Origin of the sequence: Streptomyces sp. NPDC006368 (genome assembly GCF_040612535.1) — a bacterium.
Classification (GTDB): domain Bacteria; phylum Actinomycetota; class Actinomycetes; order Streptomycetales; family Streptomycetaceae; genus Streptomyces.
This window is the reverse complement of the sequence record NZ_JBEXQK010000012.1, coordinates 1-113562: the sequence shown is the minus strand read 5'-3', so window position 1 is coordinate 113562 and position 113562 is coordinate 1. Positions and strand designations below refer to the sequence as shown.

Genomic DNA, 113562 nt, shown 5'->3' with positions numbered 1-113562 from the left:
ACGGCACGAACATCCTGGTCGTCGGCACCGACAGCCGCGACAAGATCACCCCGGCCGAGAAGGAGAAGTACCGGCTCGGCGGCGCCCCCTGCCGCTGCACCGACACGATCATGCTGGTGCACGTCTCGGCCGACCGGCGGCGGGCCAGCATGGTGTCGCTGCCCCGCGACTCGTACGCCGAGATCCCCGCCCACACCGACACCGCCACCGGCAAGCGCCACAGCAAGCACCCGGTGAAGCTGAACGCCGCGTACGCCGAGGGCGGGCCCCAGCTGACCGTGCGGACCGTGGAGCACATGACCGGTGTGAAGATCGACCACTACCTGGAGGTCGACTTCACGAGCTTCATGCGGACCGTCGACGCGGTCGGCGGGGTGCGGATCTGCACGGCCGCACCGATGAAGGACGCCTACACCGGGCTGAACCTGCCGGCCGGCACGCACGAGCTGGACGGCGGGAAGGCGCTGCAGTACGTGCGCTCCCGCCACGTCGACGGCGCGTCCGACCTGGGCCGGATGCAGCGCCAGCAGCGTTTCGTGGCGGCGCTCATCGACCGGGCGACCAGCGAGGGCGTCCTGCTGAACCCGGTGCGGTTCCAGGAGGTCGTCACCTCGGTGCTCAGCTCCGTACGGGCCGACGAGGGCTTCCGTACGGAGGAGATGCTGGCGCTGTCCAAGGCGATGCGCGGCTTCAAGGCGTCGTCGTCGGAGTTCGCCTCCGTCCCGGTCGCCCAGGCCAGCTTCCCGGTCAAGGGCCTCGGCTCGACGGTGAAGTGGGACACGGTGAAGGCGAAGAAGCTCTTCCGGGCGCTGCGCGAGGACAGGCCGCTGGCCCCGTACACCGCGCGCGGCGGCGCCCGCAGGACGCTCGTGGAGGTCGCGCCCCAGCAGATCCGGGTGCAGGTCTACAACGGCACCCGGGTGCACCTGCTGGGCGCGCGGGTCGACGCGGCGCTGCGGGCGACCGGCTTCCGGACGAGCCGGGCGCCGCAGAACTGGGCGCGGCGGGACGTGGCCCGCACCATCGTCTGGTTCGACCCGCGCTGGGACCGTTCGGCGCGGTCGCTGGCCACGGCGCTGCCGGGCGCCGTGCTGCGGCCGGTCAAGGGCCAGGGCGCGACGCTGAAGGTGACGGCCGGCGCGAACTTCACGGGGGTGGCGCCGGTGCGGGCCGACTCCGTCTACCGGGGCGAGTTCGGTGTGGTCACCGGTGACCAGGTCCTCTGTACCTAGGGTTGTCGGGACCTGGGGGTCTCGGGACCTGGTGAGGCCGTCGGTACCCGGGGTTTCGGGACCTGGGGCACCCGTACCCAGGGTCTCCGTACCCAGGGGTGGCTAGTCCTCCATGCCCTCCGCGGCGCGCTTCTCGCGCAGCTCCTTGATCGCGCGGCGGCGGGCGAGCCGGTGCGTGCGCCGGATCTGCGCCTCCTGGTAGCGGCGCTTGTCCCGCTCGGTCTCGGGGATCACCGGCGGTACGGTGCGGGGCTTGCCGTCCGCGTCGACGGCGGCGAAGACGAGGTAGGCCGAGCCGACCTGCGTCGCGGGGGTGGACTCGTTCCAGCGCTCGGCGAGGACCCGGACGCCGACCTCCATGGATGACCGGCCGGTCCAGTTGACCTGCGCTTTCACATGGACGAGGTCGCCGACCCTGACCGGCTCCAGGAACACCATCTCGTCCATGGAGGCGGTGACCGCCGGCCCGCCGGAGTGACGGCCCGCGACGGCGCCCGCCGCGTCGTCCACCAACTTCATGATCACGCCGCCGTGCACCGTACCGAGGAGATTCGTGTCACTGCCGGTCATGATGTGGCTGAGGGTCGTACGGGACGCCGAGGTCGGCTTTCCCTCCGGCGGGGCATCTGTCGGCGAGGCCTGATCTGTCATGCCCTCCACCCTATGCCCCGACTTCATTGCATCAGCTTCGCTACAGGGCTGCCCCGAATTCCCACCCACCCTGTAAGGCGGCCGGGGGTGACCTGCACACTGGTCCGCATGAATGACTGGCCTGAAGGATGGTCCGACGACCGCAACGCCCGTTACGGCCGTGGCAGCGCCGACGCCCAGCCCGAGGGCGTACGGTCGATGCCGCACGTGCGGCGCCGGCCCACGGTGCCCCCGCAGCCGGTGCCGCCGCAGTCCGCGTACCCGCAGGGCCCGGCCCCCGGCCAGGCACCGGCGTACGACAGCGGCTACAACACAGGCCAGGTCTACGGTTCCCCGCAGGGCGGCGGTCCGCGTGGCGGCGGCCCCCGCGTCCCCGACCGTGGCTCGGTCCGCGCTCCGGGACCGGCCCCCGACTGGCGCCGCCGCATCAAGGTCGGCTCGATCGTCGTGCTGGTCGCCGTCCTGGGCACGACCATCGGCACGTACTTCTGGGCCGACGGCAGGATGCTCCGCGAGGTCGACCTCGCCAAGGTCATCGACCGCCCCAAGGAGGGCGACTGCACGACGTACCTGATCGTCGGCTCGGACAGCCGTGAGGGCATGACGGCCGAGGAGAAGAAGAAGCTGCACACCGGCTCCGCCGAGGGCAAGCGCACCGACTCGATGATGATTCTCGCCGCCTGCGGCAGCGGAAACACCATGATCTCGCTGCCCCGCGACTCGGACGTGGAGATCCCGTCCTTCGTCGGCTCGGAGTCCGGCAAGAAGTTCCCGGCCCAGGGCCGCCGGGTGAAGCTGAACGCCGCGTACGCGGAGGACGGCCCCGAGCTGCTGGTGCGCACCGTCGAGCACAACACCGGACTGCGCATCGACCACTACGCCGAAATCGGCTTCGCCGGCTTCGCGAACATCGTGGACGCGCTCGGCGGCGTCGAGATGGACATCCCGAAGGCCTTCAAGGACAAGAAGTCCGGCGCCGACTTCCAGGCCGGCAAGCAGACCCTCAACGGCGAGCAGTCCCTCGCCTTCGTCCGCACCCGGTACGCGTTCGCCGGCTCGGACCTGGACCGGACGAAGAACCAGCAGAAGTTCCTGGCGACGCTGGCGAACCAGGCGGCGACGCCCGGCACGCTCCTGAACCCGTTCCGGCTCTACCCGACCCTCGGCGCCGGTCTGGACACCCTGATCGTCGACAAGGACATGTCCCTGTTCGACCTGGGCGAGATGTTCTTCGCGATGAAGGGCATCAGCGGCGGTGACGGTACGTCGATGAACATCCCCATCTCGGGCAGCACGGGCGGCAACCTGGTGTGGGACAAGGCGAAGGTCCGGCAGCTGGTCCAGCAGATCCAGAACGACGAGAAGGTCACGGTCACCGGCAACTGACGACACCAGGCGAAGGGCCCGCACCGCGGCTGCGCGGTACGGGCCCCCCGGGGCTGCTGCTGGATTACGGCGTGGTGGATCGGCTCAGCGCGCGAAGATCAGGATGGCGGTTGCCACCAAGCTGATCAGCAAGGAACCGAGACAGCCGATTCGGTTACTGAAGAAGAACATTTCGAACGCCTACCCCGAAGTGCCGTTGCATCCCTGTTTCCGGGCTCCCGCATGCCCGCATTCCCGCATATCCGCATGCCCTTGCTGGAGCGGCGTCAGTGGGATTCGTCGTAGGGATCGCGGCTGCCCGACTTGGCCAGACCACGGCTGATCATGTAGCCGACGGTGAGAATCACGATGTACAGCCATGCCTTGTCGGCGCGGAAGTAGTCGATGTGGCCCTCTTCCGTTCCCACGACCATGGAGGCGATGAGGACCGCGACCACCGAGGCCAGATAGGCGAAGAACTCGGTCGTCTTCAGGGCCGACTTCGTCTCGGTGGACAGTCGGCGGGGCCGGTTACCGGCCGGATCGACGCCTGCATGGTGGGCCGGGTTGCCGGCCGGGTTCACACTGCTCATGGGATATGCATCCATTTCCGTCTTGCGAAGTACTTGGTGCACTCCACGGGGGGAGATTCGCGCCGGAAGCAACGCTTCCTGCCTCCACCCAGGTACCCGGATTCAGCCAAATAAACAGTGCTTCAAGACATGGTCATCACAACTCCGGGCCGCCGAGTCAAGACGCCGGAAACCGGACGAGGCGCCAAGCCGTCCGGGGAATCAGCAGCGGGTATTCCGGCTCCCGGACGCGTACGTCACGAAGTCCGCCCACGCGGCGGGGTCGAACCCGAGCTGCGGACCCGGCACGTTCTTGGAGTCGCGCACGTGGACGGCGCCGGGGGTGGCGGCGACCTCAACGCAGTCGGGGCCGTCGGCTTCGCTGTAGCTGCTCTTGCGCCACGCGATCGTGGAACCCTCTGGGGCGGGAGGCTGGAGAGTCATCGGGTCAGCTCCCGGACGCGTACGTCACGAAGTCCGCCCACGCGGCGGGCCCGAAGCCGAGCTGCGGACCCGGCACGTTCTTGGAGTCGCGCACGTGGACGGCGCCGGGGGTCGCGGCGACCTCGACGCACTCCGGGCCGTCGTTGCTGCTGTAGCTGCTCTTGGACCACTCCAGGGCAGAGCCGTCTCCACCTGAGGCCTTGCGGGTCATGTCTCTCCCAGCGCTTTCTCGATGAAGGCCAGAGACTCCCGTGGGGTGAGAGCCTGAGCCCGGATGATGCCGTACCGCAGCTCGATGATCCGGACCTCCTTGGGGTCGGAGATCAGGCGGTTGGACAACTGGCCTTCCCAGTGTGCCACCGCAGTGCCGTCATCGAACTTCAGCAGTTGGAGCTGGCCACCCATCCCGGCGTGATCCTCCCGGTCTGTCGGCATCACCTGGATCTCGACGTTCCGCAATTGCCCGACCTCCAGGAGGTGTTCCAGCTGGCGGCGCGCGACCATTCTGCCCCCGAGCGGGCGTTTGATCGTCACTTCCTCCTGAACGAACGTCAGCATGGTCAGCGGCTGCCGCTCGAAAATCTCTTGCCGCCCCATTCGCGCCGCCACGTGCCGGTCGATCTCATCGCGCCCGTACGACGGCCTACGCATCTCGTAGAGGGCACGGGCGTACTCCTCCGTCTGCAACAGGCCATGCATGTTGTGGTTGCCGTACGCGCCCAACTCCACCGCGTCGGCCTCCAGCTTCGCCAGGTCCCGGACCTTCTTCGGGTACCTCGCCTCCGCCACGTCCTTCTTCATCGCGGCCAACTTGCCGCCCGCGCCCAGGACTTCGTCGGCCCTGTCCAGGAACTCCGGTTTCGGGATGCGCTTGCCGGTCTCCACCTTGTAGACCTGGTTCTCGCCGTACCCGATCGCCGCGCCCAACTCCGCCGCCCGCATCCCCGCCGCTTCCCGCCAGAGGCGGACCTGCCGGCCGACCGCCGCGATCACCGCGCCCGAGTCGTCCTCCAGATCCACGTCCCGGTCCGGCTCGTCCACTCCGTCCGTCATACGACACCCGCCTCGCCCCGTGCTCGTACCGTGTCCGCGCGCGACGCCGTACCGGATGGACAGGGGCGTACACCGCCTGGACAGTCACTGTCCGTACACGCGTCGCTCTGTTCAGCGTACGCACGAACCGGCCACGCTGAGTGACGTGAATCTGGAAATCACCCGAACCGAATCCTCCGCTCCTGCCCGGAAGTTCACCGTGCTGCTCTCCCCTACCCGCCGTGGGGCCAGGCTCGCCCGCCTGCTGACCACGGCTCATCTGGCCGCCTGGGGGCTCGCGTCGGAGTCGGCGGCGCACATCGTCGCCGAACTGGCGGCGAACGCCACGCTCCACGGCCGCGTACCCGGCAGGGACTTCCGGCTGGATCTCACCGTCGGGGACGACGGCAGTCGTCTGCGCATCGAGGTCACCGACACCCGTGGCGACCGCCTGCCACCCGGCCCCGGCGCCTGTGCCGTTCCGGCGTCCGACTGCGAGTCCGGGCGCGGCCTGCTGATCGTCGAGGCGCTCGCCGACCGGTGGGGGGTCACGTCAGGTCCCGCGCCCCGCAAGACGGTGTGGGCGGAGCTCGATCTCGCTCCGTGACCGGTCCCACCGGGTCGCGGTTTCCCAGGACCCGGTGAACCGCGACCCGGTGCGCCGCGACGCGGTGCCGCACAATGCAAAAAGCTTTCAAGAACGCTTGAAAGAACCGGGGAAATCACCCACCCGACCCCACCCCACCCTCGTCACTCTCACGGGTGAGCTTGGCCAATTGGGCTGGATTTCGGGCGGGTTGCCGGGCATATGCTCGCGGCGACAACCGCAGACATGCGTCGGCCCCCGGCCGGGACTGGCATCCCGATCGAGGGCCTGACCACCAAGGAAGTCAGGGCTTCCCGATGGCTACCCAGCAGGTTAGCGCGCCTTCGCGCGTCTCATCCGGTGTTCCCGGACGCTTCACCGCCTCCGGCGTGATCCACGTCAACGCGAACCACACCGGCCGCTTCACGATCGTCGGCAACCACCTTGCCCAGCACCGCGAGTTGTCCCTGACCGCGATCGGGCTCGCCGTGCACATCCAGTCGCTGCCCGACGGGGCGAAGGTGGGCATCAAGGTGCTCGCGGGCCGCTTCGCGGAGAGCGAGGCCCGTATCGCCGCCGCGCTGCGCGAACTGGAGGCCCACAGCTATCTGGAGCGGGCGCTGGTACGCCTCCCCGGCGGCAAGCTGGTCACCCGGACGGTCTCGTACAACCAGCCCGGCGCCGCCACCACCGAGCCGACCCCTGCGGTCGTCCCCGCCGCCGCCGCCGTCGCCGTCCCCGCCGCCGTCGCCGTCCCCGCCGCCGCAGAGCCCGAGCCCGAACCCGCCCGAGCGGTGGCGCCCGCCCCGCGGGCCGCCCCCGCCCACGAGCGCACACCGCAGCGGCGCCCCTCGCGCCCGCGCCCGCCGCTCCCCCAGCCCCGGACCCCCGCCCTGGAGCGGTACCGCGCGGCCACCGACCTCCTGGCCGGCCTGCGCCGCGACGAACCCCGCCTCCTCCTCGCCGAGCACGACGTCCGCCGCCTGGCCCCGGCCGTCGCCGCCTGGCTCGAACGCGACGCGCACCCCGACGCCGTACGCCGCGCCCTCACCGCCGACCTTCCCGGCGACCTGAAACACCCCGCGGGGCTGCTGGCCCACCGCCTCACCGCGCTCCTGCCGCCACCGCTCCCGGCCGCGCCCACGCCCACGCACACCGGAGGCCCCGACCCGTTCCAGAACTGCGAGACGTGCGACCGCGCCTTCCGCGCCCGGGAACCGGGCCGGTGCCGCGACTGCCGAACCGGCGTGGCGGAGGCCGCCTAGCATGAAGGGGACGACCCCTGCCGCCGGGGACGGACGACGAGGAGCGCGCACGATGACCATCGCCCCGGACGACGCGCAGCACGACGCCCGCCAGTACCAGGTCATGCGGGACTTCGTTCAGTCGATGGACGACACCCTTCCCGGCAAGTTCGAGATCACCAAGGAAGGGATCGTCCACGACATGATGTCGCCCGCCCGGCCACACGAGCTCACCGTGCTGCGGGTGCGCAAGCGCCTCGACAAGGTCCTGCCGGACCACCTGGTGGCCCATACCGGCACCCCGGACGTGGAGCACGCCGCCGAGGGCATCATGCGCCACCCCGATGTGATGGTGATCGCCGAGGCGGACATGGAAGGCGACGGTTCCTTCGATCCCCGCACGCTCCTCGCCGCCGTCGAGGTCGTCTCGCGGTCGAACCCGGACAACGACTGGGTGGGCAAGATGCGGGATTACCCCCTGCTGGGCATCCCGGTCTATGCCGTCTTCGACCCGCGCACCGGTTCGGGAGCCGTGCTCAGCGACATTCACCTCACCCCTGCGGGCCCGCGCTACGCCATGCGCAAGGAGTTCCTGTACGGCGAGGACACCACCATCGGTGACTGGATGATCCCGACGGCGGACCTCCCCCGGTACGCGTAACCGCAGCGTCAAAGCCCGGCCTGCCCCGGCCGGACCGGCCGGGGCTGACCCCGCTCCGGTCGGCACGGGGCGCCGCGCACCGACGTCGCGTCAGACGAGCGCCGAGGCCAGGAGCGCGGCGGTCTTGACGATCAGTGGATTGTCCGCTTCGGCCCTGGGGTCGCTCTTGGTCGTCAGGACGGCCAGCACGACCGGCGAACGGTCGGGAAGCCAGGCGACACCGACGTCGTTGTTGGTGCCGTAGTTGTCCGAGGCACCGGTCTTGTCGGCGACGGCCCAGTCCTTGGGCAATCCCTCCCGGAATCGGTGGGTGCTGGTGGTGTTGTTCAGCAGCCATGTGGTGAGCCGCTGCCGGTCACCCTGCCCGAGCACGTTGCCGAGGACGAGCCGCGCGTACGTCAGCGCGATGGCACGCGGGCTGGTGGTGTCCTCCACGCGCCAGGGCTCGGACGAGTTCAGCTCGGTCTCCCACCGGTCCAGCCGGGTGGTGGTGTCACCGATCGAACGGCAGAAGCGGGTGACCGCAGTGGGGCCCCCGATCTGGCGGAGCAGCAGGTTGCCCGCGGTGTTGTCACTGAAGCGGATAGCGGCGTCACACAGTTCCCCGACGGTCATGCCCTCGGCCAGGTGCTCCTTCGTGACGTCGGAGTTGGCAACCAGGTCCGCCTGCGAGTACCGGATGCGCCGGGCGAGGAACTCGCCGTCCCGGTCCAGGTCTCTGAGGATGGCCGCCGCGGCGAGCGGCTTGAACACGGAACACATGGGGAAACGTTCGTCCGCCCGGTGCGTCACGGTGCGGCCCGTGACGGTGTTGTGGGCGAAGACTCCCACCCGCGCACCGTGCTCCCGCTCGAGGTCGCGCAGCCGCCCCTGGACGTCCCGCCCGTTCCGCGGCGCGGCAGCAGCCGCCGGGCCGCCCGCGACGACGGTCGCCGCCGCCATTCCGGCGCCAAGGGCGAGAAGCGTACGGCGGGTGGGCTCGGTGTCCGGCGAACTCATGATGGATCTCCCTTCTCCGGCACACCGACCGGAACCGTCGTAATCGTCCCCGGGCGGTGGGCTCATGATCAATCGCGTACGTCTACAAGTCGCCTCCAAGGGGGCTCGTGGTTCCTGCGAGGGGTGGGGTGTGTGCCACCTGTCGGTGACGGATGCGGCGGGGCCGGACAGGCAGAGGGCCTACCGGGCGAGGGCGCGGTGGCTCAGTCCGCCGAGGCCGCCGAAGGGCCGGGAGCAGCTGGCGTATTCACGGCGACGGCCCCCGGCTTGGTGCCGGGGGCCGTCGAACCGAACGGAGGCCGCGGCCGAGCGGCGAAGCCGCCGACCTGCGAAGACCCTGCTACGGCAGGTTGCGGGCCATCACGATCCGCTGGACCTGGTTCGTGCCCTCGTAGATCTGGGTGATCTTGGCGTCGCGCATCATGCGCTCGACCGGGTAGTCACGGGTGTAGCCGTAGCCGCCGAGCAGCTGGACGGCGTCCGTGGTGACCTCCATGGCGATGTCGGAGGCGAAGCACTTCGCCGCCGCGCCCAGGTAGGTGAGGTCGGCGTCGCCGCGCTCCGAGGCCGCGGCGGCCTGGTAGGTGAGGGCGCGGGCGGCGGAGATCTTCATCGCCATGTCGGCGAGCATGAACTGCACGCCCTGGAAGTCGGCGATCGGCTTGCCGAACTGCTTGCGCTCCTGGACGTAGCCCTTGGCGTAGTCCAGGGCGCCCTGGGCGATGCCGAGGGCCTGGGCCGCGATGGTGATGCGGGTGTGGTCCAGGGTCTTCATCGCGGTGGCGAAGCCGGTGCCCTCCTCGCCGATCATGCGGTCGGCGGGGATGCGGACGTTGTCGAGGTACACCTCGCGCGTCGGCGAGCCCTTGATGCCCAGCTTCTTCTCCGGGGCGCCGAAGGAGACGCCCTCGTCGCCCTTCTCGACGACGAACGCCGAGATGCCCTTGGAGCGCTTGGCCGGGTCGGTGACGGCCATGACCGTGTAGAACTCGGACACGCCGGCGTTGGTGATCCAGCGCTTCACGCCGTTGAGGACGTAGTGGTCGCCGTCGCGGACGGCCTTGGTCTTCATGCCGGCGGCGTCGGAGCCGGCGTCCGGCTCGCTGAGGCAGTACGAGAACATCGCGTCGCCCTTGGCGAGCGGACCCAGGTACTTGGCCTTCAGCTCCTCGGAGCCGGAGAGGATCACGGGCAGCGAGCCCAGCTTGTTCACGGCCGGGATCAGGGAGGACGAGGCGCAGACGCGCGCCACCTCCTCGATGACGATCACGGTCGCGAGCGCGTCGGCGCCCGCGCCGCCGTACGTCTCGGGGACGTGCACCGCGTGCAGGTCGGACGAGACGAGGGCGTCCAGCGCCTCCTGCGGGAAGCGGGCCTCCTCGTCCACCGCCGCGGCGAACGGGAGGATCTTGGCCTCGGCGAGCGAGCGGACGGTGTCCCGGAGCATGTCGTGCTCCTCGGACGGGCGGTACAGGTCGAAGTCAGGCGTTCCCGCCACGATCACTCACTCCCCTGAGCTGCTGCTAACTACCGTTAAGTAACCCGAATTTTAGTGGCCACCGCGCTTGTGGCATACGTGACCTTGCTGACAGCGAAAACGGTTCCCGGGCCGAGCCCCGACTATGCTCGGGGCCGCAGCCCGCCCCGTACCTCCCAGGAGCACCGCATGGCCCTCAAGATCACCGTGATCGGCACCGGATACCTCGGCGCCACCCATGCGGCGGCCATGGCGGAGCTCGGGTTCGAGGTGCTCGGCCTCGACGTCGTGCCCGAGAAGATCGAGATGCTGTCGGCCGGCCGCGTCCCGATGTACGAGCCGGGGCTGGAGGAGCTGCTGCGCAAGCACGTCGCCGGGATCGAGGGCTCGACCGGGCGGCTGCGCTTCACCACCTCCTGGGAGGAGGTCGGGGAGTTCGGCGACGTCCACTTCGTGTGCGTGAACACCCCGCAGAAGCACGGCGAGTACGCCTGCGACATGAGCTACGTCGACGCCGCCTTCGGTTCGCTGGCCCCGCACCTCAAGCGGCCCGCGCTGGTGGTCGGGAAGTCGACCGTGCCGGTGGGCAGCGCGGAGCGGCTGGCGGGGCTGCTGGCCGAGCGGGCGCCGGTGGGCGCGGACGCCGAGCTGGCCTGGAACCCGGAGTTCCTGCGTGAGGGCTTCGCCGTGCGCGACACACTCCACCCGGACCGGATCGTGGTGGGTGTGGAGAGCACGGCGGCGGAGAAGCTGCTGCGCGAGGTGTACGCCACACCGATGGAGGAAGGGTCGCCGTTCGTCGTGACGGACTTCCCGACCGCGGAGCTGGTGAAGACCGCCGCGAACTCCTTCCTGGCGACGAAGATCTCCTTCATCAACGCGATGGCCGAGGTGTGCGAGGCGGCCGGCGGTGACGTCGTCAAGCTGGCGGAGGCCATCGGCTACGACGACCGCATCGGCGCGAAGTTCCTCCGGGCGGGCATCGGCTTCGGCGGCGGCTGCCTGCCGAAGGACATCCGCGCGTTCATGGCGCGCGCGGGTGAGCTGGGAGCGAACCAGGCGCTGACCTTCCTGCGCGAGATCGACTCCATCAACATGCGGCGCCGGGGCCAGATGGTCGGCATGGCGCGCGAGGCGCTGGGCGACGGAACGTTCCTGGGCAAGCGGGTGGCCGTGCTGGGCGCCGCGTTCAAGCCCGACTCGGACGACGTACGCGACTCGCCCGCGCTGAACGTCGCCGGCCAGATCCATCTCCAGGGCGGCCAGGTCACGGTGTACGACCCGAAGGGCATGGACAACGCGCGCCGGGTGTTCCCGACCCTGGCGTACGCGGACAGCGCGCTGGAGGCGGTGCGGGGCGCGGACGTCGTGCTGCACCTGACGGAGTGGCGTGAGTTCCGCGAGCTGGACCCGCGGGAGCTGGGCGAGGTCGTGTCGTCCCGCACCATCCTGGACGGCCGCAACGCCCTGGACGCGGCACGCTGGCGCGAGGCGGGCTGGACGTACCGCGCGATGGGCCGCCCGCGCGCCTGACTCCGCCCTTGTGCCGGGGGCGCCGGGGGGTGCCCGGGGGGCCCGGGGTGTGGCCGGGACCTCGGCGTCCCCCCGCGTCCGCCCCGGGACCTCGGCGTCCCCCCGCGTCCGCCCCGGGACCCCGGCTCCGCCGGGCTGGAGCAGCCAGCCCGATCACGGTCACGGTCACACTGAGCATGAGCACATCACGAGTACACCCATGAGCCTCCGTCCGCTCCGGCGTTTACGCGGACGCTGAGGGGCACTCGTTCTGTTCGTGCCTGCTGCTGACAAGGAGGGTTCCATGGGCTTCGCCACGCTGGGCCTGACCGCGATCGACTGCCCCGAGCCGCGACGGCTCGCCGAGTTCTACGCCGCGATGCTCGGCGGTGAGGTGAAGGACGACCAGAGCGACGACGGCCGCTGGATCGACCTGTACCTGCCGGGCGGGCAACGGCTCGCCTTCCAGAAGGCGAGCGGGCTGCGACCGCCCGAGTGGCCGCGGTCCGACCACAACTCCCAGCAGCTCCACCTCGACCTCGACGTCGAGGACATGGAGTCCGCGCACGAACAGGTGCTGGCGCTGGGCGCCCGGCCGCTCGACGTGGACGACGACGGCGGCAAGCGGGGCTTCAGGGTGTACGCGGACCCGGCGGGGCATCCCTTCTGCCTGGTCAGCGTGTAGCCCCCGCGCCTGGGGCCGTGCGTGCAGCCCCGGCGCCTGGGGCCGTGTCCCCGGGCCGCCCGCGCCGCGTCACACGCCCCGCGCGACCGCTTCCGCCTCCCGGACCACACGAGCCGCGTTGCCCCAGGTCAGCGCGGCGACGTCGGTCTCCGGCCAGTCGCGGTGCAGCAGCTCGGCGATGAGGTTGGGGTAGCAGGACGCGTCCTCCAGACCCACCGTGTGCGGGGCGTGGATCGCCATCCCGTACGAGCCCGAGATCCCCACGCACTCCGGCCCGGCAACCTCGCGGACGTGGTCCAGGTGGTCCGCCACGTCCTGGAGGGTGGCCGGTGCCCCGGCGAGGCGGGTGACCTGGTCGGGCGCGAAGGTCACCATGCAGACGCCGCCGTTGGCGCGCAGGCGGCGCAGGACGTCGTCGGTGACGTTCGTGGGGTGCGGGGTGAGCGCGTACGCCGCGGAGTGGGAGAGGATCGCCGGCGCCTTGGTGACGTCCAGGACGCGGCGCATCGTGCCGGCGGAGGCGCCCGACAGGTCGACGAGGAGCCCGAGGTGGTTCATCTCGCGGATCACCTCCTCCCCGAAGGGGGTCAGGCCGTCGGGGCTCGCGGTCCAGTGCGTACCGGCCACGCCGGCGCTGCGCACGCCGAGCGCGTGGTACGCGCGGAGCGTGCCGAGCGAGTCGCCCAGCGCGGCGCCGGAAACGGGGCCGAGGAGGGACGCGATACGGCCGCAGTCGCGGGCGGCGGCCATCTCGGCGGCGGTGAGCGCGAGCCGGAGCGCCTCCGGGCAGGAGTCGATGAGGGTCCGCACCGCGTCTATGAGGTCCAGCGTGCCGCCTATGAGCCGGTCCGGCCCGGGTTGGGGCGCCACGTGCAGGGACCAGAACTGCGCGCCGACGCCGCCGGCCCGGATGCGGGGTATGTCGGTGTCGAGCGCCGCCTCGCCGTGCTGCAACGCGTGGTGATGGGTGCGGCCCAGCTCTTGGGCGAGGGTGTTGTGCCCGTCGACCACGAGCTGCGCGGCGAGCAGGAGCCTGGCCCGGGCGAGGTCGACCTCGGCGGGCGTGGTGGCTTCGGCGGCGCTGACGGCGCCGGGGGATTCGTCGAGCTCACTGGCGGTGGCCGGTGCGACGTACGGGTGATTCTGCAGGTCTGCCATGACGGGGGCTCCGGCTCCGTGAACTGCGTTGCCAGCCATAGGATCACGGTGGCACGGGCGGGGCGGGGGGTCGCGGCGGTGTACTGCGTCCGGGTGGTTCTCCCCCACCCCGCCCCTCCCCGAACCGGGGGCTCGGCCCCCGGGCCCCACGGCGGGAGCACAGGTGGAGGCTGACGCCCCCCACCCGCGGCGCGGCGGTTTCACGCCGCGCAAGGCGGACGCTCACGTCGGATTCGGGCTCGCCCCCGGGACTCAGGCGGCCGACGACCCGGCCCCCGGCCCGCCCCTTCCCGAACCTGGCTCGGCCCCGGGCGGCCCCACGGCCGCCACACGGGAGACACGGGGAGGCTGACGCCCCCCCACACCCACGGCGCGGCGGCTTCACGCCGCGCAAGGCGGACGCTCACGGCGGATTCAGGCTCCCCGGGACTCGGGAGGCCGGCGACCCGGCCCCCGGCCAGCCCCTTCCCAAACCTGGCCCTGCCCCGGGCCCCACGGCCGCCACACGGGAGACACGTGAAGGCTGACGCCCCCACACCCACGGCGCGGCGGTTTCACGCCGCGCAAGGCGGACGCTCACGGCGGATTCAGGCTCGCCCCCGGGACTCAGGCGGCCGACAACCCGGCCCCCGGCCGGGAAGGGCCGGGAGGCCGGGAAGGGCCCGGAAGCCCGGGAAGCCCGGAAGGCCGGGAAGGGCCCGGAAGCCCGGGAAGGCCCCGCAGGCCCGGAAAGGACCCGGAAGCCCGGGAAGGCCCCGCAGGCCCGGAAAGGACCCGCGAGGCCGGAAGGCCCCGCCGGGCCGGGCCGGGAGGGCGGGCTCAGGCGTCCAGGGACGTGAGCGTGGCGATGGACGGGGGGCGGGAGGAGAGGGAGCGGGAGACCGCTTCCGCGTCGCGGAGCGCGCGGAGCGGGTTCGACCAGGTCAGCATCGCGATGTCCGTACGCGACCACTTGCGCGACAGCAGTTCCGCGATCAGGTTCGGGTAACCCGCCACGTCCGCCAGGTCGGAGGGGGTGAACGCCGTGCCGTCGAAGTCGCCGCCGATGCCGATGTGGGCGATGCCCGCGACCTCGCGCATGTGGTCGAGGTGGTCCGCGACCGTCGACGCGGTGGCGATCGGGCGGGGGTGATCCTCCTCGAAGGCCGCGTGGACGCGCATCCCCTCGGCCGTCGTGTCGAGGGGGTGGAAGCCGTGCGCCCGCATGTTCTCCTCGGCGCGCCGCGTCCACTCCACCGCCGCCGGCAGGACGAACTTCGGGACGAAGGTGACCATCGCCACGCCCCCGTTCGCGGGCAGCAGGGCCAGCACGTCGTCGGGGATGTTGCGGGGATGGTCGCAGACCGCGCGGGAGGACGAATGGGAGAAGATCACCGGCGCCTCGGACGTCGCCAGCGCGTCGCGCATCGTCGTCTCCGCCACGTGCGAGAGGTCCACCAGCATGCCGAGGCGGTTCATCTCCCGTACGACCTCGCGGCCGAAGGCCGACAGGCCGCCGACGCCCGGCTCGTCCGTCGCCGAGTCCGCCCACGGGGTGTTGTCGTTGTGGGTGAGCGTCATGTAGCGGACGCCCAGCGCGTACAGGGCGCGGAGGGTGGCCAACGAGTTGTTGATCGAGTGGCCGCCCTCGGCGCCCTTCAGCGAGGCGATACGGCCGCCCGCCCGCGCCGCCTCGATGTCGTCGGCCGTCAGGGCGGGCGCCAGGTCCGCCGGGTAGCGGGCCAGGAGCTGGTCGACGCAGTCGATCTGCTCCAGCGTCGCGCTCACGGCGTCGTCGCCCGCCAGGTCGCTGCGCACGTACACCGACCAGAACTGCGCGCCCACACCCCCCGCCCGCAGGCGGGGGATGTCGGTGTGGAGGTCGCCGGTCCGGTCCGCGGCGATGTCGAAGCGGTCCAGGTCGTACCCCGCCCGCCGGCGCAGCGCCCACGGCAGGTCGTTGTGCCCGTCGACGACCGGGAAGTCGGCGAGGAGGGCGCGCGCCTCGGTGAGAAGGTCGCCGGACGTCACTTGGCCACCTTCGAGCGCAGCCGCCTGCCCTTCTCCGTCGCCTGGTCGTTCAGCTCCTGCTGGAAGTCCCGCATACGGCTCAGCAGCTCGGGGTCGGAGGCCGCGAGGATCCGCGCGGCCAGCAGGCCCGCGTTGCGCGCGCCGCCCACCGACACCGTCGCCACGGGCACGCCCGCCGGCATCTGGACGATGGAGAGCAGGGAGTCCATGCCGTCCAGGTACTTCAGCGGGACGGGGACGCCGATCACGGGCAGCGGGGTGACCGAGGCGAGCATGCCCGGGAGGTGAGCCGCCCCGCCGGCACCGGCGATGATCGCCTTCAGGCCGCGGTCGGCCGCGCCCTCGCCGTACGCGACCATCTCGCGCGGCATCCGGTGCGCGGAGACGACATCGACCTCGTACGGGATCTCGAACTCGTCGAGGGCCTGCGCCGCGGCCTCCATGACGGGCCAGTCGGAGTCCGAGCCCATGACGACGCCCACGAGCGGGCCCATGAGTGCGTTACTCAACGATCGTTCCTCGCAGATAGTCGGCGGCGTGGCGCGCGCGCTCCAGCACGTCGTCCAGGTCGTCGCCGTAGGTGTTGACGTGCCCCACCTTGCGGCCGGGCTTCACGTCCTTGCCGTACATGTGGATCTTCAGCTGCGGGTCGCGGGCCATGCAGTGCAGGTACGCCGGGTACATGTCCGGGTAGTCGCCGCCCAGCACATTGCACATGACGGTCCACGTCGCACGCGGGCGCGGGTCGCCCAGCGGCAGGTCGAGCACGGCCCGCACGTGGTTGGCGAACTGCGAGGTGACCGCGCCGTCCTGGGTCCAGTGGCCCGAGTTGTGCGGGCGCATGGCCAGCTCGTTGACGAGGATGCGGCCGTCGCGCGTCTCGAAGAGCTCGACGGCGAGGTGGCCGACGACGTCCAGCTCCTTCGCGATCCGCAGGGCGAGCTCCTGGGCCTGCCCGGCCAGCTCGGCGTCGAGGTCCGGCGCGGGGGCGATCACGGTGTCGCAGACGCCGTCGACCTGGCGCGACTCGACGACGGGGTACGCCACGGCCTGGCCGTGCGGGGAGCGGACGATGTTCGCCGCCAGCTCGCGTACGAAGTCGACCTTCTCCTCCGCGAGGACCGGCACGCCCGCCCGGAACGGGTCATGGGCGTCGTCCTCGGAGCGTACGAACCACACGCCCTTGCCGTCGTACCCGCCGCGCACCGTCTTGAGGATCACGGGGTAGCCCCCGGCCTCGGCCGCGAACGCCGACACGTCGGCGGGGTCGGCCACGATGCGGTGGCGCGGGCACGGCGCACCGATCGCGTCGAGCCTCGCGCGCATCACGCCCTTGTCCTGGGCGTGCACCAACGCGTCGGGCCCCGGGCGGACGGGGATGCCGTCCGCCTCCAGGGCCCTCAGGTGCTCGGTCGGCACATGCTCGTGATCGAACGTGATCACATCGCAGCCGCGCGCGAACTCACGCAGCGTGTCCAGGTCGCGGTAGTCGCCGATGACGACGTCGCTCACGACCTGCGCCGCGGAGTCCTGGGGGGTGTCGCTGAGGAGCTTGAATCTGATGCCGAGGGGGATGCCCGCCTCATGGGTCATCCGGGCGAGCTGTCCGCCGCCCACCATGCCTACTACCGGGAACGTCACCCTCTTAGGGTATCCGGAGCGGATCGGGGGCCTTGCCGTCCCCGAGCGGTGTCACGTCCGGGTGGTTAGCATGGCTTGGTTGACCCACTCGACCGGACGGGGCTGGAAGATCACCATGAGTGAACGAGGCGCACTGCGCGTGCGGCTGGACCAGCTCGTCCGCGAGATCGCCAAATTCGGTCTCGTCGGCGGCCTCGGCCTGCTGGTGAACATGGCCGTCTTCAACCTGGTGCGCCACACCACGGAGATCCCGGTCGTGCGGGCCAGCCTGCTCGCCACGGTCGTCGCGATCGGGTTCAACTACGTGGGCTTCCGCTACTTCACGTACCGGGACCGCGACAAGAACGGCCGGACGAAGGAGCTGACGCTCTTCCTGCTGTTCAGCCTGGTGGGGCTCGTCATCGAGAACGGCGTGCTGTACGCCGCGACGTACGGCTTCGGCTGGGACAGCCCGCTGCAGAGCAACTTCTTCAAGTTCCTCGGGATCGGCGTGGCCACGCTGTTCCGCTTCTGGTCGTACCGGACATGGGTGTTCCGTACGCTGCCGGTCCGCGAGACCGTCCAGACCGCCGAATCGTTCCTGGAACAGCGACGGCACGAGGACTCCCCGGCCCCGGCGTCGGCCGGCCGCCGCCGCTGACGCCGCCGCCGTCGCGCGCGGCGCACGGCCCACCCGCCCGGGTGGCGGGCGTCAGCGCACCGGGGGTGGGGGCTCCGGGGGCTTCTGCTCGCGGCTGCGGACCTCCCGGCTGAGGAAGAGCGCGAACACCGGGGGCTGCTGCTGGAGCAGCTCCAGGCGCCCGCCGTCCGCCTCGGCCAGGTCGCGGGCGACGGCGAGGCCGATGCCCGTCGAGTTGCGGCCGCTGATCGTGCGCTCGAAGATGCGCGCGCCGAGGTCCGCCGGGACTCCCGGGCCCTCGTCCGTCACCTCCACGACCGCCTGATTGCCGATGACGCGGGTGCGCAGGGCGACGGTGCCGCCGCCGTGCATGAGGGAGTTCTCGATTAGCGCGGCCAGCACCTGGGCGACCGCGCCCGGGGTGCCGACGGCCCGCATGCCGACCTTGCCGGAGCGGACGATCGCCCGGCCCGCGCTGCGGTAGGCCGGGCGCCACTCCTCGATCTGCTGCTTGACGACCTCGTCGAGGTCGAACGCGATCGCCGAGCCGGTGCGCGGGTCGCGGGAATTGGTGAGCAGTCGCTGGACCACGTCGGTGAGCCGCTCGACCTGGGTGAGCGCGATGTGCGCCTCCTCCTTGACCGTGGTCGGGTCGTCGGTCTCGGAGATCTCCTCCAGCCGCATGGACAGCGCGGTCAGCGGCGTCCGCAGCTGGTGGGAGGCGTCGGCGGCCAGCCGCCGTTCGGCGGTGAGCATCCGGGCGATCCGCTCGGCCGAGGCGTCGAGGACGTCGGCGACCCGGTCCAGTTCGGGCACGCCGTACCGCTTGTGGCGCGGCCTGGGGTCGCCGGAGCCGAGCCGCTCGGCGGTCTCCGCGAGGTCGGTGAGCGGCGAGGCCAGCCTGTTGGCCTGGCGCACGGCGAGGAGGACGGCGGCGATCACGGCGAGCAGGGCCACGGCGGCGATGATCAGCAGCGTGCGGCCGACCTCGCGGGTCACGGTGGAGCGGGACTCCTCGACGGTGACCGTCTCGCCGCGCTCGCCGTGGGCGACTCCGCGGATGACGTCGCCGCTGGGCCGTTTGCCGATCTCGATGGGGGCGCGGCCGGGGATGTCGATGAGGGCGTACCGCTTGGCGCCGCTCTGCTCGGCGAGGATGTCCGGGTTGACGGGCTCGCCGCCGACGAGCCGGCTCTCGACGATGCTGATCAGGCTCACCGCCTCGGAGTCCACGCTCTCCTGGGCGCTGCTGCTGATGGTGCGGGTCTCGACGATGACGAGGGAGACGCCGAAGACGGCGATGACGACGAGCACCACCGCGAGCGTGGAGTTGATCAGTCGGCGGCGCACGGGGTCCTTCTCACTCGCGGGGTGTTCGGCCTAACTCTTCTCGAAGCGGAAGCCCACGCCGCGGACGGTGGCGATGTAGCGGGGGTTCGCGGCGTCGTCACCGAGCTTCTTGCGCAGCCAGGAGATGTGCATGTCGAGCGTCTTGGTGGAGGACCACCACGTGGTGTCCCAGACCTCGCGCATCAGCTGGTCGCGGGTGACGACCCGGCCGGCGTCCCGGACCAGGACCCGCAGCAGGTCGAACTCCTTCGCGGTGAGCTGGAGCTCCTCGTCACCCATCCAGGCGCGGTGCGATTCGACGTCGATGCGGACGCCGTGGGTGGCGGGCTGCGGGGCCGGCTCGGCGCTGCCCCGGCGCAGCAGCGCCCGTACCCGGGCGAGCAGCTCGGCGAGCCGGAAGGGCTTGGTGACGTAGTCGTCGGCGCCCGCGTCCAGTCCGACCACGGTGTCGACCTCGTCGGCGCGGGCGGTCAGTACCAGGATCGGCACCGTGAGGCCCTCGCCGCGCAGCCGCCGGGCCACTTCGAGTCCGTCCATTCCGGGCAGCCCGAGGTCCAGCACGACCAGGTCGGCTCCGCCCTGCAGTCCGGTGTCGAGCGCGGAGGGCCCGTCCTCCCGCACCTCGACCTCGTACCCCTCCCGCCGCAGGGCGCGGGCCAGCGGTTCCGAGATGGATGCGTCGTCCTCGGCGAGCAGTACACGGGTCATGGGGTGATGGTAGTCCGCGTGGGCTACGCCCAGGGATGGGCTCGGCTCTTGATCAATTATTCCCGGGACCCTCCCTGAGTCCCCTGGGAGTGTGGGATGCCATCCTGGCTACTACCTTCAATTGTGGGCGGATGGTTCCACCGACACCTGTGATCCATCTCTCAAGTCCTTCCATGTGCCGCACTGTCATGTCGTATGGTGGCGAGACGCCTGATGTACTACTCCGGGACCTTTGGCCCGCTTGAAGCGCCAAGGGTCTCTTTTCTGCGCAAGGTCGGCTTTGCCAGCCTTGGGACAGTGAACGACCTGTGGGCCGGGCTCCGTGGCGTGATGACGCGCTCCGGTGCGTTGATCCCGGCGCGGTCTGATCCTTCGCCTCCGTGGTGGCACGGGGGCGAACCCCTGTCGGGCGTGGGGGTGGATCGCGTCCGTGCCGGTGCCGGCCCCGCCCCCCACCGGGCGCGTGAGCTCACGAAGCGCAGCGCGTCCCGAGCAAGCAAGGATCGACCATGGCGTCCAGCCTGACGAGGGACCCGGCCAGTACAGCTGGCCAGGAGAAGACGTTCCTCGGCCACCCCCGCGGTCTGGCCAATCTCTTCATGACCGAGATGTGGGAGCGCTACAGCTTCTACGGCATGCGGGCCCTGCTCGTGCTCTACCTGTCGGCCCAGGTCGCCGACGGTGGTCTCGGCTTCGACACGGCGACCGCCGTCGCCATCTACTCCGTCTACAACGCGATGGTGTACCTGCTGGCCCTGCCGGGCGGCTGGTTCGGCGACCGCGTGTGGGGCGCGCGGAAGACCGTGGCGATCTCCGGCACGATCATCATGATCGGCCACTTCCTGCTGGCCCTGCCGATGAAGCTCTCCTTCTTCGTCGGCCTGGCGTTCATCGCCGCAGGCTCCGGTCTGCTGAAGGCCAACATCTCGACGATGGTCGGCCACCTGTACCGGGACAAGAACGACCCCCGCCGCGACGGTGGCTTCACGATCTTCTACATGGGCATCAACCTCGGTGCCTTCGTCGCCCCGCTGACCATCGGTTACGTGGGCCAGGAGGTCAACTGGCACTACGGCTTCGCCATGGCCGGTGTCGGCATGGCCCTCGGCCTCGCCTTCTACTTCCTCGGCTTCCGCAACCTCGCGCCGGAGTCCAGCCAGGTGCCCGCGCCGCTGTCGGACGCCGAGCGCGCCGGCATCATCAAGAAGGCGCTGATCTGGCTGGCCGTCGCGGCCGTCGCCTACGGCGTCGTCGGGGTCACCGGCAAGCTGAGCATCGACTGGGTGCTGTGGCCGCTGACCATCCTGGGTCTGGTCCTGCCCGCCTGGTACCTGATCCGCATCAAGCGCGACACCGACCTGGAGCCGGTCGAGCGGTCCCGGATGTCGGCGTACGTCTGGTTCTTCGTCGCCGCGGCCGTGTTCTGGGGCATCTACGACCAGACCGGTTCGACGCTGAGCCTGTTCGCGGAGCACAACACCGCGGGGTCGCTGTTCGGCTTCTCCTTCCCGGCCAGCTGGTTCCAGTCGCTGAACCCGCTGTACGTGATGGCGCTGGCCCCGGTCTTCGCGTGGCTGTGGGTGGCGCTCGCCCGCCGCGGCAAGGAGCCGAGCACCCTGGTCAAGTTCACGCAGGGCCTGGTGCTGATCGGTGCCTCGTTCTTCGTGATGATGCTGGCGCAGGCCGCGTCCGCGGGCGACGTCAAGGTCACCCCGCTGTGGCTGTGCTCGGTCTACCTGATCCAGACCGTCGGTGAGCTCACCCTCTCCCCGGTCGGCCTGTCGCTGACGACGAAGCTGGCCCCGGCCAAGTACGCGTCGCAGATGATGGGTGTCTGGTTCCTCGCCGTCACCGCCGGTGACTCGGTCATCGCCCTGCTCCAGCTGATGGGCGCCCCGACCGACACCGAGTGGTGGTTCGCCAGCCAGGGCGCGCTCGCGATCCTCGGCGGCGTCGCGATCTTCATGTACCGCAAGAAGGTCCAGCCCCTCATGGGTGGCGTGCACTGACGGCGCCGTAGGCCGTACGCGTACGAAGGCCGCCGCATCCGGTTCGATCCGGGTGCGGCGGCCTTCTCCGTACCGGGAGCCCTCTTCGTACCGGGAGCCTTCTCCGTACCGGGAGCCTTCTCCGTACCGGGAGCCTTCTCCGTACCGGGAGGCGCTTCGGCGTGGCGGTGGGGGGACAGACAAAAGAGCACGGCGATCGCCGTGCTCCACACATCCTTCAGAGGTTCGCGCGTTGGCCGGGCGCGCGTTACGCGGGGGCCGCCAGCTCCGCCCAGACGGTCTTGCCCGGCGCGTCGGTGGTGCGGACGACCCCCCAGTCCAGGCACAGGCGCTGCACGATGAACATGCCGTGTCCGCCGGGGCGTCCGGCCCGGTGCGGGGTACGCGGGGCGGGCTGGCCCGGACCCCGGTCCTCGACCTCCAGCCGCAGCACCTTGGCGTCCAGCGAGACGCGCAGCTCCTCGGGGCCCTCGGCGTGCAGGCACGCGTTGGTGACCAGCTCGGAGACGACCAGCAGGACGTCCTCGGCGGCGGCGCGGCGGTCGGCGGTGGCCGCGGGGAGCCAGCCCCAGTCGTAGAGGGCCTGGCGCGTGAAGTCGCGGGCGAGCGGCACGATCCCACTGGCGTTGCCGAGGGAGAGCCTGCGCATCCGCCCACCTTTCGAGGAGATGGCGCCCTCGGACGCGGGCGCGTCGGAGACGCCGGAGGGCACGGGCGCGGCGGGTGCGCCGGACGCACCGGGCTCGGCGGGACCGTCCGCCGCTGAGGCCTCCGCGCGGCTGCCCGCAGGGGTGCCCGCGCTCCCGCCGGCCGCGACACCGCCGCCCACGGCGGGCTCGGCGCTCACGACGGACCCCGCGGCCGCGAGTGGCCCTGCAGCCGCGCCGGGCGGGGCCGCAGCGCCGGGGCCCGCGCCGTCCGGCTCACCACCGAGATCGCTCGGCGGATGCTGCTGGGTGGTGCCCATCAGCGCTTCACCTCACCGATTCGCCATTTCGTCATTACGTCAGTACACAGCGTGCGGAGCCGTCAACGGCCCTTCGCGCAGGTTCTTCTGCCCGCCCTCCCGGGTACGACACCCGGTTCGTCGCATCCGCGAACGTGAGGCGATGGACGGACACCCCGCGCCGGGTCATTCCGTGAGAGCCGCTTCCAGGGTGTCGTGCACCGCGAAAACGGCTTCCGCGCCGGTGATCTCGAAGACGCGAGCCACCACCGGCTGCATTCCGGCCAGATGGACCCCACCCCCTGCCGCCTCGGCCTTCAGCCGGGCGCCGAGCAATACGTTCAGTCCGGTGGAGTCACAGAACGCAAGCTGTGAGCAGTCGATCACAAGGCGTGAACGCCCTTGCTCAAGCGCGGTGTCCAGCGGTTCGCGCAGCAGATCGGCGGTGTGGTGATCCAGCTCACCCACCGGCGTCACGATCTCACTGCGGCCCTCCGTCCGGACCCCGACGTGGAGTCGGCCCTGGTTCACGCTGCCGACCGTCTCGCGGTCCATGCCGCCCCTCTTCGCCGATGCCGTTGAGTCGGGAGAACACTAACCCTTCTCCCTGGCGGCCGGTAGTCGGAGTCCCCTACAACCAGGACATATGGGACAATTGGCACTTGCAACGATCCAGGGAAAGCGGGTAGGGCTAGTAAGGACACCAGTCCGCACAGGGACACCCCCGACCTCGGCCGGCTTTGGAGGCGCCGCACACCGCAGCACGTACGTCGGCATCGGCGGCCATATGCCGAGAACGATGGAGGAGACCATGTCACCCCGGCTCGACGCGACGCGTACCCCCGACGCGCCGTCGATAACTCCGCCCCAGCACATCGATGGCGTCAGCGACATCGATCACATCAGCGACCCGGTCACCGACGAGCCCGACCGGCTCGCCGGACTCGGTCTGCCCGAGATCCCCCCGTACGACGAGGTCGAACCCCTCGACGCCAGGGCGCTGTCGAAGACGCTCTTCGCCCGCCTCGACACCCTCGAAGAGGGCACGCACGAGCACGCGTACGTCCGTAACACCCTTGTCGAGCTCAACCTCGCCCTGGTCAAGTTCGCCGCCTCCCGCTTCCGCTCCCGCAGCGAGCCCATGGAGGACATCATCCAGGTCGGCACGATCGGCCTGATCAAGGCCATCGACCGGTTCGAGCTCGCCCGAGGGGTCGAGTTCCCCACCTTCGCGATGCCAACCATCGTCGGAGAGATCAAGCGCTTCTTCCGTGACACCTCCTGGTCCGTGCGCGTCCCGCGCCGGCTCCAGGAGCTCCGCCTCGAACTGGCGAAGGCCGGTGACGAGCTCGCCCAGCAGCTCGACCGCTCGCCGACCGTCGGTGAGCTCGCCGAGAAGCTCGGCATCACCAAGGAGGAGGTCGTCGAGGGCATGGCCGCGAGCAACGCGTACACCGCGAGCTCGCTCGACGCCCAGCCCGAGGAGGACGACAGCGAAGGCGCGCTCGCGGACCGCATCGGGTACGAGGACCACGGCCTGGAGGGCATCGAGTACATCGAGTCCCTCAAGCCGCTGATCGCCGCGCTGCCCGCGCGCGACCGCAGGATCCTCTCCCTACGCTTCGTCGCCGGGATGACCCAGTCGGAGATCGGCGAGGAGCTCGACATCTCGCAGATGCACGTGTCGCGGCTGCTCTCCCGCACCCTGGGCAAGCTCCGCAAGGGCCTGACCGTGGAGGAGTGACGGCCCGGTGACCCGCCCTGCCGGAGGGGCCCGTTCCGTCAGGGGACGGGCCCTTCCGCCTTCCCGTCCCCCGGCCGCCGGTCGCCTCCCGGTCGGCGGGTGCCGCCTCCCACCTGTGCGGCCAGCGCCGCGAGGTGCGCGAGCGCGGCGTCGGTGGACGGGTCGGGCAGGGCGACGATGACGTGGTCGATGCCCTGCTCGGCGAGGTCACCGCAGCGCTGGACGCTCTCCGCCACCGACTGCCCCTCCGGGATCCGCATGTGGAGGGTCTTCTCGACCGCCTCGTAGGGCCGCCCCACCGCCTCACAGTGCGCGCGCAGGACACCCAGCTTGTGGGGGATGTCGGCGCCGTGGAAGAGGTTGCAGGCGTCGCCGTACTCGGCGACGAGCCGCAGTGTCCTCCGCTCCCCGCCGCCGCCGATCAGGATGGGCGGGTGGGGGCGGGAGAGGGCCTGCGGGGAGTTGAGGGTGCGCTCCAGCCGGTAGTGCCTGCCCTCGAACGGCGCGTCCCCCTCGCCCCACATCAGCCTGGCGATCCGCAGCGTCTCCTCCAGCCGCTCGAACCGCTCGGCCACCGGCGGCAGCCGGAACCCGAGCCCCCGGTGCTCCTCCTCGTGGAACCCGGCCCCGATCCCGAGGACGGCCCGTCCGCCCGACAGCACGTCCAGCGTGGTCACCTGCTTCAGCAGCAGCCCGGGCGCGCGGTGGGTCACCCCCGTGACGAGCGTCCCGAGCGTGACGCGCCGGGTGAGCGCGGCGGCGTACGACAGGGCGCTGTACGCCTCCGGCATCGGGTCCTCGGCCGCGCCGAAGTTCGGTATCTGGAAGAAGTGGTCCATCACCCAGAAGCTGTCCAGTCCGGCCTCCTCCGCGCCCCGCGCCACGCGGGCGAACGTCGGGGCGATGGCGGCGGTGCCGCCGGGCCAGATGAAGCGGGGGCAGGTCAGTCCGAGTTTCACTGCGGGCTCCTTCACGGCAAACGAAAACAGCCTGCCGGTCGGCAGGCTGTGAAAGGGGAATCGGGGAGGGATCGGGGGGGTGGAGTGGATCATACGACGCGGGCCGGGGCCCGCGCCGGGGAACGCCGTGATCGGCACGGGCGGGCCGGTGGCCGGAGGGGGCGCCGGGGGCCGGAGGGGCCGGCGGGGGCGCCAGTGGCCGGAGGGGCCGGAGGGGGCGCCGGTGGGGCCTCGCCGGTAGGGCGCCGGTGGCCGACGAGGGCCTGCAGGGCCGGCGGGGGCCGGCGGGGGCGCCGGTAAGGCCGCGCCGGGGAACGCCGTGATCGGCACGGGCGGGCCGGTGGCCGGAGGTGGCGCCGGTGGGACCGGGCCGGTAGGTCGGCGGGGGCGCCGGTGGGGCCCCGGTGGGACCGCGCCGGTAAGGCGCCGGTGGCCCCTCCGGCTTCCGTCGCGGTCGGCTAGAGGAACCTCTCTCCGCGCTGCCACACGGTTTTCACCAGCGGCACGCCGGGGCGGTAGGCGAGGTGGACGTGGGACGGCGCGTCGAGGAGGGCCAGGTCGGCGCGGGCGCCGGGGGTGAGGCGGCCGACGTCGGTGCGGCGCAGGGCGGCGGCACCGCCGGCCGTGGCGGACCAGAGCGCCTCGTCGGGGGTCATGCCCATGTCCCGTACGGCGAGGGCGACGCAGAACGGCATGGACGAGGTGAACGACGAGCCCGGGTTGCAGTCCGTGGAAAGGGCCACCGTCACGCCCGCGTCGAGGAGGCGGCGGGCGTCCGGCCACGCGGCGCGGGTGGAGAACTCGGCGCCGGGGAGCAGCGTGGCGACCGTGGTGCCGCTCGCCAGCGCGTCGACGTCCGCGTCCGTCAGGTGCGTGCAGTGGTCGGCGGACGCCGCGTCGAGTTCGACGGCGAGCTGGACGCCGGGGCCGTACGACAGCTGGTTGGCGTGGATGCGCGGGTGCAGGCCGTGTGCCTTGCCCGCGGTGAGGATGGCGCGGGCCTGGTCGCCGTCGAAGGCGCCCTTCTCGCAGAACACGTCGATCCAGCGGGCGTACGGCGCGCACGCCTCCAGCATCGGGCCGGTGACGAGGTCGACGTACGCGGCCGGGTCGTCGGCGTGGTCGGGGGAGACGATGTGGGCGCCGAGGTAGGTCACCTCGTCGGTGTGGCGGGAGGCGATCCGCAGGGCGCGGGCCTCGTCCTCGACGGTGAGGCCGTAGCCGGACTTGGTCTCGAACGTGGTGGTGCCCTGGCGCAGCGCCTCGTGGAGCAGGCGCGTCAGGTTCGCCTCCAGGTCCTCGTCGCTCGCGGCGCGCGTGGCGGCGACGGTGGTGCGGATGCCGCCGGCGGCGTAGGGACGGCCGGACATGCGGGCGTTGAACTCGGCGGTGCGGTCGCCCGCGAAGACCAGGTGGGAGTGGGAGTCGACGAAGCCGGGGATCACACCCCGGCCACCGGCGTCGAGGTGATTGTCAGTGGCGGGTGCTTTGCTGGATTCACCGACCCAGGCGATGCGGTCGCCGTCGATGACGACGGCCGCGTCCTGGATCAGGCCGAGGGGGGATCCGTCACCGAGGGAGGGGTCGTTGGTGACCAGGTTGGCGATGTTGGTGATGACGGTGGCCGTCGCCGCGACGGCGCTGTTCGTCGTGGCGGGGGCGGGCGTCGCCGGGGGGTTGTTCGTGGTCTCGGGACCGCTGCTCATGATGAGGGATGTCTCCTTCAGCCGTTTCAGCCGTGTGAGCCGCTTCAGCCGTGGTGGTCGTGGAGGGCGGCGATCGCGTCCGTCAGTGCGCGGGGGACGTCGGGGACCAGGGCGTGGACCCCGTCCCGCACGACATGGCGGCCACCGACGACCGTATGGCGCACATCCGCTGCCGACGCGGCGAATACCGCTGTCTCAGCTGCCAGACGCGGCGCCGGCCCCGCTGTCCTGACCGAGTCGAGCGCGATCGTCGCGAAGTCGGCGGGCGCGCCGGCCGCCAGGCGGCCCGCTTCGGGCCGGCCGAGCGCCGCGTGACCGTCGGCGGTGGCGGCGCGCAGCAGCGCGGCGGCCGTCCAGTGGCCGCGCGTGCGGGTGCGCAGGCGCTCGTCGAGCTCCATCGCGCGTGCCTCCTCCAGGAGGTCGATCACCGCGTGGCTGTCGCTGCCGAGCGACAGCGGCGAGCCGGCCTTCTGGAGGGCGGCGGCCGGGCCGATGCCGTCGGCGAGGTCGCGCTCGGTCGTCGGGCACATGCAGGTGCCGGTGGACGAGCCGCCGAGCAGGGCGATGTCCTCGTCGGTGAGGTGCGTGTTGTGGACGCCGGTGGTGTCCGCGCCGAGCACCCCGTGGTCGGCGAGCAGCCGGGTCGGGGTGCGGCCGTGCGCGGCGAGGCACGCCTCGTTCTCCGCCGTCTGCTCGGAGAGGTGGACATGCAGGGGGGCCTGGCGGTCGGACGCCCACTGGGCGACCGTGGACAGCTGGTCGGCCGGCACGGCGCGTACGGAGTGGATGGCGGCGCCGACGCGGACGCCGTCGCGCTCCTTGAGGAGGGAGGCGCGTTCCGCCCACGCCTCCGCCGTGCCGTCGGAGAACCGCAGCTGGTGCTCGTTGGGCGGCTCGCCGAAGCCGGACGACAGGTACGCCGTGTCGAGCAGGGTGATGCGGATGCCCGCCTCGCCCGCCGCCGCGATGAGCGCCTCGCCCATGGCGTTGGGGTCGTCGTAGCGGGTGCCCCCGGGGGCGTGGTGCAGGTAGTGGAACTCCCCGACGGCCGTGATGCCCGCCAGCGCCATCTCCGCGTACACGGCTCGGGCGAGCGCGTAGTAGGTGTCGGGGGTGAGCTTCCGGGCGACGCCGTACATGGTGTCGCGCCACGTCCAGAAGGTGCCGGAGCCGACCTGCACGGTGGAGCGCAGGGCCCGGTGGAAGGCGTGGCTGTGGGCGTTCGCGAGGCCCGGGAGGGTCAGGCCGCGCAGGACGACGGCGCCCGGCGGGGGCCGGTCGACGCCGGTGCGTACGGCGGTGATGCGGCCGTCCGCCCCGGCGGCGGAGCCGCTCGTGGCCACGGTGAGGGTCACGCCCTGCTCGACGGCGGGGTCGAGCCAGGCGTGCTCCGCCCAGTAGGTCACCTGCACGCCAGGCCCTCCAGTACGTCGGCGAGGGCGTGGACTCCGGCGACGCAGTCGTCCTCGGTCGCGGACTCGGCAGGGGAGTGGGAGACGCCCGTGGGGTTGCGCACGAACAGCATGGCCGTCGGGATGGAGCCCGACAGGATGCCCGCGTCGTGGCCGGCGCCCGTGCCGAGGACCGGGACGCCGCCGCCGAGGATCTTGGCGAGTTCGTCGCGCAGGGCGTGCTCGAACTCCACGACGGGGGTGAAGGATTCGCGTACGACGCGCAGGTCGATGCCCTGCCGGTCGGCGCACGCGCGGGCGGCGGCCTCGATCGCCGAGGTGACGGCGGACAGGGTCGCCTGGTCGGCCGCGCGGGAGTCCAGCCAGCCGCGCACGAGCGACGGGATGGCGTTGACGCCGTTGGGCTCGACGGAGATCTTGCCGAAGGTGGCGACCGCGCCGGCGAGTTCGGCCTCGCGGCGGGCGGCGAGGACCGTCTCGGCGTACGTCAGCATCGGGTCGCGCCGGTCGACGAGCCGGGTCGTGCCGGCGTGGTTGGCCTCGCCGTGGAAGTCGTACCGCCAGCGGCCGTGCGGCCAGATGGCGGAGGCGATCCCGACCGCGTCGCCCGTCAGGTCCAGGGCGCGGCCCTGCTCGACGTGCAGCTCGACGAACGCGCCGACGCGGGCGAGCCGCTCCGGGTCGGGGCCGATGGCCTCGGGGTCGTACCCGGCGGCCTCCATGGCCTGCGGCAGCGTGACGCCGTCGCCGTCGCGCAGCCGGTACGCCGCCTCTTTGGTCAGCTGCCCGGCCGTGAGCCGGGAGCCGACGCAGGCGAGGCCGAAGCGGGCGCCTTCCTCGTCACCGAAGTTGGTGATGGCGACGGGCCGGCGGAACTCCACCCCTCTGTGGCGGAGTTCGTCGAGCGCGGCGAAGGAGGAGACGACGCCGAGCGGGCCGTCGAAGGCGCCGCCGTCCGGGACGGAGTCCAGGTGCGAGCCGGTGACGACGGCCCCTTCGCCGAGGGGGTCGCCGAGCCAGGCCCACTGGTTGCCGTTGCGGTCGGTCTCGTAGGTGAGGCCGCGCGCCTCGGCCTGCGCCCGGAACCAGGCGCGGCAGTCGGTGTCGGCGCCGGTCCAGGCGTAGCGGCGGTAGCCACCGCTGTCGGCGTCGCGGCCGATGGGCGCGAGGTCGGCCCACATCTCGTGGAAGGTCACGAGTCGTCACCCTCGCGCATCGGGACGCGGACGCCCTTCGCGTCGGCGACGGACTCGGCGATGTCGTAGCCAGCGTCGACGTGGCGGATGACGCCCATGCCCGGGTCGTTGGTGAGGACGCGGCGGATCTTCTCGCCGGCGAGCGGGGTGCCGTCGGCGACCGTGACCTGGCCGGCGTGGATGGAGCGGCCCATGCCGACGCCGCCGCCGTGGTGGAGGGAGACCCAGGAGGCGCCGGAGGCGACGTTCACCATGGCGTTGAGCAGCGGCCAGTCCGCGATGGCGTCGGAGCCGTCCAGCATGGCCTCGGTCTCGCGGTACGGGGAGGCCACGGAGCCGCAGTCGAGGTGGTCGCGCCCGATGACGACCGGCGCGGAGAGCTCGCCGCTCGCGACCATGTCGTTGAAGCGCTCACCGGCACGGTCGCGCTCGCCGTAGCCGAGCCAGCAGATGCGGGCGGGCAGGCCCTGGAAGTGGACGCGTTCGCCGGCCATCTTGATCCAGCGGGCCAGCGACTCGTTCTCGGGGAAGAGGTCGAGGATCGCGCGGTCGGTGGCGGCGATGTCCTTCGGGTCGCCGGACAGGGCGGCCCAGCGGAAGGGGCCCTTGCCCTCGCAGAAGAGGGGCCGGATGTAGGCGGGTACGAAGCCGGGGAAGGCGAAGGCCCGGTCGTAGCCGGCCAGTTGCGCCTCGCCGCGGATGGAGTTGCCGTAGTCGAAGACCTCGGCTCCCGCGTCCATGAAGCCGACCATGGCCTCGACGTGCCGGGCCATGGACTCGCGGGCCCGCTGGGTGAAGTCGGCGGGCTTCTCGGCCGCGTAGGACGCCATGTCGTCGAAGTCGACGCCCAGCGGCAGGTACGCCAGCGGGTCGTGGGCGGAGGTCTGGTCGGTGACGATGTCGATGGGCGCCCCCATCGCCAGCAGCTGCGGGACGAGCTCGGCGGCGTTGCCGAGCACGCCGATCGACAGCGGGCGGCGGGCGTCGCGCGCCTCGACGGCCAGCTGGAGGGCGTGGTCGAGGGAGTCGGCCTTCACGTCGAGGTACCGGTGCTCGATGCGCCGCTCGATGGCGCGCGGGTCGCAGTCGACGCACAGGGCGACGCCGTCGTTCATGGTGACGGCCAGCGGCTGGGCGCCGCCCATGCCGCCGAGGCCGGCGGTCAGCGTGATGGTCCCGGCGAGGGTGCCGCCGAACTTCTTCGCGGCGACGGCGGCGAACGTCTCGTAGGTGCCCTGGAGGATGCCCTGGGTGCCGATGTAGATCCAGGAGCCGGCCGTCATCTGGCCGTACATGGTCAGGCCGAGCTGCTCCAGGCGCCGGAACTCCTCCCAGTTCGCCCAGTCGCCGACCAGGTTGGAGTTGGCGATCAGGACGCGCGGCGCCCACTCGTGGGTCTGCATGACGCCGACCGGGCGGCCGGACTGGACGAGCATCGTCTCGTCCTGCTTGAGCGTCCGCAGCGTACGGACCATGGCGTCGAAGGAGCGCCAGTCGCGGGCGGCCTTGCCGGTGCCGCCGTAGACGACCAGCTTGTCGGGGTGCTCGGCGACCTCGGGGTCGAGGTTGTTCTGGAGCATCCGCAGGGCGGCTTCCTGCTGCCATCCCAGGGCGCTCAGTTCGGTACCGCGCCGGGCCCGTACGGGGCGGGGTCCTGACATGGGGATGCCTCCTCGACATGCGTGGTGCAGATTTAGTTATTCACATAGTGGCGGTCTGAATAGATGTAGTCAACGGCTGCGCACCGGCGGACCGGGTGATTGGCTGGAGCACATGGCTTCAGACCGTCGCGATCAGGCCGTACGAGCAGCAGTCGACCAAGCCCTCCTCACCGGCACCGAACCCGTCGCCGCCCTCCTCGACATCGCCGGCATCCGCGCCTCCGCCGCCGCACTGCGCGCCGCCTTCGCGGACGTCACCGACGCGCCCGTCCTGCACGCCTTCGCCGTCAAGGCTTCCCCGCTCGTGCCCGTCCTGCGCCTGCTGCACGAGGCCGGGCTGGGCGCCGAGGTCGCGAGCCCCGGCGAGCTGGCCCTGGCCCGCGCGGCCGGCGTGCCCCCCGAGCGGACCGTCCTCGACTCGCCCGCCAAGACCACCGCCGAGCTGCGCGAGGCCCTGGCCCTCGGGATCGCCGTCAACGCCGACAACCCGCAGGAGCTGGCCCGTATCGACGCCCTCCTCGCGCAGACGCCCAGCCGCAGCCCCCTGGGCCTGCGGATCAACCCGCAGATCGGCGGCGGCACCATCGACGCCCTGTCCACGGCCACCTCCACCTCCAAGTTCGGTGTCGCGCTGCGCGACGAGGGCGCCCGCGCCCGGGTCGTACGCGCCTGCCTCGACCGCCCGTGGCTGACCCGGCTGCACACCCACTCCGGCTCGCAGGGCGTGCCGCTGTCCCTGCTGGTCGCCGGCGTCCGCGAGGTGTACGAACTCGCCGAGGAGATCAACGCCGCCGCCGGGCGCCGCCGGATCGACACCCTCGACATCGGCGGCGGTCTTCCGGTGAACTTCGCCTCCGACGACGAGACCCCGACGTACGCCGAGTACGCCCGCCTCCTCGCGGACGCGGTCCCCGGGCTCTTCGACGGGCGCTACGGCCTGGTCACCGAGTTCGGCCGGTCGCTGCTGGCCAAGCACGGCACGGTGCTGGCGCGCGTCGAGTACACCAAGACCTCCGGCTCCCGGCCCATCGCCGTCACCCACGCGGGCGTCCAGGTCGCCACCCGCACCGTCTACGACCCGGCGTCCTGGCCGCTGCGGATCGCCGCGTACGACGCCGAGGGCCTCCCGAAGACCGGCCCGGCAGTCGACCAGGACGTGGCGGGGCCCGCCTGCTTCGCGGGCGACCTGCTCGCCGTGAAGCGGCCCCTGCCCCTCCTCGACCAGGGCGACATCGTCGCGGCGCTCGACACCGGGGCGTACTACTTCGCGCACCACTACGCGTACAACTCCCTGCCCCGGCCCGGCGTGTACGGCTTCCTCACCGGCGACGACGGGTCGGTGCGCTTCGCGACCGTACGCCCGCCGCAGACCGTGGCCGAGATCGTCGCCGAGGGCGGGGGCGGCCACCGGGACGCACTTCTGGCGGTGTGAGGGACGGGTGCGGGTATCAGCCGCGTCCGGCCGGGCATCAGTCCCGCATGTCAAGACAAGAGACCGCCCCCGGTGGCCCTGCCGGGGACACCTCCGAGTCCGCCCTCAAGCGGGCCATCGGGCCGAAGCTGCTGATCCTCTTCGTCATCGGCGACATCCTGGGCACCGGCATCTACGCCACCACCGGCAAGGTGGCGGGCAAGGTCGGCGGGGCGCTGTGGCTGCCGTTCGTGATCGGTTTCGTCGTCGCGATCCTCACGGCGGCGTCGTACGTCGAACTCGTCGGGAAGTACCCGAAGGCCGCCGGAGCCGCCCTCTACACCCAGAAGGCGTTCAAGGTCCCCTTCCTGACCTTCATCGTCGCCTTCATGGTGATGTGCTCGGGACTGTCGTCCGCGAGCGCCGCGGCCCGCGCCTTCAGCGGTGACTACCTCTCCGAGTTCACCGGCGGCGCGGTGCCGCCCACACTCGTCGCCATCCTCTTCATCCTCGCCCTCGCGGCGCTCAACCTGCGCGGGGTCTCGGAGTCCGTGAAGACGAACGTCGTCCTCACCGTCGTCGAACTGACCGGCCTGGCGCTGATCCTCACGATCGGCGCGTGGGCGGTGCTGACGGGCGGCGGGGAGCCGTCGCGGCTGGGCGAGTTCGAGGCGTCCGGCGCCGGATACGCGCTGCTGACCGGTGTGCTCGGCGCGACCGCGCTCGGCTTCTTCGCGTTCGTCGGCTTCGAGGACTCGGTCAACATGGCCGAGGAGACCCGCGACCCGGTCCGCGCCTTCCCCCGGGCGATCTTCATCGGTGTGGCCGTGACGGGCACGATCTACGTCCTGGTGGCGCTGGTGTCCTCGCTGCTCGTCGACTACCGCACGCTGGAGAAGTCCAGCGGCCCCCTGCTGGAGGTGGTCAAGGCGGGCGGGGTCGACTTCCCGCCCAAGGCGTTCGCGCTGATCGCGCTGTTCGCCGTCACCAACTCGGCGCTCATCAACATCATGATGGCCTCGCGACTCTGCTACGGCATGGCCAACGAACGGATCCTGCCGCGCGCCATGGGCCGCGTCCTGGCCGTGCGCCGCACGCCCGTGGCGGGCATCGTCTTCGTGTCGCTCCTGGCGGTGGGGCTGGTGTCGACCGGCGAGATCGAGGGCCTGGGCGACACGACGGCGTTCCTGCTGCTGTGCGTCTTCGCGGTGGTCAACATCGCCGTGCTGGTCCTGCGCCGGGACCGGGTCGCGCACAAGCACTTCCGCACGCCGACGGCGCTGCCCGTCCTCGGGGCCCTCACCTCCCTGATCCTGGCCAGCCCGCTCGCGGACCGGGACGCGGACGTGTACATCCGGGCGGGCGTGCTCCTCGCGATCGGCATCGCGCTCTGGGGCGTCAACAAGCTGGTGATGCGGGCCCGCGGCGAAACCTGAGACACGACAACGGCGTACGACAGCGGGGTACGGCGCGGCGGCGGTGGGCGAACCCTACCGCCGCCCACGCATGTTCCTATGGAAAATGCCAGAACTCCCCCCGGCCGGGCGAACGTTGCGTAACCTCTCCGTCACAGCCGTATCCCGCGCGACGGGAACAGGGAGGGGAGCCCGCGTGCCCGGAATCGACGAGTGCCTGCTGGAGGCCATGACCGTGCCGGGCGCGCGGGGCGCGGCCCTCGTCGACTGGACCAGCGGGCTCGCCCTCGGCGTGATCGGCGACTCGCCCGTCGGCGACCACGAGACGACCGCGGCCGAGACGGCCGAACTGGCGCGCGCGGCGGCCGAGTACGAGTCCTTCGCCCAGGACGCGCCCTCCGACGAGTCCGGCCAGGGCTTACCCCAGGGCTTACCCAAGGGCCTGTCGCCGGGCTTACCGGGGGGACCCGAGACGCCCCGGGCGTCACCCCGGGAATCACCCCCGGCCTCACCCCAGGCCCGGCCGCCCCAGGAGGTGCCCCCCGCGCCGCGCCGGGAGATACCCAAGGGGCCCCCCGTCGAGGACGTCATCGTCACCACCCGCACCGGCTACCACGTCCTGTGCTTCGTCGAGACGGCGTTCGACAGCAGCGTCTTCCTCCACCTGTGGCTCGACCGCCCCACCGGAAACCTGGCCCTCGCCCGCATCCGGCTGCGGGACCTCGCGGAACGGCTGGTCCTCGGGTGAGCGCCACCGGCACCGTCTCCTCCCCCATGCTGCTGCGCCTCGCCGACGAACGGGCCACCGGCGCCCTGCTGCGCGACCACGGCACCCTGTACCTCCTCGACGGACGGATCGTGCACGCCGAGTCCCCCGTCGCCCCCGGCCTCGACGTCCTGCTCACGACCGCCGGGCGGCTGCCCCGCGACGGCTGGACGGAGGCCGTGGCCCACGCCGGTGTCCGGCGCGAGGTCGGCCGGTACCTCGTGGACAGCGGGCGCATCGGCGACGGCGAGCTGGAGATCTGCCACCTCGCCGCCCTGTTCGACGCGGCGTTCTTCGCCCTGACACCCGGCAGCGGGCCGACGCGCTTCCGGTACGGGGTCGAGCACTGGTTCGGCCCGGTGCGGCCGGTGTCCGTGGCGGAGGTCTGGCGCGAGACCGCGCGCCGCCGCCACCTGCTGGACGAGGTGTGGCCCTACCCGGCCGTCGACTCCGCGCCCGTGGTGCCCCGCCCGCCGGCTCCCGGCCAGACCCTCACCACCCGGCAGCGCGAACTGCTCGCGCACGCCGACGGAGCCCGTACCCCGCCCGACCTCGCCCGGGCGCTGGGCCGCCCCGCCTTCCACACCGTGCTGGACGTGCGCCGGCTGGCCGCGGCCGGGCTCGTCGCGACCCCGCCCGAGCCGGCCCCCGGCGCACCCGGCGGCGCCGAACGGGCATCCGACGCACCGACCGCGCCGCCGCCGGTCCCCGCCTGGGTCGCCGGCATCGCGCCCGACCCGGACATCGCCCTGCTCCGCCGGCTCCGTGACGCACTGGAGGCACACCTGTGACGACCCGTACGCGCTCATGAGGCGCGCCCTGCGACAGCGCGCCGAGAGGAGACAGCTGATGACGGCGGCCGAAGCCGAAGTGCTCGGTGAGCTCAGACGCCTGCGGGCCCGGGTCCCGCAGCTGACCGGAGCCCTCGCGGCCAGCGCCGACGGCCTGGTGCTGGCCCATGACACCGCTGACCACGGCGTCGCGGAGGGCGTCGCCGCCCTCACGGCCGCCGCGCTCGGCGTCGCCGTGCGGCTCACCGACGCGACCGGCCAGGGCGGTTTCCGCGAGCTCCTGCTCCGGGGCGAGGACGGCTACGTCGCGACGTACGCGGCGGGCGGCTCCGCCGTCCTCACCCTCCTCGCGGAGCCCCGGGTCAACGTCGGCCGGCTGCACCTGGAGGCCCGCCGCTCCAGCGCCCGCATCGGCGCGCTGGTCGACGGCGCCCTCGAACGACGCGCCCCTGCCCCACTCCCCGTACCGCCCGTTCCGTCCCACAGACCGAAGGAAGCGTGAGCAGACCATGGCCAACGCCGAAGCCGCCCTCAAGGAAGCCATCACCGCGATCGACGGTGCCCTGGGCGCCGCCCTCGTCGACTACTCCAGCGGCATGGCCCTGGGCACCGTCGGCGGCGGGAAGGACCTCGACCTCCAGGTCGCCGCGGCCGGCAACACCGACGTCGTCCGCGCCAAGGTGCGCACCATGGAGATGCTCGGCCTCAAGGACGAGATCGAGGACATCCTCATCACCCTGGGCGGGCAGTACCACCTGATCCGGCTGCTCAAGAGCCGTGGCACGGCCGGGCTGTTCCTCTACCTGGCGCTGGACAAGGAGCGGGCCAACCTGGCGATGGCGCGCCACCAACTGCGCCGCATCGAGGCCGAACTCGAGGTCTGAAACCCCGCCCGGACCGTCGGCGCCGCGCCCCGCCGGGCGCGGCGTCACCCGCCGCGAAGCCCGTCGTCCGGTACGCCTCGACGGGCTTGCCGGCGGGCCCCTTGCCGAGCCGGTCGGTACGCGCCCACAGCGGGGTCTCCCCGGTACGCTCCCGGCGGCCCGGCCGCCGTCCGGCGGGCGGGGGCTACTCCACGAACAGGCCGCGCGCCGCCGCCCCCGCGTCGAAGTCCTCCAGCCGCGCCTGGGCGTCGGGGAGTTCGTCGCACATCGCCTCCAGCAGCACCCGCCCCAGCATCATCGGCGCGCAGGCCGTGTCGAAGGCGAGCCCGGTGCCGACCGCGGCGGGCAGCAGCAGGTCGCTCTGCCTGGCCACCGGCGCGAACGCCGAGTCCGCGACCGTCACCACCGTCAGCCCCACCCGCCTGCCGTACGCGAGGGCCTCCACGACCTCCTTCGGGTGCCGCGGCAGCGCGAAGCACAGCAGCGCCGTGGCACCGGCGCGCACCGCGCCGTCGATCCGGTCGGCGAGCATCGTGCCGCCCTCGTCCAGCAGCCGTACGTCCGGGTGGACCTTGGCCGCGAAGTAGGCGAAGCCCCGCGCCTGCGAGGAGGCGGCGCGCAGCCCCAGCACGGGCAGCGGCCGGGAGGCGGCGAGCAGCCGCCCGGCCCGCTCGACGGGCGCCGGGTCGGCGAGCAGCTCGGAGAGGTGGCGCAGGTTCTCGATCTCGGCGTGGACGGCCTGCTGGTACTCGTTGAACGCCGAGCCGCTCGGGGCGGGCTGGGCGGGCGCCACCTCGCGCAGGTGCTTGCGCAGCGCTGGGTAGCCGTCGAACCCGAGCGCCACCGCGAAGCGGGTGACGGACGGCTGGCTCACGCCGGCCAGCTCGGCGAGCTCCACGCTCGACAGGAACGGCACGTCGGCGGCGCGCCGCACCATCCAGTGGGCGATCCTGCGCTGCGTCGGGGTCAGCCGGTGCCCCTCGAAGAGCGCCTGCAGCCGCGCCGCCGGGCTGTCGCTCATGGTCCCCGTCCCCCTCGTCCTATTCACTCACCCAGCACTCTGCATGACTGTATGCAGGCCGGGCAAGCCGAGTCGTGGGAACACCCGCCGACGGCACGGCCTGCGCTCCGTACCGTACCGACCGTGGCAGCCCGTGACCCGAGCTCCGGGAGAACCGGGCGGCGCGGAAGCGGGCCGGCGGGACGAGACGCCGGCGCCTCCCGCGTCCATCGCACCCCACCGCGCGCGAAAAAACAGGGCGGGGACCGCCGCACCCCCGTTGCCGGGGGGCGGGACGACGGCGGTCCCCGCGTGGGACACGGGCCCGGGTCAGGGCCGGTCTCCGCGTCCGCGGCGTTCATGGAGGTCCGGGAGCCGCTCCGGAAGTTCCTGACGCCGACAAGGACAACAGTGCACGTGCCGTGTTAAGCGGGTGCTGCCTCCGCATGACGTGCTCGTACCGTTTTCGCGAAGCGCACCCGCCGCGCGGTCACTTGGCGTCGCGCGCGAGGAAGGCGAGCAGGTCCTGACGGCTCACCACGCCGGTCGGCTTGCCCTCGACCAGCACGATGGCCGCGTCGGCCGTGCCGAGCACCGCCATCAGGTCGGCGACCGGTTCGCCGGAGCCGACCTGCGGCAGCGGCGCGCTCATGTGCTTGTCGAGCGGGTCGTCGAGGGAGGCGCGCTTGGTGAACAGGGCGTCCAGCAGCTCGCGTTCGACGACGGAACCGACGACCTCGGCGGCCATGACGTCGGGGTGGCCGGCGCCCGGCTTGACGATCGGCATCTGCGAGACGCCGTACTCGCGCAGGACGTCGATGGCCTCGCCGACCGTCTCCTCGGGGTGCATGTGGACCAGCTTGGGGATGTCGCCCTCCTTGTGGCGCAGGACGTCCCCGACGCTCGCGGACGGGCCGGCCTCCTCCAGGAAGCCGTAGTCCGCCATCCACTCGTCGTTGAAGATCTTGGACAGGTAGCCCTTGCCGCTGTCCGGCAGCAGGACGACCACCACGTCGTCCGGGCCGAGCCCCTCGGCGGCGCGCAGCGCGGCGACGACGGCCATGCCGCAGGAGCCGCCCACGAGGAGGCCCTCCTCCTTGGCGAGGCGGCGCGTCATCTGGAAGGAGTCCTTGTCGGACACGGCGATGATCTCGTCCGTGACCGTCCGGTCGTACGCGGTGGGCCAGAAGTCCTCGCCGACGCCCTCGACGAGGTAGGGGCGCCCGGAGCCGCCCGAGTAGACGGAGCCCTCCGGGTCGGCGCCGATGATCCGGACCTTGCCGCCGCTGACTTCCTTCAGGTAGCGGCCGGTGCCGGTGATGGTGCCACCGGTGCCGACACCGGCGACGAAGTGGGTGATCTTCCCGTCGGTCTGCTCCCACAGCTCGGGACCGGTGGTCTCGTAATGCGAGCGCGGGTTGTTCGGGTTCGAGTACTGGTCCGGCTTCCAGGCCCCGGGCGTCTCACGGACGAGCCGGTCGGAGACGTTGTAGTACGAGTCGGGGTGCTCGGGGTCGACCGCCGTCGGGCAGACGACGACCTCGGCACCGTAGGCCCGCAGGACGTTGATCTTGTCGGTCGAGACCTTGTCCGGGCAGACGAAGATGCACTTGTAGCCCTTCTGCTGGGCCACGATGGCGAGGCCGACGCCCGTGTTGCCGGACGTGGGCTCGACGATGGTGCCGCCGGGCTTGAGGGCGCCGCTCTGCTCGGCCGCCTCGATCATGCGCACGGCGATGCGGTCCTTGACCGAACCGCCCGGATTGAAGTACTCGACCTTGGCCAGGACGGTGGCCTGCAGGCCCGCGGTCACACTGTTGAGCTTCACCAGCGGGGTGTTGCCGACGAGGCTGATCATCGAGTCGTGGAATTGCACGGTAGCTCTCCGGGGTCTCCGAATGGGTCCAGCCAGCGTATGCGTAGTCCGAGGTGGTTACGGGGCACTTAGCTCTTGTACGGCTTCGAGGAGGTGGCTGCCCCTATGTCGAGGGCGAGGGTGGCACGACGGATCGCCGCGGGTGCGGCGTACGGCGGCGGGGGCATCGGGCTGCTCGGCGCGGCCGCGGTAGGGGTGCTGCTGGCGGAGATGCAGCTGGCGAAGCGCTCGGTGGGCGGCGGGGTGGCGCCGCTGCCGCCGGCCGCGGACGGGCTGTACGGCCGGGGCTTCGCGGGTGCGGAGCCGATCCGGTTCGCCCTTCTGGGGGATTCGACGGCGGCGGGGCAGGGGGTGCGGCGGGCGGGCCAGACGCCGGGCGCGCTGCTCGCCTCGGGGCTGGCCGCCGTCGCGGAGCGCCCGGTGGAGCTCCGTAACGTCGCGCTGCCGGGCGCGCGCTCCGACGACCTGGAACGCCAGGTGGCGCTGTTGCTGGCGCACCCGGGGCGCGTCCCCGACGCGTGCGTGATCATGATCGGCGCGAACGACGTGACGCACCGGATGCCGCCCACGCAGTCGGTGCGGTACCTGGCGGCGTCGGTGCGCCGCCTGCGTACGGCCGGCGCCGAGGTGGTGGTCGGCACCTGCCCCGACCTGGGCACGATCGAGCCGGTCTACCAGCCGCTGCGCTGGCTGGCCCGGCGGGCGTCGCGCCAGCTCGCGGCGGCGCAGACGATCGTGGTCGTCGAGCAGGGCGGCCGTACGGTGTCGCTGGGCGACCTCCTGGGCCCGGAGTTCGCGGCGAACCCGCGCGAGATGTTCGGCGTGGACAACTACCACCCGTCGGCGGAGGGCTACGCCACGGCGGCGATGGCGGTGCTGCCGACGGTGTGCGCCGTGCTGGGCGTCTGGCCGGAGGAGGACCGCCTGGAGGCGGACCGCCACGAGGGCATGCTGCCGGTCGCGCAGGCGGCGGCGGAGGCCGCGGAGGAGGCGGGTACGGAGGTCACCGGGGCACGGGCGCCGTGGGCGCTGCTCAAGCACCGCCGCCGCCGTCGCCTCCCCCCGGTCCCGGACCCCGCCCCGTCCCCGGACCACCACGCCTGACGGCCCTCGCGGCCGGCCGGCCCCGGGGCGGGCCGGCCGACCGCCGGGGTACGGGGTGGGAACGCCGGTTTCGGGAAGGGGCCGGGTGGGGAGAAAGCAAGCCTCCCCCACCTGAGCGAGCGCTTAGAAATGCGGTGCTCGTCACACGCCCCGCCCGGTGACCTTTCGCGATACGTACAGGTAACTTCCCTCTCAGTCGGTCCCGCCCTCCCCTCGCCCCATGGAGTCCTGATGCCCGAAGCCGTGATCGTCTCCGCCGCCCGTTCCCCGATCGGCCGGGCCTTCAAGGGCTCGCTGAAGGACCTGCGGCCGGACGACCTGACCGCCACGATCATCCAGGCCGCGCTCGCCAAGGTGCCCGAGCTCGACCCCCGTGACATCGACGACCTGATGCTGGGCTGCGGCCTGCCCGGCGGCGAGCAGGGCCACAACCTCGGCCGGATCGTCGCCGTGCAGATGGGCATGGACCACCTGCCCGGCTGCACCGTCACCCGCTACTGCTCCTCGTCCCTCCAGACGTCCCGCATGGCCCTGCACGCCATCAAGGCGGGCGAGGGCGACGTCTTCATCTCCGCCGGCGTCGAGATGGTGTCCCGCTCCGTGAAGGGCACGAGCGACGGCCTCCCCGACACGCACAACCCGGTCTTCGCCGAGGCCGAGGCCCGCACCGCCGCCCGCGCGGAGCAGGAGGGCGCCGACTGGCACGACCCGCGCGAGGACGGCCTGCTCCCCGACGCGTACATCGCGATGGGCCAGACCGCCGAGAACCTGGCGCGCCTCAAGGGCGTGACCCGCCAGGACATGGACGAGTTCGGCGTACGGTCCCAGAACCTCGCCGAGGAAGCCATCAAGAACGGCTTCTGGGAGCGCGAGATCACCCCGGTCACCACGCCCGACGGCACCGTCGTCGCCAAGGACGACGGCCCGCGCGCCGGGGTCACGCTCGATGGCGTGCAGGGCCTGAAGCCGGTCTTCCGCCCCGACGGCCTCGTCACCGCCGCCAACTGCTGCCCGCTCAACGACGGCGCCGCCGCGCTCGTCATCATGTCCGACACCAAGGCGCGGGAGCTGGGCCTGACCCCGCTCGCCCGCATCGTCTCCACCGGTGTCTCCGGCCTCTCCCCGGAGATCATGGGGTACGGGCCGGTCGAGGCCAGCAAGCAGGCGCTCCGGCGCGCCGGGCTGACCATCGGCGACATCGACCTCGTCGAGATCAACGAGGCGTTCGCCGCCCAGGTCATCCCGTCCTACCGGGACCTGGACATCCCGCTGGAGAAGCTGAACGTCAACGGCGGCGCCATCGCCGTCGGCCACCCCTTCGGCATGACCGGCGCCCGGATCACCGGCACGCTGATCAACGGCCTGCAGTTCCACGACAAGCAGTTCGGCCTGGAGACGATGTGCGTCGGCGGCGGCCAGGGCATGGCCATGGTCATCGAGCGGCTGAGCTGAGCTGTAGTGGAGGGTAGGGGTCACCCGAGGAACGAGGGCGACACCTGCCCGCAGCGGCAGCGAAGCGGAACGCGACCAAAAAGCGAGCGGCTGAGCTGAGCTGCAGTGGAGGGTAGGGGTCACCCGAGGAACGAGGGCGGCACCTGCCCGCAGCGGCAGCGAAGCGGAACGCGACCAAAAAAAGCGAGCGGCTGAGCTGAGCCGGGCTGACGCACAGCGACCGGCCCGGTACGGTCCAGTCGGGCTCAACCCCACCGCGTCCCAGTCGTGACCGAATCTCCCCCAGGATGTGACCTATGTCCCGGGGGAGATTCTTTTTGCAGGTCAGCGCCACATTCCGGGAAAGCCCAGGGACCAAGGAACTGTCCAATTCGTGACGTAATGCACTGACAGGACGCGCGGGTCCACGACAAGCTGATGTAGGAAGTGCGGGGGATCGATTGAAACCGGGAGTAAGTCAGTGAGCGCCATGTCTCTCGCCCTGCTGCTGACCACGGCCACCGCCACGGCCGTGGGCGCCGCTGCCCTGCACGCCGCCCACGGGCTGCGCCGGCAGATCACCGTCCTGCGCACGGAGCTGGCCTCCGCCGTGGACGACGGCGCGGGCCGCACCCCCACCGTCCCCCACGCGCGTGCCACCACCGACGACATACGCGCCGCCGTCGCCGAGGCCCTCGCCGAGGAGCGGGAGCGGGAGCTGGCCGAGGCGCGGGCCTTCTGGGCCGCGCAGGAGGCGCGGGACGCCGCCGACGCCCCGGGGCCGCTGCTGGGCGGCGGCCTCGCCGGGCTCACCGACGAGGGGCCGTTCTTCGTGCCGCGTCAGGCGGACTTCGTGGGCCTGGAGGCGCTGGACCTCGACAGGGACGACAGCGAGGCGGAGTACGCCGAGTACGCCGCCGAGTACGAGCTGCCCGAGTTCCCCGAGGACTCCCCCGAGCTGGCCGCCGCCCGCCGCCGCCACCCCTCCCACCCCGACTTCGTCCCGGTCCAGACGCCGGTGGTCACCGACCACGAGCGGACCGTGGCCCGCCTGGAGGAGCTCGCGGAGACGCGGACGGCGCTCACCGACGTACGCCCCGGCCCCCTCGGCACGCTCGACGTGTACGTCTTCGCCGACGGCACGACCCTGTGCATGACCCCCGGCCACCGCGAGACCGCCGAGCGCCTCGCGGAAGCGCTGCGCAAGGGCGATACGCCGGTCCTGCTGGGCGGCTCCGGTGTCTCCGGGGCGTACGCCCTGACGTTCTCGTACGGCGACGGCGAGGGCGCCGAGAACGTCTACATCCTCGCCGACCGCGTCATAGCCTCCCTGTAGCCCGGCCGGCCCCCGGCACCGGCCCGCTACAGGCCCGCCCTGGCGGCGGCCCGCCGCACCAGGCCCACGACCTCGTCCACCTCCGCGGCGGAGGAGGCCGTTCGCAGAATCCCCGCCAGGTCGTTGCCGGCCACCACAAGTTGGTCCGCGACGGCGAAGACCCCCGCGTCGGGCATGATCCGCGGCGCCGTGTCCGGCGCCTCCAGACGCTGCGCCCGCAGAGCCAACTCCCGTGCCAGCTCCAGCCCTTCGGCCGCCGCGCCGCGCTGGAGCCGGCTCTGCGGGGCGGTCCGCAACCGGTCGGCGAAGCGCTCGACGGCGGCGGTCAGTTCAGTCGTGTCAGCCACACCGCGACCCTATGCGCCGCCGCGGCACTGTTGCCAATACGCGCACGCTCGGGCACGGTGACGTGAAGGAGCACACGCGCACAGCGTCCGGAGGCGCCGATGTCCCAAGTCTTCTCCGAAGAGACCCACCGAAATCTGCTCTCGCGCATTCCCGCCTGCACCGGTCGTGAAGTGGCCGACTGGCTTCGCACCGTCGAGGAAGGTCCCTCCCTCGTCCGCTTCGAGGAGAAGGTCAGCTGGCTCCGGGGCGAACACGACCTCGCGTACGGGCACGCCAAGGCGATCATCCATGAGTACGACCTGCGCCGTGCCGCGCGGAAACTGCTCTGATCCCGCAAAGGGGGAAGGCCCCGTCCCGGCGGTCGCCGGGAGGGGGCCTTCCTCATGCCGTGAGGCGTCAGTCGTCGCCCTGCAGGATCGAGATCAGCCGCAGGAACTCCAGGTAGATCCACACCAGCGTCATGGTGAGGCCGAAGGCCGCCAGCCACGACTCCTCGCGCGGAGCGCCGTAGGTGATGCCGTCCTCGACCTGCTTGAAGTCCAGGGCGAGGAAGCACGCGCCGAGGATGATGCCGATGACGCCGAACATGATGCCGAGGCCGCCGCTGCGGAAGCCGAGGCCGTCACCGCCGCCGAAGAGGGCGAACAGCGCGTTCACGGCCATCAGCAGCACGAAGCCGATCGCCGCCGCCATCACGAAGCCGTAGAAGCGGCGGGTGACGCGGATCCAGCGCATCTTGTACGCGATGAGCACGCCGGCGAAGACCGACATGGTGCCGAGCACCGCCTGCGGGACGGCGCCCGCCGAGACGTACGTGGAGACGGCGCTGGAGATGACGCCGAGGAAGACGCCCTCGAACGCCGCGTACGCCAGGATCAGCGCGGGCGACGCCTTCCGCTTGAACGCCTGGATCATCGCGCAGACGAAGGCCACCAGGGCCGCGCCGATGGCGATGCCGTACGACGAGCCGAGGTTCGCCGGATCGACGGGCAGCAGGAGCCACGCGAGCGTCGCCGTGACGAACACCGTGCCGAGCGTGATGGCCGTGCGGGACACCACGTCGTCGATGGTCATGGCCCCCGGGTGGGCCGGGGCCTGCGGGGCGCCGAGCTGGACGTCCTGCTGCGGGGCGTACGGGTTGGTCGCGTACGGGTTCTGGGCGTACGGGTTGGTACCAGCGGCGGGGCCCCCGGCCGGCTGCTGCGCGTTGAAGCCCGCGTAGCCGCCGTTGTCGCGGCTGAACCCCCGTCGCGAGAAGACCGGGTTGCTGCTCCTCATCTCACTCCTCCATGGCCGCCGTGCGCGGCCTTGAGACAAGAGTAATGGGAACGCAAAAGAAACACCCTAGTGCTCGGGGAGGATCTTTCGCCCCGCGTCGAGCCGGGGTGTGGGACCGCTCCCGGCGTAGTGGTCCATGGTGCCCGGAGCCGGACTCGAACCGGCACGGCCCGAAGGCCAGCGAGGTTTAAGCTCGCCGTGTCTGCATTCCACCATCCGGGCGCGGCACGCGGCTCCGCATTGGCACATGAGCCTATCCGGGGCCCCTCCCCCGAACAGCGGAAGAGTGGCCCGATGTTGTCTTATTTTATTGGCGCTTGAGGGTCCGTCAGCCCAGGTCGGGGGCGTTGAGCCGCAGCGGCACGGGGTTCACGGCGGTAAAGAGCTCCCCAAGGGAATGACGGAAAGTCGCCGCCCGCGCGCGGACGGTTCCGGCCCGGATCCGCTCTCAGGGGCCGCGTCATACCTCAGGAGGAGGGGCGGACCCCCCGGTCCGACTCCAGGCTGCCCCAGGAACGGGCATGCGGAGGGACGTCCCGCGCGGCGGCGGCGATGACGATGGAGGGGTCCTCGATTCGAAGAACCGACCGCCCCGACAGGAGCCCTCCTCGTGACCACCACCCCCCTCGCTCACCGCGCCGCCGCCACGGTGGCCGCCCGCGCCACGGATCTGTCCAAGGTCTACGGACAGGGCGAGACCCAGGTGGTCGCCCTGGACCGGGTCACCGTGGAATTCCGGCAGGGTGAGTTCACCGCGATCATGGGCCCGTCGGGCTCCGGCAAGTCGACCCTGATGCACTGCGTGGCCGGCCTGGACAGCTTCAGCTCCGGCTCGGTACGCATCGGGGACACCGAGCTCGGCTCCCTCAAGGACAAGCAGCTCACGCAGTTGCGCCGCGACAAGATCGGCTTCATCTTCCAGGCGTTCAACCTCCTGCCGACGCTCACGGCCGCCGAGAACATCACGCTCCCCATGGACATCGCGGGCCGCAAGCCCGACAAGGAGTGGGTGCGCACGGTCATCGACATGGTGGGCCTGTCCGGCCGCCTCTCCCACCGCCCCGGCCAGCTCTCCGGCGGCCAGCAGCAGCGCGTCGCCGTGGCCCGCGCGCTGGCCTCCCGCCCCGAGATCATCTTCGGTGACGAGCCGACCGGAAACCTGGACTCCCGCTCGGGCGCCGAGGTGCTGGGCTTCCTGCGCAACTCCGTGCGCGAACTCGGCCAGACGGTCGTGATGGTCACCCACGACCCGGTGGCCGCCTCGTACGCGGACCGCGTGGTCTTCCTCGCCGACGGCCGCATCGTCGACGAGATGCTCCACCCGACGGCGGACGGTGTGCTGGACCGCATGAAGGAGTTCGACACCAAGGGCCGCACCAGCTGACCCGCCGGGGCCTCGCCCCGGGGACCGGCCCTCGACCTTCCCGCCGTGCGGCGGCTCCGCACCGCACCGGACACCCACCTCAGGACCTCACCTCATGTTCCGTACCGCCTTGCGCAATGTGCTCGCGCACAAGGCCAGGCTGCTGATGACCGTGCTCGCCGTCATGCTCGGCGTCGCCTTCGTCTCCGGCACCCTGGTCTTCACCGACACCCTGTCCAACGCCTTCCGCAACCAGTCGGCCAAGAGCTACGACAACGTCGCCGTCGCCGTCACCTCCTACGCCGACGAGAACGACACCAAGCAGGAGCCCGGCCTCTCCCAGCGGACCCTCGACAAGGTCGGCGAGCTGGACGGGGTGGCGTCCGCCACCGGACGGGTGGACGGCTTCGCCGGCGTCGCCGACCCCGACGGCAAGCTGATAGGCGTCGGCTGGTCCAACAAGGGCGCCAACTTCGCCCCCGGCAAGGACGGCAAGGACCCGGCCTACGACTTCACCGAGGGCTCCGGCCCCGTGAAGGACGACCAGATCGCGCTCGACAAGGACACCGCCGCCAAGGGCGAGTACAAGGTCGGCGACCGGGTGCGGGTGGCCACGAACGGGCCGGTCGAGGAGTACACCCTCGCCGGTGTCTTCACCACCGAGGACGGCGCCGTCAGCGCCGGTGGCAGCCTGGTCCTCTTCGACACCTCCGTCGCCCAGAAGCTCTACCTGAAGCCGGGCTACTTCAAGGACCTGACCGTCACCGCCGCGCCCGGCGCCGACGACGCGAGGATCCTCGACGCGGTCCAGCCGCTGCTCCCGGACAACGCCCGGGCCCAGACGGGCGCCGCGCTCGCCGAAGAGCAGGCGAAGCAGATCGAGGAGGGCATGAGCAGCCTCAATCAGATGCTGCTGGGCTTCGCGGCCATCGCGCTCTTCGTCGGCGTCTTCCTGATCTCCAACACCTTCACCATGCTGGTCGCCCAGCGCACCAAGGAGCTCGCGCTGATGCGCGCCGTCGGCGCCTCCCGCAAGCAGATCACCCGCTCGGTGCTGGCCGAGGCCGGACTGGTCGGCCTGGTCGCGTCCGTGGTCGGTCTGGCGCTCGGTATCGGCCTGGCCGTGGGCCTGCGCTCCGGGATGGCCGCGTTCGGCATGAAGGTCCCCGACGGGTCCCTCGTCATCGGCACGACGCCGGTGCTCGCCGCGCTGGGCGTGGGCGTTCTGATCACCATGTTCGCCGCCTGGCTGCCCGGCCGCCGCGCCGCGAAGATCCCGCCGGTGGCGGCGATGAGCAGCGTCCACGCGGTGGCCACCACCAAGTCGCTGGTCGTGCGCAACTCCATCGGCGCGGGCATCACCGCCATCGGCGCGGCGCTGATCGTGGCGGGCGCCGCGGCCGGCTCCGACGGCCGGATGCTCATCGGGGGTGGCGCGTTCCTCGCGCTGGTCGGCGTGATCGTGCTGATCCCGCTGCTGGCCCGTCCGGTGATCGCCCTCGTACGGCCGCTGCTGCTCCGCGCCTTCGGGGTGTCCGGCAAGCTGGCCGGGCAGAACGCGGTCCGCAACCCGCGCCGTACCGGCGCCACCGCCTCCGCGCTGGCCATCGGCCTGACGCTGGTCACCGGTCTGTCGGTGCTGGGCGTCACGGTCGGCACCGCGCTGGACAAGATGACCACGGACCAGATCAAGGCCGACTACATGGTCGCGATGGCCGGCGGCGGCGACCTCGACCAGTCCGCGCTGACCGCGCTGGAGAAGGCGCCGGGAGTCACCGCGGTCTCGCCGCAGCAGGCCGCGTACTTCGATGTCGACGGCGACTTCGTGGCGGCCTCGGCCATCACGCCGGGCGACATCGAGCGGGTCCTCAACGTCGAGGTGGTGGACGGTTCGCTGGACTCGCTCGGCGCGGGCCGGATCGCGGTCGCCGAGAAGACGGCCGCCAAGCGGGGCTGGAAGATCGGCGAGACCCTGCCGGTCACGTTCGGCGACGACAAGAAGGGCTCGCTGACGGTCGGCGCGGTCTACAAGGACAGCGAGTTCCTGTCGCCGGTGCTGGTGGACACGAAGGTCGTCAACCCGCACGAGGTGAAGCCGTACATCCCGCAGATCTTCGTGACGATGGACGGCGGCCAGACTGCGGCGAACGAGAAGGCGCTGGTCAACGCGCTGGGGGACAACCCGGCGATCAGTGTGATGGACAAGCAGGACATCCGCGACCAGTTCGGCGGGATGATCAACATGATGCTGAACATCATGTACGGCCTGCTGGCGATGGCGCTCATCATCGCGGTGCTCGGCGTGGTCAACACCCTGGCGATGTCGGTCTTCGAACGGCAGCAGGAGATCGGCATGCTGCGGGCGATCGGCCTGGACCGCCGCCGGGTCAAGCGGATGGTGCGGCTGGAGGCCGTGGTCATCTCGGTCTTCGGCGCGGTGGTCGGCATCGCTCTCGGCTCGTTCCTGGGCTGGGCGATCGGCCAGACCATCAAGTCGAGCCTGCCGGGCTACGCGCTGGTCATCCCGTGGGACCGGATCGGGATCTTCCTGATCCTGGCGGCCCTGGTGGGCGTGCTGGCCGCGATGTGGCCGGCGCGCAGCGCGGCGAGGCTGAACATGCTCAACGCCATCAAGGCCGAGTAGCCGAAGCAGCCGACCGGCCGGGCACGCCGGACCGGGCAGGGGCCGGGTTCCCGTTCACGGGAGCCCGGCCCTCGGCGTACCGGTTCTCGGCGTACCGGTTCTCGGCGCATCAGCCGTCCGCGCGCTCGCTCCACACTCTCGGGCGCAGTGGCACCCCGGAGTGGCCGTCCTCCGGGGTCTTCACGGCGAGGACCTGGTTGACGCCGATCCGGTTGCGCTCGAAGGAGACGGCGGACGCGGCCATGTAGAGCCGCCAGACCCGGGCGCGGCCGGGTGAGGTCAGGCGCTTGGCCTCGGCCCAGTGGGTCTCCAGGTTGGCCACCCACTGGCGCAGGGTCAGCGCGTAGTGCTCGCGGATGGCCTCGACGTCCCGCACCTCGAACCCGGCGTCCTCCAGGGTGGCGGTGGTGCGGCCGACGGGCGCCAGCTCCCCGTCGGGGAAAACGTACCTGTCGATGAACTCGTCGATGCGGTACGCCGTCTCGTCCGGCTCGGGGCGGCGCGAGATCTGGTGGTTCAGCAGCCGCCCGCCCGGCTTGAGGAGGGCGTACAGATCGTCCGCGTAGTCGCGGTAGCGGACGGCACCGACGTGTTCGGCCATGCCGATGGACGAGATGGCGTCGTACGGCCCGTCGCTGACGTCCCGGTAGTCCTGGACGCGGATCTCGATCCGGTCGGTGAGTCCCTCGTCGGCGATGCGCTTGCGGGCGAAGGCGGCCTGCTCGGCGGAGAGGGTCACGCCGACCACGCGGGCGCCGTACTCGCGAGCGGCGTGGATGGCCATGGAGCCCCAGCCGCAGCCGACGTCGAGGAGCCGGTCGCCCTCCTTCAGGGCCAGCTTGCGGCAGATGAGGTCCAGTTTGTCGCGCTGGGCCTCCTCCAGCGTGGAGCCCTCGGTCCAGTACGCGCAGGAGTAGACCATCGACGGGCCGAGCACCAGCGCGTAGAAGTCGTTGCCGACGTCGTAGTGGTGGCTGATGGCCTCCTTGTCGCGCCGCTTGGTGTGCAGCGGGCCGGTGCGCCGGCGGACCTCCTCGGCGGGCGGCGGGGGCGGCGGCCAGGGGCCGGCGATCTTCACGAGCTCACGGCCGGCGGCACGCAAGGCCGGGTCGCGTACGAAGGGCACGCGGTCCTTCGCGTCGGCGCCCCGCTCCCAGATCAGCGTGGCGATGCGGTCGAGGGCCTCGTACAGGTCGCCCTCCACCTCCAGCTCTCCGGCGACCCAGGCCCGTGCGAGCCCGAGCTCGCCCGGCTTCCACAGCAGCCGCCGCAGGGCGCGCCGGCTGCGCAGGACGAACACGGGGCTGTCCGGGGGGCCCGCCTCGCTCCCGTCCCAGGCCCGGATCCGGACCGGCAACGCGACACCCAGCAGGTCCTCGGCGAGAGTGGTGAGCCGCGACGCGGCGTCGGCCATGGTGCACACCTCCGTGAACGGGTCCCCCGCTCGCGGAAGCGCGGGGACGGATTCCTCGACATGCTTGTCACCACGTAAACACCGACAGTGGCCGTCGCAGTCCCGAAACGACCTAATGGGCGGGCAAAAACGCGAAGGGACCGTCCGCACCACGGATGGCGGACGGTCCCTCGGTGAGCCCCGGAACGGGCCGGGGCTCAGGGCTGAGCGGGCGTCAGGAAGCCTTGGCCTTCTGGGGCGACGCCGAGGACGAGGTCTGCGGGGCCGGCTTGGCGGCCTCGTAGAACTCCTCGCGCGGCGACTCGATCGCGCCGAGCGAGACGACCTCGCGCTTGAGGAACATCGCGAGCGTCCAGTCCGCGAAGACGCGGATCTTGCGGTTCCAGGTCGGCATCGCCATGCCGTGGTAGCCGCGGTGCATGTACCAGGCGAGACGGCCCTTGAGCTTGATCTTCATCTTGCCCATGACGATCATCGCGACGCCCTTGTGCAGGCCGAGGCCGGCGACCGCGCCCTTGTTGGCGTGGCTGTACTCCTTCTGCGGGAAGCCCCGCATGCCGGAGATCACGTTGTCGCCGAGGACACGGGCCTGGCGCAGCGCGTGCTGGGCGTTCGGCGGGCACCAGGCGTTCTCGTTGCCGGCCTTGCGGCCGACGAGGTCCGGGACCTGGGCGTTGTCGCCGGCGGCCCAGATGTAGTCGGTGCCCTTGACCTGGAGGGTGGCGTCGCAGTCCACGTGGCCGCGCGGGCCGAGCGGGAGACCGAAGCGGGCGAGCGCCGGGTTCGGCTTGACACCGGCGGTCCAGACGATGGTGTTGGAGTCGACCTCCAGGCCGTTCTTCAGCACCACGTGGCCGTCGACGCAGGAGTCCATGGAGGTGGAGAGGTAGACCTCGACCCCACGGCCCTCCAGGTGCTCCTTGCCGTACTGGCCCAGCTTGGGGCCGACCTCGGGCAGGATCTTGTCCGCGGCGTCCACCAGGATGAAGCGCATGTCCTCGCGCTTCACGTTCTTGTAGTACTTCGCGGCGTCGCGGGCCAGGTCCTCGACCTCGCCGATGGTCTCCGCGCCGGCGAAGCCGCCGCCCACGAAGACGAAGGTCAGCGCCTTGCGGCGGACCTCCTCATCGGTGGTCGAGTCGGCCTTGTCGAGCTGCTCGAGGACGTGGTTGCGCAGGCCGATGGCCTCCTCGATGCCCTTCATGCCGATGCCCTGCTCGGCGAGGCCGGGGATCGGGAAGGTGCGGGAGACCGCGCCCATCGCGATGACCAGGTAGTCGAACGGCAGCTCGTACGCCTCGCCGACGAGCGGCGCGATCGTGGCGACCTTGCGGTCCTGGTCGATGGTGGTGACCCGACCGGTGAGCACCTCGGCCTTGGGCAGCACGCGTCGCAGCGGGACGACGACGTGCCGGGGCGAGATGCTGCCGGCGGCGGCTTCGGGCAGGAAGGGCTGGTAGGTCATGTACGACCGGGGGTCGACGACCGTGACGGTCGCCTCGCCGTAGCGCATCTTCTTGAGAATGCGCCGAGCTGCGTACAGGCCTACGTACCCACCGCCTACTACGAGGATCCTGGGACGCTCCGTGGTGCTCATGCCATCGAGTATCCACCCGCCGGAGGGGGGTCGCTCGTGCGCCCCTTCACAAGCTCTTGGGGGACCTCTGCTACACTGCGCCGCCCACGTGACCGAGGTCATGGCGCGGCGGGGGAACCACGGTGTAACGGAAGACGTTCCTCACCGCCCGTGAACTGGGAGAGCGACCACCTTGTAACGGTGGACCGCCCCGGAGTTCACACCTACGAAACACAGGTGAACAAGCGCTCAGCGGTGCGCGAAAGGGCCCCGATGAGGTCTCCGGGGGGCCGGAACGGCCTCCGTGACCCCGCTCAGGGCCCTTTTCCTTGTGAAGAACTTCACGAACTTTTCCGACGGGCTGTCCGGCCGGGGGCCGGCCGGACCCCCGTCAGACCAGCGACAGGGCGATTCCGTCCAGAATGTCGTGTTCCGAGACGACGACCTCCCGAGCCCCGATCCGCTCCATGATCGCCTGGAGCACCAGGGCCCCGGAGACGATGACGTCCACCCGGCCCGGGTGCATCACGGGGATCGCCGACCGCTCGTCGTGGGTCGACGCCACCAGCCGCGCGGTCACCTCGGCGACCCGCTCGTAGGGGATGCGGGAGCGGTGGATCGCCGCCGAGTCGTACGCGTCCAGCCCCAGCGCGATGGCGGCCACCGTCGTCACGGACCCGGCCAGCCCGACGAGCGTCTCCGCCTCGCGCAGCGGAACGGTCTCCTCCGCCAGGTCCAGCGCGGCCTCGATGTCCGCCCGGATCGCCGCGACCTCGGCCCCGGACGGCGGATCGCTGCGCACATGACGCTCGGTCAGGCGTACACAGCCGATGTCGACCGACCGCGCGGCGCGCGCGTGCGCCGTCCCGACCACGAACTCCGTGGAGCCGCCGCCGATGTCCACCACCAGGTACTCCCCCGCGGCGGCGCCGTCCAGCTCCCTGGTCGCCCCGGTGAAGGAGAACTCCGCCTCCCGGTCACCGGTGATGACCTCGGGCTCCACGCCCAGGACGTCCCGCACGCCGCGCACGAAGTCGTCGCGGTTCTCGGCGTCGCGCGAGGCGGACGTCGCCACGAAGCGGAGCCTTTCCGCCCCGTACTCCTTGATGACGTCGGCGTACTCGCGGCACGCCGCGAAGGTCCGCTCCAGCGCCTCGGGGGCGAGCCGGCCGGTCCTGTCGACGCCCTGGCCGAGGCGGACGATCGTCATCCGCCGGTCCAGGTCGGTGACTTCACCGGTCGCGGGGTCGATGTCGGCGACGAGCAGGCGGATGGAGTTCGTACCGCAGTCGATGGCCGCGACCCGGGTCACTTCTCGCCCTCCTCGGGGGAGCAGGGCGTCACACAGGGGCCCTTGGCCCACCACTCGGGCAGCATCGCGAGGGCCTCGTCGCCCAGCGGGTTCACCCCAGGCCCGGCGGCCAGCGAGTGGCCCACCAGCACGTGCAGGCACTTCACACGGTCCGGCATGCCACCGGCGCTGGGGAAGCCCTCCAGCACCTCGATGGCGTCCCGGCGCGCGATGTAGTCCTCGTGCGCGGCCCGGTAGGCGGCGGCCAGCTCCGGGTCGGACGCGAGCCGCTCGGTCATCTCCTTCATGACGCCGTTCGCCTCCAGCGTCCCGATCGCGGAGGCCGCGCGCGGGCAGGTGAGGTAGTACGTCGTCGGGAACGGAGTGCCGTCGGGGAGCCGTGGCGCGGTCTCCACCACGTCCGGGTTGCCGCACGGGCAGCGGTGCGCGATGGCGCGCAGGCCGCGCGGCGGGCGGCCGAGCTGTTCCTTGAACGCCGCGACGTCCGCCTCGGTGGGCTCGGTGCGTTCGGTCTGCGGAGGGGGCGTTTCCATGCCTGCCTTGGTTCTACTTGCGGTCGGTGCGGTCGGCGGTGTCCACGCCGTCCCAGAGGTTGGAGTACCAGGGGCGGTCGGCCGCGCCCTGGTCGGTGCGGCGCTCTCGCACCGCGTCGGGGTCGATGACCGTGTAACCGGTCTCCCCCGGGCGTACGTAGTGCAGGTGTTCGCGGGCGAGGCGACGGATGTACGCGTCGTCCTGGAGCCGTGCCTTCTCGTCGCGCAGCTCCTCGACCCGCTCGCCCGCCTCGGTCGCCAGCCGCTCCTGCTCGGCGATCTCGCTCTGCTGGGAGACCCACTGGCGCATCGGGTACGCCAGGGCGACCACCATGGAACAGACGATCAGGGCGAGGAAGGCCGCGCGGCCGGTGAGCCGGGAACGCCGGTCGTGACGGCGGCTCTGGGAGCGGTAGACGCGGGCGGCGGTCTGCTCGCCGAGCAGCCGCAGCCTGGTCGCGGTGGAGAACCGGTCCCGGGCCATCGCTTCCGCCTCCCTCTCCTACGCACGTACGTCCCCGGACACGGTACGGGACCGTGGCCGGGGACGTACGGAGGCCGGTACGGAGGACCGGCGCGGAGATGATCAGCCCTTGAAGCGCGGGAACGCGGAGCGGCCCGCGTACACCGCGGCGTCGTCGAGGATCTCCTCGATGCGCAGCAGCTGGTTGTACTTGGCGACGCGCTCGGAGCGGGCCGGGGCGCCGGTCTTGATCTGGCCGCAGTTGGTGGCGACGGCCAGGTCGGCGATGGTGACGTCCTCGGTCTCGCCGGAGCGGTGCGACATCATGCACTTGAAGCCGTTGCGCTGGGCCAGCTCGACGGCGTCCAGGGTCTCGGTCAGCGAACCGATCTGGTTGACCTTGACGAGCAGCGCGTTGGCGGCGCCCTCCTCGATGCCGCGGGCCAGGCGCTCCGGGTTGGTGACGAACAGGTCGTCGCCGACCAGCTGCACCCGGGCGCCCAGCTTCTCGGTGATGGTCTTCCAGCCGTCCCAGTCGTCCTCGAACAGCGGGTCCTCGATGGAGACCAGCGGGTACGCGTCGACGAGCTCCGCGTAGTACTCGGTCATCTCGGCGGCCGAGCGGGACTTGCCCTCGAACTCGTACGAGCCGTCCTTGTAGAACTCGGACGCGGCGACGTCGAGCGCGAGCGCGATGTCCTTGCCCGGGGCGTAGCCGGCCTTCTTGATGGCCTCGAGGATGAGGTCGAGGGCCGCGCGGTTGGACTCCAGGTTCGGGGCGAAGCCGCCCTCGTCGCCCAGACCCGTGGAGAGGCCCTTCTCCTTCAGGACCTTCTTCAGGGTGTGGTAGACCTCGGCGCCCCAGCGCAGGGCCTCGGAGAAGGACTCCGCGCCGATCGGGGCGATCATGAACTCCTGGATGTCCACGTTGGAGTCGGCGTGCGAGCCGCCGTTCAGGATGTTCATCATCGGAACGGGCAGCAGGTGCGCGTTCGGGCCGCCCAGGTAGCGGAAGAGCGGCAGGTCGGACGCCTCGGAGGCGGCGTGCGCGACGGCGAGGGAGACGCCGAGGATGGCGTTGGCGCCGAGCGACGACTTGTCCGGGGTGGCGTCCAGGTCGAACATCGCCTGGTCGATCAGCCGCTGCTCGGTGGCGTCGTAGCCGACGAGCTCCGGGCCGATCTGCTCGATGACGGCGAGGACGGCCTTCTCGACACCCTTGCCGAGGTAGCGGTCCTGGTCACCGTCGCGGAGCTCGAGGGCCTCGAACGCACCGGTGGAGGCACCGGACGGTACGGCAGCACGGCCGGTGCTGCCGTCGTCGAGGCCGACCTCGACCTCGACCGTGGGGTTGCCTCGGGAGTCCAGGATTTCCCGGGCTACGACGACGTCGATGGACGGCACGAGCATCTCCTTCTGGGATGTGACGCAAAATGTGACGCATGCGGGTGCAGGGTCTCTTCGGCCTTGCGGCAAGAGCCTAACCGGCCGCGGGGCCGGGGCCGGCCGACGCCCGCCCCGTGGGACGAAAAAGGACCCGGAGGCCCTCTTTCCGGGGCGAACCCGCACAATGTTTACCGGCTGGTAACCGGCTGGGCCGCTCCCGGTCACCACCGCGGACGGGGAGACCCCGGCCGGGCGCGCGGGGGAAGGGCGCGGCCGGGCCGGGGTCGTCCCGTAGGCCGGATGTCGGCCTGCCGGATATCAGCGGATCAGCGGAGGTGCAGCTGCTGGCCCGGGTAGATGAGGTCGGCGTCGTCGACGATGTCCTTGTTCAGCTGGAAGAGCTTCTCCCAGCCGCCCGCGACCTTCTTCTCGGCGGCGATGGTGCTGAGCGTGTCGCCGGCCACGACCTTGTACTCGCCGTCGCCCTTCTCGACCTTCTTGCCGGTCGGGGTGGTGACGGTCTTCGACTCGGCCTTCGGCGCGGCCTTCTTCGGCTCGGCCTTGGGCGCGGTGCGCTGCTCGCTGCGCGTGGCGGGCTGCTCGGCGGCGCGCTCCTGCTGCTGCGGGGCGCTCTGCTCGGCGGAGCCGCCGTCGTACGCGGCGCCGGACAGGCCGACGCCGCAGGACGGCCAGGCGCCCTTGCCCTGGCCCGCCAGGACCTTCTCGGCTATCTGGATCTGCTGCGACTTGGAGGCCTGGTCGGCGGTGGCGGCGTAGGCGGTGCCGCCGTACGCGGCCCAGGTGGAGGCCGAGAACTGCAGGCCGCCGTAGTAGCCGTTGCCGGTGTTGATGGACCAGTTGCCGCCGGACTCGCACTGGGCGACCTTGTCCCACTCGGCGGTGGTGGCGGCCGAGGCGGACGTGGCGCCCAGCAGCGGGGCGGCGACGGCGGCACCGGTGATACCGGCGAACGCGGCGAAACGGACGGCCTTGGAGGGGCGACGGTGCTTGGCTTTGCCGGAGAACAGCATGGGACATCTCCTCACCGACGCCTGCGAGGTGAGCTGTCGGGTTCGGGCGTGAGCTGCCCGGCCGCGCGATCGTCTCGCGCGGCTTCACCCCAAGCCGGTCCGGCCGTCTTCCGACGGCCGGGGACCGGCGCAAACCTTGGGTCCCCCGCTCCTGCCTTCGGCGCATGACGCGACGACTGTTCCCGACGGCCGGCGGCAGGATTCGGCGTTCCGGTCGGCGGGGCCCGCGATGGCGAGCAGTCACGACCGTAGACACAGAGCCCGCCCGAGATCAAAGACGGACATCCCGCTCAATGCACCCCTATCGACCCTCCCTTGACGGACATTTGCCCTGGTGAGGGGCGGAAAGGTGCCAGTCTCGGGCCAGGTGTCGCCAGTTGGCACAAAGAGACGCTTGTCTCACTTGTACAGAACAGGACAGAGGGGTGCCAACTACCCTCGCGCGGCGTCCAGATCGAGGCGCTGACCGGGGAGGATGAGGTCGGGATCGTCGCCCACGGCCTCCCGGTTGGCGTCGTACAGGGCCGTCCAGCCGCCCGGCAGCTCGTGCGCGTCGGCGATGACGGACAGGTTGTCCCCGGGTCGGACGGTGTACGCGCCGTCCGCCTCCGCCGCGTCGGCCACGGCGGCCGGATCGCGTGTCGTTCCGTCACCCCGTGAGGCGTGGCGCACCATTTCGCGCTCGGTGACCGAATTGTCGGCGCTGGTGGCGTTTTCACCGTTGGGCGCCGCGGGGCCGGCCGCCGGGTCCGCCGTCGGGTCCACGGACGCGCCCGCCGTCGGGCCGGCCGCCGGATCGGTCGTGGCGTCGCCGGTGGGCCGCTCGTCCTTGGCGGGCTCGCCCCGGTGCTTGCCGGCGCCGCTCGGGGTGTCGCCGGAGGGGGCGGGCGTCGCGGGGGCGGCCCCGGCGGGGTCGGTGGGCAGCAGGGATTCCACCGGGTCCGCCGGCCGCACCGCCGGGTCGGAGGGCTCGACGGGCAGGGCCGGGTCGGGCGCCGCCGGAGTGGACGGGGTGTCCGGCGCGGCGTCCGCTTCGGGCGCGTCGGCGGCGCCGCCCAGGCCGGCGATGGGGGCGCAGGTCTCCCACGCCTTGACGCCGGTGGCGGCGTGGACCTTCTCGGCCACGGCTATCTGCTGGGCGCGGCTGGCGAGGTCGGGGCGCAGCGCGTACTGCGTGCCGCCGTACGCGTCCCACGTCTCCTGCGAGATCTGGAGCCCGCCGTAGAAGCCGTTGCCCATGTCGGCGCTCCACGCCCCGCCGGACTCGCACTCGGCCACCCGGTCCCATGTACCGGCGTCCACCGCCGACGCGGAGCCCGCGCCGAGCAGCGGAAGGGCGAGTGCGGATCCGGTCACCCCCGCCGCCACGATGATGGCGGGAGCTTGACGAGGTCGTCGGTGCCGGCCGTTCCCGGAGCGCATGCGGTGTGCCTTTCGCGTGACTGCTGAGGTGACGGTGAACGTAGCGGCATTCGAACGTCAGTCACAAGTCGATGCACCTGGGATTACGCGAAGATCACAGAACTGACGAGCCGTCAGTTCCCAAAGGGGGTGAACTCGACCGGGAGCGTGCGCAGTCCACGCATAATGAGCCCGCCGCGCCACCGCAAATCGGCAGGATCCACCGCAAGACGCAGGTCCGGAAGCCGGGTCAGCAGGGTCGCGAGCGCGGTCTGCCCCTCCAGCCGGGCGAGCGGGGCGCCGAGGCAGTAGTGGATGCCGTGTCCGTACCCCAGGTGCTGGTTGTCGCGCCGCGCCAGGTCCAGCGTGTCCGGTTCGGCGAACCGCGCCGGGTCCCGGTCGGCGGCGGCGAGCACGACGAGCACCGGGTCACCGGCCGCGACGCGCTCACCGCCGAGGGTGAGCGGCTCGGTCGCGAACCGCCACGTCGCCAGCTCCACCGGCCCGTCGTACCGCAGCAGCTCCTCGACCCCGCTCTCCAGCAGCCCGCGCTCGCCCGCCGCCAGGGACTCCTGGAGCCGGGCGCGCTGCTCGGGGTGGCGCAGCAGCGCGTACACGCCGTTGCCGATCAGGTTGACCGTCGTCTCGAACCCGGCGAAGAGGAGGATGAACGCCATCGCGGCGGCCTCGTTCTCGGTGAGGTGCTCGCCGTGATCGGAGGCCTTGATCAGCCCCGAGATCAGGTCCTCGCCGGGGTCCTCCCGCTTGCGGTGGATCAGCTCGGCGAGATAGCCGCGCATCTTCTTCACCGACCGGGCGACCCCGCCGCGCGGGCCGCCACCGTGCCGGATCATCATCCCCGCCCAGTCGCGGAAGTCGTCCTGGTCCTCCGGCGGGACGCCGAGCATGTCGCAAATGGCGTAAATGGGGAGCGGGAAGGCGAACTCGTGGATGAGGTCGGCGCTCCCCTTTGTAGCGAAGTTGTCGATGAGCCGGTCCGTCAGCTCCTGCACACGCGGTGCGAACTCCGCGACACGGCGGGGCGTGAACGCCTTCGAGACGAGCCGGCGCAGCCGGGTGTGGTCCGGCGGGTCGATGTTGAGCAGATGCGTCATCAGCTCGGCCTTGCGCTCGCCCGGAATGCCGGTCTTGCCCTTGGCGTGCGCGGGCTCGTCGTGATGCGCCGGGTTCTTGCTCAGCCGCTGGTCGGCGAGCGCCTGCCGGGCGTCGGCGTACCGGGTGACCAGCCAGGCCTCGACCCCGCTGGGCAGCTTGGTGCGGTGCACCGGGGAGTGCTCCCGCAGCCAGGCGTACGCCGGGTAGGGGTCGGACGCGAACTCCCAGGTGAAGAGTTCGGGAGCGGCGGGGTCCTGGGCGGGCTGGTCGTTCACTCCTCGACGTTAACGCCGCGCCCGCCGCGCGGGGCACGCCACCCCTGCGACGGGTGGCACGGGGCTCCCCGCGCGGGCGGGACCCGGAGGCGCGGCGCCCCCGGACGGGCGCTCTGCCCCTCGGAGCCGGTGCCACCGCGCTCGCGCTCCCGGCGCCGCGCCCCTCGGCGTCGACGTGCCCCTCGGCCCTAGATGCCGGGGTCGTGCCGCTCCGGGCGGTGCCCGTGCGCCTTATGACCGGCACCGTGCCCCTCGGCGTCGACGCCGTGGTTGTCGACGTCGACGCCGAGGCCCTCAGCATCGAGGCCGTGTCGACGCCGTACGCCCCGGCGTCGTCCGAAGCGCGCCGCGCCCCTCAGGGGCGGTGACCCCGGCCCTAGATGCCGGGGTCGTGCCGCTCCGGGCGGTGCCCGTGCGCCTCATCACCGGCACCGTGCCCCTCAGCATCGAGGCCGTCGTTCCCGACGTCGACGCCGTACGCCCCGGCGTCGTCCGGAGCGGCGCCGCGCCCCTCAGGAGCGGTGACCCCGGCCCTCGGCGTCGACGTGCCCCTCGGTACCGGCACCGTGCTCCTCGGCGTCCGCGCCGTGGACCTCGTCGGCGGCGTGCGGGGCGGTGCCGCTCTCCGCCGCGCGGATCGCGTCCCGGTAGGCGCGGCCCGCCGCGCGCAGCGCGGCCTCCGGGTCCACGCCGGCCGCCTCGGCGCGTACCGCCAGGGCCAGCAGCTCGTACCCGACGCCCTCGCCCGACGGCACCTCGACGTCCAGCCCGGCGGTGCGCGCGCGGCTCGCCAGCTTGGCGGCCAGCGCGAGGCCGGGCTGGCCCACCGGGACGCCGTCCGTCACGGACGCGCGCTGCTTCTCGATGGCCTTCGTCCGCAGCCAGTGCTCCTTGACCTCCTCCGGCGTCTCGGCGCGCTCCTCGCCGAAGACGTGGGGGTGGCGGTGGATGAGCTTCTCGACGATCGTGCCCGCCACGTCGTCGACGGAGAACGGCTCCTCCTCGTGCTCCTGCGCGATCCGGGCGTGGAAGACGACCTGGAGGAGAACGTCCCCGAGCTCCTCCCGGAGCTCGTCGCGGTCGCCGTCCTCGATGGCCTCGACGAGTTCGTACGCCTCCTCGATGCCGTACTTGGCGAGCCCCTCGTGGGTCTGCCGCGACGACCAGGGGCACTCGCGGCGGATGCGGTCCATGACCTCGACGAGGTCCAGCAGCCGGGCGCCCGGCAAGTCGTACGAGCCGGGCAGCAGCTCCAGGTCGGGCATCGCCACCCGGCCGGAGCCCGCCATCCGGGCCAGCCCGTCCGTCAGCGCCCGGTCGCCCTCGCCGGACGCCACGACGACGACCGTACGGCCCCCGGCGCAGGCGTCGACCAGCTCGCGCGCGGTGGGCGCGGTGACCTCGACGGTGACGCCCGCCTCGCGCAGGTACGGCAGCTGGGGGTGGCCCTCGTCGCCGCACAGCACCCGGTCGGCGGCGTGCAGGACCTGCCACGCGGGCCAGGACAGCAGCCCGGGCGCGACGCGATGGCTGGCGGTGAGCAGGACGACGCGGCCGGGGGTGTCGGTGTCGGGGGTGTCGGGGGTGTCGGGGGTGTCGGCGTTCACCCCTCGAACCTACATCTCGCGCTGCGGGGCGCTCCGGCGGATCCAGGGGGCGCTGTACTCGCCGAGCTGGATCCTGTCGTGGTCCCAGGTGCCGTAGCGGGGGTTCACATCGATGTCGAGCGCCTTGGACGCGGCGGCGAAGAGCGCGGTGAGCTTCTGCTGCCCCTCGGGGGTGTTGGTGGCCCCGGCCTTCTCGGCGATCTTGTTCATGAGGACGTTGCGGCGGACGACGGCGTCGATCTCGTCGGGCGCGATGCCCTGCTGCTCCAGCAGCATCGCGGCCAGCTGCTCCTCGCCGCCGTTCTGCCGGGCGGCGGCCCGCCGGGTCTCCTGGACCTCCTTGCGGCTGGCGGTGATCCCCTGGTCGGCGGCGACCCTCTCCACCACCCGGTCGAAGATCATGCCGTTCAGCTTCTCCCGGTTGAGGTCCCCGGTCGCCCGGATCAGCTGGTCGGCCTGCGGCGACGCCTGCTGGGCGGTGCGCACGTCCCGTACCTGCGCCTGGAGTGCGGCCACCTCGATCCGCTGCCCGTCCACGACGGCCGCGGCCCCTGGGTGCGCCTCGCTGCCGCACGCGGCGAGCAGGGGGGCCGCGACGAGGAGCGCGGCGGAGACGGAGAGCGCGGTGCGACGGCGGCGATGCAGGCGGTGCAAAGGAGCCTCCCGGCGTGGGTCGTGCGTGCGTGTGAACGACCTTGCGGTGATCGATGGTAGGCAGTCGGAGTGATCTGAGCCACTACTTGCGCGTATCTGCGCGTACTGATTCGCACAACGAGCGAGCGGGCGGCGGGGTGCGCCGCTCCGGCCGGACCTTCGCGAGCGCCGTCACGGGCCGCCGGGGGCTGGGCTACCGGCCACCGTGGCCTGGGCCTGGGGCTACCGGCCGCCGGGCGCGGAGGTCGTCGCCGGCTCCGGCCGGGACGGCTGCTGCCCGGGCCGCCGCTCGGGGCGGTCGGTCATGATCGTGCGGGAGACGACGAACGTGATGGGGATGGCCGCCGCCGCCGCGAGCAGCGGGGCGTAGCGGCTGGAGAAGCCGGCCACGTCGACCAGGAGCCAGACGCCGAAGGTCGTGATCACGAAGTTGGCGGCGTTGGTGAGGGGGAAGAGCAGGAACTTCCGCCAGGTCGGGCGGGTGCGGTAGGTGAAGCGGCAGTTCAGGAAGAACGAGCCGGTCATCGAGAGCAGGAACGCGATGACGTGCGCGGCCACATAGGGCAGGGTCAGGGCCAGGAAGAGCAGGTAGAAGCCGTAGTAGGTGGCCGTGTTCACCACGCCCACCAGCGCGAACCTGATGATCTGGCCGTGGACGGTCATCGGCGTACGAGCTCCCCGTGGTGGTGCGGCGCGGAGGTGTTCGCCGCCTTCACCAGGAAGTGCGGGCGGCGCTTCACCTCGTAATAGATACGACCCACATATTCCCCGACGACCCCCAGCATGACCATCTGCACCCCGGCGAGTGCGATGACCGTCACGAGGAGGGTGACATAACCGGGGGTGTCCACGCCGTTCACCAGGGCGGCACCGACGATCCAGACGGCGTACGCGGCGGCGACGGAGACCAGCAGCAGGCCGAGATGGAGCGCGGCCCGCAGGGGCTTGTTGTTGAAGGAGAGCAGGCCGTCCAGTCCGTAGTTGAGGAGTTTCCCGAGGGTCCATTTCGAGCGGCCCTGTTCACGTACCGCGTTGTCGTACTCGACGGTCGTGGTGCGGAATCCGACCCAGGCGAAGATCCCTTTGGAGAAACGGTTGTACTCGGTGAGTTCCAGTATCGCGTCGGCCGTACGGCGTGACAGGAGCCGGAAGTCGCCGACGCCGTCGACCAGCTCCACGTCCACGAGCCGGTTGATCAGCCGGTAGTAGGCACGGGCCGTGAGGGTGCGGGTCACCCGGTCGCCCTTGCGGGTGCGGCGCGCCACGACCTGGTCGAAGCCCTCGCCGTGCAGCCGCAGCATGCGGCCCAGCAGCTCCGGCGGGTGCTGGAGGTCGGCGTCCATGATCACGACGGCGTCCCCGGCCGCGTGGCGCAGCCCGGCCAGCATCGCCGCCTCCTTGCCGAAATTCCGGCTGAAGGAGACGTAGCACAGCCGGGGGTCGGCGGCGGCCATCTCCTCCAGCAGCGGAAGCGTACGGTCACGGCTTCCGTCGTCGACGTAGACCAGCTCGAATTCGGCTCCGAGGGATTCGAGTTCCGCGGTCACGCGCGCGTGGAAGCGGCCGATGATTTCCTCTTCGTCGAAGCAGGGCACCACTATCGAGATCAGCACGGAAGTACGACAACGGACGTGCGTGTCCCCGGCGGACGGTTCACATGGCGCCAGGGCGACCATTGCGTGAACTGGCCCGGGAGGGTGGTGATTTCACCTTCCGGCGCTGCGATATTCGACAGCACCATGCAGAGACACATGTCCCGGGCCTGCGCGCTCGCCGGGCTGCTCACCGCGTTCGCCGTCTGCGCCGGTGACGCCGTCGCCCGCACCTTCCCCTTCGGACCGCGCACCCGCGGCGTCAACGACCTCGGCAACCAGTTCGTGCCGTTCCACGCCCACCTGTGGGACCTGCTGCGCGGGCGGGCCGACGGCGGACCGCTGCTGAACTGGCAGTCCGGGTACGGCACCAGCTTCCTGCCCGACTGGGGCACCTATCTGAGCAGCCCCTTCGCGCTGCTGGTGGCGCTCTTCCCGCGCGACGACATCGACCTCGCCGTGTACGTGATCGGCGTGGTGAAGATGGTGGCCGCCGCCGCGGCGATGGCCCTGCTGCTGCTCACCCAGCGCGCGGGCTCCTGGTGGGGCGCCGCGGTGCTCGCCGCGTCGTACGCGCTGTGCGGGTGGGCGGTCATCGAGGCGTCGTACAACCCGATGTGGCTGGACGGGCTGATCGCCTTCCCGCTGCTGTGCCTGGTCGGCGAGTGGGTGCGGGAGGGGCGGCATCCGCTGCTGGGCGTGGTGGTCGTGGCGGTGGTGTGGGTGGCCAACTTCTACACCGCGTACATGGCGACGCTCGGCGCCGCGCTGGTGCTGCTCGCCCGGGGCGTACGCGGGTGGCGGGTGGCGGCGCGGGCCGCCGGGACCGTACTGCTGGGGATCGGGCTGGCGGCGCCGGCGCTGGTGCCGGTCTTCCTGGGGTCGCGCCACGCCCACCCGGGGTGGACGCGGGAGTTCCGGCCGGCCGGATGGGCGGAGGTGGCCGCGCGGACGCTTCCGGCGACGTACGGGTTCTTCACCCCGGCCCTCTTCCTCGCCACGGGCACGCTGCTGCTCGCGGCGGCACTGGTATTCCACCGGAGAGCGCCCGCGCGGGAGCGGTGGGTGTGGACGGGGCTGGTGGTGGGGGTCCTGCTGTCGTCGCAGTGGGGGCCGACGCATCTGGTGTGGCACGTGTTCGCCACGCCGAACGGCAGCCCGTACCGGCAGACGTTCGTCCTCGCGGGTGTGGTGGTGATCGCCGCCTGGACGGGAGTGTCGTACGGCTGGCCGGGGCGGCGCGCACTGCTCGGCTCCACCGGGGTCCTGGCGGGGGTGGCGTGCGTCGCGGCCTCCGGAGAGACGGCGACCGTGCCGGCCCTCGCCCTGTTCGCGGGCGGGCTGGGCGCGGCGGTGGGCGCGATGGCGCTGGTACGCCTGGGGCGGCGGCGGTACGGGGTGATGGGCGCTGTGCTGCTGGCGGGCGCCCTCGTCGGACAGGCGGCGGCGACCACCGCGTACGCCGACCGGGAGCGGCCGGCCCGGCTGGACGACTACCCGCCGTGGGGCGCGGACCACGAGGCCCGGGCGGCGGCCGTCGCGGGGGCCGACGGGTGGCCGCGTCACCGCACGGACCCGGGGCGCCCGCAGCTGACCGGCAACGACCCGCTGCTGGTGGGCGGGCAGGGCGCCGCGTACTACAGCAGCCATACGCCGGCGGTGCTCACGCGGACGCTGGCCGCGCTCGGCGGCGGGTGGACGTCGCACGGGCGGAGTCTCCAGTCGCTGGACAACCCGGTGACGGACGCGCTGTTCGCGGTGGGGGCACGGGTGCGGGACGGGGGCGCCGTGCGAAGCGAGGTGGTTCTCCCGCTGGTGACCTGGCGGCGCGGGACCGGGGAACTCCGCTACGGGGCTTCGCCGTTCCGTAACCAGGAGCTGCTGCTCGGGTCACGCGTCTACGACCTCCCCGCCGATGGCGTGTGCCCGGTCGGCAGCGACGTCTTCGTGTGGGCGCCGGATTTCACCGGGACGGCGTCGCTCGGCGACGGGCCTGCTGTGTCGCTGCGCGGCGGCCTGCCCAAGCGGCGCGCGGCGATGACTCCGCTGGGGCCGCAGCGCACGGCCGGGGCGCGGGTGGAACTGACGGGCCACGGTGCCGTGCCGTCGTCCGGCGGCGTCGGCTGCCTGGACCGGGCGCGGCTGGCGGCGGCCGTGGCGGACCTGAGGGCGACGGCCGCGACGGCGGTCCACCTCACCGGCGACGGGGTGCGCGCCGACCTGCCACCGGGCATCCGCCCCGGCACGGCGGTCCTGGCGGCGCCCCGCATCGCGGGCTGGCGCTGCGAGGGCCGCCCGGCCGACACGTACCTGGGTCTGGTGGCCGTACGGGTGCGGGCCGGGCAGCCGTCGGTCACCTGCTCCTTCCGCCCCCCGGGTCTGCGGGCGGGTACGGGCGTGGGCGCGCTGTCGTTGGCCGTGATGGCGGTGGTGGTGGCGGCGGCCGGTGGGCTGCGGCGGCGCGGACGGCCGTCACCGTCGCCGTCACCGTCGCCTCGGCGCCACCAAGACTTCACCGGTGCGGCACCGTCCCGTGGTCCGCGCGGGGAGGGCGCGGCGTAGCTTGCGGCGCATGCCCTCTCTTCTGAGCAACCGGCTGGCGAAGCGGGTGCTGAAGCCCGCGTTCACCCTCGTCGAGCAGCGCCTGGAGCGCGCCACGACCGCGCTGCAGGCCGACCTCGACGCCCTGCACCACGAGGTGGCCGATCTGCGGCGGCAGAGCTACGGCCTCGGGCTGCTCCTCGACCAGGCTGGGCGCGACGGCCACCGGATGCCCACCGCCACCCAGGTGGACACGCTCGTGCGTGAGGTCCGCGCCGTCACGGGCGGGAGCGGCGAGCGCGTGCGCCACGACATCACGGTCGCCTACCGCCACCTGGTGGCGCTGGAGGCGCTCGGCGTCGGGGGGCTCGGCGGGTCCGTGTCCGACGTGTGCGGGCGGCTCGCGACCGTGCCGCTGCTGGCGCCGCCGAACGGCGACGTCCTGGAGATCGGCACGCGTCACGGGCTGTTCGCTGCGGCGCTGCGGCGGATGCTCCAGCGCGGCGGGGTCGACGCCCGCGTCACGGTGGTCGACCCGCTGGACGGCTCGCCCGCCCGGGAGGACGTGGTGCGGGGCAACCTGGCGCTGGGCGGCGGCGGTTCGGTGGACGCCGGGGCACGTGTGGTGCGGGGCAGGCTCGGTGACCGGCGCATACGGGGGGAGGTCGGTGACCGGCTGTACGGCGTGATCGTCGTGAACGGCGACCACGACCTGACGACCGTGCCGGAGCTCGCCGCGCCGGGCGCGGTCGTGGTCCTCGGCGACCAGCCCCGCCCGGCCGGCCTCACGGGGCTCGGGCGGGTGGCGGAGTCCACGTACTGCCGGGCGAGCTGACTGATCGTCAGAATCCGCGCATCTGCTGCTGGCGTTCCAGCGCGCGCCGCAGCTCCGCCGCGAGCGGGTGGTACGGCCCGTACATCCGCTCCGTGTCGTACAGCAGGTTCTGCAGTTGCTGGTACGCCGCCGAATGGTCGCCCATCGCCAGCAGGAGGTGACCGACGCGGTTGCGGATGTCGAAGGCGCGGTCCCGGTCGGCGACGCCGGCCGACGGTCCATTCTCGTAGTACGGCAGGACCGCCCGGTACTCGGCGAGCGCGGCGGCCGTCTCGCCCAGCTGCTCCAGGCACAGCGCCGCGTCGTAGCGGAACTGCAGCGTCTGCGGGTCGGCCGGGCCCGCCTCGGCCGCCCGGTCGTCGGCGAGGCGCCGCAGCTCAGGCAGCGCTCGCCGGTACTGGCCGTCGTCCATCAGCGTCGTCGCGTATTGCTTGCGCAGGATCCGCACGACCGGTGAGTGCTCGCCGTGCTCGGCGGCGGCCGCCGGAAGGATCCCGCCCAGGATGTCCACGGCGCGTGTGATGCTGCCCTCGCCGAGCAGCCGCTTGACCTCGTCGACGGCCGCCGCGACATCCGGGCGGCCGGCGGCGGGCGGCACGGCCGGGGGCGGCGGCACCACGACCGGCCCCGGCGTGGCGGCGGTGGCGCGGTCGGGCCAGGGCGCCTGCGGGCGCAGGAACGGGCGGGTGGGGTCGAGAGGGCCCGCCGGGGCGCCGCGCGCGGGCAGCAGCGGGGCGAGGGCCTCGTACACCTCCTGCGCACCGGACGGCCGGTGCTGCGGGTCCTTGGTGAGCAGCCGCAGGACCAGCGCCTCCAGAGCCTCGGGGATCTCGGGGCGCACCTGGCGCACCGGCAGCGGCGGCTCGTACAGGTGGCGGTGGAGGACGCCGAGGGCGGTGGAGCCGGCGAAGGGTACATTCCCGCTGAGGAGTTCGTGGAGGAGGACGCCGAGGGCGTACAGGTCGGTGTACGGGCCGACGGCGCCGCCCATGGCCTGCTCGGGCGCCATGTAGGCGGGGGAGCCGATGGGCGAGCCGGTGTGGGTGAGGCGGGTGGTGTCGGTGTCGATGACGGAGGCGACGCCGAGGTCGAGGACGGTGACCGTGCCGTCCGGTTTCACCATTACGTTGCGCGGCTTGAGGTCGCGGTGGACGATCGGCACCGCGTGCACGGCGGCGAGCACCCCGCACAGCTGAGCCGCCACCGACACGGCCCACGGCCAGGGGTACGGGTCGTGCTCGGCGAGGTGGTCGGCGAGGTCGGCGCCCTCGACGTACTGCATGACCAGGTACAGGTCGTCGCCGTCGCTGCCCGCATCATGGACGGTGACGAGGCCGGGGTGGGAGACCTGGGCGGTGACCCGGCACTCGCGCACGAAGCGACGGCGCATCTCCTCGGCGCCGGTGGCGGCGGCCATGAGGTCGGGGCGCAGCAGCTTGACGGCGACGCGGCGATCGAGGCGGCCGTCGTACGCCGTCCACACCTGGCCCATGCCGCCCTGGCCGACAACGGTGGACAGTTCGTACCGGCCGGCGATGACCCGTCCGGTCACTTGTCCTCTTCCTTGCGGAGGAGGTCGCTCAGCTCGTCCAGCTCCGCGCGCACCTGGTCGATGCGCGGGGGCTGTACGGGCGCCGGGGCCGGGGTAGGCGCGGAGGCCGGTGCGGGCGGATAGCCATACCCGTACGACGGCATGGGGGGCGGCCCGTACTGACCCGGCATCATGGGCGCGGTGACGCGCTGGTGATGGCGGATGTCGACGATCAGGTAGTAGATGAAGACCCCGGCCATCTGCACCAGGAGGCCCGCCATCCCGACGTTCGATATCCAGTGGTCGGCGAGGCGCTGCTCCAGGCTCACCAGGCAGGCGATGTTCAGCACCAGCTGACCCCAGAACAGCGCCCAGTCGCGGCCGGAGCGGCGCATGATGGCGATCCGCAGCATGGCCACCCAGGCGAGCAGGCCGAGCGTCAGCACGATCAGGGCGCAGATGATCACGCGCACGGCGATCACGCCCGCCGTTACGGCGGGGCGCGGTGGCGTCATGGGCGCATGCCCGTGCATGAGTCGCTCCAGGGGTGCGGACCAGAGGGAACAAGAGCGTATACACCGACACCGACAGCCGCCCCATGGTTGTACGGAACGGCTGCCACTCTGGTCACACGCCTGTCACTCCGGCTGTACGGTCCCGTCCGCCAGCCCGTCGTACAGGCCCTGCACCAGTTGCTCGCCGAGCCGCCCCGCGAGCCGCAGCGCTTCCTCGAACTCGGCGAGGGCGCGGAACCGTTCGCCGTAGCGGCGCTGGTCGGCCATGAGCATCCGGGGCAGTTGGAGCCGACGCACGTCGAGGCGGGTGGCGGTGGAGGCGTAACTGCTGGCCCGCCGGTTGTTGGCGGTGCCGCGCAGGAATCCGGCGAGGAACCAGGGGTCCAGGGCCGTGCGATCGGGCCGCAGCAGTTGGAGGTTGCGGCCCAGCGCGGCCCCAGCGGCGGCGGCGTCGATGACGCGTGCGACGGAGCCGCCGCCCAGAACCGGGACGACGACGTCGCCTTCCTCGGTGAGCACCGGTTCCTCGGGTGGCCCGTCCGGGAGGGTGCCGGAGGGTGCCGCGCCGGCGAGCACGTCGTGCTCGGTGAGGACCGGGACCGGGTCGCCGGAGGTCGAGGTTCCGGCGCCGCCCGCGCGCAGCTGGAGGGCTCCGGCGCGGGCGAGTTCGCCGACGGTGGTCAGGGGGCGGGCGGCGGACCGGGAGGGCGCGGCCGGCGGAGGCGTGAGCTCCATGGTGCGGCGCAGGGTGCGGTCCAGGCGCTCCCGTACGGCCTCCAGTTCGGCGGCCGAGCCGCCTGTGGCGGGGGCCGACAGGTGCCGGGCGGGGGCCAGGTCGACGTCGTCGTCGAGGAGTTCGATGACGGGAACGGAGCGGCTCACGCCGGGCTGCTCCGCGCCGCCGCGCCAGGCATCGAGCGCGGCCGTCCGGAGGGCCTGCCAGGGCAGTTTGTCGCGGCCGCCGTCGGGGACGAGCCCGGTGGTGTCGACGAACAGCAGCGCCGGGGCGGGCCGTTGGTCCGCGCCGGGGCGGCACAGCACCCACAGGTGCAGCGGGATGCCGTACGGGGGCGCGGCGCCGGCCGGTAGCGCGATGACGGCGCGCAGTGCGCCGCGGCGCAGCAGGTCGGCGCGGATGCGACGGCCGGAGCGGCGGGAGGCGACGGCCGGGGGCATCAGCACCACGGCGGTGCCGCCGTCGCGGAGCCGGGCGAGGGCGTGCTGCACCCAGGCCAGCTCGGACTCGGTGCGCGCCGGGAAGCCGTACTCCCAACGGGGGTCGTAAGCGAGTTCGTCGTGTCCCCAATCGCGTTCATTGAACGGCGGGTGGCACAGCACGGCGTCGGCACCGAGGCCGGGGAAGGCGTCGGCCCGCAGGGTGTCGGCCGCGGCCGTGCGGATGTCGGCCGTGCCGTGCAGGGCGAGGCGCAGGGCGGTGAGCGCGGCCAGGCCGGGGTCGGCGTCCTGGGCGTAGAGGGTCCGCGGGCGCTCGACGGAGCGCAGTAGCCCGCCGGTGCCGCAGGCCGGGTCGAGGACGGTGCGGGGGGCCGGGACGGCGGACTGGGCGAGGGCGGCCATCAGCTCGGCGAGACCGGGCGGGGTGAGCGCGTACTGGCGCGGGTTGGCGTCCAGGTGACGCCCGAGCAGGAACTCGAACGCCTGGCGAGCGCCGAGCTGGGCGGCGAGTTCGGCGGCGCCGCGCAGCAGGGGTACGGAGAGGCCGAGCTCGGTGGCCGTGGGGGTCCGTACGGCGCGGTCGGCGCCGAAGCGGGCGGTGAGCACTTCCTCCAGGGCGGGGGGCAGCACGGCGGCGAGCCGCTCGTCGGAGCTCGCGGCCCGCTCCAGCCAGCCGGTGGGCCTTTCGTGCACGAGGAGCAGGACGCAACCCGCGTGGACGAGCGCGGTGACCGCTCCGGCGGGGTGCCCGGTGAGGTGCTGCCAGACACGCTCGCGCAGCGGCACCTCGGCGAGCTTGCCCTGGTCGCGGAGCCACTGCTCGACCTCGGCGAGCGCGAAGGAGGGGCTGGTCTCAATGCCGCCGACCGGCTTGGGGAAGTCGGCGTGCCGGCGGCGCCAGTTACTGACGGCAGCGCGGCCCACTCCGGCGAGCCGGGCGATGCCGGCCGCGGTGACCTCTGCTGCGCGCTCCTGCGGCACGTGGCCGTCTCCCCTCATTCGCTTCACGACGAGAGTCGAGCATACCGAGCCGACGGTTCACAGTGTGATCGAATCCAAATTTCAAGAACCCTGTTGACTCGGTTCACAGCCTCTGTTGTCATTGACGTGTCGAACTACGGAAGAAACTGACACAACTCAAGCGCCCGGGAAGGTGCCACAGCCATGTCTCAGCCCATGTACGCCCCGCAGCAGCCCCAGCACGGCCGGCCGGAGAAGAAGCGCAATTGGTTCGCCCGCCACAAGGTCCTCACCGGCCTGGGCGCGGTCGTCGCGGTCATCGCGATCGCGTCGGCGGCGGGCGCGGGCGACGACGGCGGAGCAGCGCCCTCCAACGACGCCAAGGGCAAGCAGAACACCCCGGCCAAGCCGAAGGAGGAGAAGAAGGCCGCCGCGATCGAGGGCGACGGCGACTTCGAAGTCGGCACGGACGTCAAGCCGGGCCTGTACCGCACGAGCGGCAACAAGGACGGCCTGTGCTACTGGGAGCGCGCCAAGGACGCCACGGGCGAGACCGACTCCATCCTCGCCAACGACAACGTCACCGGCACGAGTTACGTGACCATCAAGGCGAGCGACAAGCTCTTCAAGTCCTCTGACTGCGGGGACTGGGAGGCCGTCGACGAGAAGGCCACCGGCACCCCCAAGACGGAGGCCAAGGGCGACGGCGGCATGTACAAGGTGGGCGTGGACCTCGCCCCCGGCACGTACAAGTCCACGGGTAACGAGGACGACATGTGCTACTGGGAGCGCGCGAAGGACGCCTCCCACAGCACGGACGCGATCCTCGCGAACAACAACGTGTCAGGCACGGCGACGGTGAAGATCAGCGCGACCGACGCCTACTTCAAGACCTCGGGCTGCAAGGACTGGGTCAAGACGAGCTGAACTCCGGGTCGCGACCCCTGGTCCTGACCCGGCCGCTGCCCCTGCCTTGAGCTCGTCGTTCCTCGTCCGCCGTCGAGCGAGCCCCGAACAGGACCGGTTGCATGCCGCATTACGAGGGCGCCCCACCAGCCAAGCGGCGCATCTGCTCGGCGAGGACTGACCCGCGCAGTGCGGCGGCGTCCCGTACGGCGAGGGGCTCGAACCACGGGATGAGCGCGGCGTCGTCCTGGGTCTGGCCGGGGCGCCAGGCGACGCCGTTGCCGTGGCCCAACCATACGGCGACGTCGTCGGGCACCTGCCCGCCGGAGACCTCCCGCACCTGGTCGGGGGCGATTCCGGGGGCGCGGAGCGCGGCGGCCGGGCGGTTCAGCCGTTCCGCCTCCTGCCACAGGCCTCCGATCGCACGCATCACTTCTCTATTCGGCACCGGGCCACTGTAGGCACGCTTCCTTCAGCGGCTCGTCCCCGGAGGGCGGAGGTCAGCGCGCCGGCATAGTGCGCACCGGCGACGCGGGCGCTGTCGAAGAGTTCCCGGAAGTGCGCGTCGTCGCGCCCGGTGAGCGCCCTCTCCCCCGATGCCATACCGGCCTCAAGAGCCGTGAGGTACTGCAGTCCACCGAGGTCGGCCCCGCTCTGCGCGAGCTGCCGGTCGACGTGCCCGGCGAACCGCTCCGCCCATTCCGTCAGCGGCACCGAAGCGTCATCGGGCACATCTCCCGTGGCGCTCCGGCAGTACAGCTCAATGAGCTCGGCCGCCTTGTACGGGTAGTAGGCGTGCCCCATCGGCTCCTCGTCGAAGAGGTCCAGCAGGTCCCCGAGGGCCTTCAGCAGCCGCTCCAGCTCCGCGATACGGGCCGTGGCCTACGGGTCCGCCAGACGGGCCAGCTCCCGGTGGAGCGCCTCCGCACCGGGGCGCCCGGCCACGATGGCGTCCCACTCCGGGGAGAGCCCGGAGCCGATGACGGGCGCGAACCTGGCGACCGCGACCCGCGCACGCTGGATCCTGACCGGCTGGTCCTTGGGATGCGCCTTGCGCCGGAGAAACCTCACCACGTACGCACCGACTTCACGGGGTGCATGACGAACGCGGTTCCATCCACCACAGCGCCGTCCGGCCTGCGCACGTCCAAAAGCACCCGGTGGGCCCCCGCCTCTCTCAGAAGGTCCGCGACCTCGTTCTCATCAGCACCCCAGGGGTAGAGAAACGCCGGGTCGCCGAAGGACGTCCGGTCCGCGCCAGCCATACGCCCCGGAGGGACGCACGTGTCGAACACCGCCCTCCGGTCACCCTCGGCCGCCCACCGACCGGCGACCGACTGGAGCCGCTCCCTGTTCTCGCTCCCGATGATCACGATGAAGTCGGCCTCGCCGCATCGGACAGCGCGCATGAGATCGCCTCGGCGTACTCCTCAGCGGCCCCTCGCGAGAACGCGGCAAGAGCGTCGCAGGACTCGACGTCGGTGACCGAGAGCCGCGAGTGGCGACACCACAGGTCCGTCTCACGGTGCTGGAACCAGTTGTCCCGCTCCATGGGTATCCGGCTCCGAGCGAGCTGCCAGTCGAGATGCTTGGCATAGCGCTCGGCCGTTTCCCGGAGCTGAGGCAGAAAGCGCTCGTGCCCGCGCCCGTCACCGAGCCCCCAACAGGCGTGGCTCTCCAACGCAGCCGCTTGGTACGGGTAGTAGAGCCCATCCATCGGAGTCTCATCCAGAAGGTCGAGAGCCTCGTCGGCGAGACACTCCACTCGCACGACATCGCGGGGCGCCGGTACGACCGAGTCCCAGGAGATGGCTGCCTGCATGGCCTCATGGAAACCGTGCGGCAGGGCCCCGGTCCACCAGTGCGGCCCCGGCAACAGGGAGAGTCGGGCAATCGGGAGATCGCCAGCCGAGCCGCGAGGTCGGACTCCGCCTCACTCGGCGAAGCGAGAACTTCGGTCACCACAGCCACAACTTCCGGTCAACGTCTGCCCGCGCCTTGGACTTTCCGGCGCCCGCGTCAGCGGTACTTCCTGACGGTGTCCACCATGGCCTCCGCCGATCCGGGGTGCCCCGCCAGTTCGCCGGCCCTGCGGATCTCCTCGTCCGTCATGCCGCGCGCCATGGTGATCGCCTCGTGGAGCCCGTCGGCGTTGCCGGCCTCGATCATCGCGAAGAACCACCGCAGGGCTTCGACCGTGTCCCGCCGCCCCGCCCGGCCTTCGCGGTACCAGCAGGCGGCGACGTACATGCCCCGGTCGTCCCCGGCCCGGGCGGCCCTGAGGTAGCAGTCGAGCGCCTCGGTGTCCTGGTCCATGGCCCCGAGGAGGTCGCCGAGGACGACGTACGCGTCGGTGACGCCGCCCTGCGCGGCGGCCCGCAGGAGCGCCGCCACGGCCTGCGGGTCGCGCTCGCCCCACCACATCCGGGCCAGGTTGAACTGCGCGTACGCGTCACCGGCGTCGGCGGCCTCCCGGAACAGCCGCTCGGCCGTCGCGGCGTCCTGCTCGACCCCGAGCCCGTTGACGTACAGGTACGCCAGGCTCCGCTTGCCCACGGCGCTGCCGCGCTCGGCGGCCCGCCGGAACCAGGGCGCGGCCTCGACGGGGTTCTCCTCCCATTCGAGGAGCACGCCCCCGAGCACCTCCTGTGCCTCCAGGTCACCGGCCTCGGCGGCGCTCCTCAGGGACGGCAGGGCCTCGCGCAGCGCTTCGGCGGCGGCCGGGTCACCTTCGCTCGCGGCGTCCATGAGGCGGTGGGCGGTAGCGGCTATGCGGAGGTTTCGTCGGGCACCGGGCCACTGTAGGGCGGCACCGCTTCGGTACTCGGCCCTGGGGTGTCACACGGCGGCGTCCAGCAGGTCCCTCAGTTCCGCCTCTGAGGTGTCCTGCCGGAGCGGCACATGAACGTGGTACCCCGCATCGCAGAAGACCAGGCCCAGCCCCGCCGGGGCGAGCCCGCGGAAGACCACCGCCAACCACACGGCGTCCTCGTCCGGGACGTCCAGGGAGAGGCAGGTGCCTTCCTCGTGCAGGTACGCCTCGCCGGGCCCGTCCTCCGTCTCGAAGCGCCAGCCGAAGCTCCGCATCTCATCGTGACGCGTCGCGTCGGTCTCGGCGTCCGCCCACCGGCGACGGATCGCCGCGGCCAGCGCATCGCGATCGACCCGCCATCCGGCCGCCTCGCCCTCGACGAACACCAGGTACTGCGGCATGGGCACACCTCCGATGGTGGGTTCCGCTCAGCCCTGGAAGCTGAGCCGCGGCGAGTGCGAGGCGTCGGCCGGACAGGCGAAGACCTGCATGAAGCCCCAGCGGCCGACGGTCACCTGGGTCGGGATGCTGGCGTCCATGGCGTCCGCCGCCGGCCGGTCCTCCAGGGGGATCCAGCTGCGGCTGCCGTTGTCCCACTCCTGGCTCGCGACGGTCAGCACCGGGTCCATCTCGCGGCCGCAGTCGCATGTCATCTTCGCCGGGCCGGTCCCTTGCCACCGGGCGAATCCGCCCGCCTTCCATCCCGGTGCCGTGGAGAGGTCGGACCGGTAGAGGACGGCGTCCTCGTCCAGGTCGTCCTCGTCGCCCTCCCAGGCGTCGATGCGCTCCCGCAGATCCTCCGGCAGGGCCTCGATGTCCTGGTGCTCGACGACCTGCTCCGGATCGAGCACGCACGCCACGGGCACGTACCCCTCCGAGCCCACGACCTCGGGCTCGGGCTGGTCGGTCAGTACGTCCGCGATATCGGCGGAGCGACGCCAGCGCAGTTCGACGGCGGGCTCGTGCCGGCCCTCATGAGCGTCGAAGGGGCACCACAGCACCTGGAGCAGATCGTGGTCGGCCGGGCCGGCGAGGTCGGGCACGTCCCGGCGGTACAGCTGGGCCAGGGCGAGCATCGGGATGGGGTCGGTGTCCTCCAGCCAGGGGGCGTGCCGTCCGCGCTTGAGCGACCTCAGTACGTCGCCCTCCTCCTGCGTGGGCCCCGGCTGCCGGCCGGGCGCGGGGGTGCGGCTCCACGCCTCGGCGAGGATCCGCCTGCGGAGGCGGACGTCACTCACACGGTCCCCGTACCGCCGCCGGTGCGGCTGCGTGCACATCGGCCACGGCTCGTCCGCCGGCCAGAGGAGGGGCCCGCCCACGGAGCTCTCCTGCGGCCCCGGGTTCCCGGGCCTGGGATGCAGGCGGGTCGCAGTGCGGCGGTGGGCGGCCAGCTCGGGGAAGATTGCCTCGATGTCGACGGGGCGGGCGGGGGTGGTGCGGGTCATCGCGTGCCTGACTGGTTCGCGGGTGCCACCGGCTTCGGCTCCCAGTCCACGGCGGTGCGCCACCCGGGACGATCGTGGCCCCAGTCGTTCATCAGGGTCGCGATGGCCTGGTACCGCTCCACCTCCGGCGGCGCCGGGACATGCGCCTGGTAGTGGCGGTCCGCCGAACCTTCGCGGTACTCGACCTGACAACTGTGGTCGTCGTTCATGTAGACCTGCATGTAGTGCTGATCCGCTGGTTCGCGGTCGAGCCGCTCAAGAATGACGAAGCGGTACCGCGTGTTCATCTCGCTGAGCGCATCGGCCACGGTTTCCCATGACGGTTCGTCGTGGGACTCGCCGGCCGCCGTGATCAGGCGCAGCACTGGGGTGGGCATGAGCGCGATTGTCGCACTGCGACGGCTGACACAAGACGGTGTCGGGGCACCCGCCGCGTACGGCCCTCGTTGTCTTTCGTCAAAGACAAGCTGGTCTAGCGGCGACCGTTAAAAAGCCCGCTTCCGCGTTTCCCGTGGGCGCCGCCATGTCGCACCCGTTTTCCAGAAACGGCCGGACAGTCCCACAACAGGTTAAGCAAGCTTCTAGGATCGTCGGCCGGACAAGCGCTGGATCGAGGTGAGGGAACCAGCAGGCCGAGAGGTTCTCTTGCGCAATTTTCCGCCCGCCCAGCAGCCGGCACACCACAACAGGGCTGCGCCCCCTTTCCGGAGACACAGCCCTGCTGTTTGGCGCTTAGAAACTCACGCGCTAGTCAGCCACCCCCAGCTCCCGAAGCAGCTCGAAGTCGGCAAGCGCCTCCGCGAAGAAGTCGGCTCGACGCGGAGCGACCGCCACGATTGAGTCGAACGGCGTTGATTCGAAGCGACGAACGGCGATCTTGGCGAAGTCAGGAAGCGCACGGACATCCACTCCAGCCAAGCGCTCACGGTGCAAGAGGAATTGCGTTTCCGGATCCCGTCGCACAAGGTGACCAGGGACGTAGTACAGACTCGCATCCTCAAACTCAGCCTCCGAAATATCGAGAGCCCAGTCTGTTTCCGCATCGACGTCCGCGTAGAAGGCTTCAATTCCCGCGACCAAGGCCGCCTGCATCTCCTCCGGGAGCGAAAAATTGGGCGGCGTCGTCATGATGTCACCGATGCGCCCACGCAGTACGACGCGACGGAATACACAACCGTTCAGGTGCATCAGGGACGAAGTGGCAAGCCCCTCTACCACGACATCCTCGAATCGGACGCCATCCACGAAGGACCGCTTGAGGCTGATTCGCTCAGCCTTAACGCCCCTCACCACTAGGCCGAAGCTCGGATCGTCAAACTGAGCCAGGTCGCAACCGTTGAACTCGCATCGCACGAGTTCATGGTCAGACAATTCGCGACCGCTACCAATCAGCTTGACGTTTTGGAACTTCCTTTTTTCGATCTTCATAGCTCGGTCAGTCACCATCCTTCTTGAAAACCTCGTCGATGAATGAATCCGGCACGGTCTTATAGTCGAGGATCTGCTTTCGACTCGTGATGTAGGGCCGATTCAGATGCGCGCTGATCGACGACGCACTCGCTCCGGTGATGTCGATGCCGACCTCTTTCCCTCCGTCCGCGATATGGAAGTCGGGAACTTCTTGGCCCGGCCGCGATGCACCAAGGTGAGTGATGTTCGGGTCCGTCCGGACTACGGGGTCTTCAGCGATCGCCTTCTCGATGTTCGTACCGACGAACATACGCTGAAGGAACGGCTTACGCTGACCCGCCGCGATCGCTGCCTGCGAAAGCCCTGCACGCACCTGGGCTGGCGTGCGCTTCATAGCCCGCCCCATGGCCTCCTGAAGCTTCTTGTAACTGCCCTTTCCGGCGGAACTGAGGCCCGCGATGGGGCAGGTCTGCCCAGCCGACTCCTCGGTGTTGTGCACGAGCACCGGGGTGTCGCCTGCGACGACATGGTACGTGTGCAGACCTTCGATACTGAGGTCGTACGTCACGCGCGTCGCGGTGTACTCCGCCACCCTGACGATTTCGGCCAACTTACCCGAAGAGCTTTGCACTTTCTGGCCAGCCTTGAGGTCGCCGGCCTGGGTCCAGGAGTTGCGGGTGACCTCGTAGAACTGGTGGTGTTTGGTCGTCTGAATCGTCTTCGGACCCGACTTGGTGGAGACAACGACGTCGACGTACTCCTTGTCGGTCTTGGTGACGATCACCGCCTTGACTTTATGCTTTTCCTTCTTCTTCTTGCCCGGCTCAGCCGTCAGGACATAGTCGCCGACCTTGACCTCGGAGATCGGCTTGGCGGTGGCGTTCGCCATCAGCACACCGGTCAGACCGGTGAAGCTATGCGGCGTGCAGCCCTTACGGCCGAACTTGCTCGCAGCCGCTCCGAAGACACCACCCGTCGCCGCGCCGACGGCGGTCGCCTTGGCCGCTCCCGCAACGCTGCAGCCCTCTTCGCTGGCCGCGCAGGAGATGCCGTAACCGACCGCGCCTTCTGCGGCGCCGCCCGCGGCGCCCATGGCCGCCCCTTGGGCGGTCTTGCCGCCGACACCGGCGAGCAGTCGGCCGACCGCACCGGATGCCGCGCCACCTGCCGCGCCGCCGAGGGCACCGGTCAGGCCGCCGATGGCGACCGCACCGAGGAAGCCGCCGACGGACTTCGGCCCATCACTCATCGCGTAGCCGACACCGTTGGCCACCGCGCCCGCGAGGGCACCGCAGCCGATCGCGCCGACACCGGCCGTGATCGCCGTGCATCCGGCGAACACCGCCACACCCACGGCCACCGAAGCGATGGTCGCGGCGTGTTGCTTGACGAAGTTGGCGGTTGCCTTGGCTGCCTTCTTGACGGCTCTGCCGACCTTCTTGGCTGCCTTCACCACCTTCTTGGCTACGTGTTTGACAGCCTTGGCGACCTTGCGGACTGTCTTCTTTACCTTCTTGACGACCTTGTGGGCGTAGTGCTTGACCCTCTTATAGGTGCGTTTGACGTATCTCTTGACCTTTTTGACGCTGTCGGACACGTACCGCACGGCCTTCCGGACCGATCGATACGCCTTCCGGACCGTCCGCTTGACCGCCCGCTTGATTCGCTTGGCGGCCTTCTTGACGACCCTGGCGGCCTTCTTGACAACCTTCTTGGTCTTCTTCCAGGCCGACTTGGCGACCTTCTTGACCTTCTTCGTTGCCTTCTTGACGGTCTTCTTGACCCAGCCCCAGAAGTGGCCGTTCGGGTCGGTGGCCGTCATCGGGTTGGCCGCCGCGTACGCGTAGCGGTTGCCCTCGATGGACTGCGGCAGCGGGTCCAGGTCCCAGGTGTCGCGACTGTTGAACTGGCCGGTCTGCGGCGAGTACCAGCGGGCCGCCATGTTGACCTTGGCCGTCTGGGGGTCGGTCCAGCCGGACTGGTAACCGAGGTTGCCCAGCATGCCCTGGGTGGTCAGCACCTTGCCGAAGGGCGAGTACGTCGTCGAACCGGTCAGTGCCTCACCGGCGGCGGCGAACTGGCCGATCACGTCGTCGTGCACGTCCGTCAGCGCGAGCACGGCGGCCATGCCGGTCGCCTTCACGCCCAGCAGCGAGCCGTCCGCGTCCCGGCTGTAGGTCGCCGAACCGTCCGACGCCACGTCGTTGCCGGCGCCGCTGTACTGGAACGAGAAGATCGGACCCGAGTCCGCGTCGCTCGCGCTGAGCACGCGGTCCAGGCCGTCGTACGCGTACGTACGGTCGCCCTCGTTGATGACCCGGTTGAACGCGTCCGCCTTGATGGCCGTCTGCGTCCCGTCCTCGGCGGTGATGGTCCTCATCGTGCCGCGGCCGGTGTACGTGTACGTGTTGTGCCCGTCCGACGTGAGGCGGTTGCGGGCGTCGTAGGTGTAGGTGTCGCCGCCGACGCGGGTCCGGTTGCCGGACGCGTCGTAGCCGTAGACCTCCGTGGTGGTTCCGTTGTTCCACGACGTGAGGCGGTTGGCCCAGTCGTAGGTGTACGTGTTCGTCGACGCGCCGGCCACGCCGGTGGTCGTCTTCGACGTCATGTTGCCGTTCTCGTCCCACCCGTAGGTGATGGAGGACAGCACCTTCCCGGTCGGAGAGGTCAGCTTGTCGCTGGTGATCTGCTCCAGGGCGTCGTAGCTGAACTCGCGCTTCGACTTGCCGGCGCCGTAGTCGACCGACGTCACCTTGCTGTTGACGTCGTAGCCGTAGGTCATCGCGGTGCCGGTGGCACCGTCGTTGACCGTCTTCAGGCGGCCCGCGGTGTCGTACCCGTACGTCGACGTGCCCGACGCGTCCGTCCGCGAGGTCATCGCGCCGTCGCCGTTCCAGGCGAAGGACGACGCACCCGAGGGGCCGGACGCGGTCAGCAGCATGCCGCGGTCGTCGTAGGTGAAGGTGTTCTTCTCCTCACCCGTTCCCGCGACGGCCGTGATCCGGTCGTCGGCGTCGTAGTCGTACGTGTGGTCGGCCGTCGTGGCCTCGGCGCCCGTACCCGCCTGCCGGGTCAGCCGGCCCTTGGCGTCGTACTCGTGGCTGACGACCACGCCACCCGGGGCACGCATCTCCTTCACCCGGCCGTTGCCGTCGTACACCGTGGTGAAGGTGCGGTCGGCCAGGTCCGGGTGGGACGGGGTGGACGGTTCGATCTGGGACTCCGGCATCCCCCAGCTGTTGTAGGTGGTCAGGAACGGGTTGCCCCGGCCGTCGGTGAAGCGCGTGCGGTTGCCCGCCGCGTCGTAGCCGTAGGTCGTGGTGATCGACTCGGTCGCGGAGACCGGCTCGACCGCCTTCGTCACGACACCGGTGGCGTCGTACGTCAGCCGCGTGGTGTGACCGCGGTAGTCGGTCATCGCCACGGGCTGACCCGCGCGGTCGTACGTGGCACTGCTGGTGCGCAGCACCTTGCCGGTCGCGTCCAGGTCACTGGTGGACACCAGCTGCCCGAAGCCGTCGTACGTGTTCTTGGTGCTCGTGCCGTCCGGGTCCGTCGCGGTGAGGAGCTGGCCGTCCATGTCGTAGGTGAACTTCGACGTCTGGCCGGCGCCGTCCGTCACCTCGGTGGTCTCGCCCAGCGCGTTGTACTTGTACGTCTCCTGGACACCGGTCGGGCTCACGGTCCGGGACAGCTCGCCGCCCGGAGCCTCGTACTCGTTGATCGCGGTGTACGCCCGCTGCGTCGGCTGCCGCACGATGTCCGTGCTGGTGAGCATGTTGCCCAGGTAGTCCCAGGTGCTCTCCTCACGGGCGCCGTTCGGCCGGGTCGCCGACAGCTGGTCGCCGTTGGTGTCGTACGTGTACGTCGTCGTACCGCCGCCCGGCTCCGTGACCGAGGCCAGGTCGCCCAGCTGCGTGTACGTGTACGTGGTGCGGTTGCCGAGCGGGTCGACCTCCGCCGTGACCTGGCCGAGACGGTTGTACTCGTTCCAGGCGGTGGCGGTGATCGGAGTCGTGGACCCCGGCGGGGTGTAGTTCGGCAGGCGCGTCGAGGACTCCTGGCCCTCGGCGTCGTACGCCGTCACCGTGACGTTGCCCAGCGGGTCGGACGACTCGGTCGCCTCGCCGAAGGTGTTGTAGCCCGTCATGGAGACCGGGCGGATCGCCACGGCGGCCTCGCCGTTCTGCTCCGCGTTGACGACGGGCTCCGTGACCGTGGTCTGCTGACCGGCCTCGTCGTACCCGTAGTCGGTGGTGTTGCCGTTGGTGTCCGTCATGGACACCGGCAGGCCGCGCTGGTCCAGCTCCCACGTCGTGGAGCGGACCGAGCTGCCCGCGGCCGGCAGGGTGCCGCCGCGTACCGCCGACACCTGCGCGGCGGTCAGGGCTTCGCTGTAGACCTGGACGTCGTCCAGGCCGCCCTTGTGGTTGCCACCGTAGCCGCCGGCCTTGTGCCGGCCGAGCTGCAGCGCCCCGGTCGCCTCCCACGGAGAGGTGTAGGCCACCTCCTTCGAGAGCGTGCCGTTGACGTACAGCCGGATCTGTCCCGCGGCGGCGTCATAGACACCGGCGAGGTGGGTCCAGGTGTTCGCCGTCACAGCGGCCGTGCCGGAGTCGGCACGCACCAGGGTGGCGTTCGTGGCGTCCGTCGTGCGGCGGCCGAACGTCCAGCCGGTGCCCGACGAGTAGTACAGCGCGAAGCCGTAGATCTGCTCGCCGTCCTGCGAGACGAGGGTCTGGGAGACCGCTGTGTCGGTGACCTTCGCCCACGCCGAGACGGTGAAGCTCCCGCTGGTGTTCACCACGGGGCCCGAGGTCTGGGCATACGAGTTGGCGTCGCCGTCGAAGACCGCGCTGCCACCCCGGTCGGTGTTCCAGTGCATACCGGTGCCGTGGGTACCGGTGTGGTTGGCGCCCGAGGAGTCGCCCACGGAGAAGCCCGTGGTCTCGTCCAGCTTGTAGCGGGCCACGGGTGCGGTCGTGCCGTCGTGGACGGTCGTGCCGGTGACGTTGCCCAGGTGGTCGTACGTGGTGTCCGTCGTGCTGACGTCACCCGTCGCCGGGTCCCGCTCCGTCTCGGACACCACGTTGTCGTCCGGGTCGTACGACACCGTCGTCGACCGGTTCACACCCGTCGGGTCCAGCACCGAGGACGTCGTGCGGTCCGCCGCGTCCACCGTGAAGGTGGTCGTGGTCTGCCCGTCGTTGGTCACCTGCTTGATCAGGTTCCCGGCCGCGTCGTAGGTGTTGGCCTGCTCCACGAACTGCTTGCCGTTCGCCGGGTCCCTGCGGACCACGGAGGCCGACAGGCCGTCGTCCGTGTAGGTGTACTCCGTCACCCAGCCCATCGCGTCGGTGATCGACGCGAGCCGGCCCGCCGGGTCGTACGCCCGGGACTCCTGGACCAGCGTGGTCGGCGCCGACGGGTTGTTCGGGTCGCCGGTGTAGCCCAGCAGGCTGGTGGTGAGCGGACGGCCCTCGCCGTCGAAGGTGTAGGTGTTGACGTTCCCCGCGGGGTCGGTCTCCTTCACCTTGTTGCCGTAGACGTCGTACTCGAACGACGTGGTGTCGCCGCCCGGGTCCTTCCTGGTCGCCATGCGGTTGTACGCGTCGTACGTCATGGTCGTCGTACGCGGCGCGTCGCCGCCCGTGAGGTCCTCGACGGTCTGCGTCAGGACGTTGCCGTCGGCGTCGAACGACGTGGTCGTCCTGGCCTGGTGCACGGCGCCCGTGACGCGGTTGGTGACCTTCGGGTCGGTCTCGGTGGTGACCTGGTCGTTCTTGTCGTACGTGAACGTGGTGGTCAGACCGCTCGGCTGGGCGTCCGTGACCTCCGTCTCGGTGATCTTCCGGCCGAGGTTGTCGTACGTGTACTTCTTCGTGGCGCCGTTGGCGTCGGTCACCTCGGCCAGGTCGCCGTTGGCGAAGTACTTGTACGTCGTCTTCTTGCCGCCCGGTGTCGTCACCGTGTCCATGAGCCCGGCCGGCGCCTTCGCCGTGCCGCCCTCCGCCGCCGGAGTGGCGGTGGTGGTGTAGGTCGTGGTCGCGGTGCGGCCGTTCGGGTGGCCGGGCACGGGCGGGGTGGTCACCGAGGTGACGTTGCCGGCCGTGTCATAGGCGTAGCTGGTGAGGTAGGTGTTGTCCGCCGGACCGGAGGAACGGCCGTCGCGCTCGGTGAGCATCAGGTCGTTGCGCAGGTCCATCGGCGGGAACGCCGTGGTCGCGTCCGGGAAGTACGTGTAGTACTCCGTGGCGCACTTGTTCGCCGCCGTGTCCTGGCAACTGGTCTGGGAGACCGTGTTGCCCCGGACGTCGTGACCGGTGATGCTGCGGTTGCCGTTGGCGTCCGTCACGGTGTGCAGGAAGCCACCCGTGTCGTAACCGTACGTCGTCCGCTTGCCGTTGGTGTCGATCGCGGCCAGCAGACGGTTGCCCATCTCCGCGTCGTACACGTACGTCAGCGTCTTGTTCGTCGGGTCGGTCAGCTTGACCGTGCGCACCGGGGCGATCCCGGAGGACGCCTTGTACGCGGACCAGTGCTGCTCGACCTCGTCCTCGGTCAGGCCCTTGGAGTGGACCGCGACCTCGGCGATGGACCCGGTGAAGTAGCTGACGTCCCCGGGCGAGCTGAACCAGCCGCGCAGGGCGCCGGCGCCGATGTACGTGCGCTTGTTGTTCTCGTCCTTGGCGGCGCCGTTGAAGGTGCCCTGCCTCACTCCGTCCAGGTACAGGGTCTGCGTGGTCCCGGACGCGGAGAGCACCGCGTGGTGCCAGGCGTTGTCCGTGACCGTCTTCGTCGACCCGAAGTCGGCCGTCGAGCTGCCGCTCGCGCTCCACCAGTGGCCGCGCAGCTTGCCGTCGGCGCCGACGTACAGCAGGCCCGAGTGGGAGCCCGCGTTGGGGTCGGCGTCCGTGATGGCCCGGTCCTGGTCGGTGACGAGCGCGCCCGGCTTGGTGGTCTTGAACCACAGCTCGACGGAGCGCTCCGGCTTGTTGTGCCAGACGCCGTACGGCACCTCCAGGTAGGAGCTGGTGCCGTTGAACTGCGCCGCCGTGACGTCGCCGGTGCCGAACGGGCCGGCCACGCCCTGCGTGACGGTGTTGTACGTACCGAAACCGGTGTGGATCTCGTTGGCCGCCTGCGGCGCGCCCTGCGTGTCGTCCAGCCGCCAGTAGCCGGACGGGGCGGTGCCCATCACGGCGGAGCGGTAGACCTGCGAGGAGCCGGTGATGGTGGCCGGGTTGAGCTTCCAGGTGCCGCCGTCGCCGTCCGTGGCCTGGGTGACCACGTCGTCGGTGGTGTTGTAGGTGACGGACGCCTGGGTCTTGCCGCCCGGCGTGGTGATCTTGTTGAGCAGTCCGGCGGACCGCTTGGCGGCCTGGTACTGCGCGGTGATCACCGACGGGTCGAGCGGCTCGGAGTAGATGGCGACCTCCGCCATCTGGCCCGTGTAGTGCCCCAGCTTGTCGTTCGGGTTCATCGCCGGCCAGCCGTCGGTGTTCACACCGGCGCCGAGCGAGATGTACGGCTGCTCCCAGTCGTTGATGGTGCCGGACAGGGAACCCTGCGAGACGCCGTCCAGGTAGAGGGTCTGGCTGTTGGCCACACCGGTGAGGACCGCGTTGTGCCACTGGCCGTCGGTGACGGTCGCGGTGGACGTGATCGTGGTCATGCAACCGGGCGACATTGCGAGGCAGCCGCGCAGCTTGCCGTCCGTGCCGACGTACACCGCCGGGGTGTTCTTCGTGGTGGCGCCGACCGGGTCGGTCCCGCTCAGCGGCTTGTCGCCGTAGTAGAAGAGGACGCCGCCCGCCGTGGTCGTCTTGAACCACAGGGACACCGACATGTACGACGGCGTCGCGCCCGGGGCGCTCGGCATCTCGACGTACGAGGTGGTGCCGTTGAAGGTGGCGGTCTTCTGGGTGGAGCCCGCCAGGACGGACGCGGAGCCCAGGGTCACGTTGCGGTACAGGCCGTTGTACTTGCCCTGGTTGCTGTCAACGGCGTCCTTGGCCGCGGTACCGGAGGTCTCACCGAGGCGCCAGTAGGCGAACGGGTCGGCGTCCAGCACCGTGGTGCGGTAGTGGTTGCCGGTGGCGTAGCCGTAGACCGTGCACTTGGTGGCGTCGGCCGGCGGGCACACCTTGGTGAGCTGGTCGCCGGTGTAGCCGTACGTCCAGGTCTGGACGGTGCTCGCGTCACCGGCCTTCGCCGGGTCGGTGGCGACCGTCGCGACGTGCGCGGCGGTGGCACCGGCCGGGGTCTGCCAGGTGAGGGTGAGCGACCGGTTGGACGTGGTGTTGGTCATCTTCGTCAGCTGGTACGACGCGTTGTACGTGAACGTCGCGGCCCGGCCGGCGTAGTCGGTGATGCTGGATATCGCCTTCACCCCGGCCTTGGACGTGGCCTGCGTGAACGCGTAGGCCGTGAAGTCCTTGTCCGTGAGCTTGTAGCCGCCGGTGACGGCCTCCAGGCGGGCGTACCGGCCCAGCGGGGGCTGGAAGGTGCCGTCGCTGTTGCGGCCGAAGGCGACCTGCTCACCGCCCGGGTAGGTGATGACGACGCTGGCGAGGGCGCCGGCGCCGTCCTTGACCTCGGCGGCCTTCATGTCGACGACCGTCGACCAGCCGGCGCCGAAGGCGCCGTCGACCCGCGGGTCGAGGCTGTTGTACGAGCGGTCGATCTCCAGCGAGGGGCCGATCACCGGGATCTCGGCGTCGGTGTCCTCGGTGGTGTAGTTGCCGTCGGACGGGTCGAACTCGTGGCCGTCGGTGTTCTGGGCGAGGCCCGAGGTGACCGGCGGCTGCGGCACGGCGGTGGTGAAGCGGCTGGGGTAGGTGACTTCCTCGTAGCCGTCGGTGACTCCGACGTACCAGGTGTAGTTCTTGCTCCACTTCAGCTTGCCCGCGGGAATCTTCCACGAGCCCTTGGTGAGCGGGCTGGCGCCGGAGGTGACGACCGGGGTGGTGCTCTCGCTGTCCGCGTCGTACACCTCGAAGGTGTACTGGAGGGACGCGTTCGGCCACTTGTCGGCGTCGCTCGCGTAGACCAGCAGCTCCGGCTGGAGCGTGTTGGCCTGGAAGTTCTCCGGCGGGTACTGGGCGTTGACCTGCGGCTTGGTGTTGGGCGCGTAGGTCAGGTCCAGGGCGGGGCGGAAGCCCGCGGTCGCCGAGTTGTCGGAGTGGAACTTCTTCCAGTGCAGGTTGTCGGTGGTCGGCGCGGTCAGGGCGAGGCCGTGGTTGGCGCCGCCGGTGGCGACCTGGGTGAACCAGCTGGTCGACAGGGACACCGGCATCTTCACGCCGACGCTCATGTCGGGAGGGTCGTTGCTGCAGGACGTGCCGGGCGTACCGGTGGCCGTGCCGATGGCGGAGCCGTAGGCGGGGCCGGGGTAGCTCGTGACGCCCGAAGGGGTCCAGGACTGGGTCACCGGGTGGACCGTGAAGGGCTTGGCCACGCAGGTCGAGGACCAGAACGCGTAGACGTTCAGGGTGGCCGCGGAGACCTTCTGGCCCTTGAGCGTGGTGCCCAGCGAGGGGAACTGGAGGAACGAGTTCGCCTTGGTGGTACCGGCGTCGTAGGAGCCGACCTTCAGCTGCGTCTCGGTGGAGTGGTCACCGGCGATGGTGTTCTGCGCGTACGTGGTGTTGCTGGCGGTGACGGTCGGGTCGACGGTCACCGGGTAGACCCGCTCGGGGTCATCCAGCCACGCGCGGTCGGCGGTCATCCGCAGCGCCGGCTCGCCGTCCACGGTGGTCAGCTCGTAGCGGACGGCCCGGGACTGGGCGGCGTCGCCGGAGCGCGGGTCGACCTTGGAGTCCTCCATGTACGCGTGCGGGATGGTGGCGGTCACCTCGCCGGCGGCGTCGGTGAACTCCACGTCGCCGTCGTCCGCGACGCGCGGCGTGAGGCCCTTGACGTCGAGGGGGAAGAGCCAGGAGTTCGCCGCGTCCGCGGAGCGCAGGACGATGTTCTCCTTGAAGCCCTCCGCGAGCGGCACGAGCTGCACATCGGTGTCCGGTAGCACTCCGGCGTACGTCACGGTGCCGTTGGCCGCCACGGACGGCTCGGCCTTCGCGGCGCCGCGCAGCGCGTACGCGAGGCTGCGGCCGGAGCCGAAGTCGACGGAGGCGAGCTGCTGGTCGGCGGCGTCGGGGGCGAATTCGACGTCGAGGGAGTTGGCCCGCTGCTGGAGCCTGCCGTCGGTGTCCTCGGTCAGCCGGGTGTCGATCCGCTTCCAGGCGCCGCCGTCCTTGAAGTTCGTGCGGCCGGTGTAGTGGCGGATGGTGGTGGAGCCGTCGGCGTTGACGTAGTAATCGGAGGTCGCCGTCGACTTCTTGGCGTCCCGCTTGCTGGTCGCCGGGTCGAAGCTCTTCGCCGTGGGGCGGGCCTTGCCGGTCGTGGCGGGGTCCTCGCCGTCGACAGGGCGCTGATACGGGTCGAGCTCACCCTTGCCCTTGCCGGGCTTGCGGCCGACGCCACCGTCGGCGCTGGTGGCTTCGGCGGAGGCCTTGTGGCTCTTGCCGCGGGCGGTGCCGCCGTCCTGGTCGGGGGTGTCCAGCGGGGACTTGTTGGCCCACTCCCACAGGCCGGACAAGGACAGTTCGGGCATGCTCAGCGCGGGCAGCGTCGCGCCGGTGGCGGCCGCCGTCTCGGTGGTGAGCATGAAGGAGAAGGAAACAAGGACAGATATGGCCGTAGCCCTCACCCTGCGTCTTCCGGACGGTCCCGGAGGAAACAGGCGAGGGCTACGGACCCAGCGAACGCGCATGGGCGAGCCTTACTTACACGAAGCCTACAAAATCTTCGTGAGCTTGCCGGAAATGCGCACTCCAGTTCCACTTGAGAGGGGATCGGTGATCCGATCGTTACCCGACACGGGTCATCAGCGCTTGAGTGTTACTTCCCCGACGTACCGGAAGACTTGACGGCACGTCGGATCGCGTCCTCGACCACCCCGGTCAGCTCGGCCTCCTCGCCGGACGCGACCGTCGTCACGTTCCGCTGCGCCGACCCCGCGCCGTCGACCACCACGAACCGGACATCGGGATACTTCTTGGCTCCTGCCTCGGTGGCCTGGACCTGCGGACCGCCGACCGCGAACACGACCGCGCAGTCGCGCTGCATGAGGCTGTTGAAGAACGGGACGGCGTTCGCCGTCGTCTGCTCCCCCATCACGGGGACGTAGTTGACCCGCACCCGCGTCTCCAGGGACGCCTTTTGCATCTTGTGCCACACCGCGGCGGCCGGCGTGCCCTCCGTGACGCCCTTCTCCCCGGTCAGCAGGCAGGCGTCGACGTCCTCGTACTGCCGCGCCCGCGGGTCGGGCGGCCCGCCCTGCCCGCCGCCGACGAACAGCGCGACGGCCACCAGGCCGAGCACCAGCACGCCGGCGCTGCCGGCCGCCCAGCGGGCCCGGCCGCGCGGCATCCGCAGCTTGGTGAGCACCGTACGCACGCCTCGTCCGGAGGCAGGACGCTTCGCCGCCTTGCGCCAGGTGCGCCGCGTCTTCATCGCGGCCCACCCGCCGGGCGGGCCGTCAACAGGCAGTGCAGCGCGGCTCCGACACTGGCCAGGAACAACAGCACCACGTCGGCGGCGAACTGCCACCCGTGCGTCTCCACCGGCGTGAGCACGGCCTGGAACAGCCAGGCGACCGTCACCGCCGTGAACGCGACCGCGGCCAGCCAGTCGGCACGCGTACCCCGGCGCCACGCGACGACGAGCGCGGGCACCGCCCCCAGCATCCCCAGGCTCACCACGGGGACGGCGGCCAGCAGCAGCCGGGGAAGCGGCCCGGGCGCGGATCCTCTCATCGGCTCGGCCACCGTCTCGGTGGCGGCGACGGCTTCGGCGTGCTTCACGTTCGGTTACCTCTCGGGCACGTGTGCGGGGATGGATACGGAAGGGGACGCCGTACGGTACATCCCGCGCCGCGCCACGTCAGCCCCGGGGCTCAGGCCCCCACCGCGCTCGCCTCACACCCGGTGGCGCACCCACACCTTGGGTTCGACGCACACGGCGTACCCGCGCGACGCCTCGCACCGCACCGGCACCAGCGGCGCCGCCCACCTCCACCGTCCCGTCCGTGTCGAACGGCAGCCCCGTCCACTCCCGCCACCGCTCCGCACTCGGCCGATGGGCGAGTGAAGCGGTCAGCAGCCGATCACGGTCCCACCGACTCGAAGATCTCTACGGGACAGCCCTTGGTACATCAAGCACTCATGCTCCCCCAGACGCTCCCCCACGGGCGCGTGCCCGGGTCGGACTTCGAGGTGCGGACGGAGCGGGGCGAGGACGGCCTCGTCCGGACGGGGGTCTCGGACACGCGGGGCGACAGGGAGCCGATGCCCGTCTCTCACGGAACCTGGAGAGGGCGGATGCGGGCTGCTGCTCGCATCCGCCCTCACCGGCGCCTGGGCGCCAAGGACCGCCGCGTCGAAAGAACCGTCTGGGCGACCGTGCCGACGTCCCGTCAGAACCGGGTCACCGGATGGAGGCCGACGTCGTCAGAAAACCGAGTTGACGGGTGCCGAGTCCCAGAGCAGGTTGCCCGGGGCAGCGGGCTTGAACGGGACGGCCTTGTCGCCTGTGCCCGCGTAGAACTTGGCGCCCGAGGCTCCGACCGCGTAGAGATCGGCCCGCCCGTCGCGGTCGGCGTCGCCGATGCCGACGAGGTGGGTGAAGACGCCCCAGCCCCCGCCGATCCTCGTGCGCGGGGCGTAGGTGCCGTCGCCCTTGCCCTCGTACAGCCACAGGACACCGGCCTTGTCGCGGGCGACGAGGTCTCCGGCGGAGGTGCCGGTGATGTTGCCGGTGGCGGTGAGCTGGTTGTAGATCCCCCAGCCCGAGCCGATCTTCTTGCGGGGTGCGAACGGCGCGCTCGTGCTGCCCGTGCCCTTGTAGAACCACACGTCGCCGGCGGCGTCGGTGGCGAGGAGGTCGGACTTCCGGTCGCCGTTGAGGTCGCTGCCGCCGGTTATGTTGTTGTAGATCTGCCAGCCGCCGCCGATCTTCGTACGGCCGGCGAAGTTGCCGTTTCCCTTGCCCTGGTAGAGCCAGAGCACGCCGGCCTTGTCACGGGCGACGAGGTCGACGGCCGGGCTGCCGGCGATGTTCCCGACGGCCTCCAGCTGGTTGTAGATCTGCCAGCCGGTGCCGACCTTCACCCGACCCGTCGAGTACGGCTGCGGCGCGGACGCCACCTTGGCCGAGTCGTCGCGCCACAGCACGCCCGCGGCGTCACGGGAGAGCAGGTCCGGTGTGCTGTTGTTCGTGTAGTCGTGCAGGCCGGTCGTGCGTGTGACCTTGAAGGTGCCGGTCTGCGCGACGTCCGGACCGATGCCGTTGAGCGGGGAGGCGGTGAAGTCCCAGGCGTAGTCGCCGCTGGGCGCGAACTCCTTCATGCCTTCGGCGTTGGGGAGCATCCCGTCCCAGCGGAAGTCGACGGATCCCTTGCCCTCGTAGGTGGCCGCCTGCGCGAAGTCGTACCGCACGCTGCGGCCCGTGGCGACATGACGCACCGTCACAAAGCCCTTGGCGTTGGTCCGGGAGAGCACCCAGCGGAGCAGGGCCTGACCGTTGTTCTTGTCGAGGTCGACGACCGGGGGAGTGGCCGCGGTGTGCAGCGTGAGCACGGTCGGCTCGCCGGTGCTCGCGATGAGCGTGGCGGTGGGCCTGCCGTCCGCCCCGAGTGCGATCCGGTAGACCCCCTCGCCGTGGGCGACCGTACCGCCGCGCACCAGGAGCGCGCCGTCGGCGGTGGGGACGGTGGACGAGGCGTGGTCGAGGAGCTTGACCGTGGATTCGTCGACGAGGTTGACGGCACTGAGCGCGAAGCGTGGGGACTCTTCGGTCGCGGCGGCGCCGCCCGGAGCCGCGTACGTGACCCAGTCGCCCAGGACGCCGATGTGCGGGCGGACGGAGTTGCCCAGGTCGGCCGCTTCCACGGCCGGCGTGCCCCCCGAACCGTCGCGGGTGGCGTACATGAGCTTGGCGTGCGCGGACGTCGGGGCGTCGACCCAGACCCAGCGGTCCCCGGAGAGGGCCGTGTCGGTGTCGTACGCGGACACGCCCACCTCGCGCTTCTCGACGACGGAGGCGGTGGCGACGTCCACGACGGCGAGGTAGGAGCGGTCGGTGTCGGCATCCGCCGAGACGTACCGGACGAGCGCCGAGCTGTCCGACAGGGCCTCGACGCTCTGGACCCTCGAGTTCGGCGTGAGGCCGGTCACCTGCCGGTCGCTGCCCGCCTGGTTCCCCTCGCCGATCAGACGGAGCCGGCCCACCTTGTTCTGGCTGTCCCAGGACGAGAAGACGAGAGTCCTGCCAACCACGCCCTTCCAGTAGAGCCGGGTGTCGGTCTGGTTGACGACCGCGGGGTCGCTGCCCGGTGACGACATGTCATGGAGCAGGTACCGGGTCGTGCCGTCCTCCTTGGCGACGACGGTGTCGGAACCGCCGCCGCGGTACCCGCTGTACCACTCCGGGAGGTCCGTGGTGGTGCCGTCGACGGTGCTGGTCCAGCGGTAGTACGTGTGGTCCCATCGGCGCTCCACCGACAGAAACCCGGTCGGGCCGACACTGAGGATCTGGTCGGTGCGGGGGATGGAGATGACGCCGTCGACGGTCGCCTGCGCGTCGGCGGGTCCGGCGTCCGCGGCGACGGCGGCGGTGGGCGTCGCGGCGATCGCGGGCGCCGTCGCGAGGCTCGCACCGACGGTCACGGCCAGAACGGTGGTGACGGCCGCGACGAGCTGATGCCGGGCGGGACGAACAGGGATCAAAGCGGGTTCCTCTCAAGCGATCGGGCGCGCCCCAGGGGCTGCGCGCCCGGTCAGACTGTTGATCACGTCAGAAGGTTGTGCCGGCTGGCGATGTCGTCGGCCTGACAGAGGTGTCGCTCAGGCGAAGTGGTCGTACCGGTCCGCGGAGACGGGCCCGAAGTCGGGGCGGCTGCCGGTCAACCGCCGCACTGGCGCAGCATCATCCGGCGGTCGGCCGTGGTCACCGGCATCGCGTACTTGACCGCCACCTGCGCGAACCGCACCGCGTAGGCGCAGCGGATCGCCTTGTTCGGCGGCAGCCAGGACGCCGGGCCCGAGTCGCTCTTCGACGAGTTGGCGCGGCCCTCGACGGGGAGCAGGTTCAGCGGGTCGTTGGCCAGTTGCCTGCGCTTGCCGTCCGGCCAGCGGGAGGCGCCCATCTGCCAGCTGTACGACAGCGGCACCACGTGGTCGATCTGCACCTCGGCGGCCTTCGCCTTCTTCCAGGCGATCTCCTTGCCCGTGTACGGGTCGTGCAGCGTCATCGCCATGACGACGCAATTGGAGCCGTCCCGGAACCGGAGCTCCTGTCCGTCGCGGCGGAGGAGGTCGTTGCGGGTGTCGCAGCCGTTGCGGGCCAGGGGGACGCCGTCGGCGGTGTCCAGCCAGGCGTAGCCGAACTCGTCCCGGTCGTAACCGGTCCGGGGGCCGCGCCCCTTGGTGGCCAGTTCGGCGATCAGGTCGCGTGCCGCCGCCTCGTCCTTCCCGGCGGCGATGGGCGCGAGGCCCGGTTTCGTACCGTCCGGGTTGGCCAGTGGACTTGACGCGCGGCCGGACGAACCGGGGCCCGGTGAGGAATCGGTGGCGCCGGGGGCTTCGCAGCCCGTGGCGAGCACCATCGCGGCGAGGACGGCTATGGAGCCGGGCACGGCTTTCGGGAGCGCAGGCATCCCAGCATGCTAGGTCGTGCCTCCCGGATCGCGCAGGGTCTGCGCCTGCGTCCCGCGCCGGCCGACCCTCAACCCTCCCTCCCGCCTCGGCCGCACTCGGCGATCGCCAGAACGTCACCCAGCGCGGCGGCCAGGTCGACGGCCAGGGCGCGTAGTTCGATGTCCGGGGGCCCGGGACGCCGGAGGACGACTTCGGCTCGGCCCAGCAGGTGTCGTGCCCGCGCGAGTTGGGTGTACTCCATCTCGTCGGCGAGGCGGGAGACGGGGCCGTCGCCGTCGCCGATGACGTAGCTCCGCTTGCCCTGGGGGCCGGTCCACGGCAGTTGTCGCACTCCCGTCATGCGATCGCCCCCGCCCGGTGGATGTCCCGGACATCGAGGTCGACGCCGTACGTGGCGACCAGCAGGACATCGCGGCGCCACTGCCGTACGCGGTGGGCCTCCTCCCGCTCGTGCGCCCGCAGGTACGGCCGGACCAGCGCGCTCGCGCTGCCGTCGAGGGGCTCGTACCAGGCCCGTACGGTCGGCGCGGGACCCGCGACGGTGACGGGTGGCGGCCCGGGCGGGGGCACCGCGCTCGCGCCGGGCACCCGGCGGTGGTCACGCGGAGCGGCGAACCGGGACCGCAGCCGGTCGATCCATCGCAGCAGACGAGTGCGCATGTGTCCTGCCTTTCCATCACAGGTAAGCAGCCGGGTTCGCCATCAGTGGCACGCGGGGGTTCGGTCGATCTCGGCCCACACCGTCGCGCCCTCAACCGTGAGGTCGTGCCCGTACCGGTCGGCGTCGGCCAGTGCCGTCAGGAGCGCCCGTCGGCCGGCCTCACTCAGCTGTGCCGGTAACGCGACTGCGATACGGATCACCTCAGGCAGCTCCTGGGCGTGCGGCTCACACCCCGCCAGTGCCGCCAGGTGCGCCGCCAGCGCGGCGGCCCGTGAGCGGTATGAACGCACAGCCGTCCCCCGTGACCACTCGATTACGTGGAGTATTTCTACTTCAGTAGCTTGGACCTGATGCAGTAGCTTGTCAATGCCCTGCGAGAACGACCACCCGCCCCGCTCCGGCAGGGGAAACGGAGAGCCGCACATGCCCCGAGAGGCGCCGTACCTTGAGGTAGCCGACTCACTGCGCGCACGAGTTCTGGCCGGAGAGTGGGCGGTTGGCGAACGTCTGCCGTCACGGGCTCACCTCGCAGAGGAGTACGGCGTAGGGCGCAACGTCACGCAGCGAGCCATGGACCGCCTCATCGTCGAAGGGCTCCTCGAAGGACGCGCGGGCTCGGGAACCTATGTGCGCAAGCCCCGAGAGCGCATGCGGATGGTGCGCTCACGCCACCGTGAACGGCGCGGCGGCTCGCCCTTCCGGGCCGACATGAAGGAGCGGGGCAGCGCGGGCACCTGGGAGTCCCACAGCGAGGCCCGTACGCCGGCCCCCGCGCACATCGCCGAGCGGCTCGCCATCGAGCCGGGCGACCTCTGCGTCGTCACCCGGTACGAGTTCCTGGCTGACGGGCAGCCGGTGCAGCTCTCCGCCTCGTGGGAGCCCATGTCGATCACCGACGGCACGCCGATCGTTCTTCCCGAAATGGGGCCGCTCGCGGGTAAGGGCGTGGTGGAACGGATGCGCTCGATCGGCGTCGTGGTGGACACCGCGGTGGAGGTTCCCCGGCCCGCTCGCGCCACTCAGGAGCAGGCGAACCTGCTGGGTATCAGCCTCGGCGATCTCGTCCTGGAGATCGAGCGGACGTACTACGACACCGAAGGCCGTCCGGTCGAGACGGCGGACATCGTCGTCCCGGACGTCCGCTGGGAAGTGGCCTACGAGTTCGGCATCGACCGGCCGTAGGCGCGCCGCCGACGGGAACGCCGGGGGCGGCCCCCAGGGAAGCCGCCCCCCGCCGCACGCAACCGCGCCGCCCCCCGCCGCACGCGCGTCCGCTACGAACCCAGGATCGTCGTCAGGAACTCCCCCGTCCACGCGAGCAGTTCGCGGCCCACCACCGGCTTGCCGCCGATCTTGCCCGCCGTCGGGCGGGGGACCAGGATCTGGTGGGCCGGGGCCTTGATCACCGTGCGGGGGTGGAGGCGCTTGAGGCGCAGCTCCTGGGACTCGCGCAGCTCCACCGGGGCGAAGCGGATGTTCGGGCCCTGGAGGACGATCTCGCCCACCCCGCAGGCGCGGGCCAGCATGCGCAGGCCGGCGACCAGGAGGAGGTTCTCGACGGGCTCCGGGAGCTTGCCGTAGCGGTCCACCAGCTCCTCCCGTACGGCCTTGATGTCCTCCTCCGAGTTCGCGGACGCGATCGCCCGGTACGCCTGGAGGCGCAACCGCTCGCCGGGCGCGTAGTCGTGGGGGACATGCGCGTCGACCGGAAGCTCGATCTTGACCTCCAGCGGCGGCTCCTCCTGCGCACCGCCCTCCAGCGACGCGCGGTAGTCCGCGACCGCCTCGCCCACCATGCGGACGTACAGGTCGAAGCCGACGCCCGCGATGTGGCCGGACTGTTCGCCGCCGAGCAGGTTGCCCGCGCCGCGGATCTCCAGGTCCTTCATGGCGACGTACATGCCGGCGCCCATCTCGGTGTGCTGGGCGATCGTCGCGAGGCGCTCGTGCGCGGTCTCCGTGAGCGGCTTCTCCGGCGGGTAGAGGAAGTACGCGTACCCCCGCTCGCGCCCACGGCCGACACGGCCGCGCAACTGGTGCAGCTGCGACAACCCGAAGTTGTCGCCGCGCTCCACGATGAGCGTGTTGGCGTTGGAGATGTCGATACCGGACTCGACGATCGTGGTGGAGACGAGCACGTCGAACTTCTTCTCCCAGAAGTCGACCACCACCTGCTCCAGGGCCTGCTCGGACATCTGGCCGTGGGCGATCGCGATACGGGCCTCGGGGACGATGTCGCGCAGCCGGGCCGCCGCCCGGTCGATGGACTCCACCCGGTTGTGGATGTAGAAGACCTGGCCCTCGCGCAGCAGTTCACGGCGGATCGCCGCGCCGATCTGCTTCTCCTCGTACGGGCCGACGAAGGTCAGCACCGGGTGCCGCTCCTCGGGGGGCGTCGTGATGGTCGACATCTCGCGGATGCCGGTCACCGCCATTTCGAGCGTACGGGGGATGGGCGTCGCGGACATGGTGAGGACGTCGACGTTGGCGCGCAGCTTCTTCAGCTGCTCCTTGTGTTCGACGCCGAAGCGCTGCTCCTCGTCGACGACGACCAGACCCAGGTCCTTGAACTTCGTCTCCGAGGAGAAGAGCCGGTGCGTGCCGATGACGATGTCGACCGAGCCGTCCTTGAGGCCCTCCAGCGTCGCCTTCGCCTCCGCGTCCGACTGGAAGCGGGACAGGGCGCGGACCACGACGGGGAACTGCGAGTACCGCTCGGAGAAGGTGCCGAAGTGCTGCTGCACCAGCAGGGTGGTGGGGACCAGGACCGCGACCTGCTTGCCGTCCTGGACGGCCTTGAAGGCGGCCCGCACGGCGATCTCCGTCTTGCCGTAGCCGACGTCGCCGCAGACCAGCCGGTCCATGGGGATGGACTTCTCCATGTCCTCCTTGACCTCGGCGATGGTGGACAGCTGGTCGGGCGTCTCCGCGTACGGGAAGGCGTCCTCCAGCTCGCGCTGCCAGGGCGTGTCCGGGCCGAAGGCGTGTCCGGGCGCCGCCATGCGGGCCGAGTACAGCTTGATCAGGTCGGCCGCGATCTCCTTGACGGCCTTCTTGGCCCGGGCCTTCGTCTTCGTCCAGTCGGCGCCGCCGAGCCGGTGCAGGGTGGGGGCCTCGCCGCCCACGTACTTGGTGACCTGCTCCAGCTGGTCGGTCGGGATGTACAGGCGGTCGCCGGGCTGGCCCCGCTTGGCGGGGGCGTACTCGACGAGGAGGTACTCGCGGGTGGCGCCCTGCACGGTGCGCTGCACCATCTCGATGTAACGGCCGACGCCGTGCTGCTCGTGGACGATGTAGTCGCCCGCCTCCAGGGTGAGCGGGTCGATCGTCTTGCGGCGCCGGGTCGGCATCCGCTGCCCGTCCTTGCCGGCGGCCTTCTGCCCCGACAGGTCGGTCTCGGTCAGCACGGCCAGCTTGAGGCCCGGGTCGATGAAGCCGTACTCGATCGAGCCGCAGGCCACGTGCACCACGGACGGCGAGATGTCCTTCAGCTCGCCGGCCTGGCGGGCCGCGATGCCCTCGCCGCCCAGCACCTCCACCGTGCGGGCCGCGGGGCCGTGCGCCTCGGTGACGTAGACCGTGCGCCAGCCGTCGGCCAGCCAGCCCTTGGTGTCCGCGAGGGCGCGGGCGGTGTCCCCGCGGTACGACTCCGGGGCGTGCATGCCCAGCTTGAACGTGTCCGCGTCGAGCTCCTCGTCCGCCGCGAACGGCGACACCGACCACCACATCATGCCGAGCTCACGCGCCCGGTCCCGTACGTCCGCGATGCCCCACAGGGAGGCCGCGCCGACGTCGATCGGCGCCTCGCCGCCACCGGCGGTCGCGGCCCACGACGCCTGGAGGAACTCCTGCGAGGTGGTCACCAGGTCCGCCGCGCGCGTGCGCACCCGCTCCGGGTCGCAGACCACCGCCATGGAGCCCTGGGGCAGCACGTCCAGGAGCAGCTCCATGTCGTCGACCAGGACCGGGGCGAGGGACTCCATGCCCTCGACCGCGATGCCCTCGGCGATCCTGCCGAGCAGTTCGCCCAGCTCCGGGTGGGCCTCGGCCAGGTCCGCCGCCCGCCGCCGTACGTCGTCCGTCAGCAGCAGCTCACGGCAGGGCGGCGCCCACAGGCCGTGTTCGGCCACCTCCAGGGACCGCTGGTCGGCGACCTTGAAGTACCGGATCTCCTCGACGTCGTCGCCCCAGAACTCGATCCGCAGCGGGTGCTCCTCGGTCGGCGGGAACACGTCCAGGATCCCGCCGCGCACCGCGAACTCGCCGCGCTTCTCGACCAGCTCCACGCGCGCGTACGCCGCTGCCGCGAGCCCTTCCACGATTTCGTTCAGATCGGCCTGCTGACCCGTCCGCAGGGACACCGGCTCCAGGTCGCCCAACCCCTTGACCTGCGGCTGGAGCACCGACCGCACGGGCGCGACGACCACCGAGACGGGGCCGGCCGAGGGGTCGTCCGCCGACGGGTGGGCCAGGCGCCGCAGCACGGCCAGACGGCGGCCGACCGTGTCGGAGCGGGGCGACAGCCGCTCGTGCGGCAGCGTCTCCCAGGACGGGTAGTCCACGACGGTGTCCGGGTCCAGCAGGCTGCGCAGCGCCGCCGCGAGGTCCTCCGCCTCCCGGCCGGTCGCCGTCACGGCGAGTACGGGCCGGCCGGCCTCCCGGGCCAGCGCGGCCACCGCGAAGGGGCGCGCGGCGGGCGGGCCGACCAGATCGACATGGCTACGGTGACCGTCGGAGGCCGCCTTCACCGCTTCGGCGAGGGCGGGGTCCTTGACGACGGCGTCGAGCAGACCGTGCAGGCTCATGGGGGCTTCCATCCCGGGGTGTGGGGCAACGCGAACCGCCCGACACGTCTCACGGGCCGGGGGTTCCCAGCCTACGACGTCCCTCGGACAGCCGCGTTCGAAACAAGCCCCGGTCACATGTCAACCGGAACGGGGCTCCCGTACGTACAGAGCGAAAGGGGACGGGTCCGCGCGACCGGGCCCCGGCCCCGGCCCCGGCCCGATCATCCGCGTCCGCCACCCGGGGGCGCCCCGCCCGAAGAGGAGGCCCATGCGCTCCACGCCCAGGCACCCGCCGCCGCCCGCCGCGCCGGCCCGTGCCGTCGGCGTCCTCACCGCGACGGGGTACGTCCACCCGCGCCCCCTCGGTGCCGACCCCACCGAAGGGGTCAGCCCCCCGTCCCGCCGCCCATCGGGTCCCGCCGCCCGTAAGAGCTCGAAGGAGCCCCTCACGCATGCGTGGAGCCGTCCTCGCCCCCGCCCCGCCCCGCCTGCCGATACCCGGGGTGCGGCCGGCCGCACCCGCGCCCACCGGGACCGGCCGCACCCCGTACGTCCTCGCGTCCGCGCTGTTCGCGGCGTACACGGCCCTGTCGGTGCTGCGCCACCGGCGCATGGGGACCCGCTCCTGGGATCTGGGCATCTTCGAGCAGGCCATCCGGGGCTACGCGCACCTCCGGGCCCCCGTCGCCGACCTCAAGGGGCCCGGGACGAACATCCTCGGCGACCACTTCAGCCCGGTCACCGCGCTCCTCGCCCCCGCCTACCGGCTCTTCCCGACCCCCGTCACGCTCCTCGTCGCCCAGGCCGCGCTCCTCGCGCTCGCCGCGATCCCCGTCACCCGCGCCGCCACCCGCCTCCTGGGGCGGGCGTCCGGAGCGGCGGTCGGCATCGCGTACGGGCTGTCGTGGGGCATCCAGCGCGCCGCCGACTTCGACTTCCACGAGGTCGCCTTCGCCGTCCCCCTGATCGCCTTCTCGCTGGAAGCCGTCCTGCGCGCGCGGTGGCGCGCGGCACTCCTGTGGGCGGCGCCCCTCGTCCTGGTCAAGGAGGACCTGGGCGTCACCCTGTCCGCGATCGCCCTGGTCGTCGCCTGGCGGGCGCGGCGCACGGCACCCCGTACCGCCGTGTACGCCGTCGGAGTCGCCCTCCTGGGGACGGCCGCCGCGCTCCTGACGCTCACGGTGGTGATCCCGGCGTTCAACCAGGCGGGCGGCTACGACTACTGGGCCAAGGTCGGTGCCGGCCCGGCCCCCTTCGCCGGTGCCGAAACGAAACTGCGCACCCTCGCCTGGCTGCTGCTGCCCACCACCGGCCTGCTCGCCCCGCGCTCCCCGCTGCTCCTGGCCGCCGCCCCCACCGTCGGCTGGCGCTTCCTGTCGGGCGACGACCACCACTGGTCCACGGACTGGCACTACAGCGCCGTCCTGATGCCGGTCCTGCTGCTGGCGTTCACGGACGCCGCCGACCGCGCGCGCCGCAGCCCGCGCCCCTGGCTGCGTACCTACGCGGACCGCCTGCCGGCCTGTCTCGCCGCGGCGGCGCTCGCCCTGACCACGGCGCTGCCGCTGGCCGCGCTGACCGAGGCGCGGACGTACCGCAAGCCGCCCGGCGCCGTCGCCGCCGAGCGCCTCCTCGGCCGGGTCCCGGACGGCGCGACCGTCGAGGCGAACGTCGGTCCCATCAGCCGTCTCGCGGGCCGCTGCCGGGTCCTGTGGGTGGGCGACGCGCGCAATCCGGCCCCCGACTACATCGCGCTCGACAACCGGTCCGGCTGGGTGCGCGACCCGGGCGCGTACGCCCGCCGGCTCCACCCCGACGCCCGTTACCGCGTCACCGGGACGGCCGCCGGCTACGTGCTGCTGGAGCGCCGCACCTGAACCCGGAAAGGGGGCACGGGTGGGCACGCGCGAACGGCCCCGGTGAGCATGGAGGATGCCCACCGGGACCGACAGCCCACCGTACCGGTCAGTCCGTCGCGATCGCGTTCAGTACGTTCATCCGCCCCGCCCGGATCGCCGGTACCAGCGCCGCGAACAGGCCCACGAACGCCGACGCCACGAACACCGTCCCGATCGTCGGCCACGGGATCTCAAGGACCCCGAGCCCTTCCAGGGCCAGCGGTTTCTGCGCCGCCGTGCCCCGGCCCATGCCCATGCCCAGGCCGAGGCCCAGCAGGGCGCCGAAGAGGGCGATGACCACCGACTCCAGCCGGATCACGCGGCGCAGTGACGGCGCGACAGACCGACCGCGCGCATCGGACCGATCTGCCGGGTCCGCTCGACCACCGACAGTGCCAGGGTGTTCACGACTCCGGGCACCGCGACGACGATCGCCGGCGCGAGCAGCCCGTACACGATGTTCAGCAGTTGCCCGACCTGGTCCTTCAGGTCCTGCTTGAAGTCGGTCCGGTTCTGCACCTTGTACTGCGGATAGTCGGCCAGCGACTTCTTCAGCGCCGCGTACGCCTCGCTCTCCTTGCCCTCCTGCGCCGTGGCGAACATGATCAGGTTCTTGGGCATCCTCTCGGCGGGGACGTACTGCCGCGCCGTGGTGATGCCGGTGTACATCGCGCCCTTGTCGACGTTCGTGTCGTCCGAGGTGATCGCCGCGACGGTCAGGCGGGCGGTCCGGCCGCCCGTGAAGGCCACGGTGAGCGTGTCACCGGTCTTCACCCCGTGCCGCTCGGCGTAGTCGCTCCCGGACATGGCGTTCTTCCCGTACGGAGCGGCACGGGCACGGCCGAACCAGCTGTCCGGCGGGCAGCAGCAGCGCGTCGCGGCGCCAGGGACGGCCCCGGCCCCGCACGTCGTCCGCCGGGACGAACGCCCCCTGGGCCGGCGTAAGGAGAGTCCCCCAGGGGTTCTCCAACCCGAGGCTGAGTGAGAAGCTGACCCGACGAATTACGTGCATAGGGAAAGGACATCGGTGACCGACGCGCGAACCGATGCCACGACACCGGACGCGGGGGACGCCCCCACCGCCGCGCGGGGGCGCGGCCCGGTCGTCGCGGCGCTGATGCTCGGTATGGCGCTGGCCGCGCTCGACGGCACGGTCATCGCCACCGCCGTACCGCAGATCGTCACCGAATTGGGCGGGCTGTCCGTCTTCTCCTGGCTCTTCTCGGGCTACCTGCTCGCCGTCACCGTCACCCTCCCGGTGTACGGCAAGCTGTCGGACACGTACGGCCGCAAACCCGTGCTGATCACCGGCGTCATCCTCTTCCTCATCGGCTCCCTGCTGTGCGCCGTCGCGTGGAACATGCCGTCGCTGATCGCCTTCCGCGTCGTCCAGGGGCTGGGTGGCGGCGCCCTCCAGGGCACGGTGCAGACCCTCGCCGCCGACCTCTACCCGCTGAAGGAGCGCCCCAGGATCCAGGCCCGGCTCTCCACCGTCTGGGCGAGCTCCTCCATAGCCGGCCCAGCCCTCGGCGGCCTGCTCGCCGGATACGCCGACTGGCGCTGGATCTTCCTCGTGAACCTGCCGGTCGGCGCCGTCGCGCTCTGGCTCATCGCCCGCCACCTCGTCGAGCCGACCCGTACCCGTACGGCCGTACGCGTCGACTGGCTCGGCGCGCTGTCCGTCTTCGCGACCGGCGCCCTGCTGCTCACCGCGCTCGTCCAGGGCGGCGTGGCCTGGCCGTGGCTCTCCGCGCCCTCCCTGGCCCTCTTCGCCGCCGCCGGGGCCCTCGCCGTCCTGACCGTCATCGTGGAACGCCGGGCCGCGGAACCGATCATCCCCGGCTGGGTCTGGCGCCGGCGCACCATCGCGGCGGTGAACCTGTCACTCGGCGCGCTGGGGCTCCTGATGGTGGCGCCCACCGTCTTCATCCCGACGTACGCGCAGACCGTGCTGGGCCTCGGCCCGATCGCCGCGGGCTTCGTCCTCTCGGCCATGACCCTGTCCTGGCCCATCAGCGCGGCCTTCTCCAACCGCGTCTACAACCGCATCGGCTTCCGGCTCACCGCCGTCACCGGCATGGCGCTGGCCATGCTGATCCTGCTGGCCTTCCCCCTCCTGCCCTACCCGGGGCAACCATGGCAGCCGGCGCTGATCATGTTCCTCCTCGGCGCGGCGCTGGGCCTCGTCCAGCTCCCCCTCATCGTGGGCGTCCAGTCCACGGTCCCCTGGTCCGAGCGCGGCACCACCACGGCATCGGTCCTCTTCTGCCGCCAGGTCGGCCAGAGCCTGGGCGCGGCCCTCTTCGGCGCCCTCGCCAACGCGGTCCTCACCGCCCGCGTCCCCTCGGGCGACCTCAACGACCCGAGCACGCTCACCCCCGCGGCGGTGGACGCCGCCGTCGACCACGTCCACCTCGGCGCCGCCGCCGCCGCGGCCCTGGCCCTGCTCACCCTCCTGACCCTGGCCCCCCGCCGCTTCCCGGTCCTGCCCGCACCGGACTGACCGGAGGCCGCCCCGCGGGCCCTCCCCCGCCGGGGGATACGGGCCCGCGAAACCCGGGAGGGCAACCCCCGGTCTCCAGCCCCCGGTCTCCGGCCCCCGGCCCCCGGCGGCCCCCGGTGAAGTCACCCCCGACAGCCCCCGGACGGGCGACGCCACCTCCGGCGGGGCCGCCCCCGCGGCGGGCCGTCAGGCCGCGTCCGGATCGGGGTCCGGCGCCGCCCGCCCCGTCAGCGTCGCCAGGCTCTCGCGCACGTGCGACATGTGCTCCCGCAACCCCTCCCGCGTCTCCGCGTGCTCCCGCAGCAGCCGCTCCGTCTCCTCCTCCACCCGCTGCTCCTCCACCCGCGCCTCCGCGACCAGCTCCGCGGCCCGCGCGTCCGCCTCCTGCTGTCGCTGACGGGCCGCCTCCTCCGCCTCCGCGTACGCCCGTTCGGCTTCCGCCAACCGGGTCTCGCCCTCCCGGATCAGCTCCGCGATCCGCGCCTTCGCCTCCGCCCGCCGCTCGGCCAGCTCCTGCTCCAGGGCTTCCCGCTGCTCGGCCTGCACCTTCTGCTGGGCGGCCATCAGCGCCTCGGTGCGCTCCCGCACCTGGCGGAGTTCCGCCTGTGCCTCGCCCCGTGCCTTGTCCGCGGCTGCCCGCGCCTCGGCCCGTACCTCCTGGGCCTTCTCGCGGGCCGCGAGCAGGATCTGCACGGCTTCCTCCTCCGCCGTCGCCTGCATCGCGTCCGCCGCCTCGCGGGCCTCGTCCCGCGTCTGGCGCGCCGCTTCGTCCGCCGCGTCGTCCATGGCCTGGGCGTAGGCCGCCGCGCTCGTCCGTACCGCTTCGGCCTCCTCCTCCGCGAGGACGAGGAGTTGCTGGGCCTGCGGGCCCAGCGACTCGTACCGCTGCGGCTTCAGCCCGGCGACGACTTCGCGCAGCCGCGCCGCCTCCTTGTCCATGTCCTTGGCGAGAACGGTCAGCCGCGCCGCTCTCTCCCACGCGCTGTCGCGGTCCGCGGACAACTGGGTGACGTAGTGGTCGACGTCCTTCGGTCGGTAGCCGCGGCCCTTGGCGACGACCCCGAACCCGTGCGGTGATGATGATGCTGTGTCAGGACTCATACGCCCAGGATGCGACAATCATCACAAAAATGGACGGAATGACCGATGTACGCCATGCAGGCCGGTCATCACCTCACAGCAGGCCGTCCCACATCTGCTCCAGCAGCACCGACCACCAGCTCTCCGGTGACGCCAGCGCCGCCGGGTCCAGCATCGCCAGCTGCGCCTGGAAGTCGACCGTCCACCGCCCGGCCTGCTCCGGGTTCAGCCCGAACCGCAGCCGCCACATCCGCCCCAGCAGCGCCAGGCACCGCGTGAACTCCGGCAGCCCGGTGTTCACGAACTGCGGCGCCACCGGCTGACCACCCGGACCGCCCTCCACCGGTACGGCGACGATGTGCGCCGTGCCGTACTGCACGCAGATCGCCCGCCCGAAGTCGGACCCCAGGACCAGGTACGACCCCGCGTCCGTGGCCGGCTGCACCTGCCGCTGCGCCGCGAGCTCGGCGAGCGTCGGCACCACCGGCTGCGCGGGCTGCGCCCAGAAGAACGGCCCGAAGTCGGCCGGCAGCCCCGCCCACACGAGCGTGCGCGCCACCAGCTCCGGTACGCCCTGCCGGGACACCGCACGCTGATCGAACCGGCAGACGCCCTGCGGCCCGAACGCCCCCACGAGCTCCTGCGCGATGCCCTCCGGCGGAACCGGCGGCGCCGGCTGCACCGGGGGCAGCGGCGCACGCAGCGGCGCGGGCCGCGCCGGACCGTCCGCGACCTGGTGCAACTCACCCTGGTGTGCGATGAGTTGCCGCATGCCCTGCTGGCGGCTGGCGTGATCACGCCCGTACGGGGCGATCGAGGTGATCCGCGCCTGCGGCCACGTCTCCCGGATCATCCGGGCGCAGTAACCGCCGGGCAGCTCGCACGACTCCAGCTCGGTGTGCAGCTCCAGCACCTGGTCGGGCGGGATGTTCATGCCCCGCAGCTCGTGGAAGATCTGCCACTCCGGGTGCGGGGTGCCCGGCGCCGAACGGCGGATCAGCTGCTGCTCCGAACCGTCGGGCGCGCGGTAGCGCAGCACGGCCTGGTAGCCGGGACCGACCGTCGGCTGACCCGTCGGCTGACCCCCCATCGGCTGCCCCACGGGCGGCTGGGCCATCGGCGGCCGGCCCATGGGCGGCTGCGGCGGCTGCGGGAAGGCGGGCGGCGGTACGGGAGCACCCGGACCGCCCGGACCACCGGGACCGCCGGGGCCCGGCTGGGCGAGCATCGTCGCCGCGTGATGCGCGTCCCCGCCCCGCGTACCACCGGGAGGCCCCGGAGGCGCCGGAGGCGGCGGTACGGAGGCACCCGGACCACCGGGGCCCGGCTGGGCGAGCATCGTCGCCGCGTGATGCGCGTCCCCGCCCGGCGGCCGGGGAGGCGCGGGCGGTCCGGGAGGCCCGGGCGGCTGCGGCGCACCCGGACCACCGGGCCCACCGGGGCCCGGCTGCGCGAGCATCGTCGCCGCGTGATGCGCGTCCCCGCCCGACGTGCCACCGGGAGGACCCGGAGGCGCCGGGGGCGGGGGCGTACCCGGCCCGCCCGGACCGGGGTGCGCGAGCATCGTCGCCGCGTGGTGGACGCCGCCCCCCGGCGGGGGCGTCGGGGGCTGCGGGCCGTCCGGGCCCAGCTGCGCCACGAGCTGCGTCGGTACGTACCCCCCGGCCGGCGCACCGGGAGCACCCGGGCCCGTCGCGGGCGGCCGGGCCCCGGGGGTACCCGGCGCGCCGGGCGGCGGCGGAGTCGTCGGGCCGCCGCCCCGCGAGGGGCGCGCGGCGGGCGGCGGCAGGGCGGCCTTGCTGGTCGCCGCGTCCGCGATGTCCCCGGGCGAGGACGGGGGCGGGGTCGGGGACTGGGCGCTCTGCGGGTCCAGCGCGGGCGCGATCGCGGTACGCGGCAACTGGCTGCCGCCCTGGATCAGCGCGGTCGGCGCGTCGGCGCCCACGGCGGGCGGCGGCGTGTCGTCGTCGTCCGCCCCGGACAGCGGCGGCGCGAACACGGTCGCGGGCAGCGGTACGGAGCCCTCGTCCCCGTTCTGCGCGTTCGTGTCGGTCCATGAGGCGCCCGCGGGCACCCCGTCGTTCGCGGTCGGCTCGTAGTCGCCGCCCGCGCTGGGCCAGGCGGTCCCGCCCTGCGGGGCACCGCCCAGCGAGCCACCGCCCAGCGACCCACCGTCGGCGGGCCCGGGCGGGGCCCAGATGTCACCGCCCTGCGACTCCCCCGGCGCTCCGCCACCCGTACCGGAATCCGTAGCGGCACCTCCACCGACACCGGCGTCCGCGCCGGCACCGGCAGCCGCACCGGCGTCCGCACCCGCGGCCTCCGGCCGCCGGTCCGGAACGCCGAGCCGGTCCGCCGCGTCCTGGAGCCACTCCGGCGGAGTCAGCAGGAACGACGTCTGGTTCAGATCGACCCGCTCCGGCGCGGACGCCGCGGCCGGCACCGCGTCCACCGGCGGTGCCCCGTACTCCTCCTCGTACCGGCGGATCACCTCACCCACCGGCAGCCCCGGCCACAGCGTCGCCTCGCCGCTGTCCCGCGCGATCACCAGCCGCTGGCGCCCACCGTCCGACGTGGGCCCTTCCTCACGGTCCTCCGCCCAGACCACGAACCCCAGCTCGAACTCCCGCACCCGCACCTCACGGTGCTGGTACGCGGGCACGTCGCCGTTGACCCACTCTTCCGCGCGCTCCTGCGCCTGCGCGAAGGTCACCACCGGACCGTCACCCCTCGTCCGCCACCGGGACGGCCCGCGCGAAGCCGCCGTCCACCATCAGGTTCGCCACCGTCTCCAGCTCCGGCGGGTTGCCCACCAGCCGCTGGAGGAACTCGTCGAAGTCCGCGCCGCAGGGCAGCAACAGCCGCTCCACCCGCTCCTGCACCGTCCAGCCGTCCTGGTCCCGCGCGTCGTCGTACGCGCAGAACCACACCGACCCGACACCCGCGCCCTTCACCTTCACCGCGAGGATCCCGCCCTGGACGAAACCGACCCCCAGGTAATCCTTCGTCAGATGGTCGCGCAAACACTTGTTCACGTACACCAGGTCGTTGACCGCCGCCTCGTCCCGCACCGTGAAGAACGGCTGGTCCACGAGCAGCCCCAGCTCCGCGTCGAGCGCCGCGCCGACCGGCGCGCACCCGCCCGCCGCCTTCAGGAACGAGCGGTACGCACCCGGCAGCCGGTACCCGAGGTCCTCCTCGACGCCCAGCAACTGCGCCTCGGTCACCGAGACCGCTCCCTTCGGCAACCCGAAGTGCGCCGGCCGCGTCTCCTGCAACGGCCGCGTCCCCCGCTTACCGTGATCCACCGCAGCCGTCGCCAGCCCACCGTGGTGGCGCAGCAGCGCCTTGACCTCCACCGGCACCAGCTCCATACGGCGCGAGCCCGCCACGTGATGCCAGGTCCAGCCGTGCGGCGTCGCCACCGCCGGGATCGTGTCCCACAGCTCGTGACCCGCCGCCGCGAGCGCCGCGTTCGCGGACACGTAATCCGTCAGCCGCAGCTCGTCGACGCCGAAACCCTCCGGCGGCTCCGCGATCTCCGCGGCCGCACGCGCGTACGGCGAGAACACCGGACGGCCGTCCCCGTCCACCCGCACCCCCCTCGGGTGCCGGGCGGCGCGAACCGGATCCGGGAAGTGCACGACCTGCCCGGCGTAGGCCGCGTTCGGTGGCGCGGCGTTCCCCCGGCCCTGGGGGCCGGGAGGTGCCCCCAGCCCGAGCCGACCTGTCGTCATGGCGGTTGCCCCTTGCTGCTGCTGGCTGGTTCCGCACAGCCTATGCGGTGGGCCAACCAGAGGAACCCGGCCTCCGGCCCCGTGACCCACCGTCACTCCCGCGTCACCCGCCGACGACCGGACGACAGACCGATCACACGTTTCAGCGGCCCCCGCTTCCCCATCAGCGCACCCATTTGGCAGGCTGTTCCCGCAACTCGGGGGATTGCAGAGGGGACGACACGCACCATGCACGCAGCGCAAGCAGGAACCACACCCACGGCGGGCGACCCACGCCTGAGCTGGAGCAGCACCGCCCCCGACCGCGCACCCACCCTGCGCCACCGCCGCGACGGCATCCTCCCCACCGTGGGAGCCGCACTCTCCGTACGCGGCCACACCCTCACCTGCACCACCGGACGCGGCAACCAGCCGCCCGCCCTGCACCCCCTCGTACAGGACTTCCTCGACACCCTCACCAGCGGCCAGCGCGAACGCTTCACCGGCCGCTGCCCCGAAGCCATCCTGCTCTCCCGCCACCTCACCGCCACCGAGGCGAGCCGCTCCAAACGCGCCCAGCGCAAACCCCTCACCCACGGCGAGGCCCGCCGCTCCCTCAAACACGCCAAGCTCACCGCGCGCCGCATCCGCGAGGACGGCGACCCGCTGCACGGCAGCTACGCCGCGCCCTGCCGCTCCTGCGCGGCACTCCTCGCCCACTTCGGCGTACGCGCCGTCGACCCCGCCACCGACCGGAACGGCTGACCGCACCCCGATGCCCGACCTCAACACCACCCGCTTCCCCGTCGCCGTCGACGCCGCCCTGCGGGAGGCGGGGTGGCAACCCGGCCGCTGGGACATCCGGCAGGCGGAACACTGGGCCGACACCCTGCGCGCGCACCTCTCCCCCGCCGGCCACCGGCACAGCGTCTTCCCCGCGGCGGTCGAGGCGTGGGCCGAGTTCGGCGGCCTGAGGATCACGGGCCCCGGCCCCGGCCGCCAGATCGCCCCCACCCCCGTCCACTTCGACCCCCTCGCCGGGCTGCACCTCGCCCGCACCCTGGAGGACCTCGGCCGCGCACTGGACACGCGGATGGCACCGCTCGGCGAGGAAGCCGACCACCAGGCGGTGCTCGCGATCGACGCGGAGGGCCGCGTCTACAGCCTCGACCACGCGGGCGACTGGTACCTCGGCCCGGACATCGACCACGCCCTGTCCACGCTGATCACCGGCACGCAGCCGCTACGGCTGACGACCGCGTAACCGCCCCCAACCCGGAGCCCGGGCGCCCCCGTCGGGCCCCGCGCCCCCTGTGACCCGCCCACCGGCACCGGGCCCCCCGTCGGGCCCGCCGGGGCTCGACTCCTCGGGGTCGGCATGGCGAACGCCCCACCCCAGTCCCCGCCCCCAGTCCCCGCCCCCAGTCCCCGCCCCCGACCGCCGATCCCCTGCGGGGATGGCCCCTGCACGGCCCCTCCCCGGCAATCGCAGGCGCCAGGCGCCCACCGCGCCGGGCCCCACTTCGTCCAGGTCCCTCAGGCCGCCGGGGACACCGGCAGTACCGCCGACACCCGGAAACCGCCCTCGTCCGTCGCCCCCGACACGAAGACCCCGCCCAGCGCGGTCACCCGCTCCCGCATGCCCACCAGGCCGTTGCCCCCGCTCGGCAGACCGGCATCCGCCGCCGCGCCGTCCGAAGGGCCGTTCTCCACCTGCATCGCCACCTCGTCACCCCGGTGCGCCAGCCGGACGACCACCTCGGCACCGGCCGCGTGCTTGTGGACGTTCGTCAACGCCTCCTGCACCACCCGGTACGCCGTCTGCTCGACATCCGGCGCGTACGTCCGCGCCTCGCCCATCACCCTCAGCTCCACCACCATCCCGGCCTGCCGGGACTGCTCGACGAGCTCCTCCACCTCGTCCAGGCACGGCCCGTCCTCCGGCACCGAAGCCGCCGCCGACGCAGCCGACGCAGCCGACGCGGCGGCCCGGCCGACCGCCGCCAGCGGAACCGGCGCGGCCACCGGCGCCCGCGGCGCGGGCGGCCTCTCGTCCTCACCCGCCCGCAGCACCCCCAGCATCTCCCGCAGCTCCGTCAGCGCCTGCCGCCCCATGTCGCCCACCAGCGCCGCGTTCCTCACCGCCTTCTGCGGATCCTTCAACGCCACCGCCTGCAGCGCCGCCGCGTGCACCACCATCAGACTCACCCGGTGCGCCACCACGTCGTGCATCTCGCGCGCGATCCGCGTCCGCTCCTCCGTACGCGCCATCTGCGCCCGCTGCTCCGCACGGTCGGCGAGCAGTGACAGCTCCTGCTCCAGACTGTCGGCCCGCTCCCGCAGGCTCTCCATCAGCCGCCGGCGCGCCCCTATGTAGAGGCCGAACAGCACGGGCGGGGCGTTGAGCCCGAGCGACAGGATCACCGACATCAGCGGCACGTACCAGGACGACGCGTCGAGTTCCGCCGCCGTGATGTCCTGCCGCACCCGCACGAACGTCACGATGAACACGGCCGCCAGCGACATCCCCGCCAGCGCCGCGATGATCCTGCGGGGCACCTCCGACGCGGCCAGCGTGTACAGGCCCACGAAGCCCATCAGGTAGCCCATCTCGGCGGGCGTGATCGCGATGGACACCAGCACCACGGCGATGGGCCACCGCCGCCGTACCACCAGCGCGGACCCGGCGACCAGCCCGAACAGCACCCCCACGGGCACGGGCACCCCGGCGCTCTGCGCGGAACCGACCCCCTCGGCCGCGCACTCCAGGGCCGACACCACGGCCAGCCCCACGTCCAGCACGGCACTGCGCCGCCGTCCCCACCACCACCAGCCGCGGGCGACCGTGCCCGCGGCGTCCTGGTGTGCCCCCGTTGTGGTCATGTCTTCCAGCCTACGGGCGGCCACCACCCGTTTTCCGGGGAGTCCACCGGCACAGAGGATGCCGACCCCAACGCGATCACCCTCCACCTCGGATGGCTCGCCCTTCTGGAGGTACCACGCGAGCGCACGCGGTTCCGGCCGGGCAGTCACGCGTCAGCGGACATCGCAGAAGCCGGGAGATGGTGGGCCGAGCTGATCCGCGTGGATGCCTCGGCCTTCCGGAGGGCGACCCTCAAAGAAGCACAACCCCGGGACCACGCGAAAGAACACGACTGCGGAATACCGGGGCCGCCCGGTGATCCACGTGACCAAGAGCGCCGATCTCCACCGTCGCATGGAGGGGGCCCGGTACGGCATAGTAGGGGCTGCCAACTCGGCGACCTGGCCTGATGTCCGGTTTACCCGAGTGTGATCCCCCATGGTGTAATCAGGCAGCACTGCGGTTTTTGGTACCGTCTGTTCAGGTTCGAATCCTGATGGGGGAGCTGCCGAATTTGCCCGGGTCCTGACCTCCACGGTCGGGACCCGCACTCGTTTCCTCCCCGAAACCCCCCGGTATCCTGCGGTTGTCCACCACCCGAAGCCGAAGGGCATTCCCGTGAGCGCCAACCGCCCGGCAGCCGTCGTCGTCCTCGCAGCGGGTGAGGGCACCCGCATGAAGTCGAAGACCCCCAAGGTCCTGCACGAAATCTGCGGGCGTTCGCTCGTCGGACATGTGGTCTCCGCCGCGCGCGAGCTGGAGCCCGAGCACCTGTGCGTGGTCGTCGGGCACGCCCGTGAGCAGGTCACCGCGCACCTGGAGGAGCACTACGCGGGCACCCGGACCGCCGTGCAGTACGAGCAGAACGGCACCGGGCACGCGGTGCGCATGGCGCTGGAGGAGCTGGGTGGCGAGGCCGTCGAGGGGACTGTCGTCGTGGTGTGCGGGGACACCCCGCTGCTGTCCGGCGAGACGCTGGGCGCGCTCGCGGCGACGCACGCCGCCGACGGCAACGCCGTGACGGTGCTGACGGCCGAGGTGCCGGACTCCACCGGGTACGGCCGGATCATCCGGGATCCGGAGACGGACGCGGTGACCGCGATCGTGGAGCACAAGGACGCCACGGACGCCCAGCGGGCGATCCGGGAGATCAATTCCGGGGTGTTCGCCTTCGACGGGAAGCTGTTGGCGGACGCGCTGGGGAAGGTGCGGACGGACAACAGCCAGGGCGAGGAGTACCTCACCGATGTGCTCGGGATCCTGCGTGAGGCGGGGCACCGGGTGGGCGCGTCGGTGGCGTCGGACCACCGGGAGATCCTCGGGATCAACAACCGGGTGCAGCTGGCGGAGGCGCGTGCGCTGCTGAATCGCCGGCTGCTGGAGCGGGCGATGACGGCCGGTGTGACGGTGGTGGATCCGGCGTCGGTGTTCGTGGACGTGACGGTGACGTTCGAACGGGACGCGGTGATCCACCCGGGTACGCAGCTGTCGGGCGCCACGCACATCGCGGAGGACGCCGAGGTGGGTCCGAACAGCCGGCTGAAGGACACCCGGGTCGGGAAGGGCGCCCGGGTGGACAACACGGTGGCGGACCAGGCGGAGATCGGCGAGGCGGCGTCGGTGGGTCCGTACGCGTATCTGCGGCCGGGCACGCGGCTGGGCGTGAAGGCCAAGGCCGGTACGTACGTGGAGATGAAGAACGCGCGGATCGGCGAGGGCACGAAGGTGCCGCACCTGTCGTACGTGGGTGACGCGACGATCGGTGACTACACGAACATCGGCGCGGCGAGCGTGTTCGTGAACTACGACGGCGAGAGCAAGCACCACACGACGATCGGTTCGCACTGCAAGACGGGCTCCGACAACATGTTTGTGGCTCCCGTCACGGTGGGGGACGGTGCCTACACGGCCGCGGGTTCGGTGATCACGAAGGACGTGCCGCCGGGTTCGCTGGCCGTCGCCCGTGGCCAGCAGCGGAATATCGAGGGTTGGGTGGCGCGCAAGCGGCCCGGCAGCGCTGCGGCGCAGGCTGCGGCGGCGGCCTCCGAGCAGGCTCTTCACGAGGACTGACCGGAAACGGGTACGTCGAACTCGGCGTACCGTGATACGTGCACGCAATTTCGGCTGGTTCGCGCGAATGTGGCTCGCGGCCAGGGAACACGTCTGAGGAGACAGTGCTGTGACCGGGATCAAGACGACCGGCGAGAAGAAGCTGATGCTCTTCTCCGGCCGCGCCCACCCCGAGCTGGCCGAGGAGGTCGCACATCAGCTGGGTGTCGGTCTCGTGCCGACCAAGGCATTCGATTTCGCGAACGGTGAGATCTACGTCCGCTTCCAGGAATCGGCGCGGGGCGCGGACTGCTTTCTGATCCAGAGCCACACGGCTCCGATCAACAAGTGGATCATGGAGCAGTTGATCATGATCGATGCTCTGAAGCGGGCTTCGGCCCGGAGCATCACGGTGATCATCCCGTCGTACGGCTACGCCCGGCAGGACAAGAAGCACCGTGGCCGTGAGCCGATCTCGGCCCGCCTGGTGGCCGACATGCTGAAGTGCGCGGGCGCCGACCGCATCCTCACGGTCGATCTGCACACGGACCAGATCCAGGGCTTCTTCG

At 71.7% G+C, this 113562-nt stretch carries 95 protein-coding genes, 2 tRNA genes, 3 pseudogenes and 1 riboswitch (1 of these 101 only partly in view); of the genes and pseudogenes, 34 read left to right on the top strand and 66 right to left on the bottom strand.

Annotated elements, in window-relative coordinates; genetic code table 11:
- Nucleotides 1–1232: the 3' portion of an LCP family protein gene (locus ABZZ38_RS12665; protein ID WP_356738642.1), read on the top strand. The gene continues 136 nt to the left of window position 1, outside the view; only the last 1232 of its 1368 coding nucleotides appear in the window; its start codon lies off the left edge, out of view; its stop codon occupies nucleotides 1230–1232.
- 102 nt (nucleotides 1233–1334) lie between these two features.
- Here ABZZ38_RS12665 and ABZZ38_RS12660 read toward each other — a convergent pair whose 3' ends face one another.
- The gene (locus ABZZ38_RS12660) at nucleotides 1335–1883 is read right to left on the bottom strand and encodes an acyl-CoA thioesterase (RefSeq protein ID WP_356738640.1); all 549 of its coding nucleotides are present in this window, start codon (nucleotides 1881–1883) and stop codon (nucleotides 1335–1337) included.
- Between the two features lie 108 nt (nucleotides 1884–1991).
- On the opposite strand from ABZZ38_RS12660, the gene ABZZ38_RS12655 reads away from it, so the two are divergent.
- Nucleotides 1992–3269: an LCP family protein gene (locus tag ABZZ38_RS12655; protein WP_356738638.1), complete on the top strand. Its 1278-nt coding sequence runs from the start codon at nucleotides 1992–1994 to the stop codon at nucleotides 3267–3269.
- Nucleotides 3270–3535: 266 nt separating this feature from the next.
- Here the strand turns inward: ABZZ38_RS12655 and ABZZ38_RS12650 are convergent, their stop codons facing one another.
- From ABZZ38_RS12650 to ABZZ38_RS12635, 4 genes are all read right to left on the bottom strand, one after another.
- Complete coding sequence (locus ABZZ38_RS12650; RefSeq protein ID WP_356738636.1) at nucleotides 3536–3841, bottom strand: hypothetical protein; 306 nt, start codon at nucleotides 3839–3841, stop codon at nucleotides 3536–3538.
- Nucleotides 3842–4042: 201 nt separating this feature from the next.
- Nucleotides 4043–4264 (bottom strand): DUF397 domain-containing protein, encoded by a 222-nt coding sequence (locus ABZZ38_RS12645; protein WP_356738634.1) that lies wholly within the window; start codon nucleotides 4262–4264, stop codon nucleotides 4043–4045.
- Nucleotides 4265–4268: 4 nt separating this feature from the next.
- The gene (locus tag ABZZ38_RS12640; protein WP_356738632.1) at nucleotides 4269–4475 is read right to left on the bottom strand and encodes a DUF397 domain-containing protein; all 207 of its coding nucleotides are present in this window, start codon (nucleotides 4473–4475) and stop codon (nucleotides 4269–4271) included.
- The gene (locus ABZZ38_RS12635) at nucleotides 4472–5317 is read right to left on the bottom strand and encodes a helix-turn-helix transcriptional regulator (protein WP_356738630.1); all 846 of its coding nucleotides are present in this window, start codon (nucleotides 5315–5317) and stop codon (nucleotides 4472–4474) included. The genes ABZZ38_RS12640 and ABZZ38_RS12635 overlap by 4 nt, the downstream gene beginning before the upstream one ends.
- Nucleotides 5318–5462: 145 nt before the next feature.
- On the opposite strand from ABZZ38_RS12635, the gene ABZZ38_RS12630 reads away from it, so the two are divergent.
- From ABZZ38_RS12630 to ABZZ38_RS12620, 3 genes are all read left to right on the top strand, one after another.
- Complete coding sequence (locus tag ABZZ38_RS12630; RefSeq protein ID WP_356738628.1) at nucleotides 5463–5903, top strand: ATP-binding protein; 441 nt, start codon at nucleotides 5463–5465, stop codon at nucleotides 5901–5903.
- A gap of 368 nt (nucleotides 5904–6271) precedes the next feature.
- Nucleotides 6272–7147 carry a helix-turn-helix domain-containing protein gene (locus ABZZ38_RS12625; RefSeq protein WP_356738626.1) on the top strand — a complete coding sequence of 292 codons (876 nt, stop codon included), beginning with the start codon at nucleotides 6272–6274 and terminating at the stop codon, nucleotides 7145–7147.
- A 52-nt stretch (nucleotides 7148–7199) separates the two neighbouring features.
- Nucleotides 7200–7787 carry a Uma2 family endonuclease gene (locus ABZZ38_RS12620; RefSeq protein WP_356738624.1) on the top strand — a complete coding sequence of 196 codons (588 nt, stop codon included), beginning with the start codon at nucleotides 7200–7202 and terminating at the stop codon, nucleotides 7785–7787.
- 90 nt (nucleotides 7788–7877) lie between these two features.
- On the opposite strand, the gene bla is transcribed toward ABZZ38_RS12620, so the two are convergent.
- Together bla and ABZZ38_RS12610 are read right to left on the bottom strand one after the other, a co-directional pair.
- The gene (gene bla / locus ABZZ38_RS12615) at nucleotides 7878–8786 is read right to left on the bottom strand and encodes a class A beta-lactamase (protein ID WP_356738622.1); all 909 of its coding nucleotides are present in this window, start codon (nucleotides 8784–8786) and stop codon (nucleotides 7878–7880) included.
- A 340-nt stretch (nucleotides 8787–9126) separates the two neighbouring features.
- Entirely contained in the window at nucleotides 9127–10284 is a 1158-nt protein-coding gene (locus ABZZ38_RS12610; protein ID WP_356738620.1) for an acyl-CoA dehydrogenase, read from the bottom strand.
- 168 nt (nucleotides 10285–10452) lie between these two features.
- Between ABZZ38_RS12610 and ABZZ38_RS12605 the strand changes: the two genes are divergently transcribed.
- Both ABZZ38_RS12605 and ABZZ38_RS12600 read left to right on the top strand, forming a co-directional pair.
- Nucleotides 10453–11796 (top strand): UDP-glucose/GDP-mannose dehydrogenase family protein, encoded by a 1344-nt coding sequence (locus ABZZ38_RS12605; protein WP_356738618.1) that lies wholly within the window; start codon nucleotides 10453–10455, stop codon nucleotides 11794–11796.
- A gap of 283 nt (nucleotides 11797–12079) precedes the next feature.
- Nucleotides 12080–12460, top strand: coding sequence for a VOC family protein (locus tag ABZZ38_RS12600; RefSeq protein ID WP_356738616.1), 381 nt, complete (start codon nucleotides 12080–12082; stop codon nucleotides 12458–12460).
- Between the two features lie 69 nt (nucleotides 12461–12529).
- Here the strand turns inward: ABZZ38_RS12600 and ABZZ38_RS12595 are convergent, their stop codons facing one another.
- The 4 genes from ABZZ38_RS12595 to ABZZ38_RS12580 form a co-directional block, all read right to left on the bottom strand.
- Nucleotides 12530–13618 (bottom strand): dipeptidase, encoded by a 1089-nt coding sequence (locus ABZZ38_RS12595; RefSeq protein WP_356738614.1) that lies wholly within the window; start codon nucleotides 13616–13618, stop codon nucleotides 12530–12532.
- A gap of 819 nt (nucleotides 13619–14437) precedes the next feature.
- Nucleotides 14438–15628, bottom strand: a complete 1191-nt coding sequence (locus ABZZ38_RS12590; RefSeq protein ID WP_356738613.1) for a dipeptidase — start codon at nucleotides 15626–15628, stop codon at nucleotides 14438–14440.
- Nucleotides 15625–16122 (bottom strand): 5-(carboxyamino)imidazole ribonucleotide mutase, encoded by a 498-nt coding sequence (gene purE / locus ABZZ38_RS12585; RefSeq protein ID WP_356738706.1) that lies wholly within the window; start codon nucleotides 16120–16122, stop codon nucleotides 15625–15627. The genes ABZZ38_RS12590 and purE overlap by 4 nt, the downstream gene beginning before the upstream one ends.
- A gap of 7 nt (nucleotides 16123–16129) precedes the next feature.
- Nucleotides 16130–17269, bottom strand: coding sequence for a 5-(carboxyamino)imidazole ribonucleotide synthase (locus ABZZ38_RS12580; protein ID WP_356738612.1), 1140 nt, complete (start codon nucleotides 17267–17269; stop codon nucleotides 16130–16132).
- 115 nt (nucleotides 17270–17384) lie between these two features.
- Between ABZZ38_RS12580 and ABZZ38_RS12575 the strand changes: the two genes are divergently transcribed.
- On the top strand, nucleotides 17385–17909 hold the full coding sequence (locus tag ABZZ38_RS12575; RefSeq protein ID WP_356738704.1) for a GtrA family protein: 525 nt from the start codon (nucleotides 17385–17387) through the stop codon (nucleotides 17907–17909).
- A 51-nt stretch (nucleotides 17910–17960) separates the two neighbouring features.
- Here ABZZ38_RS12575 and ABZZ38_RS12570 read toward each other — a convergent pair whose 3' ends face one another.
- Together ABZZ38_RS12570 and ABZZ38_RS12565 are read right to left on the bottom strand one after the other, a co-directional pair.
- Nucleotides 17961–19238, bottom strand: a complete 1278-nt coding sequence (locus ABZZ38_RS12570) for an ATP-binding protein (RefSeq protein WP_356738610.1) — start codon at nucleotides 19236–19238, stop codon at nucleotides 17961–17963.
- Nucleotides 19239–19268: 30 nt separating this feature from the next.
- The gene (locus ABZZ38_RS12565; protein ID WP_356738608.1) at nucleotides 19269–19946 is read right to left on the bottom strand and encodes a response regulator transcription factor; all 678 of its coding nucleotides are present in this window, start codon (nucleotides 19944–19946) and stop codon (nucleotides 19269–19271) included.
- 509 nt (nucleotides 19947–20455) lie between these two features.
- Here ABZZ38_RS12565 and ABZZ38_RS12560 point away from each other — a divergent pair.
- Nucleotides 20456–21955, top strand: coding sequence for an oligopeptide:H+ symporter (locus ABZZ38_RS12560; protein WP_356738606.1), 1500 nt, complete (start codon nucleotides 20456–20458; stop codon nucleotides 21953–21955).
- A gap of 247 nt (nucleotides 21956–22202) precedes the next feature.
- Here ABZZ38_RS12560 and ABZZ38_RS12555 read toward each other — a convergent pair whose 3' ends face one another.
- Nucleotides 22203–22604, bottom strand: coding sequence for an ATP-binding protein (locus ABZZ38_RS12555; protein ID WP_356738702.1), 402 nt, complete (start codon nucleotides 22602–22604; stop codon nucleotides 22203–22205).
- A gap of 483 nt (nucleotides 22605–23087) precedes the next feature.
- Nucleotides 23088–23456 (bottom strand): STAS domain-containing protein, encoded by a 369-nt coding sequence (locus ABZZ38_RS12550; RefSeq protein WP_356738604.1) that lies wholly within the window; start codon nucleotides 23454–23456, stop codon nucleotides 23088–23090.
- 256 nt (nucleotides 23457–23712) lie between these two features.
- On the opposite strand from ABZZ38_RS12550, the gene ABZZ38_RS12545 reads away from it, so the two are divergent.
- Complete coding sequence (locus ABZZ38_RS12545; RefSeq protein WP_356738602.1) at nucleotides 23713–24645, top strand: RNA polymerase sigma factor SigF; 933 nt, start codon at nucleotides 23713–23715, stop codon at nucleotides 24643–24645.
- Nucleotides 24646–24683: 38 nt separating this feature from the next.
- Here the strand turns inward: ABZZ38_RS12545 and ABZZ38_RS12540 are convergent, their stop codons facing one another.
- From ABZZ38_RS12540 to hutU, 5 genes are all read right to left on the bottom strand, one after another.
- Nucleotides 24684–25604, bottom strand: a complete 921-nt coding sequence (locus ABZZ38_RS12540; protein WP_356738600.1) for an LLM class F420-dependent oxidoreductase — start codon at nucleotides 25602–25604, stop codon at nucleotides 24684–24686.
- Between the two features lie 458 nt (nucleotides 25605–26062).
- Nucleotides 26063–27310, bottom strand: a complete 1248-nt coding sequence (hutI, locus tag ABZZ38_RS12535; protein ID WP_356738598.1) for an imidazolonepropionase — start codon at nucleotides 27308–27310, stop codon at nucleotides 26063–26065.
- Nucleotides 27311–27354: 44 nt separating this feature from the next.
- Nucleotides 27355–28722 carry a formimidoylglutamate deiminase gene (locus ABZZ38_RS12530; protein WP_356738596.1) on the bottom strand — a complete coding sequence of 456 codons (1368 nt, stop codon included), beginning with the start codon at nucleotides 28720–28722 and terminating at the stop codon, nucleotides 27355–27357.
- Nucleotides 28713–29903, bottom strand: coding sequence for an allantoate amidohydrolase (locus ABZZ38_RS12525; RefSeq protein WP_356738700.1), 1191 nt, complete (start codon nucleotides 29901–29903; stop codon nucleotides 28713–28715). The genes ABZZ38_RS12530 and ABZZ38_RS12525 overlap by 10 nt, the downstream gene beginning before the upstream one ends.
- Nucleotides 29904–29914: 11 nt before the next feature.
- Nucleotides 29915–31579, bottom strand: a complete 1665-nt coding sequence (hutU, locus tag ABZZ38_RS12520) for a urocanate hydratase (protein WP_356738594.1) — start codon at nucleotides 31577–31579, stop codon at nucleotides 29915–29917.
- Nucleotides 31580–31691: 112 nt separating this feature from the next.
- Between hutU and ABZZ38_RS12515 the strand changes: the two genes are divergently transcribed.
- The 6 genes and pseudogenes from ABZZ38_RS12515 to ABZZ38_RS12490 all read left to right on the top strand — a co-directional run bounded on the left by ABZZ38_RS12515 (nucleotide 31692) and on the right by ABZZ38_RS12490 (nucleotide 36846).
- On the top strand, nucleotides 31692–33011 hold the full coding sequence (locus tag ABZZ38_RS12515) for a diaminopimelate decarboxylase (protein WP_356738592.1): 1320 nt from the start codon (nucleotides 31692–31694) through the stop codon (nucleotides 33009–33011).
- Between the two features lie 47 nt (nucleotides 33012–33058).
- Complete coding sequence (locus ABZZ38_RS12510; protein ID WP_356738590.1) at nucleotides 33059–34426, top strand: APC family permease; 1368 nt, start codon at nucleotides 33059–33061, stop codon at nucleotides 34424–34426.
- Nucleotides 34427–34601: 175 nt separating this feature from the next.
- Nucleotides 34602–34790 (top strand): annotated as a pseudogene (locus ABZZ38_RS12505) (hypothetical protein); the annotation flags it as partial.
- Between the two features lie 389 nt (nucleotides 34791–35179).
- On the top strand, nucleotides 35180–35962 hold the full coding sequence (locus ABZZ38_RS12500) for a transcriptional regulator (RefSeq protein WP_356738698.1): 783 nt from the start codon (nucleotides 35180–35182) through the stop codon (nucleotides 35960–35962).
- A gap of 16 nt (nucleotides 35963–35978) precedes the next feature.
- Entirely contained in the window at nucleotides 35979–36464 is a 486-nt protein-coding gene (locus ABZZ38_RS12495) for a roadblock/LC7 domain-containing protein (protein WP_356738696.1), read from the top strand.
- Between the two features lie 7 nt (nucleotides 36465–36471).
- On the top strand, nucleotides 36472–36846 hold the full coding sequence (locus ABZZ38_RS12490; protein ID WP_356738588.1) for a hypothetical protein: 375 nt from the start codon (nucleotides 36472–36474) through the stop codon (nucleotides 36844–36846).
- A 184-nt stretch (nucleotides 36847–37030) separates the two neighbouring features.
- On the opposite strand, the gene ABZZ38_RS12485 is transcribed toward ABZZ38_RS12490, so the two are convergent.
- Nucleotides 37031–37867, bottom strand: coding sequence for a MurR/RpiR family transcriptional regulator (locus tag ABZZ38_RS12485; protein WP_356738586.1), 837 nt, complete (start codon nucleotides 37865–37867; stop codon nucleotides 37031–37033).
- A 469-nt stretch (nucleotides 37868–38336) separates the two neighbouring features.
- Nucleotides 38337–39722, bottom strand: coding sequence for a cystathionine beta-synthase (locus tag ABZZ38_RS12480; protein ID WP_356738584.1), 1386 nt, complete (start codon nucleotides 39720–39722; stop codon nucleotides 38337–38339).
- A gap of 105 nt (nucleotides 39723–39827) precedes the next feature.
- Here ABZZ38_RS12480 and ABZZ38_RS12475 point away from each other — a divergent pair, with 105 nt between their 5' ends.
- The 3 genes from ABZZ38_RS12475 (at nucleotide 39828) to ABZZ38_RS12465 (ending at nucleotide 43593) form a co-directional block, all read left to right on the top strand.
- Nucleotides 39828–40826 (top strand): SGNH/GDSL hydrolase family protein, encoded by a 999-nt coding sequence (locus ABZZ38_RS12475; RefSeq protein WP_356738583.1) that lies wholly within the window; start codon nucleotides 39828–39830, stop codon nucleotides 40824–40826.
- A 231-nt stretch (nucleotides 40827–41057) separates the two neighbouring features.
- Complete coding sequence (locus ABZZ38_RS12470; protein ID WP_356738581.1) at nucleotides 41058–42278, top strand: acetyl-CoA C-acetyltransferase; 1221 nt, start codon at nucleotides 41058–41060, stop codon at nucleotides 42276–42278.
- Between the two features lie 460 nt (nucleotides 42279–42738).
- Nucleotides 42739–43593 carry a hypothetical protein gene (locus ABZZ38_RS12465; protein ID WP_356738579.1) on the top strand — a complete coding sequence of 285 codons (855 nt, stop codon included), beginning with the start codon at nucleotides 42739–42741 and terminating at the stop codon, nucleotides 43591–43593.
- Nucleotides 43594–43619: 26 nt separating this feature from the next.
- Here ABZZ38_RS12465 and ABZZ38_RS12460 read toward each other — a convergent pair whose 3' ends face one another.
- Nucleotides 43620–43940 (bottom strand): hypothetical protein, encoded by a 321-nt coding sequence (locus ABZZ38_RS12460; protein WP_356738577.1) that lies wholly within the window; start codon nucleotides 43938–43940, stop codon nucleotides 43620–43622.
- Between the two features lie 99 nt (nucleotides 43941–44039).
- On the opposite strand from ABZZ38_RS12460, the gene ABZZ38_RS12455 reads away from it, so the two are divergent.
- Entirely contained in the window at nucleotides 44040–44270 is a 231-nt protein-coding gene (locus ABZZ38_RS12455; protein ID WP_356738575.1) for a DUF4287 domain-containing protein, read from the top strand.
- Nucleotides 44271–44337: 67 nt separating this feature from the next.
- Here ABZZ38_RS12455 and ABZZ38_RS12450 read toward each other — a convergent pair whose 3' ends face one another.
- Nucleotides 44338–45219 (bottom strand): Bax inhibitor-1/YccA family protein, encoded by an 882-nt coding sequence (locus tag ABZZ38_RS12450; protein ID WP_356738573.1) that lies wholly within the window; start codon nucleotides 45217–45219, stop codon nucleotides 44338–44340.
- Between the two features lie 137 nt (nucleotides 45220–45356).
- A tRNA-Leu gene (locus ABZZ38_RS12445) sits at nucleotides 45357–45441 on the bottom strand.
- A gap of 388 nt (nucleotides 45442–45829) precedes the next feature.
- On the opposite strand from ABZZ38_RS12445, the gene ABZZ38_RS12440 reads away from it, so the two are divergent.
- Nucleotides 45830–46603 (top strand): ABC transporter ATP-binding protein, encoded by a 774-nt coding sequence (locus tag ABZZ38_RS12440; RefSeq protein WP_356738571.1) that lies wholly within the window; start codon nucleotides 45830–45832, stop codon nucleotides 46601–46603.
- Nucleotides 46604–46697: 94 nt separating this feature from the next.
- On the top strand, nucleotides 46698–49226 hold the full coding sequence (locus ABZZ38_RS12435) for an FtsX-like permease family protein (protein ID WP_356738569.1): 2529 nt from the start codon (nucleotides 46698–46700) through the stop codon (nucleotides 49224–49226).
- Nucleotides 49227–49335: 109 nt separating this feature from the next.
- On the opposite strand, the gene ABZZ38_RS12430 is transcribed toward ABZZ38_RS12435, so the two are convergent.
- The 9 genes from ABZZ38_RS12430 to ABZZ38_RS12390 form a co-directional block, all read right to left on the bottom strand.
- Nucleotides 49336–50640: a cyclopropane-fatty-acyl-phospholipid synthase family protein gene (locus tag ABZZ38_RS12430; RefSeq protein ID WP_356738567.1), complete on the bottom strand. Its 1305-nt coding sequence runs from the start codon at nucleotides 50638–50640 to the stop codon at nucleotides 49336–49338.
- A gap of 214 nt (nucleotides 50641–50854) precedes the next feature.
- Nucleotides 50855–52237 carry an NAD(P)/FAD-dependent oxidoreductase gene (locus ABZZ38_RS12425; protein ID WP_356738565.1) on the bottom strand — a complete coding sequence of 461 codons (1383 nt, stop codon included), beginning with the start codon at nucleotides 52235–52237 and terminating at the stop codon, nucleotides 50855–50857.
- 370 nt (nucleotides 52238–52607) lie between these two features.
- On the bottom strand, nucleotides 52608–53528 hold the full coding sequence (locus ABZZ38_RS12420) for a Ppx/GppA phosphatase family protein (RefSeq protein WP_356738563.1): 921 nt from the start codon (nucleotides 53526–53528) through the stop codon (nucleotides 52608–52610).
- Nucleotides 53525–54061, bottom strand: a complete 537-nt coding sequence (locus tag ABZZ38_RS12415; protein ID WP_356738561.1) for a DUF501 domain-containing protein — start codon at nucleotides 54059–54061, stop codon at nucleotides 53525–53527. The genes ABZZ38_RS12420 and ABZZ38_RS12415 overlap by 4 nt, the downstream gene beginning before the upstream one ends.
- Before the next feature lie 13 nt (nucleotides 54062–54074).
- Nucleotides 54075–54545: a septum formation initiator family protein gene (locus tag ABZZ38_RS12410; protein ID WP_356738559.1), complete on the bottom strand. Its 471-nt coding sequence runs from the start codon at nucleotides 54543–54545 to the stop codon at nucleotides 54075–54077.
- Nucleotides 54546–54647: 102 nt separating this feature from the next.
- Entirely contained in the window at nucleotides 54648–55928 is a 1281-nt protein-coding gene (eno, locus tag ABZZ38_RS12405; protein ID WP_356738558.1) for a phosphopyruvate hydratase, read from the bottom strand.
- Nucleotides 55929–56236: 308 nt separating this feature from the next.
- Entirely contained in the window at nucleotides 56237–56941 is a 705-nt protein-coding gene (locus tag ABZZ38_RS12400) for a transglycosylase family protein (protein ID WP_356738556.1), read from the bottom strand.
- 3 nt (nucleotides 56942–56944) lie between these two features.
- Nucleotides 56945–57114: riboswitch (cyclic di-AMP (ydaO/yuaA leader) on the bottom strand.
- Between the two features lie 259 nt (nucleotides 57115–57373).
- Entirely contained in the window at nucleotides 57374–58297 is a 924-nt protein-coding gene (locus ABZZ38_RS12395) for a transglycosylase family protein (RefSeq protein WP_356738554.1), read from the bottom strand.
- A gap of 179 nt (nucleotides 58298–58476) precedes the next feature.
- Complete coding sequence (locus ABZZ38_RS12390; protein ID WP_356738552.1) at nucleotides 58477–59733, bottom strand: cytochrome P450; 1257 nt, start codon at nucleotides 59731–59733, stop codon at nucleotides 58477–58479.
- Nucleotides 59734–59966: 233 nt separating this feature from the next.
- Here ABZZ38_RS12390 and ABZZ38_RS12385 point away from each other — a divergent pair, with 233 nt between their 5' ends.
- A complete protein-coding gene (locus tag ABZZ38_RS12385; protein WP_356738550.1) occupies nucleotides 59967–60101 on the top strand; it encodes a hypothetical protein in 135 nt (44 codons plus the stop codon).
- A 144-nt stretch (nucleotides 60102–60245) separates the two neighbouring features.
- On the opposite strand, the gene ABZZ38_RS12380 is transcribed toward ABZZ38_RS12385, so the two are convergent.
- From ABZZ38_RS12380 to ABZZ38_RS12365, 4 genes are all read right to left on the bottom strand, one after another.
- Nucleotides 60246–61340, bottom strand: coding sequence for a nucleoside triphosphate pyrophosphohydrolase (locus ABZZ38_RS12380; protein ID WP_356738548.1), 1095 nt, complete (start codon nucleotides 61338–61340; stop codon nucleotides 60246–60248).
- Between the two features lie 9 nt (nucleotides 61341–61349).
- Nucleotides 61350–61985 (bottom strand): SurA N-terminal domain-containing protein, encoded by a 636-nt coding sequence (locus tag ABZZ38_RS12375; protein ID WP_356738694.1) that lies wholly within the window; start codon nucleotides 61983–61985, stop codon nucleotides 61350–61352.
- 231 nt (nucleotides 61986–62216) lie between these two features.
- Nucleotides 62217–62657 (bottom strand): GtrA family protein, encoded by a 441-nt coding sequence (locus ABZZ38_RS12370; protein ID WP_356738546.1) that lies wholly within the window; start codon nucleotides 62655–62657, stop codon nucleotides 62217–62219.
- Nucleotides 62654–63607 (bottom strand): glycosyltransferase family 2 protein, encoded by a 954-nt coding sequence (locus tag ABZZ38_RS12365; protein ID WP_356738544.1) that lies wholly within the window; start codon nucleotides 63605–63607, stop codon nucleotides 62654–62656. Before ABZZ38_RS12365 ends, ABZZ38_RS12370 begins: the two co-directional genes overlap by 4 nt.
- 126 nt (nucleotides 63608–63733) lie before the next feature.
- Here ABZZ38_RS12365 and ABZZ38_RS12360 point away from each other — a divergent pair, with 126 nt between their 5' ends.
- Together ABZZ38_RS12360 and ABZZ38_RS12355 are read left to right on the top strand one after the other, a co-directional pair.
- Entirely contained in the window at nucleotides 63734–66148 is a 2415-nt protein-coding gene (locus ABZZ38_RS12360) for a YfhO family protein (protein WP_356738542.1), read from the top strand.
- Nucleotides 66149–66158: 10 nt separating this feature from the next.
- On the top strand, nucleotides 66159–66962 hold the full coding sequence (locus tag ABZZ38_RS12355; protein WP_356738540.1) for a class I SAM-dependent methyltransferase: 804 nt from the start codon (nucleotides 66159–66161) through the stop codon (nucleotides 66960–66962).
- 7 nt (nucleotides 66963–66969) lie between these two features.
- Here ABZZ38_RS12355 and ABZZ38_RS12350 read toward each other — a convergent pair whose 3' ends face one another.
- From ABZZ38_RS12350 to ABZZ38_RS12340, 3 genes are all read right to left on the bottom strand, one after another.
- On the bottom strand, nucleotides 66970–68514 hold the full coding sequence (locus ABZZ38_RS12350) for a serine/threonine-protein kinase (protein WP_356738538.1): 1545 nt from the start codon (nucleotides 68512–68514) through the stop codon (nucleotides 66970–66972).
- Nucleotides 68511–69008, bottom strand: coding sequence for a hypothetical protein (locus ABZZ38_RS12345; protein ID WP_356738536.1), 498 nt, complete (start codon nucleotides 69006–69008; stop codon nucleotides 68511–68513). Before ABZZ38_RS12345 ends, ABZZ38_RS12350 begins: the two co-directional genes overlap by 4 nt.
- A 123-nt stretch (nucleotides 69009–69131) precedes the next feature.
- The gene (locus tag ABZZ38_RS12340; protein WP_356738534.1) at nucleotides 69132–71165 is read right to left on the bottom strand and encodes an N-6 DNA methylase; all 2034 of its coding nucleotides are present in this window, start codon (nucleotides 71163–71165) and stop codon (nucleotides 69132–69134) included.
- Between the two features lie 183 nt (nucleotides 71166–71348).
- On the opposite strand from ABZZ38_RS12340, the gene ABZZ38_RS12335 reads away from it, so the two are divergent.
- On the top strand, nucleotides 71349–72071 hold the full coding sequence (locus tag ABZZ38_RS12335) for a hypothetical protein (RefSeq protein WP_356738532.1): 723 nt from the start codon (nucleotides 71349–71351) through the stop codon (nucleotides 72069–72071).
- Nucleotides 72072–72180: 109 nt separating this feature from the next.
- Here ABZZ38_RS12335 and ABZZ38_RS12330 read toward each other — a convergent pair whose 3' ends face one another.
- The 19 genes and pseudogenes from ABZZ38_RS12330 to ABZZ38_RS12240 form a co-directional block, all read right to left on the bottom strand.
- Nucleotides 72181–72480 carry a hypothetical protein gene (locus tag ABZZ38_RS12330; protein ID WP_356738530.1) on the bottom strand — a complete coding sequence of 100 codons (300 nt, stop codon included), beginning with the start codon at nucleotides 72478–72480 and terminating at the stop codon, nucleotides 72181–72183.
- Entirely contained in the window at nucleotides 72480–72854 is a 375-nt protein-coding gene (locus ABZZ38_RS12325) for a hypothetical protein (RefSeq protein ID WP_356738528.1), read from the bottom strand. Before ABZZ38_RS12325 ends, ABZZ38_RS12330 begins: the two co-directional genes overlap by 1 nt.
- A 78-nt stretch (nucleotides 72855–72932) precedes the next feature.
- Nucleotides 72933–73124, bottom strand: a complete 192-nt coding sequence (locus tag ABZZ38_RS12320; RefSeq protein WP_356738526.1) for a hypothetical protein — start codon at nucleotides 73122–73124, stop codon at nucleotides 72933–72935.
- The gene (locus ABZZ38_RS12315) at nucleotides 73118–73423 is read right to left on the bottom strand and encodes a hypothetical protein (RefSeq protein ID WP_356738524.1); all 306 of its coding nucleotides are present in this window, start codon (nucleotides 73421–73423) and stop codon (nucleotides 73118–73120) included. The genes ABZZ38_RS12320 and ABZZ38_RS12315 overlap by 7 nt, the downstream gene beginning before the upstream one ends.
- Complete coding sequence (locus ABZZ38_RS12310) at nucleotides 73420–73872, bottom strand: hypothetical protein (RefSeq protein ID WP_356738522.1); 453 nt, start codon at nucleotides 73870–73872, stop codon at nucleotides 73420–73422. The genes ABZZ38_RS12315 and ABZZ38_RS12310 overlap by 4 nt, the downstream gene beginning before the upstream one ends.
- Before the next feature lie 197 nt (nucleotides 73873–74069).
- Nucleotides 74070–74798, bottom strand: a complete 729-nt coding sequence (locus ABZZ38_RS12305; RefSeq protein ID WP_356738520.1) for a tetratricopeptide repeat protein — start codon at nucleotides 74796–74798, stop codon at nucleotides 74070–74072.
- A 90-nt stretch (nucleotides 74799–74888) separates the two neighbouring features.
- Nucleotides 74889–75263: a hypothetical protein gene (locus ABZZ38_RS12300; RefSeq protein ID WP_356738518.1), complete on the bottom strand. Its 375-nt coding sequence runs from the start codon at nucleotides 75261–75263 to the stop codon at nucleotides 74889–74891.
- Between the two features lie 27 nt (nucleotides 75264–75290).
- On the bottom strand, nucleotides 75291–76307 hold the full coding sequence (locus tag ABZZ38_RS12295) for a hypothetical protein (RefSeq protein ID WP_356738516.1): 1017 nt from the start codon (nucleotides 76305–76307) through the stop codon (nucleotides 75291–75293).
- Nucleotides 76304–76672: a hypothetical protein gene (locus tag ABZZ38_RS12290; protein WP_356738514.1), complete on the bottom strand. Its 369-nt coding sequence runs from the start codon at nucleotides 76670–76672 to the stop codon at nucleotides 76304–76306. The genes ABZZ38_RS12295 and ABZZ38_RS12290 overlap by 4 nt, the downstream gene beginning before the upstream one ends.
- Nucleotides 76673–77054: 382 nt before the next feature.
- Nucleotides 77055–77735 carry a hypothetical protein gene (locus ABZZ38_RS12285; RefSeq protein ID WP_356738512.1) on the bottom strand — a complete coding sequence of 227 codons (681 nt, stop codon included), beginning with the start codon at nucleotides 77733–77735 and terminating at the stop codon, nucleotides 77055–77057.
- A gap of 7 nt (nucleotides 77736–77742) precedes the next feature.
- Nucleotides 77743–88386, bottom strand: coding sequence for a LamG-like jellyroll fold domain-containing protein (locus ABZZ38_RS12280; protein ID WP_356738510.1), 10644 nt, complete (start codon nucleotides 88384–88386; stop codon nucleotides 77743–77745).
- A gap of 233 nt (nucleotides 88387–88619) precedes the next feature.
- Entirely contained in the window at nucleotides 88620–89234 is a 615-nt protein-coding gene (locus ABZZ38_RS12275) for a BMP family ABC transporter substrate-binding protein (RefSeq protein WP_356738508.1), read from the bottom strand.
- Nucleotides 89231–89584 (bottom strand): hypothetical protein, encoded by a 354-nt coding sequence (locus tag ABZZ38_RS12270; RefSeq protein ID WP_356738506.1) that lies wholly within the window; start codon nucleotides 89582–89584, stop codon nucleotides 89231–89233. The genes ABZZ38_RS12275 and ABZZ38_RS12270 overlap by 4 nt, the downstream gene beginning before the upstream one ends.
- 114 nt (nucleotides 89585–89698) lie before the next feature.
- Nucleotides 89699–89852 (bottom strand): annotated as a pseudogene (locus ABZZ38_RS12265) (N-acetyltransferase); the annotation flags it as partial.
- A gap of 377 nt (nucleotides 89853–90229) precedes the next feature.
- Nucleotides 90230–92506, bottom strand: a complete 2277-nt coding sequence (locus ABZZ38_RS12260; protein ID WP_356738504.1) for a VCBS repeat-containing protein — start codon at nucleotides 92504–92506, stop codon at nucleotides 90230–90232.
- A gap of 176 nt (nucleotides 92507–92682) precedes the next feature.
- Nucleotides 92683–93384 (bottom strand): HNH endonuclease family protein, encoded by a 702-nt coding sequence (locus tag ABZZ38_RS12255; RefSeq protein WP_356738692.1) that lies wholly within the window; start codon nucleotides 93382–93384, stop codon nucleotides 92683–92685.
- Nucleotides 93385–93503: 119 nt separating this feature from the next.
- Entirely contained in the window at nucleotides 93504–93776 is a 273-nt protein-coding gene (locus tag ABZZ38_RS12250) for a hypothetical protein (protein ID WP_356738502.1), read from the bottom strand.
- Nucleotides 93773–94096, bottom strand: a complete 324-nt coding sequence (locus ABZZ38_RS12245; protein WP_356738500.1) for a hypothetical protein — start codon at nucleotides 94094–94096, stop codon at nucleotides 93773–93775. Before ABZZ38_RS12245 ends, ABZZ38_RS12250 begins: the two co-directional genes overlap by 4 nt.
- Nucleotides 94097–94138: 42 nt before the next feature.
- Nucleotides 94139–94297, bottom strand: coding sequence for a hypothetical protein (locus ABZZ38_RS12240; RefSeq protein WP_356738498.1), 159 nt, complete (start codon nucleotides 94295–94297; stop codon nucleotides 94139–94141).
- Nucleotides 94298–94520: 223 nt separating this feature from the next.
- Between ABZZ38_RS12240 and ABZZ38_RS12235 the strand changes: the two genes are divergently transcribed.
- Nucleotides 94521–95279: a GntR family transcriptional regulator gene (locus tag ABZZ38_RS12235; protein ID WP_356738496.1), complete on the top strand. Its 759-nt coding sequence runs from the start codon at nucleotides 94521–94523 to the stop codon at nucleotides 95277–95279.
- Between the two features lie 92 nt (nucleotides 95280–95371).
- Here ABZZ38_RS12235 and mfd read toward each other — a convergent pair whose 3' ends face one another.
- On the bottom strand, nucleotides 95372–98902 hold the full coding sequence (gene mfd, locus ABZZ38_RS12230; RefSeq protein ID WP_356738494.1) for a transcription-repair coupling factor: 3531 nt from the start codon (nucleotides 98900–98902) through the stop codon (nucleotides 95372–95374).
- Between the two features lie 434 nt (nucleotides 98903–99336).
- Between mfd and ABZZ38_RS12225 the strand changes: the two genes are divergently transcribed.
- Nucleotides 99337–100761 (top strand): DUF2079 domain-containing protein, encoded by a 1425-nt coding sequence (locus tag ABZZ38_RS12225; protein WP_356738492.1) that lies wholly within the window; start codon nucleotides 99337–99339, stop codon nucleotides 100759–100761.
- Nucleotides 100762–100849: 88 nt separating this feature from the next.
- Here ABZZ38_RS12225 and ABZZ38_RS12220 read toward each other — a convergent pair.
- Nucleotides 100850–101604, bottom strand: a pseudogene (locus ABZZ38_RS12220) (FtsX-like permease family protein); the annotation flags it as partial.
- Nucleotides 101605–101809: 205 nt separating this feature from the next.
- Here ABZZ38_RS12220 and ABZZ38_RS12215 point away from each other — a divergent pair.
- Nucleotides 101810–103285, top strand: a complete 1476-nt coding sequence (locus ABZZ38_RS12215) for an MDR family MFS transporter (RefSeq protein ID WP_356738490.1) — start codon at nucleotides 101810–101812, stop codon at nucleotides 103283–103285.
- Nucleotides 103286–103471: 186 nt separating this feature from the next.
- Here the strand turns inward: ABZZ38_RS12215 and ABZZ38_RS12210 are convergent, their stop codons facing one another.
- The 3 genes from ABZZ38_RS12210 to ABZZ38_RS12200 form a co-directional block, all read right to left on the bottom strand.
- The gene (locus ABZZ38_RS12210; protein WP_356738488.1) at nucleotides 103472–104386 is read right to left on the bottom strand and encodes a cellulose-binding protein; all 915 of its coding nucleotides are present in this window, start codon (nucleotides 104384–104386) and stop codon (nucleotides 103472–103474) included.
- Between the two features lie 73 nt (nucleotides 104387–104459).
- The gene (locus ABZZ38_RS12205; RefSeq protein ID WP_356738486.1) at nucleotides 104460–107081 is read right to left on the bottom strand and encodes an SUKH-4 family immunity protein; all 2622 of its coding nucleotides are present in this window, start codon (nucleotides 107079–107081) and stop codon (nucleotides 104460–104462) included.
- Nucleotides 107082–107088: 7 nt separating this feature from the next.
- Nucleotides 107089–108102 (bottom strand): SMI1/KNR4 family protein, encoded by a 1014-nt coding sequence (locus tag ABZZ38_RS12200; RefSeq protein ID WP_356738484.1) that lies wholly within the window; start codon nucleotides 108100–108102, stop codon nucleotides 107089–107091.
- Nucleotides 108103–108330: 228 nt separating this feature from the next.
- On the opposite strand from ABZZ38_RS12200, the gene ABZZ38_RS12195 reads away from it, so the two are divergent.
- Together ABZZ38_RS12195 and ABZZ38_RS12190 are read left to right on the top strand one after the other, a co-directional pair.
- Complete coding sequence (locus tag ABZZ38_RS12195; protein ID WP_356738482.1) at nucleotides 108331–108846, top strand: YwqJ-related putative deaminase; 516 nt, start codon at nucleotides 108331–108333, stop codon at nucleotides 108844–108846.
- Between the two features lie 10 nt (nucleotides 108847–108856).
- Nucleotides 108857–109345 carry an SUKH-3 domain-containing protein gene (locus ABZZ38_RS12190; protein WP_356738480.1) on the top strand — a complete coding sequence of 163 codons (489 nt, stop codon included), beginning with the start codon at nucleotides 108857–108859 and terminating at the stop codon, nucleotides 109343–109345.
- A 272-nt stretch (nucleotides 109346–109617) separates the two neighbouring features.
- On the opposite strand, the gene ABZZ38_RS12185 is transcribed toward ABZZ38_RS12190, so the two are convergent.
- A complete protein-coding gene (locus ABZZ38_RS12185; RefSeq protein ID WP_356738478.1) occupies nucleotides 109618–110964 on the bottom strand; it encodes a histidine kinase in 1347 nt (448 codons plus the stop codon).
- 412 nt (nucleotides 110965–111376) lie between these two features.
- Between ABZZ38_RS12185 and ABZZ38_RS12180 the strand changes: the two genes are divergently transcribed.
- From ABZZ38_RS12180 to prs, 3 genes are all read left to right on the top strand, one after another.
- Nucleotides 111377–111449 (top strand) — tRNA-Gln (locus ABZZ38_RS12180).
- Nucleotides 111450–111562: 113 nt separating this feature from the next.
- A complete protein-coding gene (gene glmU / locus ABZZ38_RS12175) occupies nucleotides 111563–113014 on the top strand; it encodes a bifunctional UDP-N-acetylglucosamine diphosphorylase/glucosamine-1-phosphate N-acetyltransferase GlmU (protein WP_356738476.1) in 1452 nt (483 codons plus the stop codon).
- A 109-nt stretch (nucleotides 113015–113123) separates the two neighbouring features.
- On the top strand, nucleotides 113124–113562 hold a 439-nt coding region (gene prs / locus ABZZ38_RS12170; RefSeq protein ID WP_356738474.1), incomplete at its 3' end, for a ribose-phosphate diphosphokinase.

What these genes read in the sequence shown, in the direction of transcription:
- ABZZ38_RS12660 (WP_356738640.1), bottom strand. Translation starts at nt 1,883, where the DNA reads ATGACAGATCAGGCCTCGCCGACAGATGCCCCGCCGGAGGGAAAGCCG.
- ABZZ38_RS12655 (WP_356738638.1), top strand. Translation starts at nt 1,992, where the DNA reads ATGAATGACTGGCCTGAAGGATGGTCCGACGACCGCAACGCCCGTTAC.
- ABZZ38_RS12650 (WP_356738636.1), bottom strand. Translation starts at nt 3,841, where the DNA reads ATGAGCAGTGTGAACCCGGCCGGCAACCCGGCCCACCATGCAGGCGTC.
- ABZZ38_RS12645 (WP_356738634.1), bottom strand. Translation starts at nt 4,264, where the DNA reads ATGACTCTCCAGCCTCCCGCCCCAGAGGGTTCCACGATCGCGTGGCGC.
- ABZZ38_RS12640 (WP_356738632.1), bottom strand. Translation starts at nt 4,475, where the DNA reads ATGACCCGCAAGGCCTCAGGTGGAGACGGCTCTGCCCTGGAGTGGTCC.
- ABZZ38_RS12635 (WP_356738630.1), bottom strand. Translation starts at nt 5,317, where the DNA reads ATGACGGACGGAGTGGACGAGCCGGACCGGGACGTGGATCTGGAGGAC.
- ABZZ38_RS12620 (WP_356738624.1), top strand. Translation starts at nt 7,200, where the DNA reads ATGACCATCGCCCCGGACGACGCGCAGCACGACGCCCGCCAGTACCAG.
- bla (WP_356738622.1), bottom strand. Translation starts at nt 8,786, where the DNA reads ATGAGTTCGCCGGACACCGAGCCCACCCGCCGTACGCTTCTCGCCCTT.
- ABZZ38_RS12605 (WP_356738618.1), top strand. Translation starts at nt 10,453, where the DNA reads ATGGCCCTCAAGATCACCGTGATCGGCACCGGATACCTCGGCGCCACC.
- ABZZ38_RS12600 (WP_356738616.1), top strand. Translation starts at nt 12,080, where the DNA reads ATGGGCTTCGCCACGCTGGGCCTGACCGCGATCGACTGCCCCGAGCCG.
- ABZZ38_RS12595 (WP_356738614.1), bottom strand. Translation starts at nt 13,618, where the DNA reads ATGGCAGACCTGCAGAATCACCCGTACGTCGCACCGGCCACCGCCAGT.
- purE (WP_356738706.1), bottom strand. Translation starts at nt 16,122, where the DNA reads ATGGGCCCGCTCGTGGGCGTCGTCATGGGCTCGGACTCCGACTGGCCC.
- ABZZ38_RS12575 (WP_356738704.1), top strand. Translation starts at nt 17,385, where the DNA reads ATGAGTGAACGAGGCGCACTGCGCGTGCGGCTGGACCAGCTCGTCCGC.
- ABZZ38_RS12565 (WP_356738608.1), bottom strand. Translation starts at nt 19,946, where the DNA reads ATGACCCGTGTACTGCTCGCCGAGGACGACGCATCCATCTCGGAACCG.
- ABZZ38_RS12560 (WP_356738606.1), top strand. Translation starts at nt 20,456, where the DNA reads ATGGCGTCCAGCCTGACGAGGGACCCGGCCAGTACAGCTGGCCAGGAG.
- ABZZ38_RS12555 (WP_356738702.1), bottom strand. Translation starts at nt 22,604, where the DNA reads ATGCGCAGGCTCTCCCTCGGCAACGCCAGTGGGATCGTGCCGCTCGCC.
- ABZZ38_RS12550 (WP_356738604.1), bottom strand. Translation starts at nt 23,456, where the DNA reads ATGGACCGCGAGACGGTCGGCAGCGTGAACCAGGGCCGACTCCACGTC.
- ABZZ38_RS12545 (WP_356738602.1), top strand. Translation starts at nt 23,713, where the DNA reads ATGTCACCCCGGCTCGACGCGACGCGTACCCCCGACGCGCCGTCGATA.
- hutI (WP_356738598.1), bottom strand. Translation starts at nt 27,310, where the DNA reads ATGAGCAGCGGTCCCGAGACCACGAACAACCCCCCGGCGACGCCCGCC.
- ABZZ38_RS12525 (WP_356738700.1), bottom strand. Translation starts at nt 29,903, where the DNA reads ATGTGGGCCGACCTCGCGCCCATCGGCCGCGACGCCGACAGCGGTGGC.
- hutU (WP_356738594.1), bottom strand. Translation starts at nt 31,579, where the DNA reads ATGTCAGGACCCCGCCCCGTACGGGCCCGGCGCGGTACCGAACTGAGC.
- ABZZ38_RS12515 (WP_356738592.1), top strand. Translation starts at nt 31,692, where the DNA reads ATGGCTTCAGACCGTCGCGATCAGGCCGTACGAGCAGCAGTCGACCAA.
- ABZZ38_RS12510 (WP_356738590.1), top strand. Translation starts at nt 33,059, where the DNA reads ATGTCAAGACAAGAGACCGCCCCCGGTGGCCCTGCCGGGGACACCTCC.
- ABZZ38_RS12500 (WP_356738698.1), top strand. Translation starts at nt 35,180, where the DNA reads ATGCTGCTGCGCCTCGCCGACGAACGGGCCACCGGCGCCCTGCTGCGC.
- ABZZ38_RS12495 (WP_356738696.1), top strand. Translation starts at nt 35,979, where the DNA reads ATGAGGCGCGCCCTGCGACAGCGCGCCGAGAGGAGACAGCTGATGACG.
- ABZZ38_RS12490 (WP_356738588.1), top strand. Translation starts at nt 36,472, where the DNA reads ATGGCCAACGCCGAAGCCGCCCTCAAGGAAGCCATCACCGCGATCGAC.
- ABZZ38_RS12485 (WP_356738586.1), bottom strand. Translation starts at nt 37,867, where the DNA reads ATGAGCGACAGCCCGGCGGCGCGGCTGCAGGCGCTCTTCGAGGGGCAC.
- ABZZ38_RS12475 (WP_356738583.1), top strand. Translation starts at nt 39,828, where the DNA reads ATGTCGAGGGCGAGGGTGGCACGACGGATCGCCGCGGGTGCGGCGTAC.
- ABZZ38_RS12470 (WP_356738581.1), top strand. Translation starts at nt 41,058, where the DNA reads ATGCCCGAAGCCGTGATCGTCTCCGCCGCCCGTTCCCCGATCGGCCGG.
- ABZZ38_RS12455 (WP_356738575.1), top strand. Translation starts at nt 44,040, where the DNA reads ATGTCCCAAGTCTTCTCCGAAGAGACCCACCGAAATCTGCTCTCGCGC.
- ABZZ38_RS12450 (WP_356738573.1), bottom strand. Translation starts at nt 45,219, where the DNA reads ATGAGGAGCAGCAACCCGGTCTTCTCGCGACGGGGGTTCAGCCGCGAC.
- ABZZ38_RS12435 (WP_356738569.1), top strand. Translation starts at nt 46,698, where the DNA reads ATGTTCCGTACCGCCTTGCGCAATGTGCTCGCGCACAAGGCCAGGCTG.
- ABZZ38_RS12430 (WP_356738567.1), bottom strand. Translation starts at nt 50,640, where the DNA reads ATGGCCGACGCCGCGTCGCGGCTCACCACTCTCGCCGAGGACCTGCTG.
- ABZZ38_RS12425 (WP_356738565.1), bottom strand. Translation starts at nt 52,237, where the DNA reads ATGAGCACCACGGAGCGTCCCAGGATCCTCGTAGTAGGCGGTGGGTAC.
- ABZZ38_RS12415 (WP_356738561.1), bottom strand. Translation starts at nt 54,061, where the DNA reads ATGGAAACGCCCCCTCCGCAGACCGAACGCACCGAGCCCACCGAGGCG.
- ABZZ38_RS12410 (WP_356738559.1), bottom strand. Translation starts at nt 54,545, where the DNA reads ATGGCCCGGGACCGGTTCTCCACCGCGACCAGGCTGCGGCTGCTCGGC.
- ABZZ38_RS12400 (WP_356738556.1), bottom strand. Translation starts at nt 56,941, where the DNA reads ATGCTGTTCTCCGGCAAAGCCAAGCACCGTCGCCCCTCCAAGGCCGTC.
- ABZZ38_RS12385 (WP_356738550.1), top strand. Translation starts at nt 59,967, where the DNA reads ATGACCGGCACCGTGCCCCTCGGCGTCGACGCCGTGGTTGTCGACGTC.
- ABZZ38_RS12370 (WP_356738546.1), bottom strand. Translation starts at nt 62,657, where the DNA reads ATGACCGTCCACGGCCAGATCATCAGGTTCGCGCTGGTGGGCGTGGTG.
- ABZZ38_RS12360 (WP_356738542.1), top strand. Translation starts at nt 63,734, where the DNA reads ATGCAGAGACACATGTCCCGGGCCTGCGCGCTCGCCGGGCTGCTCACC.
- ABZZ38_RS12355 (WP_356738540.1), top strand. Translation starts at nt 66,159, where the DNA reads ATGCCCTCTCTTCTGAGCAACCGGCTGGCGAAGCGGGTGCTGAAGCCC.
- ABZZ38_RS12345 (WP_356738536.1), bottom strand. Translation starts at nt 69,008, where the DNA reads ATGACGCCACCGCGCCCCGCCGTAACGGCGGGCGTGATCGCCGTGCGC.
- ABZZ38_RS12335 (WP_356738532.1), top strand. Translation starts at nt 71,349, where the DNA reads ATGTCTCAGCCCATGTACGCCCCGCAGCAGCCCCAGCACGGCCGGCCG.
- ABZZ38_RS12330 (WP_356738530.1), bottom strand. Translation starts at nt 72,480, where the DNA reads ATGCGTGCGATCGGAGGCCTGTGGCAGGAGGCGGAACGGCTGAACCGC.
- ABZZ38_RS12325 (WP_356738528.1), bottom strand. Translation starts at nt 72,854, where the DNA reads ATGGGGCACGCCTACTACCCGTACAAGGCGGCCGAGCTCATTGAGCTG.
- ABZZ38_RS12310 (WP_356738522.1), bottom strand. Translation starts at nt 73,872, where the DNA reads ATGCAGGCAGCCATCTCCTGGGACTCGGTCGTACCGGCGCCCCGCGAT.
- ABZZ38_RS12305 (WP_356738520.1), bottom strand. Translation starts at nt 74,798, where the DNA reads ATGGACGCCGCGAGCGAAGGTGACCCGGCCGCCGCCGAAGCGCTGCGC.
- ABZZ38_RS12300 (WP_356738518.1), bottom strand. Translation starts at nt 75,263, where the DNA reads ATGCCGCAGTACCTGGTGTTCGTCGAGGGCGAGGCGGCCGGATGGCGG.
- ABZZ38_RS12295 (WP_356738516.1), bottom strand. Translation starts at nt 76,307, where the DNA reads ATGACCCGCACCACCCCCGCCCGCCCCGTCGACATCGAGGCAATCTTC.
- ABZZ38_RS12285 (WP_356738512.1), bottom strand. Translation starts at nt 77,735, where the DNA reads ATGAAGATCGAAAAAAGGAAGTTCCAAAACGTCAAGCTGATTGGTAGC.
- ABZZ38_RS12280 (WP_356738510.1), bottom strand. Translation starts at nt 88,386, where the DNA reads ATGCTCACCACCGAGACGGCGGCCGCCACCGGCGCGACGCTGCCCGCG.
- ABZZ38_RS12275 (WP_356738508.1), bottom strand. Translation starts at nt 89,234, where the DNA reads ATGAAGACGCGGCGCACCTGGCGCAAGGCGGCGAAGCGTCCTGCCTCC.
- ABZZ38_RS12255 (WP_356738692.1), bottom strand. Translation starts at nt 93,384, where the DNA reads ATGGTGCTCGCCACGGGCTGCGAAGCCCCCGGCGCCACCGATTCCTCA.
- ABZZ38_RS12250 (WP_356738502.1), bottom strand. Translation starts at nt 93,776, where the DNA reads ATGACGGGAGTGCGACAACTGCCGTGGACCGGCCCCCAGGGCAAGCGG.
- ABZZ38_RS12245 (WP_356738500.1), bottom strand. Translation starts at nt 94,096, where the DNA reads ATGCGCACTCGTCTGCTGCGATGGATCGACCGGCTGCGGTCCCGGTTC.
- ABZZ38_RS12235 (WP_356738496.1), top strand. Translation starts at nt 94,521, where the DNA reads ATGCCCCGAGAGGCGCCGTACCTTGAGGTAGCCGACTCACTGCGCGCA.
- mfd (WP_356738494.1), bottom strand. Translation starts at nt 98,902, where the DNA reads ATGAGCCTGCACGGTCTGCTCGACGCCGTCGTCAAGGACCCCGCCCTC.
- ABZZ38_RS12225 (WP_356738492.1), top strand. Translation starts at nt 99,337, where the DNA reads ATGCGTGGAGCCGTCCTCGCCCCCGCCCCGCCCCGCCTGCCGATACCC.
- ABZZ38_RS12210 (WP_356738488.1), bottom strand. Translation starts at nt 104,386, where the DNA reads ATGAGTCCTGACACAGCATCATCATCACCGCACGGGTTCGGGGTCGTC.
- ABZZ38_RS12200 (WP_356738484.1), bottom strand. Translation starts at nt 108,102, where the DNA reads ATGACGACAGGTCGGCTCGGGCTGGGGGCACCTCCCGGCCCCCAGGGC.
- ABZZ38_RS12195 (WP_356738482.1), top strand. Translation starts at nt 108,331, where the DNA reads ATGCACGCAGCGCAAGCAGGAACCACACCCACGGCGGGCGACCCACGC.
- ABZZ38_RS12190 (WP_356738480.1), top strand. Translation starts at nt 108,857, where the DNA reads ATGCCCGACCTCAACACCACCCGCTTCCCCGTCGCCGTCGACGCCGCC.
- ABZZ38_RS12185 (WP_356738478.1), bottom strand. Translation starts at nt 110,964, where the DNA reads ATGACCACAACGGGGGCACACCAGGACGCCGCGGGCACGGTCGCCCGC.